Genomic DNA, 112,871 nt, shown 5'->3' on the forward strand with positions numbered 1-112,871 from the left:
CAAGAAGAATTAATCCTAGAGGTAGCCAAAATAATTGAGGATTTCTTTTCTGTTCCGATAGTTAAAAATAGCTTTAACTATCACAGATTTGCCATGCATTTGAGGTATTATTTAAAGCGAATTAAAGATAAGAATCAGTATATTGATGATAGTTCATTAGTCGTTGGAGCGATGAAGGAAAAGAATCCACGTGCTTATGAATGTGCATATATGATTAGTAACTTTATTGATGAAAAATTAGAGTCGGAAAGTACAGAGGAAGAAATCCTTTATTTGACGATTCATATAAATCGAATAATAAACAATGCCAACATGAATGATTAGGAGAGGAATAAAACGATGGGGATATTCAAGAAATTATTAAATAAAACAGAAGAAAAATCACTAGTATTCGAAGCAGAAGAGAATTGGGTGTACGCTCCAATCGAAGGAGAAATCATTCCACTTAATGACATTGCAGATGGTGTATTTTCAAAAGGATTGCTGGGAAAAGGATGCGGCATTAAACCTTCTGATGATAAGGTTTACGCACCATTTGATGGTGAAGTTATTATGATTGCTGCTACAAAGCATGCCATTGGATTAAAAAGTAATGATGGCATTGAATTATTAATACATGTCGGAATGGATACGGTAAAAATGGAAGGCAAAGGCTTTAAACCAGAAGTGAAGCTTGGAGACAAGGTAAAGTGTGGCCAGCTTTTGATGACTTTTTCTATTGCTGATGTGGAAAAGGCAGGTTATTCCACAACATCAGCTGTCATTGTATCTAACTCGGGAATATATACTGAGTTAGAAGTTTCGCTTCAAGGTGTTGGATCAAAATTAGAGAAATTGATCCATGTATCTTAAACAAATATAAAGAAGGAAGTTAACATGAAGAAACTATTAATGAGAGCAGATGACCTAGGTTATTCAGAAGGGATCAATTATGGGATAGCGAAAAGCGTAAGAGAAGGGATCATCGAAAATGTAGGCGTTATGACCAACATGTCCACGGTTGTACGTGGATTGAATCTTTTGGGAGATACAGAAGTATGTCTAGGATTACATACAAATATCTGTGTAGGAAGTCCTCTTACAGAACCGTCCCGAATACCAAGCATTACCAATAACAATGGAGCGTTTAAATCATCTTCAGAATATCGATCGGCACAAGAAGATTGTGTCGTCCTAGAGCAAGCCATTATTGAAACAGAGGCGCAATTAAAGAGATTTATTGAACTAGTCGGTAAGCAGCCATGTTACATGGACGTACATGCGATTGCTAGTGATAATTTCCTGATGGCGGCAGAGATAGTGGCGAAGAAGCATGGTATAACCTATTCTCCGTTTTCGATTGGAGAGGGAAAGATTAAGATAAAGGATACAGATGTTTATGTTTCTATGGATAGCATGAAGCCAGATTATGTGCCATTTGCATCGTTAAAAACGAGCGTGCGGGATGTGCCAGAGGATGGGTGTATACTGTTTGTTTGTCATCCTGGTTACTTGGATGGATATATCTTAAACCATTCTTCTCTGACCATACCTAGACCACTCGAAGTAGATATGTTGTGCGATCCTCAGACATTAAGATGGGTCAAAGAAGCTGGAATAGAACTAATTACGTATGATGACCTATGATTTTGGAACAAATCAGAACGAGGTTATGTGAATGTTACCACAAATTAGATTCATATTTTTAGATTTTATTGAGATGGTATATTATGGAGGTTAGTATTTAAGGAGGAAGAAAATGGGATATAGCTTAGATTTTAACCAAAGCAACTACGAAACGAAAACACTAAAACTTGATAATCAAACGATAGAGTACAGGGCTTTTGAGAAGATTGTTTATGTGGAGTATCCAGTAGATATTCAGTTTCATACGATGAATATCTATGTTCCTGAAGCGTACTTCAAGGGAGAGGCTATTGGACCGTATACAATCGATCGTGCACCTATTTTGCTAACCAATACAGTAGGAGGCTATAAACCTGGAGAGCCAGGAGGACCTGGACAAGGAAGGTTTGGAGAAGCGAATGCGGCATTCTTTGCTTTAAAACAGGGGTATGTGGTTGCTGTGCCTGGTGTCCGTGGGTGTTCCTTACAGGATGAAAATGGACGAAACATTGGAGTTGCACCTGCTGCGATCGTAGATCTAAAAGCGGCAGTTCGTTATTTAAGACATAATCGAGCAGTCATTCCAGGAGATACAGAAAAAATTATTGCCAACGGTACTAGTGCAGGTGGAGCCTTATCTTCCTTACTCGGAGCTACTGGAAATCATCAGGATTATGAACCTTATTTAGAAGAAATAGGTGCAGCTAAAGAACGAGATGATATCTTTGCGGCGTCTTGTTATTGCCCCATTACTAATTTAGAACATGCAGATGCAGCTTATGAATGGCTATTTCATGGATTAAATGATTATAAGAAGAAAAAAATAGAAAGAGTCAATGGTGAGATAATAAAGACTCCGATTAAAGGCACAATGAGCGCAGACCAAATCGCCCTCTCTGCTGAATTGAAGCGCAATTTCCCACCATACCTAAATAGTTTGGGCCTAAAGGCTAGCAATGGAGAAACGTTAACCTTAGATGAATCTGGAAAAGGCAGTTTCCAAAAGCTCGTTCAATCATTTCTTATCGATTCTGCACAAACGGCATTGGCAAAAGGGGAAGACTTGTCGGAATTAGAGTGGATAACGATTAACAATGGGAATATCATCGATCTTGATTTTGATCAATTTATTCTATTGGCTACAAGAATGAAGCCGACGCTTGCTTTTGATGATATCGAATTAAAAACACCTGAAAACGAATTGTTCGGAACAACATCAATAAAAGCGCAACATTTTAGTGCTTTTGCTAAAGAGCACACTCAGGTTGAGGGTTCGTTTGCAGATGCAACTATCATTAAGATGATGAACCCAATGGAATACATAGGAAGTTCGGAAAATGTTACGAGCTCTCAATGGCGAATTCGCCATGGGTCAGTTGATCGAGATACTTCCCTTGCGATTCCAATTATTTTAGCAACTACTTTGATGAACAAAGGATATAACGTCGACTTCGCGTTACCTTGGGGACAAGGTCATGGCGGAGATTATGATTTGGACGAACTGTTTGCTTGGATAGATAGTATTGCTTTGAAGAAATGATCGGTATTGTTTATAAACGTAGCTTCTCCTTAAATGGAGAATTACGTTTTTTTATTGCAATAAAAGATGGGGGAATTTCGTTAAGATGGGAACTATTACAAGGTAATCCTCACTTCAGGTGGTGGGTTCTAGAAGGTATTCTTACTTATGCTGTTTAGCATTTGGTAGGGAACGGTACAGTAGTTTTGAAGTGGTAACAGGAGTAAAGATAACTATTATTGTTTGGGCAATGGAGGTTAAGGAGTAATTTCTAAGAAAATTTTAATTCAAGTCGTTATTAGAAGGTAATAACTTCATATAAAAAAGGCAATCAATCAATCAATCGGATCAGATTGTGATTGCCTTTTTTTAACTAGCCGTCATATCGAATTATCTAATTCTATCAGGTTTATACATAATATTCCCGACTTCATCTTCAGCTAAATCAGTATTCTCAATTCTTGCTATCAAGCACTTCACTCCATGAAAGTTTCCAGCTATTTTATCATCTGTTCCATTAAGAATCCTTTCACACAATTGTATGTTATTTTCTAACAGTACTTTAGGTGATTCAAATGTTCCATGGAACCTGAGAATTCGGTCAAATGCACTCTCGAATTGCTTTAGATGGAGTAAGTGTTGATAGTACTCTTTAATAGTTGTACTTTCAGGGAAATGGAGCAATGTATGAACACCACATGCATCCCCGAAGATAGCTGTTTTTTCTTCACGTATTAAGAATACTAACTGGCCTTGAGTATGGCCTGGAACTTCAATTATTTCTACGCTTACCTCACCAATATTAAATACCATACCTTCAGAAAGTTCTTTATATGGTTTTACCCTGGAAGGAATCATATCTTCCGCTCGCCACTCTTGTGGTGGGGGGACAGGTCCATTTTTGATTTCCGCTATGCGTTTATCTAACGCACAATGGTATTTTTCTAACTCTAAATCAGCTGAAGGTAAATATACATCATCAAATTGGGCACTTCCTCCTGCATGATCACAGTGTCCATGTGATAGTAACACTTTAAGTGGCTTATCGCATATGGAATCAATATATGCTTTTAAATCCCCGCATCCCATGCCTGTATCTAGAAGGAGAGCGCCTTCCTTACCTTCAACAAGATATATACAAACACCAAATGGCGTATGGACTCGAGTGATCCTATCTGTCACCTTTTCGGATGTGAAATAAGACATTTCCTCCACTCCTTAAGCAGCAATTTTTTCCTCAGTTGTATTTTCTTTGTCTTTAAATGTGATAAATGTAAATACTGCTGAGACGATAAATGAAATCGCAATACCTATTAAGACAAGAGTCAAATCACTCAAACTATTTGTAATTGGATTAATATAATACGTAAGTCCAAATACACCTCCTAAACCACCCATGATGTACGTTTTTGCGCTAATAAGTCCAATAAATGCACCACCAGCTGCACCGGCAATACAGTTTCCAATAAAGAGAATTTTATAAGGAACCATAATACCATACATAAGTGGTTCTCCTACCCCCATGATTTGAGAGATAGTTGCTGGAATACTAATATTTTTAAGTTTAATATCATTCGTACGGAAAAATACTACAATACCACAAGCCATTGCTGCAAACTGTCCACAAATGGAAGCAGTTAAAATATAATCAAAACCATTGGCAGCGATATTCGTAATTGCCATTGGGATAAGCGCCCAATGTAATCCAAATAATACAAGGATACCGAAGCCTCCACCTACTAACGCACCTGCAAGAAGACCGCCAACTAGAGGAAGATCGTATATTGCTGAGAAGAATATATTAAGAATATTAGTAAGTTCCGCAGCAATTGGACCGATTATAATATAAGTGAGTGGTACCATTAATGCTAAAGTTAAAACTGGAACAAGAAAAGGTCGTACAATTTCTGGAATAATCTTTTTAAAATTCTTTTCAACTTTTGCTGCAAAGAATACTGCTAAAATGATTGGCACTACTGATGACGTATAGCCTGATGCTGGCATAACAACTGGAATACCCATAAAGGTTGTATAGTAATCCATAGAAAGCGACCCAGAAAGAAGTGTTCCTAATGCCTCCCCTGAAGTTGTTAGATTTACCATAGTTGGATAAACCAAAATAGAACCTAACGCAAGACCAATATATTCATTACTTTTAAATTTCTTTGATGCGGTATAACCTAAAATAATAGGTAGAAAATAGAAAAATGCATCTCCGGCTGTGTACATAAGTGTGTAGGTACCCGAATCCTGAGACACAAGGCCCATTACTACAGTTAAAGTAAGAAGACCTTTAATCATACCGGCTGCAGATAAAACCATTAGCATCGGCGTCATTACACTCGAAATAATATCAAGCAATTTGGCAACAACATTCTTACTCTTAACATCATCATCATTTTCATTGGCTGATGCATTACCTTGTAATCCGGCAATTCTACAAACTGCCTCATAAACAAAACTTACGGTATTTCCAATTACAACCTGGTACTGTCCACCAGATTTCACTACGGTTAAGATGCCTTCTTGCCCCTCTAGAGCAGCTTTATTAGCTTTATCCTCATCCTTCAATACAAATCGAAGTCTAGTTACACAATGGGTGAGGCTTACAATGTTTTCTTTTCCTCCAACATTTTCCAAGATAAAGCCTGCCAGTTTATCATATTTGTGATTTTCCTTACTCTTCGTCATGGTATGCTCCTTTCGCACGTCCCTCTTATATTTAGGATTTTCTATCACTCTTAAAACACCAGTCTCAAACTGACAGTCATAGACTCCTGAAAGTTCCGTGATTTGTTCAACCTTTACGATACTCTGATCTTTTAGATGTAGTTCAAGATAATCATTATGCTGCTTTTGGAAGCTGATATTAGCTTTGCCTCCTACAAGCTGAAAGACAATATCTTTTGTTTGTTGCTTCATATCGAACCCCCATTAAAACCTAAGTATAATGAACTATTAGTGCGCGCTTTCTAACGGTTCATGTTCTTGTTCCATACATAAATTTCCATAAAAAAACCCAAAGCTTATTTATTAAATAAGCTTTGGGTAATGCCTCCTGAAGAGTAACAAGTCCAATTTTTTCTATATTCTATTTTAATAGATATAAATATTGAAGTAATGTTTTCCCGAGTTGTTTAAGGAAATTTAAGTACAAATAAAATTTATCATGTAACCGCTAACATGTCAATATTTTTTTAATGATTTTCTAAAGAGAAGTAGAAGAGGTAGATCTAGTAAGAAAATAGGGACTATTATGGAGTGGAAACTATGGTAATATTACTAGAATTAAAGATATTACGATTATTGATCTGATCGGTAATTATCGTAATGCGGACATTAAACTGCGTTTGTTTGATACCGAAAGAGAGACTGGAAAAGGCAAAACGAAAGATGTAATGCCGATTGTACCTAGTCAATGTAGGAGATAGAGAGCCCCATACCATATACACCAGTCATACTTACAGATATATAAAGGCGGATAATTCGCCGCATAAATTATTAGCTCCAATTGTCGTTGCACCAAATTCGCATGAAAAGGATTTAAAACTAAATAGTGATTATTACGGCATAGCCATTGATTATGAAATTGAATATGAAGGGCACAATGCCTTAGAAAGTTTTAGTGGAAATTTAGAAGTAAGTCAGCCTGAGTTAATTGGCATTCCTTTCGAGCTCTCTAATGATAAATAATGATTTCAATAGTAATACTAAAGTAGCAAACTATCCGCCACATTCATTATCGGTTAAACTAAATGAAGAAGTAACACTGGCTTATCTTGCAGGACCTGAAGAGAATGCGACGAATTACTTACTAACAGTATTAATAGACTGGAAGCAAACATTTATAAATCATAATGAACCTTTTCAAATTATTAATATAGCAGACTTTAATAAAGTAGGCTATGGAACATTCACTTTTATAGCACCGATTGATCCTAGAGATTACGAATTAATTGCTTACCTCATTCCAGAGCCTTTTACAAGAAAGGGTAAAGACAGTTTCTCTATATCTTCGTCTACTAGATTCACACTGTCCGTGCAATAATGAATTGAAATGAATAAAGTGCGTTGTTAGGTAAGCGTCAAATAGTTCATTATCTCAAAATCCAGATAAGGATTTATTTGACGCTTACTTTAAATCAGATCATTCTCACAGTTTAATTACTGGTGATATCAATGATATTGCTAGTAATGACATTCCAGATATGGATATCTTACTAGCAGGATTTCCTTGCCAAGCTTTTTCAGTAGCAGGGTATCGAAAAGGTTTTGAAGATAAAAGATGAAATTGGTAAATGAAGCATTGGATCAAGTACGTCGTCAAGAGAAAATGGAACAACCAAAACTTAAAAAATCATGCTATATATGGCTAAAAAACAGAAATTTCAACTGAAAATAAGATCTGAAATTATCCAAATTAAAGGATTTAGAATTGGCAACTTACCCTCAATTACAAATGAGGGTATAAATAGCTTAGTTCAAGCAGCCAAAAGAAAAGCCAGTGGATAACATAACCGATGTAATTTATAACGCACCGTATTATTTATCTCTAGTTAATACCAGGGTGTTGTTCATCATTTGGATGGTATATTACTTCATTTATCAATTCGTCTGTGACACCCTCGGTATTACTACTTAATGAAACACTTGAAAACAAAATAGTAAGGGATAGTATAAATAAATAAAAACCTTTTTTCATAAAAAAACCTCCATTTATAATTTATTAATTTATATTAAGTGCATGGTTATAATAGATTGCACTTAACTTATATTTTCTGGTATCAAAATAGTATTGAGCTAAAATTTTTAAATAAGCAACTTTTTCATAATGTAGTCCTTTTTCATTTAAAAAAGGTATTATTTTTTTAAGTATTATATCATCAAAATCCTGGTTAATCCCATTAATCAACTGCTCATAAACTTGAAATTCATATTGATAAACGGACTCAGACTCATCCTGTGATAGAAGAGATATTCCTTCACTTAACCAATAATTAGCATTGAATATATCATGTCTCCTATAGTATTCTTTCATCAGACTAGCTATTGGAATGATTTTCATTTTATGAGTACTATTAACCTGCAAATTATAGCTCTTCAGATAATATTCAATGCTTTCTTGCGACTTATTAATTATAGAATACAAGTTGCCGATATTTTGAATAGAAGTTGCTAATAGTGAAATGTCATTAATAGTCCTAGAAATTTTTTCAGCTAATTTATAACTTTTAATTGCTTCTTCATACTCTGCAATACGTGAAAATGAAATTCCTAGTAATATATGACACTGAGCGGCTTGCTTCAAATGGTAGTTTTTTTGATAAAACTGTAATGCTTTTTTTGCATAATTTTGCGCTTTGTAAGTTTTTCTTGCGTGACTCGCAGATAGGGCTATCATATAGTATAATCCATTTTCTTCTTCATCCTCTAAGTAGAAAGTGCTACTTAAATACTTTTTTGCTTGATTAAAATACTCTAGCGATTTGTTATAGTATAAATTTCTAAATTTGTAATAGGCTGAAAATTTTAACCAATAATAATTTTCTATATTATTAAAATTTACAGAGAGTATCTGAAGCATTTCATACTGTCTCCTTGCTTCCTCATTCTTTTCTTGTAGTAGGAAATACTTAAGTTTATGTATATCTATCAGGGTAATTGATTCAGTCTTTTCAATTAATGCATTATTTTTTTCTATCTGTATATATAAATTTTGAGCATCATGTATGTCATTTTTAAATAAGGCTTCAAACCAATCCCTAGTTAACTTCATAAATATATATTTTTTTCTTTCTTGCAAGTAGGGATTAATGTTTAATTCCTTACACAAGAAATCTATGATTTTTTGTGGAGGTTCAATTAAACCATTTTCTATTTTAGATAAGTAGGACACAGAGATAATTCCTTCAGCCAAATCAGATTGCGTCATGTTTAATTCTAACCTATGATATCTTATTCTATTGCCTATTTCATTCAATATTGATCATCCCTCTCAATACAATAATCATAACCTCGTCGAAAAGAAATGGAGTAATAAGGTGGAACGAGTTGCGATAATAAAGAGTAATTTGTTTTTGGGGTAACAACTCTCTTTACAATTCATGGTAGCATAAAAAAAAAAAAATGTGCGACAATTTTGTGAAACTATTAACGTTTAGGTTAAACCAAAACGTTAAAAACTAAAACAGGTACTAGTTTTTATAAAAAATCATCATAATCATAGAAAAAGTTTTCGGGTCGATTCGACAAATTAAAGTCATTTTATTATAAGTACTATAGAAAATTTTCTTAAACACGAATTGAAATTATTGTTTTTTTTTGAGGATATAAAAAAAGAACATATTTGGGCTGCTTTTCAAATTATTTTTTTTATGTATACTAAATCTTGTAAACTATTAAAGGAGGAATTTAAATGAAGAAAGTATTACTATTAGGTGTCTTTAGTTTGGTTATGTTTTTCACAACGGTTGTAACAATATCGGCAGCAGAAAATGAAAAAAATGATTTTGAAGGTTTTCAGTCAGAGGAGGAATTGATAGATTATCTAACGGATAATGAAGTTCCTAATAATAAGATTGAAATACTTGTTGAAAAATCAAAAAACGGTATTGAGTGGGACGCTTACAAAACTGAAAAACAGGACCTTATCCCCGCATCTTTTTATGAATTTGACCTTATAAATGATGATACGGAAGAAAGGTATTACAGGTTTGATGATGGTTCATTTGTGAAAGTCAATGTAGGGGGCGGCCAAAAACAAGAAGCCTTATTAAGCAATTCTCAGAGCGATATAACTACTCTAGGTGTGGTCTCGGATAGCTTTGGTACAATGTACACTAATTACAAGGTACAAAAATCAGTTGGAACTACACATGCTTATTTCTATGCTAACTTTTATGTATCAAGGTACGGAGCCTCTAGAATTTATACTTATGGAAACTCTGACGGGATGTACAACAGCCCCTATGGAGAAGGACTTTCTGGATTTGGAGCTACAGGGAATCCTGAAAAAATAATGGTCCGGGATGTAGAATATAACGGAAATGCTGCACTATTTCGATTGAAATGGTTTACTCAAGCTACGGTATCTGGTAGTTGGGCGGGTGTTTCAGGTTCAGCCTCTGTAGGATCTACTTGTAATTTGTATTTAGCTCTTGTAAATCATAAAGTTTATATTGCTAGTGAACTTCCATTTTAATGAAATGGAAAATAAGTATTTTTATAATAATTGCTACTGTTTTAGTAACTTGGGGCATTATTAATATAAGTAATAGTAACACTATAATGAAAATATACAAGACAGATATTTATTCAGATGACATTTCCATTAAAAATTTAATGTTGATTAACTCAAATAAGGAACTATTTATTCCGGGTACTTATATAGTAGAAAAGAATACGGATAAAGAAATAAGAGATGTTGGAATATTCTTAGAGTATGGCGAAAAAACATTAATAGATTGGGTGTTCCAATTTGACCATTTGAATAGTGTTAAACCACCATCAGATGGAAGGTTTACTAAAGTCTACATTAAAAGAAATGATACTATAACGGTAAAGATATTTTACACAATTAATGATAAAGAACAAATAATATCAAGGGATATAAAAGTTGCAGATATCTTATTAGAACATTAATTAAGGATACTACTGCTATTTCATACCAAAAAGGTGGAGTTTTACCTTTTTGGTATTTTAGTATGCCGGTCAGGCACATATTTTTTAGGGTTAAAGTCTCGAACCGTGAAGTCAGTATTAGCGTTTAGCTTAAAACAAGGTCATAAATAAGCATGAATTCGAGATATTAACGGAGGTGACAGGTAAATATGTCTTTATTCCTGCTGAGTTAAATTATAAATATCCCTATATAGATGATCCAAATCTTTATTAAGAAAAAAGGAGATAAGAATCATGGGCGACTTTTTTGAAAAATACTTCGAAATTCGTGGAGATGACTATGTGAAAAACCTTCAACTCGAAGGAGAAATAGCTGCACAAATCAAGACTAAACGACAAGAATTAAAAATGTCTCAGCAAAAGTTAGCTGATGCAGCTGGGATTCCTAAATCTACAATTGGTAGAATAGAGGCGGGGCTATGTTGTGACGCCTGAAGGGGATAAGGATATCTAGAATTGTAAATATTAATCTTTATTGGTAAAGGAAGCGGAGAACCGTCCCCTGCTTCTTGTTCATGTTTAGTATTCCTCCATTTTTTAGTTTTTTTAAACCCGCCACTATAGTTCAACAAGCACAACTTCGTAAACGTGTATGATATATTAGAGTATATATACATTTTTTGTTAATAACAATAGTTTGATATCTTCTGGTATGATTTTAGTATGAAGATGTGTGATATTGAACTTAGTTGGCAATGATTTACTCAGAAGAAACCTGACTCCCAGATATATATAAAATTTATTCAATCATTTTTGGATGGAGGTAATTAATTGATTTTTCTAAGAAACGAAACGTTTAAGGAATACATTCAAGAGTATTTGATTACATCATTTATAGTTGGTACGCTGATTGTCACTTTTTTGATTACTTCTTTTCTAGGTGCCTTAACAAACCCTGAAATTGTGTATCATTTAGGGGGGGGTAGAGAAATATCAGATTATTAATGAAAAACAATATTATAGGTTTTTCACATATGCATTTCTCCATAATGGTATTTCTCATCTCTTGCTTAATTTACTTCTCTTTGTTTTTGCGGGGCCACCTGTAGAGAAGCAAATTGGAAGAGTGAATTTCCTAATGCTTTTTATATCAACTGTAATATTTTCTGCAATTATATGTTTTATCTTTGCTGACCGACCTTTAGTCGGCTCATCAGGATTTGGATATGGAATATTAGGAATGTTAACTTGGTTTGTGATGAGAAAAAATAGAATAGTAGATAAAGAATCAAAAAATATAATTATATTATCTGTTATTACATCGTTTATTTTTACTTTAACCTATAGCAATGCTAGCGTTTTGGGACACTTTAGTGGATTTATCATGGGAATTTTTATAGGGGGAGTAATTGATATTAATAGAAGTGGTAGCAAGGTTCAACAATAGTTGAATTAAATAAGAATAAAACGAGTCAGTTGCTGCGTAGTAGACATATACTGCGCAATAAATAAATCGTTTATAAAAGAACGTACTTAAAGTAAAGGGATGGATTATTTATCAACTGTGGATTTTCACAATCGGGCCAGTTAAAGGAATAACGCAAACATAAGGCTTAAATTATTTTTGGATTCCCACATAGATGTCAATACACTTCAATGACTAAAACTCTAGATTCACTAAATCACCTTCTCCGTTAAGTTATGGTATGTTTATTTTACAATAACCATTTAAGGAGCGAACTAATGAATAAAACAGACCGTTTGTTAGCCATCGTGCTCGAGTTACAACGTAAAGACGTTATACGGGCCGGAGATTTAGCGACCCAATTTGAAACTAGCGTACGAACGATCTACCGCGACATCCAAGCACTGTGTGAAGCAGGCGTACCGATAATAGCGGAACCCGGGACAGGATATTCCCTAATGGAAGGCTTTTTCCTTCCCCCAATTAGTTTCACGGTTCAAGAAGCAGTCAGTTTACTGATTGGAACGCACTTTATCGAACAACAATTTGATGATGATTATCGTGCTAAGGCTCAAGATGCCCGCTGCAAAATAGAGGCCATTCTACCGGGGAGTGTACTCATTGAAACATCTCGTGTACGTAAAGTTATGCGTTTGCTCAATTCTGATAAAGTTCATCAGTCAAAAGAAAAAGAATATCTTGAAATGATCCGTAGAGCGATATTAGAAGAGAGAAAGATCGGTTTTCATTATTTAAAAAAATTTGCAGATTCCGAGGGAAAACGGCATAGTGTTCGTACTGTTGCTCCCTATGGATTGGTGCTAGTTGAAGGATCATGGATGCTTGTAGCCCATTGTGATCTGCGTCAAGAAATTCGTCATTTCCGCTTGTCCCGAATGACAGAATTGCTAGATTTAAGGGAACGATTCGAAGTACCAATGCATTTTAAACTAAGTAAGTATACCCCACTGGATGATCGACATCTACTCGTCCGTATTCGATTTAACCATGAAATCGCTGATAAGGTGAAGGAATCAAACTATCATTACATAGAGGATATGGAAGAGCATCAAGATGGATTTCATGTGGTCTTACGTGTTCGTCACTTGGACGAAGCTTTACAATGGGTCCTTGGATGGGGAGCTAATGCGATTGTTTTGGAGCCTAAATCATTCCAAAAACGGATTCGTGAGGAAGCCCAAAAAATTTTAAAACGCTACTGACATACTGGTGTCAGTAGCGTCATTATATAATCGGAATAAGTAAACATAAAGGGGTGATAGGTACATGGCGGAGTATGTCTAGCATCAGTAAGAGGACACTGACAATTAACATTGAGGAGAGTTAATTTAGTGTCATTAGAATTAATCGAGAAGCAGCCAGACGTCAAGCGTGTTCGAGGACCAAATGATTCAGTTTCTAATGAGATTGGACTTTTAGGAAGCTGCGCTGGTTCTGATCCAAATTGATTGGATGAGATATTTTATCATTTATTATAGGAAGGATGATATTTGTGAATTTTGCCTCTGTACGTATCATTACTGAAGACGTAGATCGTCTTGTCAAATTCTATGAAAAAGTCATGGGTGTTTCGGCTGAACGCCCTGCGCCTGTCTTTGCCGAACTTGTTATACCATCGTGTACTCTTGCGATCGGCCACTTGCAGACGGTACCACTGTTTGGTGCTGGTTCTGCAGTGGCGGCCGACAATCACTCCGTCATTATTGAGTTTCGCATCTATAATATCGATGTCGAATACGAGCGCTTAAAACCGTTTGTAGACGAGTGGGTAAAGGAACCGACCATGATGCCATGGGGGAACCGTGCTATGTTGTTCCGTGATCCCGACGGAAACCTAGTTAACCTCTTCGAGCCGGTAACCGAGGCGTCTATCAAACGGTTCAGCCGAAGGGGTTGAGAGAAAAGTTTGAATGAGTCCTCAATTCGGGGGGCGTTTCTTTCCATATAAAAGAGAGCGTGTTTTCATGTTAAGTGTGCTTTGGTCTCATTTCGCTTCTTTTTTTTAGGGTGTTGAATAAGCATGATGAAAAACACCAGATTTATTTGCTACACAGTACAACCATACTGACATACACAAATATTAAGAGACGGTTATGCATAGCATAATCGTCTTTCTCTGCAAAATAATAAAAGTTCAAAGAAGATAAGCCCCTACCTTATTCTTGTAAAGTATTTTTTGTGTTTGTATAGGTAACCCTTAGACTATTAATTAAGTCTAATGAGAGTTGATTATTATGAATCTTGGAGAGCAAATACTATCAGATTTAGTAGCTGCTTTAAAAGCATTGTACCCTAACATCGAAGTGGAAAATACCAAGAATAAATTATTTACTGTTCTATCAGAGTATTATATTCAAAAGAGTTGGACGGATACTTATTTATAGTTCATTCTTATTATTTTTTGAATAAAGGATGATAAAACCTTATTAGTTGTTAAATCTTTGCGTCTCACAAGATGTGTTTCCATAAGTCGATATTCTTCTGGCAGAGGATTGAGTTGTACTCCATTTCTTGGGCTTTATTAATTACTGACACAGGAAGAACTGTTGATGCTAACCCTGACTTCACACAATTTAACATATAAACAGCCTACAGTATTGTTATTTTGTTATAGTCGGTTTATATGATAGTAAATATTATTTTAAATTAAGTGTAATAAATGTGACTTTGGTTCATATGTTTTTAATGGTTTTGAGTATTCTATTCGTTGAACTAAATCAGGATTTGCAAGAAGAGAGCGCCCAAATGCTGCTAATTGAATTTCTTTCCTACCAATAGCTTCTTCTGCAATTTCAGGTGTCAATTCGCCAACACCAATTGCTGTCTTATCCCAATACTTTCTTACCAATGCATGAAGTGTTGAAAAATGGTTTGTTAACGGCTTTGTGTACTGTTGGGCAGATGGATGAATTATTTGAACTCTAGTATTGTAAAATACCTCCATTATTTCTTTCATTTTCTCTTCAGGATTTTCCCAAACAAATAAAGGTAAATCATCTTTATGTTCAGAAAAACGGGCGATTACTTTCTCCATTCCTATCGTTGAACCTACAGCATGCAAAATTTGTTCTAAAAATAAAAATTTGTTTTTTCCATACTGGTCTTTTCTGAAATTTGTCCAAAATGAATGAAATTGGTCTATTAAATAACCATGTGCTGCATGAATCTCAACACCATCAAATCCAGCGTTGATGGCATTTTGGGCAGCTATTGCAAAATCATTTATTACTTTTTGAATATCAGCTTTTGTCATGGGCTTAGGCATTTCATAGGGTATATTGACTTTATGTGTTAGCCCATTTGCTTGAATTGCTGAGGGTGCAATTGGCTGTATTCCTCCAGTAAAGTAAGAGTGGCTTAATCGTCCTACATGCCAAAGCTGTGCAATAATTATACCGCCTGCCTTGTGTACTTCCTTTGTTACATCCCTCCATGCTTCAGCTTGGTGTTTAGTATATAATCCGGGTATCCCAACAGTCCCCTTAGCTTCTGGACTAATCGCAATTCCTTCTGTAATGATCATTCCAACACCATTAAGCGCCCTTTTTTTATAATAATTAATTGTGTCTGGATGGATAATACCTGAATCATTAGCAAATCCCCTTGTCATTGGGGCCATTACTACTTTAGATTGTAAAGACAAGTTTCCAATTTGGATAGGTTTCAATAATTCCATCGTAATCCCTCGCTTCCATTATTCTTAGGTTAAGTTTATTGGATAAGTAAGGTTTAATAAATAGATTTTCATTTGAAATAACAGTAAAATACTTATAACATATTTGAATATTAAGATATTTTTTTATAAAATATAAGGAGGGGTTTAGATGGACGAAATAGACCACCAAATAATTATGGTATTACAGCAAGATGGCAAAACCTCGATGACAAAATTGGGGAAACAGGTTTCATTATCTCAGCCTGCGGTTACAGAACGGGTCAAAAGACTAGAAGAGAGAGGGATAATTGATGGATATCAAGCAATTATTAATCGAAAGAAGATAAATAAATCGATTACTGCCTTTTTATTGTTTCAAGCTAGTAATTGTAATGCTTTTGTTGCATATTGTGAAACGTTAGAAGATGTGTTAGAAATCAATCGTATTAGTGGTCAGTATAACTTTTTGGTGAAAGTTGTAGCAGAAAAACTAGAGGATCTAGAGCTGAAAATAAATGATTTAGGGCGTCATGGAGACTCAACCACTTTAGTAGTTTTATCAACCCCAATAGAAAATAAACCAATTGTTCCTTATATAAAAAAAGACGGGTTGTAGGGTTTCATCACTTAGTGTTCACTATAGTATATGGAGTTTAGCATGGCTTATTTCTAGTTGGGTAGTATAATGCAGAAAGTTTTTTATAGTAAAAACCTATAGGCAATCAAGCAAGAACGTTGTTCAGTATATTAGGATTAAAATGGTATAAAAATAATGGTGAATAACAAAACATATTAGGTTTTTTTAATATGTTTTGTTATTGATTGATAATTCATAGAAACTACAGACTATTTTCATTAATCTTTTGAATAAAAGAGGATAAGGCATTATTAGTCATCAAATCTTTATGTCTAACAAGTTGTGTTTCCATGTAGCGGTACTTTTTGGGTAGTGGAGTCGAACTGTATTCTAATTCTTGATTTTTATTAATTACTGATACAGGAAGAACTGCTGAAGCCAACCCCGACTTCACACAATTTAACAAAGTGTCTAAGGTACTAACTTCGATAAAGTTAGTTGGTTTTTCCCCGCTACTATCTAACCATTCTTCTAAAACTTTTCTAAATGGACATCCTTCTGGAAATACAGCCCAAGTCTTTGGTGTCTGTTCAGCTTTAACTCCTTTTTTAGTAATTAGACTAACTACATCTTGAATTGTATATTCAATTTCAAATGTATTAGTTTTTGTTTGGCCTGTTATAAATGCAGCATCAAGCTTGTATTTCTGGATCATCTCTAATAATTTTGGTGATGTTCCTGTTATTAACGAAATCGATACATTAGAATGCTGTTTTTGAAAATCAGAAAGTATATTCATAAATTTATTTGAGGCAAGAGTTTCCACAACTCCAATAGCTAACTTCCCCCCGAAGTTTTCTGCTTCTCGAACAGCAGAAATTGCTTCTTCAACCCGTTTATTTATGGAAGCTGCATGTTCATAAAAAATCAAGCCTCTTTCAGTTAAACTAACGCCTTTAGGGTGTCTATTAAATAGCGTAACTTCTAGTTCAGATTCCAGTTTCTTAATTCGATTGGTGATATTAGACTGTACATAGCCTAGTTTGTCTGCTCCCTTAGAAAAATTCTCCTCATCAGCTACAGTTAGGAAAATTTTAAAATCAGTTAACTCCATAAGATCCTCCTCATCACTTTTATTGATGGATATATCATTTTTGATCATTTTACTAAATACCAATCCCAATGTAAACTTTTAATTGCAAACAAATAAAAAAACAGGAGTGTTTTGATTATGTCAAAGTATACTAAATTATTTTCCGAATTTAAGATTGGTGCATTGGAGCTATCAAATAGATCGGTAGTATCTCCAATGACTCGAACAAGTGCGCAACCGAACGGATTAGCTAATGAAAGAATGGCACAATATTATTCGCGTTTTGCTAGAGGTGGATTTTCTTTAATAATTACAGAAGGCACTTATCCTGATTTGACACATGGGCAAGCGTATGAAAATCAACCTGGAATAGCAACTGAAGAGCAAGCTGGTGCTTGGAAACCAGTGGTAGAGGCTGTTCATAAAGAAGGAGGGAAAATCTTTTTACAAATTCAACACGCAGGAGCGATTGTTCAATACAATCGCTATACGGACTATTCAATAGCTCCCTCTATCGTTAAGCCAAAAGGGGAAAAACTTAAAGCCCATGGGGGAAGTGGCGAATATTTACTACCAAAGGAAATAAGTAAAAAGGAAATTGAGACAGTTATTGAGAGTTTTGCCAATGCTGCATTAAGAGCCAAAAATATTGGTTTTGATGGTATTGAAGTCCATGGTGCCAATGGATATTTATTAGATCAATTTCATACGGACTATACAAATCTTCGTGAAGACGAATTTGGCGGGACACCTGAAAATCGTGTTCGGCTAAGTGTTTTGGTGTTAAAAGCTATTCGAAATAAAGTGGGTAACAATTTTGTTGTGGGTATCCGTGTCTCTCAAGGTAAAGTAAATGATTTTAATCATAAGTGGAGAGGAAAAGAGGATGAAGCAAAAATAATTTTTGAGAAGCTAGCCTCAGCTAACCCAGATTATATACACACAACAGAGTTTCAAGCAGATAAGCCAGCGTTTCGAGAGTATAGTCATACCCTTGCTAGCCTTGCAAAAAAATACGGAAATCTACCTGTAATTGCAAATGGACAGTTAGGAGAACCAGAAACAGCAGAAAAAATGATTGGTAATGGAGAAACGGATTTTGTTGCAATAGGAACTAGTGCACTAGCCAACCCTGATTGGCCAAAAAAAGTAAAAGATAATCAAACATTATCTAAGTTTGATCATCGTGTATTTGATCCTATTGCAGTAATAAGAGAAGAAGAAACTTATTAGTAGGAAAATGAATAGTCAAACTTAATTTAGGAGTATAATTGTTGGAATGTATTTAAAAAACGGTTAACGGAAGTCAATTTCGAAATATCGTAATTTATCTGTCCTTGTAGGTTTGCGGTAGGGAAATGAATTGTTTTGTTAAGTATTTGAAAGAGAAAAATACTATCCAGTTATTGCGCAGTACAACCATACTGTTCAACAAACAAGGAAATTCTACATTCGGTCAATTGCTAATTATCATAAACCTACTTCTTTTTTTAAAACGTTAGAATTCCAGTTGAATTAGATCATCTAGTATTTCAGTTATTAAAATTCTAGACATATAGAGTTCATATGTTTATACTTCTTTCTATTGTAAGTACACCACAGGTTAAAAGTTTAGATTTTACAATAATTGCTCAGTTGAAACCATTTAACCATTTAGTACGTATAAAAGATTATCAACAACAAAAGGTGATTTGATAGTTTATGGAATATTACTATAAGACTAATGTAAGTGGTCTCACAACAAAACCCTTAAAAGTTTATCAGGGAAACAAGCAAATTGGTGTTATTCAAGGTTATTTTGATAATATACGCAAGAAATTTATTGATGAGCTTGTAGGTGGGGTGCCGATTTTTCTAAAACATGAGCTAAAGGATCAATTTGGAAATACTCGGTTACTTGCAAAACCTAGAACCTTTAAAGGTCAGATTGCTATAACATATTTTGACGGTGACAACAGTAAGTGTGAAATTCTTATGAAGAATGCTAAGAATGTCCGTTTTGTTTCAAAAACGTTAAATTTTCAGTACAAAGATGAGGACTATATAATTATCAAAAAAGAATCATTAAAGAGAGCTTTGAGTCTAACACCAGAACCAGCAAAGATGTTTGTAGGAGAAAGGTTAATAGCTGATTGGAACATAGACGTTGGTGAACGTAGCATTGTGGTACATATATTTGATACTGATTATATAGATGAACATTTAATAATTGGGCTTTTTCATGCATTTTTATACCAACTAAAGGTTAAATTAATAGTTGCGTATTTCCGAAACGACCAGTTGTTGAACCTTAAAAGGAATAAAATACCATCGAAGTGTTAATAAAAACAGTTGAATCTACTATTCGTCCTGTACAAGGAGACGTCAAAAATGATCCCGGCTTCCATCCAGGATTTCATAATGGGTATGAAGTTGTTAAAGTTACGTTTAACCATCCCACAGATGAATGCCTTGTTTCATTGCATGACTTATAGAAAAAAAGAAACGGTTCCGTATGTAATTAATAAGTGAAACAGAGCAAGTGTCGGCCATTTGCTCTGTTTTTATAGATTTACTAAATGATGCAGGTGGTCACAGCACTATGTTTAATAGATCATAGTCAAAGGAATCGGATAAAATTTAATCTCTATTTAGACGACGTAAATATCACTGCCCCCTTTTTACAATTGTATTATTTTGGAGCAGGAATGTAAACAGGACTTATACTGCTGACAATTCCAAAGAATTAGAGTTACTAGATAAGTTGCAAATACTTAACGTAATTGAAAACAAGCAAAACCAAACGGTGCAAGCTTAACTGTTGCTTTTGCATCAAAAGTCGTTTGTTTTCCAGAAAAGCATTCTTTAACGTCTTTCCCATTTAATGTTTCTACAGCTATCGTTTTAGCTTTTTTATCATTGTTTAAAACAAAAAGAACTTTTTGATGATTTTTTTGCTTTTCATAAACAATTACTTTCTCTTGATCATCTATTTGTAAAAATCGAAAGGTGCTTTGGTTACCAAAAGCTGTTATCTCATTGCGCATTTTTATTAACTGCTGGATAAACTGAAATAGTTCTTGGTCTTGTTTGGATTCGTCCCATTCCATGCAAGCCCTGCTACTTGGCTCTTCACCACCACTCATTCCGATCTCATCGCCGTAATAGATACACGGTGTACCGATAAAAGAGAAGTGAAAAACATATAATAAACGAATGCGTTCTTTTTCTTCATTTGCCAACGTTAGAATGCGTGCTGTGTCATGACTGTCTAACAAGTTAAAGGCGGTTTCATTTACAGTATCTGGGTACATGTGCAGTAAATCAGTAATTTGATTGGCGAATTGCGAAGTGCTTATCTCGTCTTTAGCAAAAAAATCAATCACACTCGTTGTAAATGGGTAGTTCATTACTGCATCAAATTGATCACCCTGTAGCCAAGGCATTGAGTCATGCCAAACTTCACCCAGTATATAGGTATCTGATTTTACAGATTTAACCGCTCTCCGAAAATCTCGCCAGAAGTCATGATCAATTTCATTCGCCACATCTAAACGCCAGCCATCAATATCAAATTCTTCAATCCAATACCGTGCAACCTTCAGTAAATAGTTCTTTACTTCAGGATTTTCCGTATTTAGCTTTGGCATGTTTGCTACAAAACCAAATGCATCATAGTTAGGTAATGGTTCTGTTTGTACTGGAAAGTTCCAAATATGAAACCAATCTTTATATTGTGATTTTTCACCTTTTTCTAGAACATCTTGAAAGGGTTTAAAATAATAGCCACTATGATTGAATACCGCATCAAGCATTACACGAATGCCTCGTTTGTGACATTGTTTTACGAGCTCTCGAAAAGTCTCTTTATCACCAAATTGTGGGTCAATCTCCATGTAATCAATCGTGTCATATTTATGATTGGAATGTGCTTTAAATATTGGACATAGATATAGCCCTGTAATTCCGAGTTTTTGCAGATAATCTAGGTGATTAATAATCCCTTGAAAATCTCCACCAAAGAAATTATCTTGTTTTGGAATTGTTGAACCCCATGGTAAGACTTTATCAGGATTCGTGGCTGAATCTCCATTCGCAAATCGCTCAGGAAAAATTTGATACCAAACAGTGTCCTTCACCCACTCTGGAGCTTGAAATATATCTGTTTTGTGTAGGTAGGGAAAGCAGAAATAGCTTTGTATATCATCTGGTATTTCATAGTGATAGTCTTTTTCCGTAACAATTACTTCTTGGTTATCTTGATCTATGCAACGAAAGCCATACCGAAGTCTACGGTATTTTGGTGGAATTGTTAGTTTCCAATAGTCCTTTAATTTTGATTCTCCAGTTTTAATCAACTGCTTTGTGTTATATTGCCATTTATCTTTTACAAAGTCATAAGGGTCACCAAATAGCAATTCCACAGACTTCATATCATCTCTACTTGTTTCTAGCATAATACTAATTTCATTTTCATTTTTACCGTAAACATATGGATTAACGCTTCTATGTTTAATCGCTTCTAGCAACAATTTGCATTCTCCTTTTCTAATTAAACAACCCCATTAATAGCTATGTATTAATGGGGTTGTTTAGTTATTAAAACATTGCCTCTCAATTGTAATTTAATTTATCCATGTTGAAGTTATGGAATCTGTCCCTTCAGTCGGAGTGACATATGAACGGTTAGTACCGCCTTCCCAAACTATATTTCCACTAGAATCTTTCTTGATAAATTTATATTCAAGTGTATAATTCGAGGGAACACTTATGTCATAGTACCAAGTTGGATATTCTTTCATTATTTGATTGAAGAATGGTCCAATAGCTTTTTCAACATCCCAGTTTCCAAGTTCTTGGGTATTTCCAACAAGATAAATAGCATTACCATAATCAGTTGTTGCTTCTTCCACTATAAACCGAACTGGTATTAATTTACCTGTTAAGACCTCAAAGTCTGCGTAAGCGTTACTTTCTTTATTATCATTTGTTACTATTTCAATAGTATAGAAATCACCTTGTATATCAGGTACGTTTACTACTATTTCTGAATTATCCCAAGATACAATTGTAGCTTGATGACTACCAAACAGAACAGTACCTTTTTCTTCACCGAATGCTTCACCACTTATAGTGATTTCATTTCCAGCCTGTCCAACCATTGGGCCAACATGACCAACGGTAGGCGTATTTGCTGGTTCAGTTACTTCCCATACAGCTACTTCATTTGCTTGTAACTCAAAAGTGGCGGCTTGCCCTTTTTGGTCTACATGAAGCGAATCACCCTTCAATAAACCTTCTAATACATCTGGATGTGTTCCTTCCGATAACGAAGTCTGAAGATTATTGATTGTGTAACTTTGATCACTACTATTTACAGCTGTAATAACAACATTGTTTCCAAACTTCCTTTCAAATACATACACATCTTCGTTAGTCCAACGTTCTGTTGTTGTTCCATAACCTAAAGCTGGATTCAATTGCCGTAAATGTGCCAACTTGCTAATAAGTTTATAAGATGTTGTTGTTCGATCAAAACCAGGCATTTGCTTTCTATTGTCTGGATCAGTTTCACCTGTCAAATATTGTTCTGTGCCATAATAAATTGTTGGAACACCTCTAGAAGTAAGCAAGACAGCTAAAGCAATATCTGTGTTTGTCTTTGCATCAGCTTCATCATAAAATCTACTCATATCATGATTATCAATGAATGTTACTTGATCATTTACTTCTTTGTAGCTATTGGATGTATCTTCAATCATCGCATGAAAGTCGACCCAATTGTCTTCTTTAGATTTAAGTACTTCTCTAATTTGCTGTCCAAATTGAAAATCTAATAAACTCATACCACTTTCATTTGCAAAATAATGATTTTTAGTATCCACCTCATTTTCACCTAAAAACCACTCACCAAAAGTGAAAATAGGCTGATAAGAATAAATATGATTCATAAGAGATTCTTGCCAGCCCTGCGACATATGTTTTACCGCATCAACTCTTATTCCGTCAATACCTTTGTCTAACCACAATTCTATTGATTGTTTAAGGTATTGGTCTATTGTTTGATTTTGTAAATTATAATCCGCTAAATCATATAGATTTCTATATATACCATCTTCATAAGATGAGAAATCTGTACCACCATTATGATGAAATAAATCTAAATCATTAGAGTAATTACCAAGTAATGTTCCGTTGTCATAAATGGCCCCGTTTTCAACATAATCACTATCCGTCGCTAAAGCTGGTGAAGAGTGATTTGGTGTGAAATCCATGATTATTTTAATACCATGACTATGTGCCGTGGAAATTAATGCATCAAAGTCATTAAAACTTCCATAGAACGGATTGTTTTTTTTATAATCCCTAGCCCAATAGCCATGATAGGAGGTATACCCTTCAGGATGAATATCATATACATTTTCAACGGGTTGAGAAATCCAAATTGCAGTAATGCCTAGATCAGTAAAGTAATTGTCATCTATTTTGTCTGTTATTCCTTTCCAATCTCCTCCCATATATTTATGCAAGTCTGTTTCACTATACAAATCACCATCAGGGTTATTAGAAGAATCACCGTCATAAAATCGATCTGTAACAATTTGATAAATTGTATCTTTTGCGTAATTCACTCTATTTAGCTCACTAGAAGCATATACACCATCAGATAAATTTAAAAAGATCCCCAATACGACACAGATAAACGCAACCGATTTCACTATCGGACAAAATTTATTAAACATATTGTACACATCCTTCCTATTTTTGGTATACAGCAAACAATAAACGATCCTCCTTTCTAAAAAAAAACAAACAACCCCGACTTTTTTAAAGTCGGGGTTGTTTGTTTTAATTACAAAATCAGCGCCCTTAGTTTGTATATTAAGTTATATCAAGGTTGTTAGATTTATTATTACAAGATCAAATTGCAATGTCAATAAATATTTTAAGCTTAATTGAATAAATTAGTATTGTAATTTTCATTATTTTTGCAATCAAACTATAAAATAAAATATTTAAAAACTTTATTCAAGAAAACGCTTGCATATTTTAAAGTTATTTTATAGAATGAGGTCACAACCTAGTTTTCATTTAATTTACAAATTGAGGGCGCTGATTTTGCGGCTATTGCAGACAACCCCGACTTTTTAAAAAAGTCGGGGTTGTCTTTTTGTTTTTAGGAAGGAGGGTGGTTTATTGTTCGGTAAATATACAAAAATAAGCAATCGATTGCACAAAAAATAAAAAGGAGCGGTTATTATGAGAAATAAAAATATTTTTATTCTTTTGATCACTTTATTAATTGCAGTGATTACATTAGGGGCATGTTCTCCTGAAAGAGAAGACACGACTAACGGGGATGCTAATTCAGGAAATACAAATGACGAAGAAGCGAATAAACCTGAAGAATTAACCGTCTGGGCCAATGATGAAGAAGAACAATTAGAAGCAATAGAAAAAATCGCCTCAGATTATGAGAAAGAGGAAGGTATTAAAATTAATGTCGTTGCGAAATCAATGTTAGAGCAGTTGGATGAATTAGCTTTAGCTGGACCTGAAGGACGCGGACCTGATTTGTTTTTTCAACCTCATGATAGAACCGGGGACATTGTAGCTCAAGGACTATCTCAACCGTTAGAGATAACGGAGGAAACTTTAAAAAATTATAGTACTGCTTCTATTGAATCGGTTCAATATGAATTTAATGGTACAAACGAGATATATGGTATTCCATCAGTAATGGAAACGTATGGAATTTTCTATAACAAAGATATTATTGATGAACCACAAACCATTGACGACTTATTAGTTGCATTAGAAGAACATTCAGACCCGTCACTAGACCAATTTGGGTTTCTTATGATGCCGAATGACTTATACTTTGCTTATCCTTTCTTCAAAACAAATGGTGCATATCTCTTTGGTGGAGAAACTGGGGAATATGATACGACAGATATTGGGCTTCATAATGAAGGAGCAATTAAAGGCGGAGAGTTATTCCAATCATTTTTCGAGAATGGAAGGATACCGGTATCTACTACAAACGACGTTATTGATGGATTGTTCACTGAAGGTAAAGTTGGTGCTGTGATTAATGGTCCATGGAGTATTACTAGTTATAAAGAGGCATTAGGTGAGAGTCTTGCTTTTGCACCATTCCCTGAAATTAATGGTCAACCTGCCCAAACATTAGTAGGAACGAAAGCCTGGATGGTATCTTACTATTCTGAGAATGTTAAATGGTCTACTGATCTTGCTTTGTTTATGACTAACCAAGAAAATCAAGCATACTATTTTGAAATCGCTGGAGAATTACCAACGAATACAAATGCACTTGAATCAATTGAAGATCCGATTTTTGCATCATTTAGTGATCAAATTGCTAACGGTGTACCAATGCCAAGCACGCCGCAAATGTCTCAAGTATGGGAGCCCATGAATAATGCATTACAATTCATAGCCGAAGGAGAGGATGTTTCGTCTGTTCTAGATGAAGCCGTAGAACAAATCCAAAGTAACATTGAAGCTAGTGGTGCAGAGTAAAACGAAGCGTTTCGGTCTGATTGATCACACGGACTGTTAAAATACCAACTATTTAAAAGGGAAGGAATATCCTTCCCTCTCATTCTTGATAAATTATTGAAGGGGGAGTAATCAAAATGGATAATGCATCGATAAATAAAAGGACCAATAAACATAATCCGAGCATAGCTACTGTACTGTCTATCGTATTTGCAGGTTTAGGTCAGCTTTACAATCGTAGATTTATTAAAGGGATCATTTTTATTTTATTAGAATTGGTCTTGCTAAGCACTCTAATAAATGCCATTAATTTTGGACTATGGGGATTAAGAACTCTAGGTACTATTCCCGGAGAAGATCATTCGATAAGATTGCTAGTATTTGGTGTTTTGTCATTTATCGGGACAATTATTTTGATAATACTTTACATTTTTAATGTAATAGATGCGAGAAAACAGGCGATACAAATTAAAAATGGTTGGGTTCCTAAAGGATTTAAAGCTTCAATTATTGGTTTCTATGATAATACTTTTCCGTACTTAATGACACTTCCAGGGTTGTTACTCATGATCATTGTAGTAATCTTCCCATTACTTTTTTCTGTTCTCTTAGCATTCACAAATTACAATCTTTATAACTCACCACCAAGAAGTCTAGTAGATTGGGTCGGTTTTGAAAACTTTAAAGAATTAGTTACAGTTCCAATTTGGCAAGATACTTTTATAAGTGTTTTAGCATGGACAGTTGTATGGACTATCATAGCAACAACACTACAAATTGCCTTAGGGATGATCTTAGCGTTAATAGTAAATGATTCTAGGATAAAATTCAAAAAAATGATTCGCACGATTTTAATTCTACCTTGGGCGGTCCCTGCATTTGTTACTATTTTAATTTTTTCGGCCATGTTTAATGATGATTTTGGTGCAATTAATAGAGATATTATCATTCCGCTTTTCGGTGGAGATGGTATCCCTTGGTTAACTGAACCTCTCTATGCAAGAACGGCAATCATTTTAATTCAAACATGGTTAGGGTTTCCGTTTATTTTTGCTTTATTTACTGGCGTGTTACAAAGTATTTCGAAAGATTGGTATGAAGCAGCTGATGTAGATGGTGGTTCGCGGTTTCAGAAATTCCGATTCATAACCTTGCCACATGTTTTGTTTGCTACTGCTCCATTACTAATTATGCAATATGCTCAAAATTTTAATAACTTTAACATTATTTACTTGTTCAATGAAGGTGGACCTCCAGTAAGAGGTCAAAATGCTGGTGGAACAGATATATTAATTTCTTGGGTTTATAAGTTAACTTTTGATACGAATAACTACGCAATGGCTGCGGTTATCTCACTAATTATGGGATTAATTATTTCAGGCTTTGCTTTTTATCAATTTAGACAAACAAAATCGTTTAAAGAAGAAGGTGAAATGTAGTGAATCAAAAAAAGAAATCACTAGTAGAAGTATTAATTATGTATCTCGTTATAATCATTACTTCTGTCATTATTTTTTATCCCTTAATCTGGACTGTTGGTATGTCATTTAATCAAGGAAGTAGCTTATATTCGTCGTCTATTATCCCAGAAAAATTCTCTTTAGAGCATTATAAATGGTTATTTAGTATAAACAGTGATTATTTAATGTGGTATAAAAACTCTTTAATCGTCTCAGTATCAGTGGCTGCTGGTAGTGTGATCATTACATCATTAGTTGCATATGCTTTTTCTCGATTTCAATTCGCAGGTAAAAAGAATGCATTATATATCTTTTTATTGCTTCAAATGTTTCCTGTTATGATGGCTATGGTTGCACTGTATATATTCCTAAATATAATAGGAATGCTAGATACGTTGACTGGATTAATATTTGTTTATCTTGGTGGACAAATTCCCTTTAACGCTTGGTTAGTAAAAGGTTACTTTGATACTATTCCACGTGAACTTGATGAAGCTGCACGCATTGATGGTGCAGGACATTTCAGAGTTTTTTGGAGTATCATATTGCCACTAGCTAAACCAATATTAGCTGTTGTAGCATTGTTTAATTTTATGATGCCACTTTTCGACTTTTTATTGCCATCTATTGTTCTATCAAGCCAGGAAAATTATACACTGGCAGTCGGGTTATTCAATTTTATAAATGATCAATTTGCGAATAACTTTACAAGATTTGCAGCGGGTTCAATCTTAATAGCAGTTCCAGTAGCGACTGTATACTTATTTTTACAAAGATATTTAATATCAGGATTAACTGCGGGGGGAACAAAAGGTTAGATTACATGCATCTAAGTGACGGTTAATCTGTTGCTTGGATGCATTGTTATTTATATTGCTATACATACCTTTACTAATGGGATATATTTCAGGATTTATTGTTAGAGGAAATAGTGAAAAATTGAATCGTTATCTGAATGCCTTGATTGAAGGTGCTCAAATACAGCTAAAAGCTGCGTCAGAAGATATAAACGATGAATACTTTCAATTTTATCTAGAAAAAATCGAGATGTTCGGGTTTTTAAAATAAGCCGGCGAGCCTATTTCGGAAGATGTAAAATTACCTCAACTAAATGTTTCCCAAATCAATCTGTTTTTATTAACAAACACATCGATGTTAGTGATACTAATAATTTTAATATATTTACTAATACTACTCCTAAAGTGAAACCTTAGGAGGATTAAAGAGGTGGAAATAAACACATCAGCTTATCAAGAAACAGAAGTAATGAAGCAGGTAAATGAACATCAAAAAAATCAAAAGTTAGTAGCATCAGAATTGGGCGATTTATTCGCTTCTTATCTAGGGGATTCTTTGTTTGCTTGTGTCTTTGAACATCATCTTCAGGTTGTAAAAGATAATGAAATTAAAGAGTATCTTGAATTTGCATTATATACATCAAGAAAACACCTAGACTCAATGAAAGATATTTTCAAAAAAGAAAATATTCCTGTTCCCGTTGGGTTTGGAGAACAAGATATGAGAAAAGATGCACCTCGTCTTTTCAGTGATATTTTTATGATTTTTTATCTTGTAGAAATGTCGAGAGCAGCTTTAATGACTTATGCTAGCACGCTTTCAACTTCACATAGGCAAGATATTATTGATTATTTTAAAATGTGTTTAAATGATACGGTTATTATATTTGAAAAGGGAAAACATTTATTGCTTTTAAAAGGGGTTAGTATTTCTGCTCCTGAAATCCCTTATCCTAAAAAAGTGGATTTTGTTGAAAAAGAATCGTTTATTTCATTGATAGCTGGGAAAACTCGTCCATTAACTGGATTAGAAATTAAACACTTACAAGTGAATATTAATACAAATATATTAGGTAAAGCAATGATGCTAGGGTTTAGCCAGGTTGCATCATCTGATAAATTACGAAGGTATTTTAAACAAGGTGCTGACGTGGCAGATACACAAATTAAGCAATTAGGAAGGTTTCTAATTAGTGGTGATTTGCCTGCTCCATCTTCTATGGATGCTCATGTAACTGATTCTACAACCCCGCCTTATTCAGACAAGTTAATGATGTATCATGCTACACTTGCAAACGGCATTGGTATCATCAACTATGGAGAAGCCGTTTCTAAAATTATGCGCCATGATTTACATGTTCAATTTGCTCTTCTCACAACAGATATAGCGAAATATGCAAACGAAGGAATGAATCTCACGATTGGAAATGGATGGTTAGAAGAACCTCCAACAGCTGCTGATCGAAACAAGCTTTCAAAGAATTCAACTGGAAGTAAGTGATGACAGATAAATTAGTTAGATTTACCGACGATTTAATTTATGATTTTGTTTCGCATTACCTGTAATTGCAAGAGATTTTGATATTACAGCAGCCAAGATAAATAATGTACAACTATTGGCAGTATTATTTGCTGTAAGAAATGCTGTTTCTATGTTTTGTAGGGAAATCAAAAAATTCAAGATGTATGAAACAAGAAAACCTGCCAATGAAATCGTGCATAAAGAATTAAACAAGAATGTCCTATCTGCTAAAGATCTTTTATTATCCAAAATACGTACTGTATGCTTAAATTGTCTAATTAAGATCCAAATCATACCAATGACTAATAGCAAGACTACAAGATTTCCTACCATAAACACGCAACTCCCTTATATTATAATTCTGGCCTGCTAAACTACTTCTTTTGTAAAATTAGGATGCGTTCACCTTATTAAAAGCAGTTTTTAATTCACGTGTTAGCTTTCAATATTTAGTTTTTATTGGTAGGTTTATTGTAACATGCGTTTGTGCAATAAAGTCATAAATTGCACGTTTATCTTCTCTTAGGCCTACCATAATTGCTTTGTAAAATCAAACAATAGACCACAGCAATTGCTGTGGTCTATTGTGATAAAAATAACTATTCTTTCTTCTCTTCGTCCGTTGTTATCGTGTCTTCCTTTTTTTCTTCTGTTACAATATCACGCAGTGCATCATTATGGACTGTTGAAGTAATTACTTCATTGATGGTATGGTCATCGGTGACTTGTTGCAATGCCACGTCAACCGATGTTTCTATTTCATACTCCTGTTTGAGCCCCATGTTGAGCGAGTATATCATTAAGATAAGAATAATGGTAAACGGTAGCCCTGTAATGATCGAAGCAGTTTGTAACGCTGTGAGTCCACCACCAACAAGTAGTGTGGCAGCTATAACACCTTCCATAACAGCCCAGAATACACGCTGTGGCACTGGTGAATTTAGTTTCCCACCTGAAGTAAGGTTATCAACAACTAGAGAACCTGAATCGGAAGAAGTAACGAAAAACACCGTAACAAGGATAATTCCAATCACGGAAAGAATACTTGCTAATGGTAAATTATCTAACAGGGCAAAGAGTGCTAAAGCCTCATCTTGTTGAACAAATGTTGATATTGCACCAATACCATTCATTTCTTGGAAAATAGCTGTTCCACCAAATACTGACATCCAAAGAAACGAAATAGAAGTAGGGATAAAGATAACACCGACAATAAACTCCCTTACCGTTCTCCCTTTGGAAATCCTTGCGATAAACATACCGACAAATGGTGACCATGAAATCCACCAAGCCCAATAGAAAACAGTCCAACCACCTTGCCAATTAGTAGCTCTAAAGGTCTCCGTCCATAAGCTCATTTCAAGCAGGTTTGACATATAGTAACCAATATTTTGCGTGAATCCACTTAAAATATAGACAGTAGGTCCAGCAATGAGAACAAATACCAGGAAGATTCCTGCTAAAATCATGTTAATTTCACTAAGTTTTTTAACACCACCATCAAGACCCATTAAAACGGATACTGTTGCTAAACCAGTGATAATGAGAATCAGGATAACTTGATTAGTGATGCTAATATCAATATTAAACAGATGATTTAATCCAGCATTCACTTGAGAAACACCAAGTCCTAGTGAGGTAGCAAGTCCCATAAGGGTCGCTAAAACGGAAAGGATATCAATCATATTCCCCCATAACCCGTAAATCTTGTTTCCGATCAGTGGATAAAATAATGACCGGATCGTCAAGGGGAGCCCTCTATTATAGGAAAAGAACGCTAGTCCTAAACCAACGATGGCATAAATTGCCCAAGGATGTATTCCCCAATGGAAGAAGGTATTCGCCATAGCTGCCTGTGCAGCAGCAGCTGAATTCGGCTCAATACCACCAAACATGGGAGAAGGTGTCCCGAAATGCTTGATCGGTTCTGCGACACTCCAAAATAATAGTCCAATTCCCATACCAGCACTAAGGAGCATGGCATACCAAGAGAATTTTGAGAATTCCGGTTTTGCGCCCTTTCCACCTAAGACGATTTTTCCATATCGCCCGAAAGCAAAATATAGCGCGGCAACAATAAATATATTAGCAGCTAAGATCATGAACCAACCAGTATTTTTAGTAACGCTATTTAAAATATTATCGAATAATTCCGCTGCAGTACTGGGGAATAGTAAGGTTAAAGAAATGAAGAGAATCAAAATAATCGATGAATAAATCGTCACATGTGGATGAATATCAATTCCGAATCTTTTCCAGTTATTCTCACCGGCTTCCTCTTTGCCTTCTTCATCAAAGAGCGATACTGTCGGTCTAATCTGTAACCCTTTAAACGGTTTTCTGTTCTTAATTGCTTTTTTTCTGGCCTCAATTTCAGCCTTTTTTAACTTTTTTGCCAACGCTTGTTGGGATGCAATTTCTTTCTTTTGTTGTTTATCCATTTAATCATACCTTTTTTTAGATTTGTACCCTTTTAGATTATACGCGTACAAGACTCTTAACACAATGATAGAACAATAATCGATTTAAATACCAATTTTTGTATAACGATAAAGTGGTAATTCTTTATTTCATGACCGAGTAAAAAAATTCAATGTGTTTTTTAACTTTGTATGATTTCCAGGCTTTAGTTAGTTCCCAGCTAGATCTCCAATGTATTTTGCAACTCATAGAAAAATTATTTCCAAATATGTTAAAAACAGCACAATAATTCGTTATTTCTTGTTAAAATATAAAAAATGCACATATCAATACAATAAGGGGGATTAGTGTGAATATTGATTTTTTATCAAACCATCCCAATAAAATAAAAGAAGTTTCTGAGATGATTTTCAAGGAATTTGTAATGAAGACAGGTAGTAGTATGAAATTTGAAGAAGTTGTTAAACACTTTTCAACAACAAAGAACAATGCATTTCCGATAACCTTGGTTGCTTTAGAGAACGGAGAATGTTTAGGAACTGTATCAATCTTTGAAAACGATTTAAAGATAAGAGACATGTATAAACCTTGGCTTGCATCTCTATATACAAAACCTGAGTATCGTGGGAGAAGTGTAGGACAAAAATTAGTAGCCAAAACCATAGATGTAGTCAAAGAATTAGGATTTAATGAACTTTATTTAAGAACAGAAGATGCAGCAGACTATTATAGGAATCGAGGATGGACCTATATTGAAACTGTTTCTGATGATAAGTACGATAGAATTGATGTATTTAAAGTAAATTTAAATCAATCAACTACTTTATGAAAAATTGTGCTTAAAGTAAAGGATCCAATAATTAAAAATGGGGTTGTCGATTGCGATAGCTTCTTATTGTGTTAAAGAAGCAGGTTAGTGGAACAGAAATAGTATTGGAGATGTTGAAGTGGAATTAAACTTAGAAAACGGTATTAAATTGCGAAAAAATGGAAAACAGGAGGAATCTAACGAACTATTTAAAAAATTGGTCAAGGAGTTTCCTGATAATGCATCAATTACCTATCATTGTGCTTGGAGTTTTGATTTATTAGGAGAAGAATCGAAAGCAGTTCCCTTTTACGAAAATGCAATCAACTTAGGACTATCCTCTGAGGAGTTAGAAGGGGCAATATTAAAATTAGGTAGTACATATAGGACATTAGGAGAATACCAGAAATCTGAGAACACATTTGTAAGAGGAATTGATTTGTTCCCAAACAATAAAGCAATTCAAGTATTCTATGCGATGACCTTATACAATTTAAAAAACCAAGAAAAGGCTATGGAGTTATTAATAAAAGTCTTGATAGATACAACAAATGATGAAGAAATAATAAGTTATAAAAAAGCCATTGATTTTTACTCTGACAAATTGGATGAAGTTTGGAAGTGGATTGTGAAATGATGTACTTAAAGTAACGGTTGCAATAGAAGAAGCCTTTGGTACTGTTGTATCACTAACTGGCAGTAATGTGGAATAAGCAGTTGTTATTAAAAATACGACTAAGTATTAAAATCAATTTAAGACTGGGGGAGGAACTTTGAAAAAAAACTTTTTCATGATAAGTTCTATTTTATCTTTTATCTTAATAGTAAGCACTGGATGCACTAATACAAGTGATAAGGTAGCCACTATTTCTATTAATGCCGATTCTGAATATGTGAATACCTTTGAAGATTTAGATTTAGGAATAGTATTTGATTTTGATTTCACATTGCCTAATGCGGATAACAGTTGGGTAGATCTTTGGGTGGAAAGATATATTGATGGAGAAAAAGAATCTCAACCATTAACGAAATTATCTTACGGTAACAGTCCAAATGAAGTTGAAGATGGGCATTTGGGGTTCGGGATGATAAACACAAAATCAGAAGATACTTTAGTTTTTCTTTTTGGACCTGATGTAAGAAATCATCCATCAATAATTGAAAAAACCCCTAAGACTGATATTTTTATCAATTGGGATTATGCAATCGGAAATGAGGAAGTAGAGTTAGAAATTGGTAAAACAAAAATCTTAGCAGTATATAGGGAAACAGAAAGGAACTCAATTCGTACGGTTGATTTACAAGATGAGGATGCAGTAAATGAAATGATTAAACAAGATAATATGGTACTACTATTAAAGGTGAAAATAGAAGAAAAAAGTTTAAATCTTAACTAATAGAACGGGATTAGACAATTTGAAAGACGATCCATTTTAAAGTATAGAGTGCGATAGTTTAACAAGGATATTGTGAAATTAAAATAAAGAAAGGAGTGTTGTAATGGCATTTGTTGTAGGATATGGAGTTTCTTTTATAGGAGCACTTGTAGCTTATAATCTAAGCAAAAATAAGTCTAAAAAAGAAAATACATTGTTTGGGGTATTTCTCTTATGGTAGCAATTTCACCATTCTTATCTTTTACAATTGGTTTAACATATGCGTTTATTTTTGAGGATGGATGGGCAATACCTAGTGCAATTTTGATATTGTTTCCGATTGGTTTCATCACAGGACTAATTATGCTTTTGGTAGGAGTATTTAAGAAAAAAGAAACGGGTTTATTTCTTAGCGATTGACGTCGTTGAGATGAAAAATCATTGTTCAATTGTTCCACTATAGCAGCAGAAGAGTTTAACAACCAAAATTTTAAAATATACTTTTTGCTAAGATGTATCTTATAGGAAAGACAAACGGAGGTTTTATTATGTATGTGTTGCCCAAAGGTTTGTTTGAACCATTATTTGAACCGATAAAAAGTGGCTTTTTTATCGTAATCGCAGTAACAACTTTATTGCTTATTTTTATGATGTTAAAACAAAAAAATAGTAAATCACCTTATGTATGGCTGATAATCCATTTTGTAGTTCTTGCATTATCAGGTTATTTGTTTTTTAACACGATAAGTCCACCGACAATTCCAGAACTTCCACAATCAATAATATATGACGAGGTTAGGATACGTTTAAGTTTTGTAGGGATTACATGGATAATAAGTTTGATTTGTTTACTAATTGGTATTAGGAAATTTCAAAAACAAGCAGAAGAATAAAATTGTTAAGTTAAAGGGTGCTTATCTGGAACAAGAGATACAGGCTTTATTTCGTATAATTTTAATTAGGGGAGAGATAGATTGCAAACCAATAGTAAGCAATCAAATAACATAAAGTTAGTAGCATATAGCAATTCTTTCTTTACAGTTTTTTTTGCTTATGCAATTTTTGTTGTATTTAATGATAGTTGTTTTCTATATAACAATTTTCATTTTCAAATTTAGCAAGAAGAAGTAATCTCGATAAGTAGTTTTTACTTATTCAAGTAAAGGAGAGAAGGGTTTTTTTAGATTTTTCAAAAAAAGGGGAACTTGATTTTATATATATTAATAGATTGAGTAGTTATATCATCGGAATTTTAATAGCGTTCATATTATTGAGATTCTTAACCGGGAGGATTATACAAAAGTATGTTGAAAAGATGGGAAGTAATGTCCAAATGGAGGAAAATTTGTTTTGTATCAAGTTTAATATTCTTAGCCGTAGGTGTTGTTTGGCTAATAATTGCTTTATCATTTGGGAAATTCTCTTTCTTTAAGTCACAATCCACATTTTATATTATTTTAGGTATTGCTATTGCCCTTTCCACTGAAATGGGTGTTAACAAAGATACTGAAAATAAATAATATAGATTGATGAACGCTGTGAAATTTTATAACGTAATGGGTGCTTTAGTACAACATGAAAAGGCATTTTTTATTCAATTAACGAAGCAGTTATGTGTAATAAAAGTAGTTAGATAGATAGTTTAATAAGAAAGATAATTTTTGCAATGAAAGGAATTTTATATTGGAAATAGATTTGAAAATGAACAAAAAGGCAATTCTTCGAGCATATGAAGAAAAAGACTTTAGTAAAATACACGATTTAAACAAAGAAGAAGGATGGACTAATTTAGTAGAGAATCAATTGAATACCAAAGAAGCGTGGAAAAATTCAAATGTATCTTATGTTGTAGAAACAGAGGGTGAAGGTGTAGTCGGCTATGTAAGAGGTTTTACTGATACTCGTATAAGTCTATTTATTTGTGAATTGCTAATAGATAAAAAGTATAGGGGATTTGGATTGGGAAAAGAAATACTCTTTTTTTTACACAATTTATATCCAAATACAAGGATTGAATTACTTGCTAATAGCTCATCTCGCTCGTTTTATGAAGAACTGGGTTATCGTACCTTTTATGGATATAGGAAATCAAACCAAGAATTTTAGGTTATTATTATTGTGCTAAAGGGTGCTTTAGTTTAGGAAGGAAAAAGGCATTTTAGTGTAATAAGATAAGTTTGCTGGATATTGAAATATTAAAGTAATTATATTCGTATATATAAGTAAATCATTTTCAATGGGGGGTTGCTTTATTAAAAGGTTTTTTTATTACTTTGGTTCGACAGTTGTTATTGGATTTATTATTTATTTAGGAAGTTTATTTCAGGTTAGATTTGCAGATGAATCCATTATGGACTATAAAATAATGCCTGTTGTAATATATGGAACTATATTTCCAGTTCTTATTGGACTCTTACTAAGATTACCAAAGTTGATAATTGAAATTAAACAGAATAAACAATGGACATTTGATTGGGTAAAGTTTATTGGGATTGGATTACCATCTTTTTATATAATAGCAATGTCTTTTTTACCATTTGCTATATCGATTAAATTACCAGAGATAAATATGCTTGAAAGTCCAACATTTCAAATAATCGCTGGCGTTGTTTTTGGATATATCTTATTGGATAGTTTAAAGAAATAAAGTTCTTTAGTATTATTATCGACCAATTGGTGGGGGGATAGAATACGGGGAGACAAGTTCTAATGAGTTAAAGAGAGAGGTTCTAGAAGAAATTGGTGCAAACATTACAGACGTAAAATTTTCAGGTGCAATTGAAAATATATTTACATATAACGGGGACCTTGGATATGAAATAGTCTTTGTATATGATGCAGAATTTGTTGACAAGTCCTTTTATGAGAAACCTTCTTTTTTTGGATGCGAAGATAATGGGGTGCCCTTTAAAGTGTATTGGAAGCCAATTAGCGATTTTAAAAATGAAAAAATACTGTTAGTTCCAGAAGAATTATTAAATTTGCTTTGAAATGGTTGCAAACTTCTTCTTGTGCTAACAGGTGCAAGAGTTAAACAAGGGGTCGTCGATTATGACGATCCTATTTTTATGTACCGGAATAATTATTGTAATTTTATGTTAAAATTAATATGTGAACTAAAGTACTTAAAGTAACGGGCAGTAATCTTTAATAAGGGTTATGGATTTATATGGTAACAAAACAATATTAAAAATGGGGTGATGTTGTGGGATTTTATTATTTTATAATTCTTTTCATAGGAATTTTCTTCATTGTAGGTGCAGTTATCCAGGCGGTTAAGTATAGTTCTTTGTTTAAAAAGAAAGTTATATTTTCAGGGGTTATAGGATTTATGTTAATTGGTTTATCAATCTTTTTATTTACACCAGGTAGCTCCGATATTATCGCTGAACTTTTGAGATTAAATGGATAGAAACATTCAACTAACGGGTGCAATAGTGGAACAAGCATTGTTGATGTCGCAGCTCCTATTACTTGTTGTACTAAAGGGCAGGATAGCTGAAGAACAGATAGTTAAGAAAAGGGTGGCACAATGATAACGATAGGACTAATTAGGCACGGAATAACTGAATGGAACTCCTTGGGTAAGGCTCAAGGTGTAAGTGATATTCCCTTAAATGAAATTGGCAGAAAGCAAGCCTCTGACATTGGTGATAGGCTTCTTCTTGAAGAACAGTGGGATATGATTATTACGAGTGACTTATCAAGGGCAATTGAAACAGCGAACATTATTGGTACAAAAATTGGCTTGCCCAGTAGTCATATTGATAAAAGGGTACGAGAAATAAATTGTGGACAAATTGAAGGAACTACGGAAGAACAAAGAATCAGAAAATGGGGTAGTGAGTGGCGTAATATAGATCTAGGAATGGAAAAGTTCGCAGATGTATCTAACAGAGGAAGAGATTTTTTAGAGGATATAGTTTGTACATATAAAGGGAAACGAATTTTGGTAGTGAGTCACGGTGCTTTAATCGGTTTAACATTACAAAGATTACTGCCACAAAAATTCCAAAAGACTTATATTGATAATACATCTATTACTATTTTAAAAAATAGAGAAGAAAAATGGGATTGTATTTTGTATAACTGTACGAAACATTTAAAATAACTACCTATTCTATTTAAGCTAATGGTGAGCTTATCTTCAATAAGGATTTGCACCCTTGTTCCATTACAGGGCAGGTTTAACAGGAACAAATAAAAGGAGAGTTACGTAGACACAAATTAAAAATATTGGGTGCTTTTGTCCGACGGATATTAAAGGATTTATAATAAATGATTCGAGTCTAAACAAAATTAAACCTGAATTTTATAAGGTGATTCAAAAAGCAGTAGAAAAATATAAAACTCACTTAGGAGAAGACCTACATAGTATTTATATTAGAGGGTCCATTCCTCGTGGGTTAGGTATAGATAGTGTTTCAGATTTAGATACAATAGCCATTACAAATAAAGAAACCAATGATATAGACTTGAAATGGGTAGACAAGGTTGAACAAGAATTAAACAAGAAATACAACTTAGTAAATGGAGTGGAACTTAGTTTCTATTACATAAAAGATGTTTTAGAAACAAATAACTTCTCTATTATACCTTTTATGATTAAAACACATAGTATTTGTGTATATGGAGAAGATTTAAGCGTCCATTTACCTAATTATAAAGTAGATAAAACACTTGGTAACGAACATCTAATGAATATAAAGAATCAAATTCAACAAGCAAAAGAAGACCTTGATGGTAATGAGGATATTGAAGATATTTTGGATTGTTGTGGATGGATTATGAAAATCATAGTTAGGGCAGGACTTGCACTTGTGATAGAGGAAGAAAACAAATATACAAGAGATTTATACCCAGCATATAGGATATTCTCTGAACACTATCCAGAAAAAGAATCTGAAATGAAACTAGCCCTTAAATATGCTATTAACCCAGTAGAAAATCCAAATGAAATTATTGATTTTTTAGATGATATGGGAAATTGGATGGTAAATGAGTCCGAAAAGTGGTTGCAAGTCTATAATCCAAAAAAGGTTAGAAATATGGATTTATAGAAAACTATGGATCGGGTTGTGAAAAATGGCATTTAATTGAAAGACGAATACAAAAAGAGTGGGAAACCACAAGACTTCTTGAAGACACAGCTTACGTTTTCTATTTTCAAATGAATAATGCTACAACTCAATTTCTGAAAGAACGTAGTAATTCTCTTTTTGATTGGATTGGTGAACTACCAGAAGATTTAATGTTTTATCATAATGATAAATGTATATTAGCTGTGTGTTCTCACGAAGAATATTTTTTAGTGGAAGAAACGATTTGGGCTAATTTTTTATTGAACTAACGGATGCAAGGTTTAAACAACGGGTCGTCGATTATGACGATCCTATTTTTATGTACCGGAATAATTATTGTAATTTTATGTTAAAATTAATATGTGAACTAAAGTACTTAAAGTAACGGGCAGGTTAGTTAAAGAGGGGTTATTTTATAGATGTTGATTCAAGGGGGATAATTTGGTGGAAGAAAATATTAACATTATTCGGTTTTGCGACAATTACTCTGACTTGGAAGCAATTGGAGAGCTTTATTGTGTTACTTTTTCAACAACAATAAACTATTCACTTGAAGATAAAGAAAATGCAATAAAAAACATTAAAAAGCACACGAGTTATGAAGGGTTTAAAGGTTTTAAAGCAGTAGATGACAAAGGAAATATTGTAGGCTTTACATATGGCTATACAAGTTTACCAGAACAGTTTTATAGACAAAAAATTGCTGAACAGTTATCAAAAAAAGAAATCAATATCTGGTTAAATTATTGTTTTGAATTTGTTGAAATAGCAGTAAGTCCTTCCTATAAACGTTCTGGAATAGGAAGCAAATTACACGATGCGATATTAGAGAGGAATAAGCATAAAACTTCTGTACTAACAACGGGTATTGATAACAGTCCAGCAATAAATTTATATGGGAGAAAAGGTTGGAAATTGATTAAAAAAGATGCTCCTGTTATTTCAGAAGATAATTTACAAGTAATAATGGGTAAAGAAATAAATTAAGTTGTTAAGCTAACTGGTGCGTTAGTGCAAGAACAGTAGCTTAAGTTATGGCTCAGAAGGAGGGGTTTTTGTGAAAGGCGTATGGAAAATTATGCATTATATCGAGTGTGATATTTATTGCTTGCGGCTTAACATTAACGATAACTTTCTTGGGTCTAGGTTTTGTATTTGCTGGAAGTCTTTGCTTATTCAAAAATTTTCCATTTAGTTAATAAAACTTATTTTACGTTTCTATTATCAACAATTATGGAACAAGATTATGAAAGAAAGTAGGTAATAATTATGACAAAGAGAAAAAAGAATTATCTACAGGGGTTGCTAATACTTATTATTCTTGTACTTATGATATATACATTAGACTTACCTAAAGTTAGTAGTTTTATTACAATCGGTGTAGTAACAGTTGTAAATGTTTTGTTTTTTGAGTTATTTATATTTAGGGATAAAAATACAAATTAAGAAGGTTAATTTGTGTTTTAATTTTTTGAAAATACTAATATTAAAAGACTATGCTACCATGTTTATTAATTTTATGTCTTTCTATAAGTTCTTCTCTTTTCATTTTACCAGAAAGAACAGCTTTTATAATTTTCTCTGATTCTTGACTAATTATATTTCCCTCGATTTCTATTGTTGCTTTTGCTTGTCGGAAAATATATTTAAGCTTTTCAGGATCTGTAATTTTCATAAAATCCCTCATTCATTTTTTTAAAAAAAGAAGATGAACAGGATTCGGCTGGGTAATTTCTTAATCGAAAATTGTTAAATGATGTACTTAAGCTAACCGGGTGCTTTACTTCAATAAGACGCATAAATCAAAAGACCTTTAAATTTTTTTGTGAATATTTAGTAAGTACATGTACAGGGGGACAAGAGCTAATGAAAAATGAACGGAAAATAGAAGCTATATTTTTAGACAGAGATGGAACAATTGGAGGAGATGACACTGTACACTATCCAGGAACATTTGAATTATTTCCATACTCACAAAATTTGATAGATGAACTAAAGAAAGCTGGTGTAAAATTATTCTCATTTACCAATCAACCAGGGATTTCAGAAAGGAAAGTAACTATACAGGACTTTACTGAGGAACTAATTAGATTTGGTTTCGATGATGTTTTTATCTGTCCACATAGCCATAGTGAAGGTTGCATTTGCAGAAAGCCAAATACAGGTATGCTTATCAACGGTGCAAAAAAATATAATTTAAACTTGGAAAATTGTGTAGTCATTGGGGACAGATGGAGTGATATGTTAGCTGGTTCTAAAGTCAAATGCATTAAGATACTTGTAAAAACAGGGGCAGGTCAATCAGCATTAAATGAACACTATGACAAAATAAGAGATATAAAAATTGAATATATTGCAGAAAATCTCAAAGATGGAGTAGAGTGGCTTAACATTAAAAATTAATTTGTATATTGAAAAATTACGTTTTTGCGAGTGTTTTTTGAGAAAGATATTACATTTAACAGGTAGTTGTGAATCTATACACTTAAACTAACGTGAGCAATAGTTGAACAAGCTGTTGCTCCTGTTGGGATGCTAGTCGGAGGTTTGTGGAACAAGTTAATTGATTTTACAAGGAGTGATTAAAATCAACTTTGAGGAAATTGATATAAAGAAACATCGAGATACAGTAGTTGAATTTCGAAAAGGCTCATTTAAAGTAAGTTTTGGTGATACATCTGGATTTGGTGAAGAAGAGGATTATCTACGTTGGTTAGATAAAAAAATAAAAGATTTTCCTGAAGGTTTTGTTTTAGTTGAAGAAGACGGAAAATATATAGGACAACTGGAGTTAACAATTCGTGCTTATGAAGGTATTGCCATTGGTTATGTAAATTTGTATTATTTAATACCCGAAATGCGTGGGCTTGGTAAAGGCAAAGAATTACACGATTATGCAAAAAAAGTCTTTTTAAACAATAAAGTTAGTGAGTATCATCTAAGAGTTTCCCCATCAAATACTACTGCGATTAAGTTCTATCATACAATCGGAATGGAAGAAATTGGTCCAGAAGTTGATGGGAAAGTAATTAGGCTGAAAGGTTATTTATAAAAAATTATTTTGCTAACGGGTGCTTTAGTACAACATGGAAAAGGCGTTTTTTATTCAATTAACGGGCAGGTTTGTTGAATAACCTTTTAATACTAACAAAACTAAACCATGAAATTAGGGAGAAGTATGAACTTTATCATTAAAGATATGGATGAAAATTTAGCAAGACAGACAATAAGTTGGATATATGAAGAACCCTATGACTTTTATAATAATGAATTAAATGAAGAAGGCATAAAAGAACGGAATACGGGGTTCACATAAGGTTAACTTTTGCAACATTTAATAAAAGAGCAATTCATTTATATGAAAAGATAGGGTTTGTAAAGCAGAACAAGTTCAATACTGATTTTGCAGAGTTCATTACCATGATTAAAGAAAATTAGATGATAGGTGCAACAATCGATTTATGGATACCATTTAATGAGGATTTGAATTAGAAAATAGAATAGACTGAAAAGGAAGTATCACAATGAGTAGTAATTATATTGAAAGTATTAAACAGGTTTATCCTGACCTTTCTATTAAAGACTATTACCCTAATGAAATTGGACAAAATAATGATGTGTTAATTATAAACAAATCTATAGTATTTAGATTTCCAAAATACCAAAAAGGAATAATACAATTAAAAAAAGAGACTGAAATTTTAGAATACATTAGAAATATCGTTTCAATTCAAATCCCACACCCAATATATAAATCTTTTGATAAATTAGAGCCAGGAAAAGTTTTTACTGGATATAACCTAATTGATGGAGTTCCTTTTTGGAGGGGAAGCTTAGAAAAAATTAAAAGTGTTGAATTGATAAAAGGGTTGGCATTACAACTCGTCGGTTTTCTTAGAGAAGTGCACTCTATTTCAAAGGAAAAAGCACTTGATGTTTTGACACTGGATGATAACAATCCATGTAAAGAAATGTCTGAACTATTTGATAAAATACAAAATAAACTATTTCCTTATATCAGAAAAGAAGCTAAAAACGAAATAACTCAATCTTTTAAAAATTTTATAAACGGGAAAGGGTTAGATGTGAAAACTACACTTATACATGGGGATTTCGGAGCATCTAATATCCTATGGAATCCAGAAATAAGTAGGATTTCAGGCATAATAGATTTTGGTGGTTCAAGTTTAGGAGACCCAGCGTATGATTTTGCTGGAATACTTTCCAGCTATGGTAAAGATTTTTTTAATATGTGTATTAACCTATATCCTAATGGAAATGAAATATCTGAACGTGTGAAATTTTACAAAAGTACATTCGCTTTACAAGAGGCTTTGCATGGGGTTGAAAATAACGATAAAAAAGCGTTTGAATATGGAATTAAAGATTATAGATAGATACTTATTCCACTAACGGGAGGCAAGAGTTAAACAAGGGGTCGTCGATTATGGCGATCCTATTTTTATGTACTGGAATAATTATTGTAATTTTATGTTAAAATTAATATGTGAACTAATGTACTTAAAGTAACGGGCGGTAATGTTTAATAAGAGTGTTATTTTAATAGAGGTGATTTTTAATGGAGCTAGTATTTATTAGACACGGACAAGGGGAACATACCTTAGATTCACCTTACAGTTTACATATTTCAGACCCTGCTTTGACTAAAGAAGGGATAATTCAAGCAAAAACGCTTAGAAAACAATTTCCTTTATCACAAACAGATGTAATTATAATTAGTCCTAGTAGAAGAACTTTACAGACTGTAAAGTTTTGGAGTGAAGGTATAGAGTGCAGGAAAATAGTAAGTCCGTTAGTATCTCCGAGAATGTTTCCTCAAAAATCTAATGGAAAGACGTTACTTTGTGATAAGCTTTTTTCGAAGGAACAAATAAAAGATGAATTTTCAGATTGTGAAATTGAAGAAAACATATCAAATATATATTGGTCTAACGGTATAAATACGGTTTCAGAACAAGAGTTTAAAGTCATTGCAGAAAAATTCCTGAAATGGTGTAAACAAACTTGTAAGATAGAATATATGTAGTTTCTCACGATGGAACAATAACTTCGTATAGACAATTTATTAGTGGTAAAAAACTATCCCGAAATGATTTCCCCAAAGAGACAGGTTGGATAAAAATAAATTATTAAATCTTCAACAAACGGGTGCTTTCGTTTAATAAAGAATTGCACCCTTGTTCAACCATAGAAGCAGGTTAGCGAAACAAGAAAAAAATCTATTTACTTTTTTAGGAGATTAATATGTTAATATCTACAATGATTATTGGCTGGGCAGGAATTTTAATTTTTTTGATTATTGCTTTTACATTTCAAAAGATGGTTAAAAATAATGAGTTTGCCTTCTTGCACATATTAATGGCACTAATGTATGCGATGTGGCTTCCTTTACCATTGGCTTTATATCAATTGCTTAATTCGGAACTTCTACAAGTTGGCACGATATTTGGGTTAGCATATTTACTTATGTTAGTGATTACAATGGAACTTCAAACAGGTCATATTACATTCATTGTAAAACAAAATGATGATATGGCAATTAAAGATAAACAAGCAGATTATATGATGGCAACTTTATCTAATCCGTTCGAAGGGTTATCAAATGTGTTCAAGTGTATTTGGGCATTATTTTTGGGAATCACTTTTTGGAATAGCAGCGAAATATTAATGGCAAGTCTTATGTTTTTATACAGTTTACTGCTATTTTATTATTTATTTATAATACTGGATACAAGTTTAATAAAACGAGTTAAGTTGTTTTCTAAGGTAAAACCGAATCCATTTATAATTAACCTCGAAACGCTATTTTTTTCCATTATATTAATGAGCTATATTACTTTGAAAATTTAAAGATATAATCTAAATTCAAATTTTTGTGAAGTAGTTTACTTAAAGTAAACGGAGGGTTTAGTGGAACAAGGAAATGTTGATGTCGCAGCACCTATTGTTTGTTGAGCTAACGGACAGGTTAGTTAAATAAGGATTATTAAATATATTACATTCGGAATCATTTTTAGTGCTTGTCCGTATGGAATAGAAGGAGTGATTTGAAAGTGATAAATAACACCATATTTAACATTGCAATCGCAATTATATTTTTTGGTTTATTCATAATAGGGATGGTTTTTTCGGAAGAATTTGAATTACTAATCTTAATAGGAATTATTGGTCTGATTGGCTTTTCTTATCTTGTCTTTCGTGTAGTAACTATGTCAAAAGCAAACCAAAGATAACTCCCTTCAGTATTCAACTATCGAGTGGGAATCTTTAACAAGGTATTCGCCTTTTCTTCTCTAAGTACGGAAGCAGTAACGTAAAAGAACTGAAAACCAAGCGGGAGTTGATTGTTTGAAGTATTTTATTGGTATTGTTCCTATGGCTGAATACAAGTCCAAAGTGTCAGCGTTTCGCAGTAGATGGGGAAATAACAATACAGATGAAGTAGTTGAACCTCATATAACCTTAAAAGCCCAGGGTGGATTAACAAAAGATTTAAAGTGGTTAAGTAAAGTAAAAAAGGTGTGTTCTGAAACTAATTCATTCCATCTAAAACTTGAAAAGCCAATGTTTTTTGGAGAGGATATTCTATACTTAAGTGCATCATCAAACAATCTTCTTGAATTACATAGCAAAATAGTTAATGCTGTCGCTCCTTCACAAGAACTAATAGAGAGCTATTTTGAATTAGATAATTTTGTTCCTCATATGACCTTAGGAAAAACAAGTTATGGATTAACAAAGCAAGAACTAAAAGATATGGCAAAGTCAGTAGAAGAGGAACTTATTCCTTATCCTATATTGAACGTAAATTTTGTTAGAGTTTATCAAGAAATAGAACCGAATAAGTATATTAAATATGAAGATATACCTTTTGGAGAGTAAGAGTTGTTAAGCTAACGGGTGCTTTCGTTTAATAAGGACTTGTACTCTTGTTCCACTATAAGGCAGTTATCTTGAATAAGGAAAAATTGATTATTAATTTGAAGTATTAAAAGTAAGATATAAAAAAAAGGGTAGGGAATTTTATGGAGTCTAAGCTAATTATCTTACGAGGCAATTCGGGGAGTGGAAAAACTACGACTGCGAAAAACCTTCAAAATCATTTAGGTCATGGAACTCTTTTGGTTTCTCAGGATGTCGTTCGTCGTGATATGTTGAAAGTTCACGATAGGGATGGAAATCCTTCAATTGATTTGATTCTTCAAATTGCAGAATACGGAAGAGGTAAGTGTGAATTTGTTATTGTGGAAGGAATTCTAAATAAAAGCCGTTATGGTGAAATGCTGAATGAGTTAATCCAGTTCTATAACCAAGAGGAAGCATACACTTATTATTTTGATTTATCCTTTGAAGAAACGGTCACACGTCATAACACTCGTGACAAAAAGATGGAATTTGGAGAAGACTCTTTACGTGACTGGTGGAATTCAAACGATTACCTCGGAGTGCAGGGAGAAACACTATTTACTAATGATATGTCGCAAAATGACGTTTTGAAACAGATTTTAACTCAATTACAAAAGTAATTATACCTTTTAGCTTCTTCAACAAATGGCTGCTTTAGTGGAACATGGTGCTGTTGACGTCGCAGATCCTATTGCTTGTTGAGCTAACGAAGCAGTAAAGTTGAATAAGAAATTAAAGAATTGAGGTGTAATATGAATATAAGGAGAGCGGTTCCAGAAGATTCGAGAGGCGTTGCAAAAGTGCAAGTTGACAGTTGGAAAACCACTTATAAAAATATTGTGCCGGATGAGTATTTAAACAAAATGACATATGAAAGCAGAGAACAGAAATGGAAAGACATCATTTCTGACCAAACAGTATATATAGCTGAAACTGATAATGGTGAAATAATTGGCTTCTCTAATGGCGGAAAAGAAAGAACAGGTAAATACCCTAATTACAACAGTGAATTATATGCAATTTATATATTAGAGGCTCACCAAAGAAAAGGATTAGGAAAATTTCTGCTGGAACCGATCATTGAAGATTTAAAAGAAAACGATATATATTCTATGATTGTTTTAGTATTAGAAGAAAACAATTCTCGTTTATTTTACGAGTCTTTGGGTGCTGAAAAGATTGATATTGTAGAGATAGAAGTTTTAGGAAAAAAGCTAAATGAACTTGTTTATGGTTGGCAAGATATAAGAGCAATAATTTAATGTGCTTCTTCAACTATTGGGTGCAAGAGTTGAAGAAGTAATTGTCGTTTCAGCAGTTCCTATTGTGTGTAAAGAAACAGATTGAATAAGGGAGGGATTATATGGTTTTTGAAACATTAACTGGGCAACTATCAGTTGTGCTTACACTTGCTTTCGGAGTGTTGCTAATTGTCCTTTTTCCCATTATAAATAAAGAAAATAAATACTTTGCTTGGTTTAGTTTTGTAATGGGTGTAATAGTTTTATTGCTTTTATTATGGTTCACATTTGGCAACGAGGTAATTAGACATCAGATATTAAAGTATGGACTTCATTAGAAAATCTTATTAAATTAACGGATGCATTAATGAAAGAAGAAGTTGTCATTTTAGCAATTTATATCGCTTATAGTGCTAAATGGTAGGATTATTAAACAGGATAAGTGAATAAATGAGGAAGGATATTGTTTTGCATAAGAGAAAAGCAGGAGATATTTTAGGCTTTACATCTATATTAACAGTGATAACAAGTATCATATTTTTCTATATCCAAAGAGGCCCAAATGCTGATATTTACTTTGGTATTACCATTTTTAGCATTTTATCGATTGTTGGTATTTTATCTGCTATATTCTCTTGGTTAATGTCTAAACGCCTTATTCTTTTAATGATCGCCTTATTAGGTAATGGATTTGTTTTGATTTTTACGTTCTTTTTATTACTAGCAATGGGAATTAGTGAACCATAAAAAATTTATCTTAAACTATCAGGTGCGAATGTTCAATAAGACCAGTCCCTTCTTGTACAAACGGGCAGTTATGTTCAATAAGGCTTAACATTTTTATGGTAAAATGTAACAATAAATTATGTGGTGTATTGGTGGTGATTATTATTATAAATATAATTATTATAATTGCTATGATTTTAGCAATTATTGGTTCTATTAAAGCTTGGATTAACACAAATACAATTCTCGAAGACTTATCGGAGATAAAAAAAGAATTAGGAATTAAGGAAAATAAAATAAAGCATTTCATACATGAAGATGATAAAAATGAAGGGAAATAAGTTCATATTCAACTAAACTAGCAACTAGAAGCACCAGTGCTTATTGTGCTAACGGGTGCAAAAGTTGAATAAGCAGTCGAATCCTTGTTCAACTATAACAGCAGGAATGTTTAATTAGTTATTAGAAAAATTGGGGGTGTTTTTTGTGTCTAATAAAAAATATCATAGGGCTTTTGGTGTATATGGAATATGTGTGAAGGATGGAAAACTATTGGTGATAAATAAAAATGGTGGTCCGCAGCAGGTGGTTTGTTAGTTATCGGCATACTTATGTCACTTGACGGGATTAATGGTAAATTGTATATATATAGGTTAGTTTTTTTCACATCTCCCTTTCGTGGAGAAAAACAATGGAATTCTTAGCGAGATAATGTGTAGTTTTCTTTTTCACCAACTGGTGCTTTCGTTTAATAAGGAATTGCACCCTTGTACAACTATAGGGCAGGTTTGTTGAAAATCTTACTTTAACATTAGGGGGTATAAAAGTGGAAAGATTATTAAATATGAATGTGAAAAACTGATTTTTATTAGCCTATGTATTTTTAACTATTGGCTTAGCTATCACATTGTGGGGATTAAATTTATGGGAACTCAAATATATTTTTTATGTGTTTATCCTTATAATGTTTCAAATTGCATGGGTTAACCTAATCTTTAAACACAGGGAGTCAGAGAAATCGTTGGTTAACTATATGATAGTAATACCTACTGCATTGTATATGATTTTAATGATTAAATACTTGTCTGCACCTTTAGCTATATCAATCTTCATATCACTCCTAATGTTAGTTCCGATTCATTTCTTAGAAAAATATATCCGATATTCACTTATACAAGAATAGATTGCTCATAATCATATATAGGAATTCACTTTGAATTAGGGAAGGGAATATATCAGTTTAAAGATGGTGACAGGCTTAATCTTGATAGACTTGAAAGAGTTTACAGTCAAGCATTGTCTATTTTTAATTATCTCTTCTCTGAACAGGATGAAATTTTTGGATTGGATCGCTAAATATAATTGAGAAGAGATAGAACTAAATCTTCAAATAACATAATGACTTTTATTGTTGTGCTAACGGGTGCTTATCTGGAACAAGGGGTATAGACTATATTTCGAACTGAAGAGTTTAATAAGATAATAATATTATATGGTAAAATAATGGTAACAGATGTTTTATGGGGTGATAATTATGAGAGGAGGGTTATAAAATGGGTAATATTGATAAAAGAAATCGATTAGATGAAGCACCATTTAGCTACAAGGTTACCAAAAATAATACTATTCTTATCAATTATAATGGAAAACAAGTAAAAATATTAAAAGATAAAGACGCTGAAAAAATATTAGAGAAAATTAAAATAGCTGATGATGAAAAAGAAGTTCAACTGATATTGGCAAAGATAACAGGAAATTTTAAAAGAGGAAATGAACGTAATGTGAACTCAAAGAATATGTGAAAATCATAAACAAGTTATTCAACAAACGGGAACTTATTTTGAAGATGGATTAAGCTAATCGGATTGAGGTATTAATTGACAGAGGAACGAGGTGAAAAAGTGCGATTACAAATTTCATTAATAGTATTAATAATAATAATTTTATTGCTGAAGAAAAGTCTAAAATTACAAATTATATACTGAGGCAACTACCAGAATGGTTTGGTATTGAAGAAGCTATTGTCAAATACGAAAATGAAGTAATAAGTACAGATTTTTATGTTTATTACCTCTCAGATAAACCAGTCGGATTTATAAGCGTCAAACCTATTAATAAGTACACTTCAGAGATATACGTAATGGGAATCTTAACAGAGTATCAAAATCGAGGTATTGGAAAAAAGTTGTTAGAAACTGTAGAAGAAAGTTTAATTAAGAATAATATTAAATTCTTTATGGTCAAGACTTTAGGTGACTCACATCCAGACAAAAATTATAAGAGTACAAGAGAATTCTATTATAAAACTGGTTTTTATCCATTAGAAGAAATCAATGAAATTTGGGGTGAAGAAAACCCATGTTTGATTATGGTTAAAAATTTATAGGATGAAATTCAGTTGTTTTTTTACTGATGGGTGGCAATAGTGGAATAAGCTATCGCTTCCATTGTTAAATTAACGGGCAGGATAGTCAATTAAGGAATCAACAAAAGTTGTTAAAAACTAACCAATATTTAGGGAGATAGAAAATGAAGAACCTTTTAATAGAGTCACACTGTATATTTCCAACACAGGATATAATAAAAACCGCAAATTTTTATGAACAGAAAATGGGATTTAAGGTTGTTCACTATTTGAAAGCGAATGAACCCCATATTTGTTTGTATCGTGATGCAACAGAGATAATCTTAATCAAAACTAATGGACAAAAGGTAATTCCAAATAGAGACTTATATGGATATGGGTATGATGCTTACTTTATTACAAAAAATCAAGAAGAACTTCAAGAAGAACTGGTTAGTTCTAATGTTAAGATAGTCAATTCCTTAACTAATACAGATTACAATAATAAAGAATTCGTAGTTGAAGATATAGACGGAAGATGGATTGCTTTTGGAATTAAAGTTGGTTGAAGGTTGTGAAGAAATGTACTTAAACTAACGGATGCTTACTTCAATAAGGATTTGCGCCATTGTTCCACTAAAGCAGCAGTTTAAGTAAAAGAAATTATATTAATTTTCAATGATTTTTGTACCGAATTTGCATGCATGAAAGAAACTTTCTGTTTACAGGGGATGAAAATTCGTGAGAAGTGAAAAAGAGATGTTTGATTTAATATTAAAGGTAGCAGAACAGGATGAACGAATCCGAGCAGTATATATGAACGGTTCCAGAACTAACCCTAATGTTCCGAAAGATATTTTTCAAGATTATGATATTGTATTTGTAGTGACGGAAACAGCATCTTTTATAGAAGATGCAAATTGGATTAAGATTTTCGGGGATTTAATAATGCTTCAAGAACCTGACAAAATGGATAAGCGATTTGGGTTTGATAGGAATTTTGAAAGTTCATATGGATATTTAATGCTTCTTACTGACGGAAGTCGAATTGACCTTCATATCAAAACAAAAGATTCAATGATTAATGGTTATGTCAGTGATAAACTTACGGTTCCATTATTAGATAAGGACAACCTTTTACCAATCATTCCTCCGCCTACAGATATTGACTATCAAGTGAAAAAGCCTTCGGAATCAATGTTTGTGAGTTGTACTAATAATTTTTGGTGGTGTTTACAAAACGTTGCAAAAGGAATTTGGCGAGACGAATTGCCATATGCAAAATTAATGTTTGAATATACCACGAGGGCATCACTTGATGAAATGGTATCATGGTGGATTGGAACAAGATATAACTTTCAAGTCTCAACAGGTAAGATGGGAAAATATTTTAAAAATTATCTTCCAGAACCATATTTGGAGATGTATGTAAATACTTATTCTGATAGTAACTATAAGAATTTTTGGGATTCCATAATTCTCACATGTGAGTTGTTTAGAACTTTAGCAGTGGATGTTGCAGATAACCTATCATTCACATATCCAATTGATGATGATAAGAATATGACGAAATTCCTTAAACATGTAAGATATTTGCCTTCTGATGCAAAAGACATTTTATAAAAAAATATTTTTTTCATAATTAAATTGTTTAACTAACGGATGCAAGAGTTAAACAAGGGGTCGTCGATTATGACGGCCCTATTTTTATGTACTGGAATAATTATTGTAATTTTATGTTAAAATTAATATGTGAACTAAAGTAATTAAAGTAACTGGCAGTAATGTTGAATAAGGGAATAAGGGCTTAATGATGAAAAAAATAATATTGTTCGGTCATTGGGGTGAGCAGATTTTGAAATTCATTGAATTTGGAATAGGAAACAAGTGGTTAGTTAGGACTGAAACAGAATTAGAAGATGGCACGGAATATGAGGAGAAAGGAATAAAAGGTCCAATAAATTTCTTCTCCTTGTATTTAAGAATTTGGATTGGTACAACCGTTGTAATATTAGATTTAAAAGAAGGTATTAAAAGACAAAAGAAAAACCGTAAAGCATTTAAAGCTATATTTGGTATAGTCAGTTGTTAAGTCTTGTTTCACTAATGGGAACGGTTGCATTAGTGGAACAAGCTGTCGTTGACATTGCAGAACTAACGAAGCAGTTGAAATTAAACTGAATTGTAAAATTACTATAATATTGATTATTAGGTGCGAGTTCAGTGGACAATTATTTTAAATTAAAATCCTTTATTTTGTCATTGAAAGGGGCAGATTTTTTGAATACAAAATTGATAATAGTAGAAGGGCTTCCTGGATTCGGGAAATCCACCACTGCAAACTTACTATACGATATTCTAATTGAAAAAAATATTGACGTGGAGTTATTTCTTGAAGGAAATCTCGACCACCCTGCTGATTATGAAGGAGTGTCTTGTTTTAATAAATCTGAATTCAAAAGTATGTTAGTGAATAGTGGTATTTTTAGATAAGTAATTAATGATAGCGTTACGAAGAGAGGCAACAATTATTTATTGCCATATAGAAAAATTAAAAATGAATATGGATCTAATTTTCCTGATGGTTTATTAAATACCATTTTAAAAAATGACATATATGAATTGCCATTAGAAAAGAATCTTGAACTAATAACTGAAAAATGGAGGGATTTTGCAGATAAAGCCAACAACGAAAATAAAACTTATATTTTCGAATGCTGCTTCATACAAAACCCTTTAACAATCGTAATGGTTAAATATGGTGAGCAAAAGGAAAAAGTTATAAGTTATGTCAGTGCATTAGCGAAAATCATAGAAAAATTAAACCCAGTATTGTTTTATATAGAGCAAGATGATTTAGAATTCTCATTCAAAAAGGTATTTAATGAAAGACCAAAAGAATGGTCTACTGGATTTATTGAGTATTATACAAATCAAGGTTATGGGAAAATAAACGGGTATAACGGTTTAGAAGGTACAATTAAAGTGTTGGAAGCAAGAAGAGATGTTGAAAGAGAAATATTTGAAATGTTAAATATAAAGAAAACAAAAATTGATAATTCACTATATGAAACTGCTAAATATAAGTCATGGATAAATAAAAAATTGAATTTATTTGAGGTTCTAAATTAATGTAGTGCTGTATTTAACAAAAGAGCGCAATTCTTTAAGTTAAAGGTCTAATTTCTATTTATATCGTGAATTGATGTACTTAAACTGCCGGTTGCGATTGTTGAGCAAGAATAGTCGCTTCTTGTGCTAAAGAGGCAGAAGTTGAAGAAAGGTATTTAGGAGGAATAATCATCATTTCAATTTTACAAGTAAAACAAAAGAAGATAGAGATACTTAGGAAAGGTAACAAAGGGAAAGTAATTGTCATTCTAACAGGGATGGGCTGCTCCTTTGATGAGTGGTACAACATTACACAGGCTTTAGGTGAAACAAATAGAGTGGTTATGTTTCATCGACCTGGACTTGGAGAAAGTGAAATTAGTAATGAAGTTCGTAATACCGAGGCTGTTGTTGAAGAATTGAATGATTTACTGTCAGTTCTTGGAGTTATCGAGCAAATTATATTGGTTGATCATTCATATGGTGGGCTGTGTGTACAACATTTTGTTAAAAGTTATCCTAAAAAAGTTGCAGGAATCGTATTAGTGGATTCAACTTCTGTGGATTTAGAGGAATTAGACACGTTAGATTTACCTGTATTGGATGAAGATGAGACTGATAAAATTTGGTTAGAGAAATGTAAAACATATGCTTCAATGGAACAAGAACAATTAAGGGGAATAGTAAATCCTACTCTTTCTGAAAAGCTAAATTTAGTTCCTAAAGAGATTAAACAACGATTATTAGATTTTCAAGTAAGACCTTCTTTATACAAAGCAATGTATTCTGAAATAAGTAATTGGAAACAAGATGCCAAGGTGATTAAGTCCTTAGAAACAACTCTTCATGTACCACTTATTGTTATAGGGAGAGATAAAGAGTTTAGCATTAAGATGGAAGCTCAAAGTGGTTTACCAGAAGAAAAACTACGGATCTTTGAAGAAAAATGGCAAGAACTCATTATAAAACAAGGAAAAATCTCTAACAATAGCATTATTGTATTCGCACGAAGCTCAAGCCATTCTATACATATTGATAGACCAGACATCTTTATTCAATCAGTTTCTGATATTGTGAATAAATGTACTTGAAATAACGGGTGCAAGATGCTGCCATTGTTAAACTAACTAGCAGGATTGTTCAAGAAGAGATTAATATAATTGGGGGGATAAAATGAAATATTTCTTGAAGTTAAATGCTATTAGTATTCTATATGCTTTAATGGTATTTATTCCAGTTCAACTTATGGTGAATGTTTATAGAATAAGTAGACTAACAAATTGGGAAATAGGCACGGTTAATATATTAACTGGTGTTATTCTTCTAATTGAAGTAATCATTGGCACAATAATTCTTTATTTCTTAACAAAAAAATGGTTAAATGGGCGAAAAGCAAACCTTTGGACTATCATTTTATGGATACCATATTTTGTGCTTTTCATTTATATTTTCACAACTTTATTCCCGATAACTTACGGTGGTGACGATCCTAACCCTGCCTCTGGTCTTTCAATAATTGGAGGGTTGATAATGTATCCGTTTTATATACTAATTCTTAATTTCTTTAGTATCACATCTGAGAAAAAAACAATTAAGACTCCTTGATAAAATAAGGTTGTGAAGAATTGTACTTGAATTAGTTAGTGATTTGTATAACTACATTATACGGTTGAAAACTAAGATATCCTTGTTGAACTAACAATAGTTTGCCAATTACTACAATCCTATTTTTAAAATAAGATGCTAAAAACTTAAAAATGGCGGCGGTAGCTTATTCTACTATTAGCCCCCTTTATTTGGTGGGTTTGTTGTAACATACGTTTGTGCAATAAAGTCGTGAATTGCACGTTTATCTTCTCTTAGCCCTACCATAAAGGCACTTACAATCAATCCTATTCCTAATGTTAGAATATAGGCTATTCCTGCAACTATATCCCTTAATATCATTGTGCCAATTCCAACTTTTTCCCCATCGACTCTGACAATGCGATTTCCTGCCATTCTTCTACCTAATGTGTATCCATACCAGAAAACAGGTATTATCAGGGCATAGATGAATCCTAATATATCAATCGGACGAAAATTAGTATCATTATAAAATTCTCCATATATAAGTAGCGAGATGAACCCTGTCACTATAAATATAATAATTAAATCTAATATTCTTGCTACAAACCTATTCCCAAAACCTGCTGGATTATTAATATCCATACAAAAACTCCTTTCATGATCTTCTCTTAAACATTAAATACGCTTAATTATTGTTCTTGTTAAAGAAAAGTTGATTAGTGATGTATTCACGATTATCAATTTCAGTTATTATTTTGTTTTTCAATTCATCATCAACATCACTATTGACCCAAATATTCACTTCTATTTCTTTTGTTTCTGTCAAAATTACTTCGACATTTACTTTTGTATATTCTGGTATGTATTCCTGTACTATAGCTGTTACGTCTTCTATTGCCGTTTTTTTGAAACTTTCAAATTCGTATCCATCCGTAATTTGTTTATTCCCAATATTTTGCCCTACATAGAATTGAATGTCTGGTTGATTTATTTCGTATGCTCGTGCCTGATAGGTATTATGGATAAGGTCATAGGAGATATCACTGATTATAAAATCACTTTGGTATTCATTCTCTAAATGGTTTTCAAATTCCTTGTTGTATTTATATAAACTCTAGGGTGTTCCATAATTAAAAAAGAAAACAAAACTACCAATAAGGATGAAAGACACCCAAAAGATTTTGGATTTTAATAATTTCACTAAAATTCTCCTTTTTATCTTGGCTATATTGTCCTCTAAAATTCAGTGGGACCACTCATTTGGGACATAAGTAAAGCAAAAACGAAAAATGCTCCACTTCCAAATGCGATAATTATCGCTAAAATCGCAATGGAGTTTTTTTCTGTATCTTTAAAAATAGCTATAAAGCTAAAAATCAAAGATAAAATGATGGACAATGAAACAAGAAAAAAACCGAAATCAGGATGGATTCTTATTAGTCCATATATTAAAGCAAAGAAAAATGGCATTGAAAATATGCTTAATAGTAATGACCAGTAGCTTATCCAAGAGAAATTTTTCAATTTAATCACTCCTCAAATATTTAACTATTCTGCCTCCTTAGCATAAGGAACGAATGTCCTTATTAAACAATAGCACGCGTTTGTTCAAAGAGTTTAGGCTTTATCCTTAAATGTTTTATAATATTCTTGTCCTAAGATTATTAACCCTAATATAGTTAATAGAACTCCTACAATAAATGGAAAACCTAAAAATAAAGACTGTACAACTTCACTGCCATATTGCTCTGCTCCAAAAATTGCATGCCATAATTTCGACTTACCAGACCATTCTGTTATATTAGTTGCGTAAATTGACCCAGCTAAAATAATTGTTAAAGTAACTAATAAGCCACCAAGCATTATAAATCCACCAATTACAATCCTTTTCATTATTTGCCCCCTTATTTTTATTGCCATCTTATTCTTCTTTACCTCAGCTAATTTCACTAAATTGCTCCGTACAACAAGCAAATGTTCGTTAATGTTATTAGTCTATATACATCTTCGTGAGCATTAATAATACAAAGAGAAACCACGCTTAATAAAGTGGTATACGTAATATTACACCCATTTTAAAAAGGCGATCGTGTAAACCACCAAATTAAAAGTAATATAACTGCTACAATAAACCAAATAAATGCGATAACATATTTTCTTTCAGTCTTCTTCTTTCCAACATTAGCAGCGACTACACCACCAATTAAAGCAATAGTTATTGCTAACCAAGTCCAAAAAGTCATAGAAACCCAACCCATCTTTAAATTTAATTCAACAAATTCATTGAATATTATTGCCACGTTAGTTCCATAAGAAATAGGAGCAGCGACATATTACCCGTTAGCTGAAGAAGATATAAGCAACAACACCTAAACTAAGCCAAGTAAATGTATCTAGTAATGAATAGTAGTATAACTTTTCCTCTTTCTTGTATAAAAATTGTTCTATGCTCATCAAAACGTCAAATAATGCAAAAGCAATGGGCATTAGGATAAAAAGGTTTGCATTAGGAAATATAAATGGAATAGAAAGATAAACGATAATACCACAATAGAAAATCGTAGCGAATAATTTATTCTCATGCTGAATCCATCTAAAACCTCTTCTGGATATAGTTAACCTTTTCTTAATTGCTCTATTTATAAATATATAAATAATTATGATAACGAATATAATTAAATATCCCATGTATTAATACACCTCTTCTAACTTATAAACACGCCACTACAGTATGTTTCTCTATTGATATTAACCTGCCTTTTGCAGGATAGAAGCTATTGCATTTTCAATTACTTGTTTAGCTAGCTATTGCTCTGATTTGTTGAAGAATAACTCATTTTGTGAAAAGTGTATTTTAATTATATACTGTGTTTTCTCAATTAAATTGAAAGGGAGTTTATTTAGTGCGAAAAACTTCAAATCTGTGCTCTCTCCATCATTTATAGATAATTCGCCACTTACATTAGAGGTTGTGTAAACAGCATTTACTCCAAATATTTCATCACCATTAGGGTATTTGAAGCATTCTTTTTCTCCAGACAAAATATCAACAAATTCTATGTCTTTAGCCTTTAAGCCAGTCTCTTCATATAGTTCTCTTATAGCCGTTTCCTCTAAACTTTCTCCATACTCCATAACACCTCCAGGAAATCCCCATTTGTTAATATCAGAACGCTGTTGGAGTAAAGTTTCTCCTTTTTTGTTAAAAACAACAACTGTTGCTCCAGCTACAAAGAGAGGCTGCGTTCCAATAAGTTTTCGCATATCTTTTATATAACTACCCACATAATAACCTCATCTCTTTAATTCTTTAAGTAACCTGCTGTGTTCGTAGTATAAGGTTAACCAGATTTTTAGTTTTAGAAAAATTCTTAACAAACTCTATACTCATTTTAACATAAAAACCCATATCCTTTTTCATAACAACTAGATTTTTCCATCCTGAACAGTCCTTTCGTTGTATCATTGATTAAATTTTTGTTAGAGTAATAATGTACATAATTAAGTAGAAAGCGAATTAAAAAGGAGGGTTGAAAATGGAATGGTATGTAAAAGTAATAAAAAAGTATGCAGAGTTTAGTGGGAGATCAAGACGGACAGAATACTGGATTTTTACATTATTCAATACAATTATTGGAATTATCCTTACAAGTTTACAATCAATCAGTGAATTATTTGTTGTCTTAACCGTGTTATATTCTCTATTTGTTTTAATACCAGGTATAGCAGTTACCGTGCGTAGACTTCATGACATTGGTAGAAGCGGTTTTTGGATTTTGATTAGCTTTATCCCGATTATTGGTTCTATTATCTTATTTGTATTCACTTTACTAGATAGTGAACAAGGCGAGAATAGATACGGACCCAATCCTAAATTTGAATAATTTATTTTTTTTAGAAAAAATCAAAGCCGATCTTCCAACTAGGGAGATCGGCTTTGATTTTATATTATTATAAATTGCAGATGAGAGAGTATTTAGTGGTTTTCTTTTTCCTCAAAAATAAAATTTTGAATTGTAGTTGACTTCTGAGGTGTATTAACCATATAATACAGATATAAATAGTGTATGAACTAATTAATACACACACTTCAAAAGTGGATTGCATAAAAGCGTGTATAGGAGTTGTTTTGATGAATGTGAAGCTGAATAATCGTGATCCAGTCTATTTACAAATTGTTCGGTATTTTAAAGAGAAAATTGCAATTGGTGAATTCGAACCTGGTGATGAAATACCATCAAGACGCGAGTTGGCTGGTCGGATGAAAATTAATCCCAATACCGCACAACGAGCGTATAAGGAAATGGAGGAACAGGGATTGATTTATACGGAAAAGAATCTTCCAAGTAAAATCACGACAGACCAAAAGACACTAGGTATGGTGAGAGAAGAATTGCTGGTGGAAGCTGTGGATACGTTTGTAACATCGGTTCGAGCGATTAATGTTCCAGTAGATGAATTACTTGATCTGGTTAAATCTAAGTACACGGATGATGAGGAGGCGTAAGTATGATTGAAGTTAAAGGGATCGAGAAGAAGTATGGGAGAAAGAAAATATTAAAAGACGTGTCTTTTACAGCGAACAAGGGTGAAATTACGTGTTTGATTGGAATAAATGGAGTAGGAAAAACAACGATTTTAAATGCAATTATGGCGCTAACACCTATTAACAAAGGGCAGATTTTAATTGACGGAGAACCGCTAGATAAAAACTCCTTTGAGAAAATCACCTTTATTCCAGATGCAATTACAATGCTTCCGCATATGACGATTGCAGAGACAATGGATTTTATGAATGACTTTTATACATCTTGGAATCAAGATCGTGCAACGGAATTACTAGGTTTTTTTCGACTAAATAAAGAAGAGAGAATTTCAACCTTATCCAAAGGAAACACAGCAAAAGTTAATCTGTTACTCGGTTTAGCGCTTGATGTCGACTATGTATTAATGGACGAACCATTTTCCGGTATTGACATGTTCAGTCGAGAAGAAATTGCCAATGTTTTCACGAGTCATTTAATTGAGGGACGCGGGGTTATCATTACGACACATGAAGTAGGGGATATTGAACATTTAATCGATAAAGTTGTCTTACTGGATAACGGCTGTGTCACAAAGGAATTTAATGCGGAAGAAGCACGTGAAGACGAAGGGAAATCTGTCATTGATGTGATGAGAGAGGTGTATCAAAGATGAAGAATTATTTAAAGCTCGTTAACTTTGAATTTAACCGTGTGGTAAAATTATTTGCCGTATTATTAGGGATCACGTTTGTTGCACAGATGGCTGGGGTGTTTTTTCAGTCAAGAAAGTATCTTGATCAGGCGAATGAACAAATCTATGAATTGATGATCCCGAAAGAACAGTTTTTAGCAGACTTTGGCCAGATGAGTTTTATTGATGTTATTAATAGTTTATGGTTCTTGGGGCCAATTGCATTATGTGCGGCAGGGGTAGGATTCTATATCTTTCTGATTTGGTACCGTGATTGGTTTGGCAAAAATACCTTTATCTACCGTTTATTAATGCTACCAACAACAAGATTGAATATCCTTTATGCCAAACTTACGGTGATTTTAACGATGACACTCGGTTTGGTTGCCTTTCAACTTATTATTTTACCAATCGAAATGATGCTTCATAAAGGCATGGTAACAGATGAATTTCGCTTGGATATGAGTTTGACAGAAATTTTGGCAAGTACTGGATTAAACATCATTATTCCACAAAGTCTCACACAATTCTTTATACATTATGGATCAGGGATAATGGCAGTTAGTGTTCTTTTTACCGCGATTTTATTGGAAAGAAGTTTTAAGTGGAAAGGAATCCTCGCAGGAATCGTATACGGTGCGCTTGCAGTAGGCGTATTTATATCGCCATTGCTTTTACAGGACTTAGTATTAGATGGATTCTTCTATCCAATTGAATTGTTTGTTATTGAAATTGTTCTGGTTTTGATTGTTATCATAGTATCTGTTTGGCTGAGCGGATTCTTATTGAAGAAAAAAATCACGGTATAAGGAGTGAGTAAAATGAAAAAGTACTGGAAATTAATTTCCACCACAGCTATTATTGTACTAAGTATAGGAACGTTTTATGTGAACGTTGCTTTGTCAGCGGAACAATTCCCGACGTTTGTGATTAAAACGGTAAGCGGTGATAAAGCTGAGATAAAGCCATTGGTGTTGCAGGGATATTACGAGGAAACTAATAGTTATGTTAGCAATAACTTAACTATCACAACAGAAGGGTCTACATACATGGGCTATACCTTTCTAGATCAATTGATTGGACAGCCAGATGTGATGATCGAGGAATTACAGGAAGAGTATCGAGGCTTTATGCGTGGTAAAACGACCTGGATAGATTTGTTTTATGAGGATGAGCAGTATTTAGCTTATGGAGATGTAAGTTATAAGATGGGTTCCATGCGCTTAAGTGATTTTAAGTTTGATGTTTCTCTTTTAAATAAAAAAGATGTGGACACGAATGCCTTCACCTTAGAGGTTCCTAATGGTGAAAATTTAGAATATATGTCTGTTGATAGTGTTCAACTAAATGGTAATGAGCTAACCCTAATTACTCAAAATTCGATCCTGAAAAATGATGAGTACTATGATGAAAAACATATTTACACGATTAATATAGATGATCAAGCGATAAGTAGTCATGAAGAACTTTACCAGGTTACACAAGGCGACGGTAATACGTACACTAATGTCCAATTGGTTGAAACAAGTCCTACCAATACGAATGAACATATTATTCTTTTGAAAACAGAAGAAGAAATGATGGAAGAAATGGAATCTTCTAGAACAGTAGAAATGAATCAAGAAATCATTTCCTATAATCTAGTAACGAAAGAAAGAGAAACCATTGATGTACCAGAATTAAATTTAGAGGAGAACCAACTTAGCTTCTTTGAAGGTTCGACGCTTTATTTTACAAAAGTAGCCGAACAGGAACTGGTAGTCACTCCTTATAATTTAATGGATGAGCAAGTAGGCCAGGCAATAACTCTACCACTATCTAGTGACAATGAGGAAGGTGTTCAACCCCCAATGATCATGGTGAATAATGGTAAAATCTATGTGGCGGAATCACAGATGAACAAGGATCTTGATGCTAATGTAGTCGTTGCAGACTTGAACACTGGTGAAACACTTTTTGAAGGCCAAATTGCTTTAGAAGATTCCTCTGAAGAAATAGGAAATTATGAATTATATATTCATGAAATAGTATTGAGATAAAATTGAAAGGCAAGTCATGCTTTTTTGTAACCGAGATAAGCTTCTAATAAAATCAAACTTTCTAGAATGAGGAGAGGGCTTTATATGAAAACAATAGTAAATCACTCCTACTTTCTAGGAAGTGTTGATCAACATATGACGGAGAAAAAAATAAATGAGCTTTATGTAGAATATAAGAACAGGGTTTACAGACTGGCACTATCTTATGTAAAAGATAGCTATCTAGCAGAGGACCTTTCCCATGAAATTCTTGTTAAATGTTATATAAAACGCGAAAAATTCAAAGGAGATTGTTCTTTTCATTCTTGGATAAATAAAGTTGCAAGTAATCACTGCATTGACTTTTTGAGGAAAAATTATCGTCACCAGGATTTGCTTCAGGAGAACCTAGAGCTATTTACTAGTGATGTAATTTGTTCGCCTGAATCTGAAGCAATAACAAACTGTGATCATGAAGAAATTAGAAACAATCTAAGACAGCTATCCTCGAAATATAGGGAGGTTATTGTTCTCTATTACTTTAAACAATTATCGTTGAAAGAAATAGCTGATCAATTAAATTTAAATCTATCAACTGTAAAAACACGCTTGTTTAGAGCGAAGAAGATGTTGAAGGATATGTATTAATGGATGGGAAGTAGGGGACGGACGGACCCAGTGAAAAAATAGTCTATTTTCGGGGTACTTAAATGTCTCAGCACACGACAAACGTGGTTTAGAAGCGATTCTATGACCACGTTTTTTAATTGCATTTTTTCACTTTGAAAAAGTTGGACTTTATCATCGGTCCCGAACCGTCCCCTGTTCCCTGAAACAAAAATATGAAATTATTGTTAATTTAGTTTGCAATGCTATGTAAGGGTTTACCTTCATAATAGTGCACTTTGCGTAGGATTAAGGTTAATCGTTAGACCTTAAACCATGTATGAATCGTGCACTGTTCTGTTTCGAACCATGTCGAAGAAATTAATATTTTCTTTACAATAAACGCGTTGATTAAAAATTTTTAAACGACTAATATTGATTAGAAATATTTGTAATAAAATTAGGGATGAAAAATGGAGGAATAGCAAATGGGAAAGGTTACAGTTGGACATGAAAATGAAATTGAGATTGAGCTTCACTATGAGGATGTAGGAGCGGGTAAACCGGTTGTCTTGATTCATGGTTGGCCGCTCAGCGGAAGATCTTGGGAGAAGCAAGTGCCTGCATTGGTGGAAGCAGGTTATCGAGTAATTACTTATGATCGTCGAGGGTTCGGTCAATCCTCACAACCTTGGACTGGTTACGATTACGATACACTCGCAGCAGACTTGAATAAATTGATCTTACAACTGGACCTTCAAGATGTAACGCTGGTTGGTTTTTCTATGGGAGGCGGTGAAGTGTCGCGTTACATCGGCACTTATGGAACAGATCGTTTGGCAAAAGCGGTGTTAGCCGGCGCAATTCCTCCGTTTCTGCACAAAAATTCAGATAACCCGGATGGAGGATTCGATGATGAGACTATCCAAGGTTTTCTAGACGGGGTGAAAGCCGATCGATTGGCGTTTCTGGATACGTTTATGACAAACTTCTTCGCATCGGGGGATCGAACTGATTTGGTTACCGAAGCTTTCCGTCTGTATAATCGCGATATTGCCGCCTTCGCTTCACCGAAAGGCACACTTGATTGCATCTCAGCATTTAGCTATACAGATTTTCGTGGGGATTTGGAGAAATTCAACTTGCCAACGTTAATACTCCATGGTGAAGCCGATGCGGTTGTACCTGTTGAAATCAGCGGTCAGAGGGCACATGATCAGATTCCAGGCGGCCAGCTAGTACTAATTAAAGACGGGCCGCACGGATTTAACGCTACACATGCAGAAGAATTTAACCATGCATTGGTGAAATTCTTAAATTCCTAATGCAATGGAGAATGGCGCTTCCCAGGAAAAAGAGTAATGACGATCAAAAGACTATCTAAATAAGCAAATTTCTGAATGGAAAATCCACACCGTGAACTACGGTGTGGATTTTCCCATGAATATGCTTTGAAATGGGAAAAGCTATGTAATCAGTTAGAAAATTATAAATTAAGTAGGCGTGACAATAAAAAATGAGATAGCCTTTTCCTATGAAGATAGTAAAATATAATATTTAGAGGTCTATATTGAGCGACTTGAAGAACATGGTTGGCGAGTTGTCACAAAAGAAGATTAAAAACGCTGATTATTGCAGATGCATTGAGCCCAAGATGAAAGTCCATAAGTCATCTTAAACACACTATTATCAAAAAAACATATGCGTTCCATTATAATCCACTTCTATTGTGGAATACTCTTTGTAGATAGTAGTTTGTTTACGAGGAGGATCTGTTATGGATGAACCAAAGAAGGAAAGTCAGCAATTAGATAAAATAAGTCCGTTTGAATTGAAAGACAAGCTCATTGATCTAGCAATTGGAAAAAAGAGAATAACGAGAACGATGTTAGATGCGGGGCGTGGTAATCCGAATTGGATAGCAGCGACAGCTCGGGAAGCGTTTTTTGCACTTGGACAATTCGCTGTTATCGAATCAAGAAGCGTTTGGAATGAAGGCGATTTAGCTGGCATGCCAAATCGTGATGGAATTGCGGAACGAATTTCTAACTATGTGAATGAAAATCAGGGTATTCCAGGAATTCCATTGCTGAAAGAAGTTATTGCTTACGGAATTAATCAAAAACAGTTTGAGGCTGATGCATGGGTCTATGAATTAGTCGATGGCATTATAGGCGATAACTATCCAAATCCCGATCGAATGCTTGTTAGAACGGAACAGGTTGTCCATGATTTTTTAATGAAAGAAATGGGTGGGCAAGATGTGTCAGGGACTTCATTTGATTTATTTGCTGTAGAAGGTGCAACAGCAGCAATGTGTTATATCTTTGAGACGTTATATAGAAATCACTTACTCTCCAAGGGATCGAAAATAGCGGTGATGGTTCCCATTTTTCCACCGTACATAGAGATTCCAGAGCTCCCTAACAATGATTACCACCTTGTGCGAATAGAAGCAAGTGGTGTAGATGATGAAGGAAATCACACGTGGCAATACCCCGAGGAAGAATTAGAAAAGTTAAAAGATAAGGATATTAAAGCACTCTTTCTCGTTAATCCAAGCAATCCACCATCTGTTTCGATCAAAAAAGAATCAATCGAACAGATTATACAAATTGTGAAACAAGATAATCCCAACTTGATGATTATTTCCGATGATGTCTACGGGACTTTTGTTGAAGGATTTCGTTCATTAATGATGGATTTGCCTTACAATACAATTGGCGTATATTCTTTTTCAAAATATTTTGGTGTGACAGGTTGGCGGTTAGGAACTGTCGCCATCAATCAAACGAATGTGTTTGATCAATTAATTAAAGCGTTACCGGACGAAGAGAGGGAAGTTTTGAATAAAAGATATGCCTCGCTTACGTCGGATCCGGAAAACCTTACGTTTATCAATCGCATGGTAGCGGATAGTAGGGACGTCGCAATGAACCACACTGCTGGATTATCGACACCACAACAAATACAAATGGCGATTTTTTCAATTTTTGCGGTGCTTGATACGAAAAATGTATATAAACAAAAAACGAATGACATTTTACATCGCAGAATGCATTTATTATATGAAGGTCTTGGTTTGCCGAAGAAAGACTTACCATACGAGGCTGACTATTATACGAAGATTGATTTGGAAATCTGGTGTAAGCATCATTATGAAGAAGGGTTTACAGACTACCTTAAAAAGAACTACAAACCAGTAGACATATTATATCGCTTAGCCGAAAAGTCATCGATTGTATTATTAGGTGGCGAAGGATTCTTAGCACCAGCATGGTCAATCAGAGTGTCACTTGCTAATTTAAATGACGAAGCATATTCGCGTATTGGTCAAGAATTGAAAAATGTGCTAGAAGATTATGTGAAGGAATGGAAAGGATAGTACCACCATTTTAATTAGAATTTTTATGTGTTTCAAATAATTTCCATGTTATAGTTGTAGTGATTAAAAGATAAGCCAAATAAGAATTCTATAAAAAAAGAACTTTTGCAATTTTGATTGATACTATGATAGGAAAGGTGATTAGTATGCATGATAATGAAGCATCTGTGTCAAGTAATCTTAGTGGTCATGACGTGATTGGGTCTCTGCCTTTTGTGGGCAGATGGTTAGTTGGATCTACCCCAGCAAAGCGGGTGCCGAGTCATGGTACAGATATGTTTGGGGTAGGTTATGCTATTGACTTTATTGCAGTCGATGAACAGAATCGATCAAGTACATCCACAAGTTGGCGTACACATTTAGGGACCGAGTCTCCTGAAATATTCTATGCATTTGGTCTGCCGGTTGTCTCACCTGTTTCTGGAAAAGTAGTCAGCATTCATAATGGCGAACCCGATCATGAAGCACGGCGATCGGTTCTAACATTGATACCTTATATGTTGGGGCAAGGCAAGAGAATTCGTAAGGGACCGGAAACAATCGCTGGAAATTACGTAATAATTGCACCAGACAATTCTGATGTATTTATTGCCATTGTTCACCTACAGTTAAATTCACTTGTAGTGGAAAAAGGGCAGTATATATCAGAAGGACAACACATCGCTAATTGTGGCAATTCTGGAAACTCAACGCAACCACATATTCATATTCAAGCAATGAATAGTACAGACTTTTCTATTACGCAAGGTGTTCCGTTATACTTTCGCAAGTTTTCCCAGTGGAATAAAGGAGAAAGCGTACGAAAGTCTCGTAAGAACGCTTTCCCTGATGCTGATACTATTGTCAGTCCTGAGTAAATCATCAGAATAAAGTAAAGGCAGGAATTTGTTGATTTTTGTAGAAACTAGATACTATGAAGAAATATCTATTTTGAGGGAGTGAAGTTTATGGGTTTTATGGATGGTCTATTAGGTAATTACTCTGAGGTAACAATTGACGAACTACATAGTCAATACGGTGAGTATTTAATGCTTGATGAACAAATTGAAATGGGATTTAAGTTAGTTCGAGATACATTTATATTTACGGAAAACCGGTTAATCTTGCTTGATCACCAGGGTGTAACAGGAAAGAAAACACGAATCCTTTCTATTAGCATTGATGCTATTTTCGATGTGACATTGGAAACTGGTGGAACAGGCTTTGATGATAGTGAACTCACCGTTCACTACATTGTTTCACCTTATTATAGGGCGAACAATGTGGAGACAAGCACCTATACGTTTGAATTTGGTAAGAAATTTAACGTGCAACCAATTTATGTGGCGCTAACAACGCTCGCGCATGAAAACAGAACTAGAATTAATAAATAAGGATAGGACTGTAAACCTTCTTTTTAAGGGGACTGTTAATAGCATAAAAATGGTGTCAGGCACTTTTTAGTTGCCTGACACCATTTTTTTATTTCCATATCGTCCTGTTGTTAAAACAACATGTTTGATCAATGCGTGTTTAGTCATGCATTCCTCCGGCTTCACGAGAAGTCATTGCACCTTGGCCGTCTTTTACATCTTTTTGAATTTGTTTTTTTAACTTTTTGTGGATCTGTACCAGCAAATTCAGGTTCCATATAATCTACGTTTTGTTTCGCTTGTTTATTTTTTGGCATTAAAGTTTCTCCTCACAGGATTGTTTGGTTACACATATGGTTTACAGAAAGTACTGGTTTATTCAAAAATAAAACGGTCAGACATAATTAGTGAAAATTTTTCTCTAAAGTAATACAATATGTAAAGTGGATAGAGAATGAAGGTTTTCTAACTCATAAAAACAACATGACGTATGAAGGGTGATTGATAAATTGGATACATTAACAAAGACGAAACGTTTACAGATAGCTTTATTGTTGGGATCGCTTTCTTTACTGGGTCCTTTCACAATAGATACATATTTACCGTCCTTTCCAACTATTGTAGGAGACTTAAATACAACTGCTTCTTTAGTGCAATTAAGTTTAACGACGTGTCTTTTAGGACTAGGCGCGGGACAATTGATTATTGGACCAATGAGTGATGTGATAGGTCGTCGTAAACCATTGCTTATTTTTCTAAGCTTGTATTTGCTTGCATCATTAGTTTGTTCTGTAGCACCTAATATCTATGCGTTGCTTGCTTCTCGTTTCGTGCAAGGCTTTGCAGCTGCAGGTGGACTTGTTATTTCAAGAGCAATCGTTAGGGATCTCTATAGTGGAAGGGAACTTACGAAATTTTTTGCTACATTGATGTTAGTCGGAAATCTTGGTCCAATTATTGCACCAATAGCAGGTGGTGCTATACTTACTTTTGCTAATTGGAAAGTGGTCTTTCTTTTCTTGGCTTTCGTTAGTTTGATTTTAATAGTAGTTGTTTCTTTCAAGCTCGAAGAAACATTACCAGCGGAAAAGCGTATACCAAGTAATTTTAGAAATGTAGTTGGTAATTTTGGCACCTTATTAAAGGATAGTGAATTTACAGGTTACGCATTTGCGCAAGGTTTTACGATGGCTGGAATCTTCGCATATGTATCTGGGATTTCTTTTGTTTATCAAAATATCTATGGTGTTTCGCCACAAGTATTCAGTTTGTTATTTGGTGTAAATGGTTTGGGTCTAATCGTAGGTACGCAAATTGTTGGTCGAGTTTCAGTTATTTCTGAGCGCGCTTTTTTGAAAATTGGTTTAGCTATTTCTAATTCTGCAGCTGTTTTATTGCTGATCGCTCTACTATTAAAAGCACCATTAATAGCTGTTGCCATTCCTATTTTCTTTTTCGTAACCTCGATCAGCATTATTGCAACGTCTGCTTTTTCTTTGGCTATGGAAACGAAAGGGCATATGGCGGGAAGTGCATCTGCATTACTCGGTGTACTGCCATTTTTACTAGGATCGTTAACTGCTCCACTAGTGGGAATAGCCGGAGAAAATTCAGCAATTCCAATGGGGGTTGTTATCTTGTCGGCAAGCTTGCTAGCATTTTTATCGTATTTTATATTAGTCCGAAAAACGCCATTCAAAGTAAATAGTACAGAACAAATGGTTAAAAATAACTTATAGTTTAGGGTTAATGTGACACCTTTTTTTAAAAATGAGATCATACTTCAGTGCTAGTAACCGAGCATATTGAAACTAAAAGTTGAAGACTTTTGGTACAATAGATGATAGATAAACATAAATGGAGGGATTATTTTGCATATTGAAATGTGGACTGACTTTGCTTGACCGTTTTGCTATATTGGCAAAAAGCATCTGGAGGATGCTCTTAAAAAAATTGATCACCCAATTGAAGTAACTTATAGAAGTTTCGAGTTGGATCCAACATCGGAACGAGATATAAAAGAAAATATGTATGAAATGTTAGCGAAAAAATATGGAATGACTATAGAGCAGGCAAAAGCAAACAGTCAGAACATGGTTAAGATGGCAAAAGAAGCTGGTTTGGATTACCATTTAGATACACTGATTTTAACCAATACGTTTGATGCCCATCGACTGGCTGTCTTCGCTAAAAAACATGGTTTGATGAAGGAAATGACTGAGAGAATATTGCATGCTTATTTTACAGAATCAAAACACATTGGTGACCATAATACATTAACAGAATTAGCTGTTGAAGTTGGATTGGATCGAGAATTAGTGACCAATATGCTTGCTAGTGATGAGATGAAGGTAGAAGTACGTGCAGACGAGCAACAAGCAACTGCATATGGCATTAATGGTGTGCCTTTTTTCTTAATTGAAAATAAGTATGCCCTTAATGGCGCGCAGCCTACAGAGGCGTTTGTACAAGCAATTGAAAAAGTAATAGCAGAGAACGAATCATAAAGTGTTAGCGTGTTTGGATTGAATCGATAATTTAATCAAGACAAATAATTTTAGAGAAGCTTGTGCTCAAGCTTCTTTTTTTTGGCATAATTTGTTCTTCATGTATATGTATATATTGACCGAAACAACAAAATATACATGTAATTTAATAATATTTTATTGCAAAACGATAAATAACTTGTTAAGATACAAATAGAAAATAACTAGGTGAGGTGCATGTGATGAATCGAGGATCAACAATTTTTTTAAAGATATCTATTTTTGTGATTGGAATTCCAGTGCTCGCTTTGTGTAGCTTTTTATTGCCAAAGATAGCAATGGAAGCCATCGAACAGGCGCAAAACGGGGAAGGATTAGGGTATGTTGTATTAGGCATTTTAATTATTATGTATGGATCGGCAATACCATTTTATATTGCGTTGTATCAAGGTTTGCTGCTTTTAAGTTACATTGACAAGAACCAGGCTTTCTCAGCATTATCAGTGAGCGCGCTGCGGAAGATAAAAAAATCTGCCAAACTAATTTTTGGTTTGTATGTAATGGCTTTACCATTGATTTTTATCATAGCGGAGTGGGACGATGCACCTGGCCTCGTATTGTTCGGGATGGTTATTGCTGGTGCTTCGCTGATTGTCGCAGTATTTGTTGCCACGCTTCAAAGACTCCTGCAGCAAGCGATCAACATAAAATCCGAAAATGATTTAACAGTCTGAGGTGGAAAATAGATGATTATAATCAATATTGACGTGATGCTGGCAAAAAGGAAGATGAGCGTAACAGAGCTTTCTGAGAGAGTTGGGATAACGATGGCTAACCTTTCTATTTTAAAAAATGGTAAAGCAAAAGCGGTTCGATTATCAACGCTGGAGGCAATTTGTAAGTCACTAGATTGCCAACCAGGGGACATTTTAGAATACAGAAGTGACGATGAAGATCAGGATCTGGCGTAAATGTTAAGTCTGATACGCTGTTGTGATTTCCACCTGTTATTTAGGCAAAACAATGATTTTAGGGGGATACAATCCATATGAAAATTCCTTTTTTAACGAAAAAAGATGAGGAAACAAATTTTTATTATACAGAAGCACAAACACCGGACCATATCGCGATCATTATGGACGGAAACGGGCGCTGGGCTAGTAATAGAGGGTTGCCAAGGTTTGCTGGCCATAAAGAAGGATTATCTGTTGTTGTAAAAGTGGTCAAGGCAGCTGTCAAATGCAAGGTCAAGGTGTTGACACTATATACGTTTTCCACGGAAAATTGGAAGCGTCCAAAGCCTGAGGTCGACTTTATATTGAAGCTTCCCAAAGAGTTCATGCATGTTTATCTGCCAGAGATTAAATCCAATAATGTACGTATTGAGGTTATCGGTAATATGGAAGGTCTTCCAATTTCTACACGTGAAGCGCTACAATATGCGATTGACTCTACGAAAGATAACGACGGCCTTCAGCTGAATCTCGCCCTTAATTATGGAAGTAAACATGAATTACTGCAGGCGATGAAAGGTATGTTTGCTGATCTACTCGATGAGAAATTGTCTCTTGATGAAGTAGACGAACAACATTTTTCAACGTATCTAGATACAGCTGGTATTCCAAATCCAGACCTACTTATTCGAACTGGTGGAGAAAAGCGCCTGAGCAATTTCCTATTATGGCAGATGGCCTACACGGAGTTCTGTTTCACTGATGTGCTATGGCCAGACTTTTCCGAAAAGGAATTTAGACTTGCCCTGGAAGAATACCAGCTACGAAAAAGAAGATTTGGTGGATTAGCATGACGTTTTCGAAATGGGGGGAGCATTTAGCTTCTCTTTTTTTTGGTTATTAATTTAAACCTGGAACAGTAGGTAGTGGTGAACTGTCCATCTTAAACCAGTTAATTAAGCTGAATTTTAGATAACGTATTTTTTATAAGGAAAAAGTAATAGTTTTTACTTATTAACTCGAACTTTCTGTTAAACTAGTAAAGGGTTTTATACGAAAGGCTAGAGAATCGAATGTTGGATAATAAGGAGCAGGACAATGTTTAAATTTTTCAAGAAAAAGAAGCAAGTAGAAAAAAAGTCTGTACAAACAAAGAAGCAAAATCCAAAGAAAAAGAAATCACCAACAAATAGAAGTAATGAGGAACTTGCTGCGGTTAAAGGCGAGATTGGCGAACATAAGATTGATATTCAGCTGGCTCAGATGCCGAAAGAATATCGGTATGTAAATGATCTTATGATTAAGAATTCTAAATCAAAGTCTGGTTATTCTCAAATAGATCATGTAGTGCTCACGCCTTACGGAATTTTCGTAATTGAGACAAAAAATTATCAAGGAACAATTTATGGTGGAAAAGATAGAAAGACATGGCTTGTAAATGGGAAGTTTAAGTTCATGAATCCTTTTAATCAGAATTATGGACATATTAAAGCGTTACTGCAGGTAGCGGGTGTGAAGCATAAGGATCTTATTATTTCGATGGTGTCGTTCACAAAACGCTGCACGTTTAAAGTAGGGCTGGAATTGCGCAAGATTACTTCTAATAATTTGATTGTTTATGATATTGAATTATCGGAATTTATCTATAGAAAAGTGAATGTCCAAAAGATTACACATAAAAAGCCACTTTTGACAGATGAGCAGATCGATCGAATTTATCAAAGTTTACTAGATGTAAACATTACAGATCAATCGATTCGCGCACAGCATAATGAAGCGATAAAGGCTGTGACCTCTAACGTTACTAAAACCGCTGCTTCAACAAGTACGTGTGTTGTATGTGATAAAGCTGTTACCGAAAAGGTGAAACAGTATTGTTTAGACAATGAACGCTTTAAAGGAAAAGTGTATTGTTACGAACATCAGAAAAGTTTGTAGTGAGGAAGCAGGTGACGGTTCTTTGCTTCCTGTCGTCATACACTATAGCATTAGGGCGTGCACATTAAGTAATTCAATAACTGTTGAAGATGAATATTTCGTATTCAGTGTCAGAAAATAATTAATAGTATAGGATTAGATAAAGAAGCCCCTACAATTGTGGGGGCTTCTAATAGTATATGCAGTATGTATAATTATTCTTTGATTATTATAGTTTTAATAGCGTGATAAATTACCAATAAACCAACAATTATTGCGGTTGTCCTCATTAAAAATTCTGCAATTAAAAGTCCGCCTAGGGTCCTTTGTATATCATAGCCCTGTCCCGTTATAATTACTGGAGCAAAGATTATCAGGGTACCAATAATTAGAGAGAGAATTAAAAAAGAAAAATTTGTTATGTTTTTTTTCATATAATAACTCCTTTGCATTAAGATAATGTAATCTTGTACATACAATCTCCTATTTGAGGACTTAAGTATATAATGATAGCAACCTATTGTAAATAGTTTACAAGGGAGTATTTGTGTTGTTTATTTAGCAATTGGTGGAAATGCGGAAAAGTCTTAGGACTTATGTTGTTATAAAAAATCTTCATACAAAGAACAACAGTTCCTTTTTTGATCTTTGTTTATGGTATAATTTAGTAAGATAATGTTCTGTTAGGGAGAGGTCGGCTAAGTCCCCAATGAGAGGGGGTGATGCCTATGGGTATGTATGAAAGTTTTATGGTGTTGTTTGGCTTTGGCACCTTCTTGCTTGCACTACTCGCATTGATCGTAACGTTGATCAATAGAAAATAGACCTCCCTATTTACCCATCAGTTCTTAGGTGAGGTCTATCTAGAAAAATGATAGCCGATCCCTCTGGGGGAACCGCTTATCTATAAACCACAGTTAGCGCTGTGGTTTATTAGTATATAATGATCTTAAATAAATTATACCATATTTATTAAATACAAGAAATAATTAGAATGCAAATAATGAACCTCAATTTTATCGCTTCGATAATTTCCATGATAATATCAAAATGTTCCGGCTAACCCCATTTGAGAGGGGGTGATGCCTATGGGTATGTATGAAAGTTTTAGGCTGCTGTTTGGTTTTGGCATCTTCTTGATTGCACTACTCGCATTGATCGTAACGATCAATAGAAAATATACCTCCCTATTTACCCACAAGTGACTAGATGAGGTCTATCGAAAACCCGATAGCCGATCCCCTGGGGGAACCGCTTATCTATAAACTACAGTTAACGCTATGGTTTATTAGTATATAATGACCTTAGTTAAATTATACCATATTTAATAATTAGAAGAAATAATTAGAATGCAAATAATGAACCTCAACTTGAACCCTTCGATAATTCCCATAATAATATAAAAATGTTCCTTGAGATTTCGATTCATTTCTTTTAATGGAAGCAAAGAACTGTCCCTTGCTTCGACCTTTTTAATCCAAAGTATGCTAAAATTGTAAAATATAAATTAAATGAACTAGATAAATGATAACACAGTTATTCATATAATGAGTGTTGAAATTCGCGTTATTTTAACTGTTTAGATCTATGAGAAACTTGAGTTTCTGAATTTTTAATAGAGCGATATTAGAATGAAGGTTGTGATAAGGTGGACTGTTTAGGTTGTAATTTAGCAAATAAACTGGAACAAGCCTATGTAGTATTAGAGGATAACTATGTTTGTTGTTTCTTGGACCATGACCCTTACAATGAAGGACATATTTTAATTTTACCTAAAAATCATATAAGATACTATGATGAACTTGACGATAATACAGCAAATTCAATAATGAAGTCTGCGAAAATTATCACTAAGGTAATGAAGGAACTTTATAAACCTGATGGTATTACTATATGTCAAAATGGTGGGATTTTTGATGAATTAACCCATTTCCATATGCATGTTGTTCCAAGATACGAAGAGCAAAATTTCGCAGAATTTTTTACTGAAAAAGCTGAAAAAATAGCAGTGAGTGGTAATAGTTTATCCACTACCAGAAGGAATATAATCGAAGCGATAAATAGTCTTTAGAAATTTTCTTCTTAATTATACGGAGTTATGTTAATAAAGCTATGATCTAAGTTGACTATAAGGGGAGTGATACAGATGGAAGTTGTTGCGATACTTGGTTTTTATGTTTTACCAATATTGACTATTGTCTTTTGTCTAAACTTAGTATCAATTATAACAAAAGTGAAGAATGATGAGGCAACTACATATAATACTTTATTGCTGACAGTATCATTCACTATGCTTATGTGGTACTTTGCATTGCTTATTGTGATGACTGCAAAATAATATGTGTCTTAATGACAATCACTGACAAGAGATTGTCGTTATCACTTAGAACAATCCACAATACATCTTATCATAGTAGGGGTCTCTTCACTACACAAGTATTAATTGCTTACATAAATTATAAATATAATTAATTTAAATGTGAGGAGTATCAAAAGTGGAATCAATTCAAAAGAATAAACACTATATAACTGTTCCACGAGTCTATGATACAGTTAAAACAATAACCAAACACAATATTAATTTAAAATTTTCACCTTTGAAACGAAAAGTGGAGACTTATCAATACAATGCATATTCAGATGGTGTTAAAAAAGTATATAAGAATAGTGATGAGATTACCAAATATGGAGATAAAGGTATCTTAAATCCAGAAGATGTTTCTTATATTAACTTATTCATTAACGGGGTTCTTCAAGCACCAGTAAATTATCAAATTGAAGCAGGGAAATTGATACTAAAAACAGAAGATATACCTATTAAAAGATCCTTAATTATTATACAATTCATCACCGTTTATTAAAAAAGTAGCACATTATTATTTGTGCTACTTTTTTTATGAACATATTTTATGTTGCAACATCTGTAGTTGTACTTGGAGTATAATTTATTACTTCGATTACAACTGGTGAATTAGTTAAGATTGGATCAGCACCTGTTGGGACGGTGAAATCAAGTGAACCAGTTCCGGTAGCACCTGGTGTATAAGTTGCATTCCCCTGCATTTGCAAGACACCATTGATATAAACGTTAAAATAACTGTTATCAGTTGCTAGTTCAGGTAATTCAGTTACTTCCGAACCATCATCTCCAAAAAAGTCTGCTGCATCGATAGATAAAGTTGCATCAGCAGCGGTTTCAGAATCCGTCACATAAAAAAATCTTTCAGGTGATGGTTCAACAGTTACATCTGTTGAGGCTGTTATTGCGAGTTTCATTAGTTGTAAGGCCAAGATTATCCCTCCTTTACAAGCAAATATGATCACTTGCAATAATAGTATATGTCTGGTTAATATAAGATGTATAAGTTAATTTACTAGAAAATAGAAAGAATAAACGAAGGCCTAAACTACTTTTAAGAGAATTTATGTCTAATATATATGTAAAGGTTTTTTTGGGGGAAGGTGGGCAAATAGGATGATAAATATAATGAAGGCAGATATAAGTCACGTATCTGGTATTGCAAAAGTTTGTAGTGATGGATATTGGGAAACCTATAGAGATATTCGTAGTGAAGCATATATTAAAAGAATCATAAAAGAGTTCTATAATCATAAAAGAATAATAAATGAAGTTACTGAAACGAGCAGAGATTGGGGCGGCTACTTCGTTGCTATGGAAGATAACGAAGTAGTTGGTGCAATTGGTGGAGGAATGACTAACGATACGATTGGGGAAGTATTTGTTCTATACCTAAATCCTAATAGACGTAACGAAGGGATTGGCATGATGTTATTAGATGCCCTAACAGAGCAACAAAAAGAAGTGTTTCATGCAACTGAACAATGGGTGTCTGTGGCGAAGGGAAACCAAAAAGGAATTCCATTCTATGAAGCAAAAGGCTTTATTTTCAAAAATGAACAGTACGGATATGGTAATCTAGAGGAAGAAAAATATATAACCCTAAGATATTGTCGTCAAATATGATTTAGTTTTTCGTATTCAATTTAAATGGATATTTCACCTAAAAGTTTTGAAAGAAAGAAGATGTATCAAGGGGGTGAGAGCTTGAAGACCTTCAGGATAATAAAACGTACAATTGGAGTTTTAATCTTATGTATACCTATCTACCATTTATTCATTGAAGAGATTCAATTATCGCCGCTTCTAGTTTTCATATTTTCAATACTGTGTTTATTAATAACTGTAAGTGAAAAAATTATAATTGAAAAAGCCAAAGAAAATATAGGCGAGTGATTGGAAGCAAAGAACCGTATCCTACTTCCCATTGCTGTAATTTTAAAAAATGTTAAAGAAGGTGTATCATGAGAAATGTTATTTTTATGGATATTGATGGAACACTTGTTAATGAAAATGGTGTAATACCAGAATCGGCTAAGCTTGCAGTTCGAGAGGCAAGAAAAAATGGACATTTAGTCTTTATCTGTACAGGTCGTTCTAAAGCTGAACTATTTCTTGAAATATTAGAGATAGGCTTTGATGGTATTATTGGTGCTGCGGGAGGCTATATTGAAGTTGATGAAGAAGTTATATTGCATGAAAGACTGAAGACAGAGGATGTAAAGCATCTTATAAAGTTTTTTAACCAACATGAAATTGATTTTTATTTAGAATCAAATGGTGGGTTATTTGCAAGTAAAAACTGTAAAAAGCGAATTCGTTCCATTATTGAAAAAACGCTTAAGGAAAATCATGAGGCGAAACAAGAAGTTGAGAAAGGGATACAGCCTTTTCATGATGCCCTTATAGAAGGCGAAGACTTACTAAGAGAAGATATTAATAAAATCTCCTTTTTAGGGTCTGATGTACCTATTGAGATAATCAGCGAGGAATTCGGCTCGAAATTCACTATTATTCCTAGCACAGTTCCTGTATTTGGTGAAAATAGTGGTGAACTATCTATTCCAGGCATTCACAAGGCAACAGCGATTGAAAAGCTTCTTGAGCATTTAAAAATTGATAAAAAAGATACTTTCGCATATGGGGATGGATTAAACGATATAGAAATGCTTGAATTTGTTCAATATGGTATTGCAATGGGAAATGCAAAAGATGCTGTTAAAAAAATTGCCAACGATATTACTGATACACACAATGAGGGTGGCATTTATAATAGTTTTAAAAAATATGCCCTGGTTTAAATTCATTTTATTTTATTGATTTCATCGTTAATTGTCGCCTTAGAGTAGAGTTGAGGTATTGGCTCTGTTAAACTTACTGTAGAGACAACTAATATTGGAGTGATTGAAGTGTTAATCGGTCATATGAAAGAAATTGTGCGTCATCCGATAAAATCTTTTCGTGGAGAAAGTGTCAAACAATCTAAGATAATGGCTTATGGTTTGTACGGAGACCGTAGTCACACTTATGTAGATGAAACAAAGAATGGCAATTTTTTAACCATTACAAAGTTTCAAGAAATGGTAAGATATAGGGCGCGTTTTGTGGGCGAAGAATCAATGGACGCATATCCTAAAGTTGAAATAACCACACCTGAGGGAAAGGTTTTTGATTGGGAAGATCAAGCATTAATTAAAGAAATGGAAGACAAGTCTAATCGAAGAATCTCTACTAAGAAATATACGCCAGTAGATGTACCAATTGGTCCAATTGCAGTAGAACATGTTTTACTTGCAACAGATGCGTCATTAAATAAGTTGAATGAATTATGGGGCAAAGATGAAATTGATTTGAGAAGGTTTCGTCCTAATTTATTTATTTCATTAAAGGAAAAGAAACCTTTCATTGAAGAAGAATGGATAGGCCGACGTATTAAAATAGGGAATGAAGTGGAAATGGAATTCGTTGGACATTGTAAAAGGTGCATGATCATTACTGTTGATCCTGATAATTCAGAAAGAGATGCGAGTTTACATAAAACAGTGATAAAAGAGAATAACAATAATTTTGGTGTTTATGCTTCTGTAATAAAAACAGGCGATATTCACGTTGATGATGAAATTCACCTTCTTGATTAAATTTGTAAATAAAAAAATGCTCCCCTTTAGTAGTCAAGCTACTTTAAAGGGGAGCATTTTTTTTAGTATGCAGTGTGCTTACTCTGCAGGTTCAAGATCTTCAATCGATTCAATATCCATATAGCTTGGTACAGCTAAACCGATTCGAGCGCCTTCCACGTTTGCACCTAAGTCTACAAATTGACCTTCATACTCTTCATAGAATGCACCATGTGTTGCAGGCATCCATGGAGAAAGAGAAGCGTCGGAATCACCTGATGCGATTGCTTCAAACATAATAGATGGATCAACTGGTGTAAGATTAACATCGTAACCTTGTTGTTCAAATACAATTTTAGCTACATTCGTCGTGAAGCTTTCTGCATCCCAAGGAGTTAAAACTAAATCAATTGACTCACCATCAACAGGTTCTACCCCTTCTGTCCATTCTGCAACTATTTCGGAATTCTCATCGACCCATTCTTGGGCTACTGTTTCAAAATCAAAGTCCATTTCTTGTGCATCAAGTAAGGCTTCTTCTAATACTGGTAGTTCCCAGTATAGTCTATCAAGAATCGTATACGCACCAGGCATGTCTTCTTCCAAGCCATTCCTTACGATTGTTGTAATGTGTTCTGCCTCACCGAAGACAAGATTAGGATCTTCTAAATACTTTATATCGTATTTAGCAAACATATAGTGAGGTGACCATGCAGCGACAACAATGGGTTCTTCGTTATCAATCGCATCACCTAAAGCTGTTAGCATAGCAGCTGCTGAAGACGTTTCTTGTTCCCAGCCAGCAAGACTTTCATATTCAGCTATAGCCGTCTCATTTGTCTCTGTTTGTCCTGCACCTGGTTCAATACCAGTAATTGTATATTCCAAATCCTCACTTACATTAGTCGTCTCATTTGACTCCTCTTGGCCACACCCAGCGACTACAAGAGATAAAGATAAACTAGTAATAACCCCGATCTTTTTCCAACTAAACATATATAATACACTCCTCTAGTTTCTTTTGCTACAATTTTAGATATGTAGCAATTCATCATAGTTGTCTTCAATGTATTATGCCTCAAACAGTAAAAAGCATATGAAGTCACCGATAAAACGAACTATTTTAAATTATACCTCTTCTTTGTTGTATTATTCAAACAGCTTATACTATTAATACTGTCGATATAGAATGAACAGTAGAGATTGAGGTAATTTCCAAGGATATAACGCAAATTTGCTTTGTTTTACTCCGTATTAGGTTATTATATCCAAGTTTATTTGATGTAAACTGATTTACTTTACCTATCTAAAGATGTTTATGTGCTAGGCCCACCAACCTTAACCAAACCAAAAGCGCTAAGAATTAGCAAAAATGCAAGACTTACTAATGTCATACCAAAGACTCTTTGAAGTGTATTAAGTTTCCTTCTACTTTCCCACCACGAATTTCCATCATTTTACGATTATCTAGGGGTTGAGCTGTTACAAGATTAGATAATTGCTTTCTTTATCCATATCTATATTAAATACTTTGATTATTCTTTCTCGCTAACTCATCCCTGTCTGACGCCATTGGAGGTTGTTCAAGCCATCTATTTTTAATCAGGATATTAGAGGCATCCTCAGAGTAGAGCTGAATTTGTAGTGATAATTTGTTATACATTATTCCTAAATCCACTCTAGGACTTTGGGCAACCCCCGTACCATAGTACCCAACACTCAAAGCTATTAGAGCAGATGTATAAAACATCATGAGTTTGTCGGAAAAGGCATATGTTGTACTATTTGTTGTTTCTGTTACCCAAGTCATTGGAACAGTTAAGTAGCTTTCTTCTAATTTTTTTGCAAATGATTTAACATGTTGGTTTGCAATCTCTAAGCCTCTTATCAAAAACTGTTTAACATCCTTGTCTTGAGCCACTTGACTAAACCCGATTAAAGTAGCTGCTCCTAATGCATTTCTTTGGAGATTAGAATATAAATTAGCTGCTTCTAATGCTATTAGTGGTCTTTTCTCCCCAAACATATCCCAAACAAATTTTTGCTTTTTAACATATTCAACACGGTCTAAATTTTGGAAATATGGAGCTCGATAATATAGTCCTTTTGCTAATAATAAATCCTTAGCCATTTTGTATAATCCGATGGTTTCTTCAAGACATTCTTTATAATAATCAGTTATATCTGCTCTTACAGCTACAGATAAACCGGCTGAATAGGTAGTTAGGGAAATCTTAGCCATATTATGAATGAAATTTAAAACATAACTATCTGTATATAATCTAGGAGCATTTAAATCAACATCTTCCTCCACCTTAAAACCATGAGGAATTGTATTTTTTTCTTCAATAAATATAGCTGTTAATTTTTTAATATGTCCTTCAGATAATTCTAAAGCATGTTTAATTACAGGTTTAATCTCTGTATCCTCAGCCTTTTCTAAAAAATAGGTAAGCATACATATACTCGAACTATCATTTAAGTACTGAGCCCAAAGTTGTCCTAATTCTGCAGAAGTTAATCTTATCTGTTTTTTCTTTTCTTCCATATATTTACCTCCAAAAAATGATATCTATTACTTATATTCTCCATTAGTTATACAGGTATTCATACAATAAGTATTAATATTTTTAGTATTTGATTATATAAAGGAGTGACAGATTAAATGACCATTAGAATAGTAAAACGTAACAATGAAGATCAATATGATTGATACGCAGTCTGAAGAGATGGGTGATGAAGAACAAAAAGACTTTATAATGAGCATGGCCCCCTCAAATGAATATTTTGAAAGATAGATTAAGCTGATTATGATAGAATCTAAAATGAAATGATAATCATATAGGATTGAAAAAGGGAGGACACACGATGATAGCAAAGACAGAAGAAGATTTTAATGGATTAAAAGAAATTGGTAAAATATGTGGGGCAATTCGAGATGAATTAGTCCTTTCTACGAAGCCAGGCATTACTACAAAAGAAATAGATGAGATTGCTGGAAAAATGTTTGCTAAGGCAGAAGCGCAATCAGCACCAAAAGGAGTATACGATTTTCCAGGTTATACGTGCATTAGCATAAATGAAGAAGTAGCACATGGGATTCCAGGAAGACGAACAATTAAAGAAGGGGATCTTGTAAATATTGATGTTTCAGGTTCTAAAAACGGATATTTTGCAGATACTGGAATTTCCTTTGTTGTTGGGCAGGGAGAGGTGATTTTGCAGAAAATATGTGATGTTGTTAAAGAAGCATTCGAAGCTGGGCTTGAAAAGGCAAAACCAGGTTCAAAAAAAAGCGCGCTCGGAAAAGCTGTACACAACGTGGCGAAACAACATGACTTAACTGTGATAAAAAATCTTACTGGACACGGTGTTGGACGTTCGATTCATGAAGCACCAGATCATATTTTCAATTACTTCTCTCGATGGGATGACGAAATTTTAAGAGATGGAATGGTAATTGCCTTTGAACCTTTTATCTCTACATTAGAAGAGGAAGTTTACCAATCTGACGATGGATGGACCTTCCTAACAAATGACAGTCATGTGGCTCAATATGAACATACAATTATTCTAACAAAAGAAGGACCAATCATTACGACATTGTAAGAGCATAATAGGATGTAATTCTGTAATAAGAATTGCGTCCTTTCTGTATGTTAATCATCGAATTCGATGTTTATCACTTTCTACTTCTATATAAATATTGGTTTTCATGTCGAATATTGGTGGAATTTGAAATAATATCTGTTGTTTTGTAATTGATCATGGTATTATCATATTAGTTTTACTGTATGCAAAAGCCTTTTCCGAAAACTAAAAATGGGTATGCGAAGCTAGAGGCAGTCAAATCATATGTAAAAGAGGTGAATTTTAAATAAGATGACAGATTACAGCTAGTGCCGAATAAGTACTTAACCGACAGACAGAGAAACGTATCTAAGATAGCAAACTATCGTTCGAAAACATGACTTCTACCATTCAATGAAAAATCACTCTTCAGAAATAGAAAGTATAGTAGAATTTATTACTTATATTTCAAATCAAACAAATCCTATTGACACTAAACACACTTGGGTTAGTCCTCCATTGAACAATAAGTTGAAATCCTATCAATCAAATTCATTATTTTTATATTACTATGAGCTACTTGACTCAAATAAAAACTTTGATAGTCACTCTATACAAAATAGACATCATTCTCTCTTATAAAAAGCAAGGTTTATGATTTACATCTCTAAAACTAACAGTTAAGTGAAAGGTACTAAATTTTAGATATACATTTTATCAATATGAGGTGAACTAATTGAAATTACAATTTAAATTAGCTACAAAAATAAATTTAATCGTTTTAGGTATTATACTTATCTTATCTACAGTAATAGGAATTGTGGTGACGCGTGAAATAACAGATGGTGTAAAGGGGTTTGCTGTTGAAAAAGCGAAAGGTGACTTGAGTTTAGCTTATCGCTATATTGATAACAAATATCCTGGGGAGTGGGAAATCCAGAATAATCGATTGTACAAGGGTGCAACAATGATGAATGATAATTTTGATGTTGTTGATAAAATTGGTGAAGATACTGGGGATACTGTTACAATCTTTCAAGGCGATACACGTATTGCAACTAATGTAATGTTAGATGGAGAACGTGCTGTAGGTACACAAGCTTCACCAGAAGTTATTGAAACAGTTATCACTAATGCGGAAAGTTTTTATGGTGAGGCTGATGTAGCAGGAAATAACTATCAAACAGCTTATATGCCAATTGAAAATGGAGCAGGGGAAGTAATAGGAATTTTTTATGTTGGTGCATCTGAAAAGATTATTAATAGCATTTTAGATTCATTCTTAGTTAAATTTTTAACAGTATTGGCTATTATGATAGGCATTTCGGTACTATTGGTATATATCTTTACTAGAAGATTAAGAAAAAGACTTTCAACTATAACGAGTGCACTTGAATTAGCTGGTAAGGGGGATTTCACATCTGACATTCATGATCAAGCAGGAGATGAATTAAGTGACTTGGCGACTAGCTTTAATAAAATGACTACTAATCTTAAATCAATGATGGATGAAGTCATTTCAACTTCTGAATTAGTTGCTTCTTCAGCTGAGGAATTGACTACAAGTGCGGAACAAACAAGCAAATCTACAGAAACGATTACAGAATCTATCCAACAAGTTGCAAATGGAGCAGAAAGTGCAACTAACAGTGTGCAAGAGAGTGCGACATCCTTAGAAGAAGTAAATACGGGGGTACAAGCTATTGCAGAAAGTGCTTCATTAATTTCAGATGTAAGTTCACAAGCAACTGAGAAAGCAAAAGAAGGCGGAGTGTTTGTAGACAATACTGTTAATCAAATTAATGAAATTAGTCTTTCTGTTACACAAAGTGGTAATGTAATGAAAACATTAGAAAATCGATCTCAAGAAATAGGAGAGATTACTGAAGTCATTTCTAATATAGCAGAACAAACTAATCTGTTGGCACTGAATGCAGCAATTGAAGCAGCTAGAGCTGGTGAACATGGGAAGGGATTTGCTGTTGTTGCGGATGAAGTTCGAAAATTAGCTGAAAAGTCGCAAATATCTTCCTCACAAATTTCAAATCTTATCAAAGCAATACAAGAGGATATGGTGCACTCAAACGAATCGATTGATAAGGTATCAGTAGATGTAAAAGAAGGCTTAACGATTGTAAAACAGACGGAAGTAAACTTCAAAGAAATTTACACATTTATGGAACAGTTATCGGAACAGATAACGGATATGGCAGCAACGGCTCAGGAAATTTCTGCAAGTACACAAGAGGTTTCAGCAACCGTTACTGGTATCACGAAGATTTCCAATGAAACTTCGATGCACTCTCAAAATGTAGCAGCCTCAGCAGAGGAACAGCTCGCTTCAATGGAAGAGATTTCGACTTCAGCAAATTCATTATCAATTTTAGCTGAAGATTTCCAAGAACTAATCAGCAAGTTTAAAGTTTAAAGATCAAAAAAAATTCATGAGAAAAGCCTGTATCTATGCAAATAGAACAGGCTTTTTTAATTAACATTGACAGAACATGCCAAGATAAGTCTTACCATAGGGCGACGTATTAATCTAACATACGTGGTTTTTTTGATGAGATGATTCGTGTGTATTGTTTCTATTAATAACTTAAGATACCTAAATAAGAGCACCAATATGTGATCAAGAAGCTAATCATAAACGGTAACCTTTGAGAGAATGAATAGTACTGTTAATTTTTTGGAATACTATAAAAGATTTCAAGCCGAAAGAGAGGATACTTATGCCACATCAGAAGTTTCAGTCAGCCATCATAAAACCTCGCTATGCGAAGGGGGCATTATCTGTATTCGGAGCTAACTCGGTTTATCCTCGTATTCCTTGGGTAGCGGCTTGGTGGTCGCTTACTTTCCCAGGGTTTGGTCATATCTATTTAGGTAGGTACTTACCTGGTTTTATTCTGATTGCTTGGGAGCTTGTGGTAAACACGCAGGCTAATCTAAACATGGGTATAGCCTTATCCATGCTTGGTAGGTTCGAAGAGGCAAAAGCTATCATAAACGAGGAGTGGATTCTACTATACATGGGAGCATACATATTTAGTATCTGGGACAGTTACAACTCTGCTGTTGAAATGAGCAAAAGTCACATTCTCTCCGAAGTGGAAGATGCACCTGTCGTACCATCAGTTGTGAGCGCTTTTGATATAGTCATCGTTTCTAAGAAGAACCCTTTGTTAGCGGCAGTTTGGTCAACGTTATCACCTGGCTTAGGACAACTATATAGTGGTCATACGATTGCAGGCACATTTATTTTGGCATGGTGGATATTTATTACTCATAAGGCTAACACGATTGGTAGCTGGTTTTATTCGTCAATTGGAGATTTTAACAGTGCAACTGCAATGGTGGAATGGCAGTGGTTTCTTTTCTTACCTTCTTTGTACGCTTTTGCCATCTGTCAAGCGTATGTAGCTGTAAATGAAAATAATACATTATACGATATTGAGCAAATACGTTACCTTAGAGTGAGGGATGAAAACTTGTCACAACAAAAACAAAGCACGCTAGAAAACGATACATTACAACTAATTGCCACATTTGAACATTCGCCCTTTGTGGAGATGGCTATCCATGATATGGAGACGATAGGAGTACCATCGAAAGATATTGTTGCATTGCCTCTAGAAAATGTTGAATCCGATACATATATAATTGACTCGCTACATCGTGTTGACGGCAGAAGTGTGCTGGATGGAGCTATGGTGAGCGGAACGATTTTTATGCTTTTGGGAACGATATATGGTTTTATATGGTACTGGGGCCCAGTCATTTGGGGTTTGCTGGGCTTAATTGCTGGTTTCTTCATAGGATTAATAATCGAATTAGCCTTACAAAAAAATAAAGTAAAGCTTACAGCGAGTCGTAAGAATGAGGTTTTTATGCAAGTAACATGCAATACTACCATGAAGGAGCAACTGATTAAAGTTCTAAAATCAAGAAAGGCTAATGGATACGTTATTATGCCGCAACGAATAACATCTGATAGATAACATTACGAAGTTAATTTGGATAAACATAGAAATAATAAGTTACTAAAATAACGTAACAAAAACCCGATTTTCACAGACATGGAGTTATTCATCACCATGTCTGTGATTTTATGTACAATTTACTATAAGAGTCAATAAAATTTGGATATTTATGTTAGTATGATAATAAATAAAATACTTAAAATTAAGTGTTTACTTCAATAAGGAAAAAAGGATTTCTTTTTTAAGTGATTAACGAAAAAGAGCTACTGATGAGGAGGAATTATGTTGAAGAATTTTTTATTTATTGTACTAATTCTATTTTTATTAGCAGGGTGTCAAAACGACGAAATGAGAGATAATGCAGCAGAGTTTAACTTAGAAAATATATCTTTGAGTGCATTTGAAAATAGTACAAAATATTTTATAGTAACCCCCTTTTGAATGGAAAGGGGAAGATGGAACTTCGTTAAAGTCAATTCATATTGTGAATAGTCAATGAGAGTATATATCCGATGAAGAAGGAATAAATGCTACTTTTTATATAGGAGACTCATCTAAGAAAACAGGTATTTATAGAAGAGATGAGATAGGTAAAAAAAGAAAAGTGAATGGTTATTACCTTACTGAAGCACAAACTTTAATAATCGAAACAGAATTAGTTAATGTAGAGGAAAATAGTGCGAAAAGCTTGAAATTCATTTATGAAACAAATGGAGAGGAATATGAAAAAGTTGTGGATTGGAGCACTCTTTCCACTTTGAAGACAAACAATTAGATTATTACTATTTCATAACTTATTTTAAAAACTGTACACAAAGTAACTTGTGCGATAGTGGAACAAGCTATCATTATTTTTGCTGAAATAATACGTAGAATAGTTTAATAGTAAATCATCTTTATTCAATTTCAACTTAGCATATAATAATATTTATAAATAGGTATTTAATCAGGGGGATGGAGTTAATGGAAATGATATGTGAGTCAGATCAATTAGAAGATTATTTACTTGAATTAAATGAAGTTAATTATTCTAATCCAATCATTAAAGCTAAAATTGAAGTGCTTTTTAATTCAACCCAAACAGAAGTTGAAAAAGCAAAAGTTGCTTATGAATTTGTACGTGATGAAATATCTCACTCTTGGGATATTCAGGGGAAAAGAGTGACTTGTGATGCTTCAGATGTTTTGAATTATAAAGAAGGAATTTGCTATGCAAAATCAAATTTATTAGCAGCTTTTTTACGATCTCAACAAATTCCAACAGGTTTCTGTTATCAACGATTGATGTTGTTTGATACGCCAGAAAAAGGATACTCGCTCCACACTTTAAATGCTGTTTATCTAAAATCTTTTAAAAAATGGATACGATTAGATGCTCGTGGAAACAAAACTGGTGTTGATGCTCAATTTTTAATAGATGAAGAAAAATTGGCTTTTTCAGTTAACGAAAATTATGGTGAAAAGGACTATCCTGTTATTTATATAGAACCAAATCCAAAAACCATAAATGTTTTAAAGGAGCATAGTGATGCAGTAGAAATGTATAAACATCATTTGCCTGAGAGTATATAGTTAGTTCATTCATATCATCTAGGCTTAGCCCGATCGGTTAATTTTAATAGTAAAACTTTAATTTTCTTATTCATAAGGGATAAATCAAGGAGGGATTAAATATGTCTAATGATATGATTACCATAGTATCTATAGTTTCTGTTGTGATTTGGATCGCTGTTTCTCGAGAGGCTGTTAAACCTTCAAAAGAGATAAATTGGCGAAAAATGATAACCTTACTGTCTGCAGGTTCTTTATCGGTATTAATTATAACCATTACTCTCGTTCAAAATCTGCTGTTTTAGTTCTCTTAAGAGATTTCAATTGTTCAATTAGAATCGTCGCTTCTTTTACTAATGTAGCAGTAGAATAGTATTCGTTTTTGAGGAGGAATTAAATAAATGAAATTACGTAAACCGGATGAAACAGAACAAAGTCAAAATTTAAAGTCTGCTAGAAACACTTTTATGTTTTATACAATAGCATTGTTTACCTGGGCTGCTTACGATCTTATCACTACTGGTGATTATGGCTGGCAGATGACAATTCTTCTAGCAGGGGGCGTAGTTTTTTGGTGGTCAAGAGTCTTTTTATACAAAACTGAAGAAAAAGAAAAAGCACCATCAAAAGCAATGCTATGGACAATCTTTTACCTTGTTATTTTTCTCGCTATCATCTTTATAGCTAATTACTTTTCTTAACATTTGTGATAGTTAATTAAGAAGGTCATCAAAATTAATGATCTTTTTATATAGGACCAAAATCAAAATGGAACCTTTCAACATACGAAGTAGGATAGTTGAAGAATAATTTTTAAGGTGGAGCAGTTAAATGATTGATATTCATGTGTTTGAGAAGTTATGTGAAGATTCCAATCTTGGACAAATGGTTGGGTTTCCGTTGTCAATTTCAGGGGGTCTTTTGCATAAGATGTATGCTATTGAAACAGACAAAGGAAAATATGCGGTTAAAATGTTAAATCCCCAAATTATGATAAGACCTGATGCAACGAATAACTTTATTAATTCAGAAAGAATTGCAAATTTAATATCAAAGAAAGTACCTGCTGCTCCAGCAAAAATAATAAATGGTAACTCTATTCTAAAGATAGATAATCATTTTTGTATGATTTTCGATTGGATAAAGGGAAAAACGCTTAAACCAAATACAGTTAATTGCAGTCATAGTGAAAAAATTGGTTCTCTACTCGCTGAAATACATACGACAGATTTTTCGAAACTTAACATAAAAAAAGAACTAAGAAATAATGAACAATCAATAGACTGGAAAAATTATATTAAAAAGGGCCAAAAAGCTAACGCTGAATGGGTTGAACTGTTGCTTGAAAATTTTGATAAACTTTACGAGTGGACTTCATTAGCAAACAAAGCAAATAAAGTACTCTCATTAAACTTAGTAATTAGTCATAGAGATTTAGATCCAAAAAATATTATATGGAATAAAGACAAACCAGTTTTAATTGACTGGGAGTCCGCTGGTTACATAAATCCAAGAAACTGCACTATACTGGTCTGAAGATGAGATAGGGAGTATAGATAAAAAAAGATTTTTAACTTTTATAAATAGTTATAAAAAGAGATATGGAGAATTTCAGACTGATTGGTCTATTGTCTTAGAAAACGGATTTACAGGTAAGTTAGGTTGGCTTGAATATAATTTAAAGCGTTCCTTGTGGATTGAGTGTTCAGATGAAGTAGAACAAATGATGGGTACGACTCAAGTAATTGAAACATTAAAAGAAATCAGAGATTATGCAGAAAAAATTTCAACATTAGTTTATTGGCTTAATAATGCAGAATAATCAATTCTTATTCATTAAATGATGACTTTCTTGAAAGAATTACATATTGGTTTATTAATGGCAATTATATTGAACGAAATGGTCACTTCTTACTAAAGAGTGACAAGGGAATTAGTATTTTAAAAAAGGTTTTGAAATGACTAAGAAATTATGGAAGAACTATGTTCTTAACAGTAGCAAATTATATTATTATTTCTATTCTTTTTTATTCGTACTGTTGGGAGTGATTGAAATATTTTTTTATATAATTAGCAACTGATAAATTGGGAGGATATATAATGGAAAAAGATAGTGTAATAGCTATTATTGCAGATATTCATGGTAATAGTGCTGCGTTGAAAGCCGTTTTAGATGATATAGAAAAAGATAAACAAATAGAACATATTATTTGTCTTGGTGATTTAATAGGCATAGGTCACGAAACTAATAAGGTACTAGAATTGTTGTTTTCTCGTGAAGATATATCTTTTGTAATGGGAAATCATGATGAAGAAGTATTGAAGATAATCGACGGTAAAGAGCCAGAAAGTGTCGGAGAGGAAAGAGAACATCACGAATGGATTGCCTCTAGATTGGATGTACAATATATCCCTAAATTGCGAAGTATCGCAAAAAAGCATACGGAGAAATTAGACGAAATAAATTTTCTGTTTTTACATTATCATTTGAATGAAAAAGATGAATTTTTGCAGATTGATAATCAACCAAGTACAAAAAGACTTGAAGAGATCTATGAAGGAACTGATTATGATGTTGTTTGTTTTGGACATCATCACGCCATTCATCATTTTAAATCAAAAAATAGACTGTATGTAAATCCAAACTCTCTAGGTTGTACACCAAAGGCATTTGTACCTTATAGTAAATTACAAATAGGTAAATCTGGTGCAATTGATGTTTCTTTTCTAGAAGTGCCATATGATAATAAGGAATTTTTGCTAGCCTACGAGCAGTTAAATGTTCCTGCTAAAGATATTATTTTAAAAGTTTTTCATGGAGAACAACATTTGAATTATATGTAATTCGATTCGATATCTAAATATCAAACAATACGAACATTGTTAAATTAACGGGGCAAAGCGTTGGCGATGGGTTTCCTTGTAAATAAAGTTAAAAGTATGTTAACAACAATCCTTATTGCAGTTGCAATTATATGCTTGATTTTATGATAGGAACATAGTTTGCTAACAAAATTTTCTTGATTAAGAAATTGCATCTTTTTCAATAATGAAACAGGTAAACACGATTAAATTTAGAGTAAAGGTGGCGGGTAAAGTGTCGAGAAGGTCTAAATGGATTAAGTTTATCGGTATAGGAATAGTACTTCTATTGGTGGGCGGAATAATCACATGGCAGTCGTTTGACAGACACGAGGAAGTTCAAGAAATTGAGTTGAAATTGGGTTTTGATATAACGGTGGTAGATAGACAATCACACGACGCATGGTGGGCAGCAACGAGAACGTATCGGGTAAAGCCAGTAGAAGATGGTGAGGAAGATAATTTGGAATACCTATTTTACTTGAACAAGGAAAATCAAATCGAGCAATGGGCGAAAATCATAAATGGAAACACAATCATACAAAACCGCACTGAAAAAGAATAGAGGACCCAAATTGTTCAAGAAAGATAATACTAGAAAGGTATTTTTAACTACGAATAATTTCAAGAAGGTGAGTAACCAAGAGATAATGAACTAGAGCAAAACGTTTAACAGAGCCAATCAAAAAAATAGTGTTTTACGTAGGCATACAACGAAATTTCAAAAAGGAGAGTATAATGTCCAAAAAATCTATGAAGCCCTTCATTTTTACATTTTTAGTAGCCCCTTCTATTCTAGGGTTGGGATTGACACTTTCTGTGGAGGTCATTCCTTTTATTTGGAGCATTATTACACAACAAGGTACGGATTTAACCTTTAAAAACGTAGTCCTTAGCTTCCTTTTAGGTTACGCAATGTATCTAGTTTATATTATATACAAAGCAATAGTATATAAATTCAATAAAAATAGAGACTAATTTAAATTAACAATTAAACGAATTACTATGTTGATCTGATCTTGATCTATTTACCGATTAGTTAGAGAATCTTTTTAGCTAAGAGATTATTACTACTTCTATTGTTGTTTTTAGGAGATTTTATGGTATTTGGACTTCACTTTGTGCAATAACCCGATCATTATACAGCTGAACATTTTGCTTTAGGTGGCATTTACATACTATGGGGGAAGTTACTGGTTTCAGTTAAATAACGGATGACAAGAGTTTAACGGGGTATCGTCCAAAGGGCGGCTTCAACAAAAATTAAATAGTAATTAGTATACCACTTGAATAAGTGGTACTTTCTTTGTATAATATATCGTATAATAAGATATATTCTTGTGAATAGATATAACGGAGGTTAAAAGATGAAAGGCGTAGCAGAGTTGAATAACTATTGGACAGATATTTATTACCATTTACATTTTTCTCATCAGGAAAAGATAACTCATCAGGTCATCAGAATACTTCAGCATATAGAAAAAAATAATTCTATAGGTATTGGGGAATTAGCTGATTTTTTAAGTGTTTCTCATAATACTGCTTCAGAAAATGTCAAAAGAATCATTAAGAAAGGCTATCTTCAAAAGAGAAGGGATCCATTAGATGAAAGAAAAGTTACCCTTAACCTAACTGTAAAAGGTAGGGACGTACTATACCGTAATACTAGTCTTGATGAAGAGAAATTAAAAAAGGTATTAACTTCTCTTAGTTCAGAAGAAAGACAGTTAATAGAGTTAGGTTTTAGAACGTTAAGTGAAGGTATAAAAATATGCACATAATAATGAAAGTAGTTATTTCCGCAATAGTAATAGGAGTAGTTACTGAAATAGCAAGAAGATTTCCTACATATGGTGGAGTAGTTGCAGCATTGCCATTAGTAAGTTTACTTAGCATAATCTGGCTTTATTTTCAGGGGGAACAAAGCACAACTTTGAGTAAGTTTGCATTAGGGGTTTTATGGGGTTTCCCAGCAACGGCTATACTACTATTAATAGTATATTTTCTATTAAAGAACTCAATACCATTGTTTGTTTCGATAGGGTTTGGAATATGTGGATGGCTTTTATTTTTATTTGTTCAAGGCTTTTTACTGAAGATTATAAAATTATCGTTCTTCAATTAAATATAAATAGTTAAATGGGCCAAAATACAATGTGTATTTTGGCCTTTTCGTTATTGACTTTTATTCTATTATAATCAATTATTAATCAAATTTTACAAAATATAAAGTTTATCTGTAAATGCACGTGGAATACATAGAGTGTAGATAAATATTTATTTTAGTTAAATAGAAACCAAATCAATCATAATAGAGAAAGGATGTAAATTTCAATGGCTAAATTAGAAGGAAAAGCAGCACTAATAACAGGTGGAGCAGGTGGAATCGGTGTGGCGACTGCTGAAACATTTCTTAAAGAAGGCGCTAGTGTTTCCTTAGTCGATTTAGACCAAGCGGCATTAGATGAAGCACAAAAATCTTTACAACAGTATGGAAAAGTAATCACCATTAAGGCTAACGTGACGGATGAAGAAGATGTGAAAAGGTATGTGAAGGAAACAGTTGATACTTTAGGTAGTATCGATATATTCTTTAATAATGCTGGAATTGAAGGAAAAGTGAAACCAATTGTTGACCAAACATTAGAAGATTTTAATAAAGTACTCAATATAAATGTAAGTGGTATGTTCTTAGGCTTAAAACACGTACTACCTATTATGTCAAAACAAGAGAGTGGTAGTGTCATTAATACCTCTTCTGTAGCTGGTTTGATGGGAACGCCAGGAGTAGCACCATATGTCACTTCTAAACATGCCGTAATTGGTTTGACAAAAAACGCAGCATTAGAAGCGGCAAGTTATAATGTCCGCGTTAATTCTATTCATCCTTCCCCAGTGAATACACGGATGATGCGTTCATTAGAAAAAGGATTTAATCCGGAAGATGCAGAGCAAGCAAAAGAAGACCAAGAAAAACAAATTCCATTAGGCAGATATGGCGAATCACAAGATATCGCAAACCTTGTGCTTTTCCTAGCTTCTGATGATAGTAGCTTTATCAGCGGTTCACAATACCGTATTGATGGCGGAATGGCTGCTTCATAAATTTAGTAACATTGAAGCTCATCAAATTAGTAAATATATAAGATATCAAAAGAAATAGCTATCCTACAGGTTGTGTAGGATAGCTATTTCTTTTTTATATTCATTTCGAATAAAGTCTAATAATACGTAAAATAGTTTGTTACAATTAAGTTAATAACCATTTTGTGGAATAGGGTGAGTTAAAGTTGAAAATGGTAAGCAGGATTCGAGAAAAATACAGAAGAAGTAATAAGTTGTTTTTGTCTTTGAGAGTTTTTTTTAGCTTAATTTCTGTTTGTTTTGCTGTTAGGATTCTATTCCTATCTATCTCTGGGTTAGTAAGTTCAGATTATTCAACTGATTTTCCGAATTTACTCCTTTTTGGAATGTATTTACCCTTAGGTTTATCTTTTGCGGTTCAGGTTGTTGAAATGATTGTTACCAAGAAAAAGGAACATTTTACACTACTCCTTTTTGGTGCAATCTTCGTTTTGGCTGTATCTGGACTTATGTTGTGGTTTGAAACCGTGTAATACTATAGAAGGTATAGTCAAAGATTTTATATATTTATCTTTATTATTTCAAAAAATTATTTGCGAGAAAGAATTATAGGGGAGAGGGGAAAATGACGGTTAGATTAGACCAAATGAATTCAGAGGAATTTAAAAAGTATTTAAGTTTTGCAATTAAACATTTTGCAGATGAACAAATTAAATCTGGTAATTGGGAACCAAAAGAGGCATTTAGCAAGGCAACACAAGAATATGAAAGGTTATTGCCTGAAGGAAAGGATACTCCAAAAAATCATTTATTCACAATTCGTGATGGAAGCAATGAAGTTGGTGTGATCTGGCTCGCTCAAATCACAAATGAAAAAGGTTTTATTTATAGTATTAATATTTGGGAAGGAAATCAGGGTAAAGGTTATGGTGAAAAAGCTATGCAAGAGATTGAAATTTTGGCAAAAAAAATCGGATTGAAAGATATAGGGCTTCATGTCTTCGCTCACAATAACTTAGCACGAAGTTTATATGAGAAGTTAGGATACATAGAAAAAAATATAAAGATGGAAAAGACGTTATAAGTCATAATGCTATTTCAATTATCAGGGATGCTTAACATTCAAGGACTATTAAGTATTTAAGTTAAGGATAGTTGAAGAGAAACCCTTGTGTGGTGAGATGATAGTCGTTTAGAAAGGAAGAGATTATTAATGGCAGAAAGAATTGAACTTATGACAATTGAAAAATTGGTACCGTGTATCGAATTGTATATGAATGTTTTCAACAGCGAGCCGTGGAATGAGAATTGGAGTTTTGAAGTTGCAAAAGAAAGACTTTCAGATTTAATCAATACACCTAAATTCTTTGGCTTTTCACTTTACATTGAGAATAATTTAATTGGTTTTATTGCAGGTAACAACAAAAAATCCCACCAAGGATTAACATATTATTTAGCGGAACTTTGTATAGATAAGAAAGTTCAAGGTAAAGGTTATGGGACTAAACTGTTAAAAATATTGGAACTTGAATTGAAAAATAAAGATACTAAAAATCTTTATCTAATAACTTCTAATAGTGGGGTTCCAGAAGCGTTTTATAAGAAAAATGGATACCAAGTAAACGACAATCGGTTAGTTATAAAGAAAAATTTATAACTAAAATAATTATTGTAATATTATGTTAAAATTAATATATGAACTAGCAGTTTAGTAGAAAATATATTAAACATAAACAAAGATTCGCTGTAAAAGGAGAAGCCGATGTCCATTCAAAGTAAAACTACTATAACGCTTGATTTTTATAAAGATGCGTACAAACCTAAATTACTTGATTATCATTTATCTGAAGAACAAATTAGATATGCGCCAGTTCCTTTTCAAGCGTTATTACAATGTGAAAAGGATAGAACGAGACATCCTATCGTTATATTATTTAATGGTGTACCAGCGGGATTTTTTGTCCTGCATGGATGGGAAGGGGTCAAGGCATATAGTGATAATGAAGACGCCATCTTAATAAGAGAATATTCAGTTAATTCGATATATCAAGGTAAAGGGATAGCAAAGGAGTCATTATTATTATTGAGTTCCTTTGTAAAAACAAATTTTCCAAGTAAGAACGAAATTATTTTAGCAGTAAACCATAAGAATACAGTTGCTCAACACGTCTACAAGAGTGGGGGGTTTATAGATAAAGGAAAAAGAGTTATGGGTAAAAAGGGCGAATTATTTATTTTTCATAAAATTATTTAGACATAGAGTGCTGTAAGTAGAAAATAGAATTTAATAAGATACTTCCATTATTAGGAGGGTAATTATGGGGAAGAAAAAGATAGGAATCATTTTTACCACACTAATTATTGTAACCATGGCCTCAATATATTTTTATGATACAAAAGCATTATATGGGAATAATGAGAAATCGATTGTCAAAGTTATTAACTCAATTGAAGGTTATGAAAACAAACAAATAAAAGTTCTGGATATGAAAGATTATGATGACATAAGGATTGTAGGTTTTTTATCTGACAGGGATCCGGCGTATATTGAATTTGATAAAAATGATAATGGGGATTATGTATGGAGTTACATAGAATCCGATACAAAGAAATCCTTTAGTATATTCTATCCTTTAACTTTAATTGAAGGATCAAAAGCGATATTCGTAACGAATGATGAAAGTAAGGTTGCTAGAATGCAGGTTGATATAAACGGAACGGACTTAGAACAAACATTTAGACCTTTTAAAGCCTCTGTTACTTGGCTTGATTTGCCTCAAACTAATGAAGATAGCTATGAATTTAGTGATTATAAATACTTCGACAAAGATGAAAATCTGATTCAACCTAATTAATCTGATTCAAGCGGTTTTGCCGCTAGCTAGGGTGAGTGCAATTAAATTAGAAAGGCTATTATTGGTTTGCTTTTTTTGAACCAGCTACTGGAATGATAAGATTCAAATATTACATCGGAGAGTGTTTATATATTCGCCAATTGGTTTCAAGGAGAAGGAAGTTATGCGTTACAATTGACTGCTGTTTTTTTTGATATCCAAAAGGGATTAAGACGATGAAAGTAAGGTGTAAAAGATGAAAAAAAGTATTTCATTAAACTTAGTTTTACATATTATATTTTGGATAGGAACCATACTTACGTTATTTATCATGTATAAGAATATAGATACTTCGCTTTCTTCTAATTTTATTATTGGATATGTCATTTATCTCCTTCTCTACTTACTATTTTCTATATATCTATTGATTGCGAATTCAAGGAAGTTCAATTGGATTAAAATAAGAAAAAGACTATTTACGTTTAGTCTATGGTTTATTTCTTTAAGTACCGTACATTATCTTATTAATTATTTTTTGAAAAAATCAGAAATAGAGATTTATGATTTCGCTATACCTTTAGGTTTATCAATTGGATTGGCTTTCTCTGATTTAATGAGGTTTAACAAAAAGACTAAAGTATGATGTTTTTGGAGGTGTTACATATTTTGAGGGAGAAACCTAAATGCACCATTTGTGAAAAAGAAATAGGAGGGAATGACGTGGTCTTTGTGAAAATGCGTTACCCTGATCGAAAAGGTTTCACTGAAATAAAGGCATATTTACACAATGAAGGTGAATTCATTTGTGAAGAATGTTTTAATAGTCAATTAAAATAGACTTCAAGCGGGCTTCAGTTGATTTTTTGAGGGGGAACGCATATTAAAAGGTATATCAACATGATTATTATTTTTGCATTACTTATTAATTCTATAAGATACTTTTCCTACTTTTCAGAGGGGATCGAATCCAAATACTACTTAACAATGTTCATACTCAACGTTCTGGGTTTAATTGCAGCTTTAACGTCTCTCTTGTATAACAAAATAGATTATAGATTTAAAAAATAGATTCAACAGACAAGGTGTTAAATTTCAAAGGTTAATCAAATCAGACTAGTAAAAATTAAATTACAGTTAGGGTGGTTTATTTTATGTATGGATATGGTGTAGAGCCTATTATTTGGCTTAAATTAGTAATATTGTTAGCTGTTGTTTTATTATTGTGGGTTACGTTTAGCAGAATAATGAGAAAATGGTTGCAAGTAGAGAGAAAGAAATTCTTTTCTTATAACCACATTAATGAAAAAACATAAAAAGGTTGATTGGATAATCAGAATTGCTACAATTTTAAGCCTTTTATTAGGATTTGCAATAAACATCACAAGAGATCCATCAGATTGGTATTGGTTTTTACAATCTTGGTTTATATTAATTACTTTTGTTGTTGTTTCTCAGATAGGTAGAGCGGTTATGGAACACAAGTATGCACAAAATCCCAATGCTTATAAACTAACAGTTAGTGAAATAATATTTATTCTTATATTAATCTTTACGTTATTTAAAACTGACTTTTTTGGATTTGGATTGTCAACACTAAATCAAACAATTTTTTTAAGGGCAGAGTTTCGATAGAAAACTGGACTTACATAGCCAAGTGTGCCGTGCATACGTATATTATTGTACCAATGAACGTAATCAAAAAGTTCAAGTTTAAGCTGTTCAAGGGTGTTAAAGTGCAAACCATTAATCAATTCGGTTTTTAGTATCTTAAATGTAGCTTCGGACACGGCATTATCATAAGGGTTCCCTTTATCGCTTAAAGAGCGTTCGATATTATTCGTACTTAATAGTTCATCAATGGCCAAGTTCTTAAACTCAGAACCACGATCTGTGTGGAATATTTTCACCGTTCCTAATGACGGTTTCACGGATGCAAAGGCACGCCGAACTAGAGCTGCATCTTTACGCTTTCCAGCGCTATAACCAACTATTTCTCTATTATATAAATCTAGTAAAAAGCAAACATAGTTCCATTGCTTTCCTACGCGAACATAGGTTAAATCACTCACTAATACGGACATCGCTTCATCGACATCGAAGTTCCTGTCTAATAGATTTTGAACATCATCTTCATTTAGTTGAGTTATCATTGTTTTAAAGGTAGGCTGGGCGTAGCTTGGATTCGATACCAAGTTCATTCATTAGTCTACCTATGCGACGTCTGGACACATTAAGCCCAGCGTTTGTAAGTCCTGTTTTAATTTTTCGTGTTCCATACCACTTGCCACCTGTCTAAAGCTGATGCAGTTAATTCATATTCACGAACTATATCTTGACGCGTTTTTCCATTCTCGTATAAAGCAACCACCTGCTTCTTAAATTCTGTAGTAAATGTTCTTCTTTTCTGGGACATAGTAGATTCTCCTCTCTTCTTATTATCATTCTACTTGCCCTTATTTTTATTGTCCAACTAAGTGTAACCTATCTATGTAAGCATATTAAGGCTATATGGTGAAATATCATGAATCAAGAGTAAAGAGGGTGAAAGTTTGTATCTGATAAATGGTAGATTATTTATTATGTTTGGAATTATATCTTATATTATTGTACGAGGAATTTTAATTGGAATTAAATATAAAAAACAAGTGTATTGGCCAAAAGAGATTATAGGATTTCTATTTGCGTTATACATTTGTATGATTGTTTCTGTTACTTTATTTCCAATCCCGATAGGGTTTAGTTCTGATATTGAGAATAGTTATCGTAGTTCCATAAATGTGATACCATTTAAATCTATTATTAGTAATATTAGTGAAATAGGTATTGCTTATGATGGTGATGTTCTATTTATGATTGGACTAATTGCAAAAAATATAGGTGGCAATATTTTAATGCTAATGCCACTAGGGTTCTTAGCTCCAATGTTATCGGTTAAAATAAAGGATTTTAAAAGCACTATCTTATTAGGTTTCGCTGTAACAATCAGCATTGAATTTCTTCAGCTTTTAGAGTCGCTAGTAGGTGGATGGGGACGAATTACTGATATTGATGACGTAATTTGTAATGTATCTGGTGTTATTTTTGGTTACTCTATTTATAAATTGATTTTTGGAATAGTTGATAAATATCAAATTAAAATATTACAAAAATTAAATTCTGGATCACATGATAACGAAAACAGTGTTAAATTATAGTCTTAATCACGATGCTTTACTCTATAAATATGAATGAAGCAGTGTTTTACTAATATATTTAAATTAACGGACAGTATTTTGAGAAGAAAGGGGAAAGTTGATGAATAAGAGACATTTATTTCTGTTTGGTGGAAGTCCACCTTTTGGTAAAAAACTAGGAATAAAATTTACAGATGTTGCGATGCAAGGTGGAGGTAAAGTCGCAGTATTATTTTTAGAGAGAGATGGATGGGAAAATTATATACCAAAGTACACAACTGTTTTAGAAGAAAATGGCATAGATGATTTTGTTTATCTCCCTCTTAACTCTAAGCCAGAGGATAACACTTTAGAAGTTTTATCCTCTTGTACAGGAATAATAATTGGCGGTGGAGAGACAGAGTTATACCGAAATTATATTGTTGATAATAGGATTGGTAAACTGATAAAAGAACTTTATCAACAAGGAGTTCCAGTAGCAGGTTTTTCAGCAGGGGCTTTAATTAGTCCCGAAAATTGTGTAATCCCTCCTATTGATAACTCACAAAACAAGCATCTTTTTCTCAAAGGATTAGGTCTGATTAAAGATTGTGTTATAAGCGTACATTATACAAAATGGGAGGAAGAAGAAAACTTAAAAGCTGCTTTAATAAAACTCAATGCTACTATCGGTTATGGAATTGATGATGACGCAGCACTATATTTTGTGAATGAAAGTGTTTTAGAAACTGAAGGTGGGAAGCTCCATGAATTTGAGAATATAAGATAGTTCTTGTTTCATTGACAGGAGGATTTTGTATGGATGTTAATAATCCAGCAGGTTTTGAAATAGGCTTGTAGCTAGAATATTAGATTTAATTATTATATTTATAGTGACGGGGTTTATATCGTTCCTTCTATATCGAAAATTTTATAATGATGCTGATTTTCGTCCTATTGATATATTAGGATTTATCTGCGCTCTGATAATACCTGTTTTTTGGTACGGATACTCATTAGGTAGTCGAATGGCTGGAAATCGTATTGTCAAAATTTTTTCTCGGATTAAATAAAAGAGTGATAAAAAGAATCCTCGAATGGTTATTCCATTGAAAAATTGCAAAAGTATACATTCACACTAACAGACTCGTTTGCTTGGACAAACGAGATGGGATAGTTTAAAAAGAAAAAATTAAAACCTAAAAACACATTTCGGGGAGGGGTTTGTTTGAGAAGATGGAAGACTTTGAACTCGGAATATTTATATAAGACACCATTCGGTAATTTACGCAAAGATAAATGTGAACTTCCTAATGGGGTTGTAATAGATGACTACTATGTCAATGAATACTCAGATTGGGTAAATGCAATTGTTATAACAAAAGAAAGTAAGATTGTGCTTGTAAAACAATATCGACACGCTGGAAAGGATTCTTTTTTAGAAATTCCGGCGGGTAAAATTGAAGCGAATGAGTCGTTTGAGCAAGGAATACTAAGAGAAGTTAAAGAAGAAACTGGGTTTTCCTCTAAGAAAAGGCCAATAAAATTGGGTGAATTTATGGTCAATCCAGCTACTCAAACAAATAAAGTTATTACTTACCTTATCGTAGATGCCTATAAGGAATTTGAACAAGAGTTAGATAACACTGAAGATATAGAAACTTTCTTAATTGATTTCAATGAAATGGGAGATTTACTAAGAAAAAACCAGATAAAATCACAATTGTTCACAGCAAATGCCTATTTTATGGCAAAGGATTTTTTAATTGAAAATAATAAGTGATCTGGAAATAAGACAGAGATGAAGGTGGATTCTGTTTGCAAAAATGTGAAAAATGCAATACAAAATTTAGTCGACGTAGCATCTATAGGTTGTTGTGGGGAACGATAGAAAAACCCTTAATATGCGTGAAGTGTGGTGCTGAACACTATATAACGATACGTGGACGACTTACAAATGCTTGTATAACTATATTGCCAATGTTAGTTTTTATGCAGTTTCTATCCCCTTTTAATAATATTTTACTAACTATGGGTATAGGCCTTTTCATACTATTCATTGGTTTTCTGCTAACCCCGTATTTAGTAACTTTTAAAGTTGATCGTAAAAATACTAACTAAAATTAATCAGTGCAATGTGAAACAAGGGATCGTCGATAATGGGATTCCTATTTTTGTGCTTAAGAAATTATTGGGATTTTATGTTAAAATAAACATATGAATAAAATAAAAGATTAGCTAAAAATTTTTAACTGTTAGGCAGGGGGAGGAGAATTGACTTACAGTGCAAAAACAAAAAAAATTCTTCAGTTTTTATTATTTGTATGGGCTGTAAGAGCATTGTTTACTACCGATTATCCTGCAATGTATTATTTTCTAGTACCTTTTTCAATATTTATCCTTGCAACAGTATTTATCAAATTTCGGTTTAAGATAGTAGAAGATTCCTTGAATTTTAAAATCCTACTATTCAAATTTATAGTTTACAAGAGAAACGTTGACCATAAACAAATCGATAGTATGAAATTTAAACGCAGTGGCTGGGGCAAGAGATGTGTAATTGTTAAAAATCATAAAGGCTTCAATTTTAAAATTTTTAATTTCTACCCAATAAAAGTTTATAGTGATTTGATCGATTTCGCTAATGCATACAGCATTCCAATAACTAAAACAAAGGATTATGTAACTTTAGAAAAATTAAACTAACGGATGCGATTGTTGTCATTATCTATGATTAAATGGGAAGGAGTAGTTAATTTGTTTAATCGATTGAAATCGTTTCTTTTTGGTATGTTGGGCGTACTTGTAGCAATTATAGTTGTAAGTGTCGTTCGAAACGGCGAAATAGATTGGGGAACTATTGGTGCTTTATTTACATTAATCTTCTTAATTTTTCTTTTTAGATTAGGTCTTCATTTATACAAAAAATAGAACAGACGTTGATCAAGTTCTATAATAAAATTCAAACAAATTGGAGAAGGAAAATAAAATGAAGTTTTATATTGCATCTAGTTTAAATAACATTGAAATTGTTATAAACGTAGCTGGTCAATTAAAGCAGGCAGGTTTTATTCAAGCATACGACTGGACAGCGAACGAGAGGGCTGACAACTTAGAAAAGTTAAAAAAAATCGGTCAAAAAGAAAAAGATGGTGTCTTAGAATCGGATTTTATTATAATAATTTTACCTGGTGGAAAAGGTACGCATATCGAATTAGGAATAGCATTAGGTCTTAATAAAAGAATATACCTTTATTCTCCTAACGAAAAAATAAATGACCCTTCAACATCTAGCACGTTTTATCAACTTCCAGAGGTAAAAAAGTTTGTTGGTGAAATCAATTCTTTTATTGCGGATGTAGTGATTCGAGAAACAAAGTTAGTACAACAAGAACCCCCCTATGAGACTCTCCGTAATAAGCTATAGTTTTGGTAAATCATCACTACCTTTAATGTTAAATTCTGTTTCAATATTTAGTTGTATATGTATGTTCTCCAACTCAAATGAATTTTTCGGTACAGCCCAAAACTGTACATTCTTATTCAATCACTTTGTGTATTCTCGATTTAGCATTTATAGGTTAATCATTTTAATTGAACAAGAGAAGAGTATAATGCAGGAATAAATTCACTTATTGGTGCACGTAATGCAAAGAAAGATAGGAGGAAGGGATATGTCTTATAATCCAAGAAAAATTAGTGTGGAAGAAGCACAGTTGTCTGGTATAGATGTTAATTTTGAGCTGATGAATAATCGTGAAAAACGATATAGGTTAGTAGGCTCCGATGGTAGTTCATATTGCCGTACTGTTGGTTCAGAAATAGGTGCCTGGCAGAATAGCCATTATCATGAAGAAGTGACAGAGTTTTATGTTGTTCAGTCAGGATGGATTGTTTATGCAGAAATTTGTTTGAATGAAGAGATTAACTTACGTTTTCTTCGGGAGGGGGAAAGTGCTACTGTAAAACCTTTTGTTCATCACAATATATTTATGTCTTCTAATTCAATTACGCATACGATTAAATATGGTGGTGGAGGTCCTAAGATTGATTGGTTTCCATCCAGTGACCTAGATGATTTCACAAAGAAACTTTCCGAAAATGAATTACTAGAGATCAGTGATATGAAAAACTAAAAATCAAATGTTTTTTTCGTAATAAGCTATAGTTTTGATAAATCATCACTACCTTTAATGTTGAATTCTGTTTCAATATTTAGTTGTATATGTATGTTCTCCATCTCAAATAAATTATTTACATACAGCTCATAACTGTACATTCTTATTCAATCATTTTTGTGTATTCTAGAGTTAGCATTTATAGGTTAATCACTTTAATAAGGAAAACGGCATTTCTTGTTAAATTCGTAGCAGTTTAATTGAAGAGTAAAAAATAGATAAAGGGGTTAGTTATGACTACAATAATGGATATTACAAACATCGATTACTTAAAAAAATCATTTGAAGAGTTATTGAGTGTCACATTTAAAAATTATAATGATGTAAAAAAATGGATGTCGAATAGAACAGAGTTATTAGATAGCATAGATAGTAACATTAGGATGGATTATATCAAGTTTCAAAGTGATACTTCAGATAACCTGATAAAGAAAAAGGTTAATTTTGAGAATTCAACTGTTGTGCCATTAGTCAAAAAATATGAGAAAGCACTAAATATAAAATACACAAACTCCCCTTTTCGATTAGGAGAGTGTTCCAGTTATTATTTGCAATTAGATAAACAAATAGAGACTGCTATTTCCATAACAAAAGAAGAGAATATTCTATTGGAGATAGATGAGTCAAATTTGATAACGAAATACTTCGAAGTTATGGGGAATTTAAAGGTGAATTGGGAGGGCGAATTAAAAACACTAAGTGACCTTCAGGCATTACAACAAAGCCCAGACAGAGGAGTAAGAAAAAAAGCATTAGTATCAATTTATGAGCTTGTTCGACCGGTAGAAGATAAACTACAAGATATTATGGATGAATTAATTCGAAAAAGACATCAAATTGCTAGAAATGCAGGTTTTGAAAATTACCGTGATTATATGTTCAAAAAATATGAACGGTACGATTATTCTGTTGATGATTGCAACCAATTAGCAGAATCAATCAAATGTTATTTGTTACCTTTGCAAACTAAACTTTATAAGGATAGAAAGCTAAAATTAGGTTTAGAGAGTTTTAAACCATGGGATAAAAGAGCTATACCAAAATCACAAAAACCGCTTGTGCCTACTAAAAATACCTTTGATTTATTAGATAAATGCACTCATATTTTGAATGAATTATCACCTGATTTCGGAAAAATAATGGAAGATGCAAAAGGAAAAAAATTATTAGATCTAAATATAAGACCTAATAAGGCATTTGGAGGATTCTCTGAATATATACCTGACAAAAAGAATTCATTTATTTTTATGAATGCTAATCAAACACAAGATGATGTAGTTATTTTGCTTCACGAAATGGGACATTCTGTTCATCATTTCCTAATTAAAGATTTTAAAATAAGGGAATATAGAAAAGTACCAATGGAAACCAGTGAATTGGCGAGTATGGCAATGGAGTTGTTTTCAATGGATTATTGGAATGTTTTTTATAAAGAAAGTTTTGATTTAAAAAGGAGTAAATTAGAACAATATGATGAAATAATTAATTCCTTTCCTTCTATAATAATTGTTGACCAATTTCAGCATTGGATGTACGAAAACCCTAATCATACAAGAGTTGAAAGAAATGATAAGTTTCAGGAATTAATGTCCGACTTCACATCAAATGAGATGGATTATGACGGTCTGGAAGATTGGCAAAGGATGGATTGGTTATTTATATTACATATTTTCGAACTGCCTTTTTACTATATAGAATATGCAATTGCCCAAGTTGGTGCACTTAAATTATACAAACAATATAAGGAAACCCCTATTGAAACGTTAAATTCTTATAAAAATGCGTTATCTCTAGGTAATTCGAAATCAATGAAAGAGGTATATAAAACAGCAGGTATATCTTTTGATTTCTCCCAAAAAGAGATTAAAGAACTAATTAGATTTGTGGATGATGAAGTGAACGTTCTAAGCCGACATTAAATTGATTTATTATACATAGGTACAACTAACAAGGATCATTGATAAAGATGATCCTATTTTTAAAAAATACTGGAATTTTATGTTAAAATAAACCCATGAATAATTAGATATAGATAACTTGAAATGCTAGTAGGTTAAACCACAATCTAGAAATGGAAAGGTAACTATCATGAAAATCACATTAGAAAAATTAAACCAAGCTGATGCTAAAACGTTATATGAATTTGAACTTGAGAACAGAGATTATTTTGAAAAGATGGTACCAAGTCGTGGTCAGGATTATTATGATTGGAAAACTTTTAAGATGCGACACAAAGCCTTATTGGATGAACAAATTGATGGGCAATCCTATTATTATTTAATTAAGAATGAGCAGCGTTTAATTATTGGACGAATGAACCTAGTGGATATCGATCTATCTGATAATTTGGGTTATATCGGCTATCGAGTGGGAGAAGCATATACAGGAAAGGGAATTGCATATAAAGCATTGAAACTTTTAATAGAAACGATTGACAAGCAAAAGATTCAACAGATTTTAGCGAAGACAACGACTAACAATATAGCCTCACAAAGAATCTTGGAGAAAAGTGGATTTAATCATCTATCAACAAGTGATGAAGCATTTGAAATGAATGGAAACTATTTAAAGTTTATTTATTTCAAACGGACTATTTAAGGTTTTTTCTTCAACTAACAGAGTCGATTACGGTTTGCAAGAAACGTATACTCTTTTAACATAGAGTAGGAGGGTAAGTCTATTAGAAAAATAACTTTATCAAATGGAAAAACAGTTGAAGTTAGCTGCTTAAGTTGTGCATTAACAAGTGGTTTGATTGAACCAGATGGTGGTGTCGTTTTTGAAACAAATTATTTTCATGCTCATCAAGATGTTGCATATCCAATTAAGGGCCTAATAATAGTAGCGTCTAAACGCCATATTAAATGTTTTGATGAATTAACAGAAGAAGAAATGATAGATTATATGCAGGTGCTATCAAAGATAAGGAAGGCTCAACGGGACGTTTTAGGGATTGAATACGTTTATTATTTCTACAATGAAGATACCACGCATCATTTTCATACATGGATGGTTCCAAGATATGAATGGATGCATGAATTTGGACGCTCAGTTGAATCAGTTAGACCTGTACTTCTTTATGCTCGGAAAAAAATGAATACCAATGAAAATATCCAGGAAGTATTGGCTGCGATTGACTCTCTAGCTAATGAATTAAAGAAATGATTTTATGATGCAATTAAACCAGTTGAATTAACTAAGAGGTTTGACGGTCTTTTGGTTGAAGGTATTGGCCTAACGGTTAGTTTAGGAAGGTCAAGTCAATATTTTAAAGTAGAAAAGGAGAACTAGAGTGAATATTGATTTTTTGTCTAACCATCCCAATAATATAAAAGAAGTTTCTGAGATGATTTATAAGGAATTTGTGGTAAAAACGAAAAGTGGTATGGAATATGAAGATGTTGTTAAACACTTTTCAAATACTAGGGACACTATACTTCCGATAACACTTGTCGCTTTAGAAAACGGAGAATGTTTAGGAACTGTATCTATATTTGAGAACGATTTAACGATAAGAGCTATGTACAAACCTTGGCTTGCATCTCTTTATACGAAGCCAGCTTATCGTGGCAGAGGTATCGGACAGCAGTTAGTAGCCAGAACAATAGACGTAGTTAAAGAGTTAGGGTTTAAAGAACTTTATTTAAGAACGGAACATACATCTGAATATTATAGAAATAGGGGTTGGATCTATGTTGAAACTGTTTCAGATGATAAATACGAAAAAATTAATGTATTTAAAATAAAGTTTATTTGAATTCAAGTAACTGGTTCTTTCCTAGAGTATGGAAAAATCTTTTTTTAACTTAGGATGCAGGATAAACTAAAGAGAAACACAACTTAATATCTCGAATGTAATCCTGTTTCACTAACAAAATAGATTAGTAAAAGTATAGAGTGAGACTAAAAGAAAAAACTTTATTAGAGGTGTAATTATGCGAAAGGTTGAAGTTTTATCGAATCAAGAAGAATGGGCTAAGATGTTTCAGCGAGAAAGCAAAAAAATTAAAGATGTTTTTGGAGAGGAACTTCTAAATATTTATCATATTGGAAGTACAGCAATTCCAAAAATTAAAGCTAAACCAATAATTGATATTATAGTTGAGGTAATTATGATTCGCAATGTTGATAAATTTAATAGTGATATGCGGCAGTTGGGTTATGAAGCTCTTGGTGAAAATGGAATTCCTAAAAGACGTTTTTTTACAAAAGGTGGTGACAGTAGGACGCATCATATTCACATTTTTGAACAAGGAAATAAGGAAATTATTCGTCACCTAACATTTAGAGATTATATGATAGCGCATCCAGAAGAAGCTATGGAATACAGTCAACTAAAACAAAACTTGGCTAAAAAATTCCCTTATAACATTGAAAAATATATAGAAGGAAAGGACAATTACATACAAGAGATTGATAGTAAATCTCAATTGTGGAAATTACTTTATTAATCTAATTAAACAAGTACTTTATTAGTCAAATGCAACTTTTCTTCATTAACATAGAAAAATAAAGTCAACAGAAAAGAAAATAATTATCATATGATTTTCATAAATGGGAACCGAGGGAGAGTAGTATCGTGATATTTTTTGACATAGATGAAACATTACTTGACCATAACCGAGCAGAAAAACTGGGAGCAATTGATTTTTATAGAACTTATAAAAATCAATTAGAATATAGTGAAATTGAATTTCTTGAATTATGGTATATCTTATCTAAGAAATACTTTGAAAAGTTATTAGCAAAAGAATGTCCTTTCAAGAACAAAGAAGAATGCGGATTAAAGATTTGTTTGGTAACGACTTAAACGATGAAAAAGCAGATAGTAAATTCAATAATTATTTGGGTTTATATAAAAATAATTGGTCAATTTTTAAAGATGTCATTCCTTGCTTGAACCAATTGAAACGACTGGGATATCGCCTTGGAATTATAAGTAATGGTGATTATAATCAACAAATAGAAAAGCTAGAGTTAATAAATATACATGATTTTTTTGATTGCATTATTACTTCAAGTGAAATGGGAGTGGCTAAACCTAATCCTATTATCTTTCAAGAAGCGTGTGTTCAAGCGAAAGTTCAAGTTCATAAAAGTTTATATATTGGAGATAGACTTGAAACTGATGCAATAGGAAGTAAAAAAGCAGGGATGGTTGGAATATGGTTGAATCGAAAAATAACACCACTAATACAGATGTAAAAGTAATAAATAGCCTTGATGAATTAACAGGGGTATTTATTAGTTCTTTACTAAAGTAACGGTTTCTCTACTTCAATAAAAAGGTACTTCTTGTTCAATTAATGCAACAGGTTGCTTTAATAAAAAGCTTTAATAAAGCAGATCTCAAAAAAGTTATATACCATTGTCATTTATAAAATATTTTCAATTTTTCTGTACACTTTTTTACGAAAAATAACTCTTTATTAATGAAGGATGTTTGAAAAGGGGGAGGGTATGGATTCTCAGCTACTGTTGAAAATATACAAAAAACAAGCAAAAATGATTTATTTTTATTTGAAAAAGAATGGTTGTAGCCATGAAGATGCAGAAGATATTGTACAAGAAAGCTATATGAAATATATCGCTTATAGTAGTGGCGTTCCTTCAGATAAAGCCCTCTCATATATTTTTACCATTTCTATAAATGAATATAAAAAAATGTTAAAGAAAAAAAGAAAAGAACAAGTGGTTGTAATTGATGATTATCGCTTTTGGAACAATTTTGCGAATGACCAAGATACCGAAACTAGTGTCTTAAATATCGAGATGAATCATGAAATTGCACTTACTCTAGAACGTATACAAGGAATCTTTAAACAGCTTCTTGTATTAAAATATGAATTCGAACTTAGCTATAAGGAGATTTCAATATTACTAGGAATGAAGGAAGAAACGATTAGGACTTATTTATTTCGAGCAAGAAAAGAATTTCAAAAGAACTGGAGGCACCTTCATGAATGAAAATTCAGAGGATATTTTTGATGAGAAGAAGATAAAAAAGGCGGTTAAAAAAGGTAAAAGGAAATCGATGATAACGATTATTTTCGTTTCTATCATTGTGTTTTTTATTTTAAACATAGCTAATTTTGCTATTTCAGCTTATTTCAGTCAAAAGGCTTTTGAGAAATGGGATGCTTATGTACGACTTAGCACGCCGAATGGTTATATCAGTGAAACAGTGGATTCAAGAGGTATTTTAGGCGGGATGAGCCATTATAAAATTTCAAAAGACATGAAAATTAAATCAATTGTTATTGAACAAGAACAATATCAATTCGGACTGAATCCATCAGTATTAGCTTCAAGAGGTTCAGGTGGCAGCATCGGAGTCACAGGAGACGATTGGCAATTTTCCTATAAAGAAAACGGGTGGAGAGAAATGTTGTTTTTTCATCCAGAGGTTGATTACAAAAAGTATAAAAATGATGAAGAGTTGATTAAGAACTTGGAAGGAGAAAAAATTTATGAGGTAGCTCTTTCCTTTGATCAGCCATATAAGCTAAGTGAACTGCCTTTCCCGCAGCTTCCAGAAATGACTTGGTTTTGGCTAAATACCTATAGCAATAGCCAATTAAACACGTTTCAACAAGAGGCAAAGGAATACGATTGGTCTGCAACATTTATTAATGAGAATAAAGCATTAGGTTTTTCTATAAGAAACGCTTATACGTCAACAACAGATATGGCATATGAATATGATGAGTTCTTAAAGCTGCTAAAAACAAGTCAATTCAGTGAACATGAGAAAGCCTATAATGCTATGGAAGGTATTAGCATAGACGATGTAGAATCATTGGGTGTAGTTGTTTATGGCACGAAGGATGAAATCGTAGAAATCATGAAAAATCCAATCATTGAAGCTTCTTCACTTGGAGGAATCATTGATAATTATTAATGCATACAATAGTGTCTTAATACATGGCACTGCCACAAAAAAGGTAATAGCTCTTCTTATTGAAGTAAAGGTATTTATATGAGAAAACTGAGAGGGAGAAAATCTATGGAATTTCATGAATTGGAAACAAATCGACTAAAATTAGTTCAAATAAATAAGGAACACACACGTAGCTATTTCGAAATTATGTCAAAAGATGATGTGACTAAATATTATGGGATGGATAGTTTGAAAAATATTGACGATGCCTCTAGATTAGTAGAGTCTTTTCAAAAGACATTTGAAAGCAAAAGAGGGATACGATGGGGAATTGTACTAAAGGAAACAGATGAATTTGTTGGTACATTGGGATTGAACAACCTTAACCCTTGGAGTAAGAGGGCTGAAATTGGTTTTGAATTGCATCCTTCATATTGGAACAAAGGAATTACGACTGGAGCAGTAAAAGAAGTATTACGTTATTCATTTGAAGATTTAGGCTTATTTAGAATTGGTGCTGTAACGTTTCCTCAAAATGAACCATCTATACAACTATTAATGCGATTAGGTTTTGCTAAGGAAGGTCTATTAAGAGGGTACCTTTATCAAAATAACCAGTCTCACGATGCCTTAATTTTTTCATTATTAAGAACGGATTTAAGATAATAGAGTTAAGCTAACATGAATGTGTAAGTTGATATTTGAAAGAGGTCAGTCTGCTCTAGGGTGCTTTAATGTATAACAGTCTAAAAAGGAGAGAGTGTGAATGTCACTGAAAGTAGAACTGTCAAAGTTCAAAGTTAAGCAAGGTAAATCAAGTGTTGTAGATGAATGGATGAAATTCTTAAATGATAATATGAAACACGTTCTTCTAACTCTAAATGATGAAAAAATGTATGTAGAATCTATCTTTAGAGAGAAACAAGGAGAAACGGAATACCTATATTGGCATTCATTACAAGGAGAAGGCGGATCAAATGTTGAAGAATCGGCTCACGAAATAGATAAGAAACACTTAGAATATTGGTATAAATGTATTGATGAGGAAATCCCTCATATAGATATGGAATCAGAAGTGTTAATGGTACAAGAAAGTGTTCGCAAATCAATGAAATAGACATATTTATTTAACTATCAGTCGCAATAATCGAACAGACTTTTGCTGCAATTGTTGAACTGACGATACAGTTTAGTTAAACAAAGAGAAGAATAGAAATTACTTTCTAAAAGTGGTCTCAGCAAGTAATTAGTGGAGGAGATTAAATGAAGATTGAGAAAGTATACGGTGATTTACCTACCATAGAAACAAAACGTCTTATTCTAAGAAAAGTCACCTTAGAAGACATTGAAGATATGTACCTATACGCCTCAAATGACGAAGTGTCTAGGTATGTATCCTGGGATACTCACGAAACAATTTCTGATAC

General features: G+C 33.2%; 151 protein-coding genes and 5 pseudogenes (2 of these 156 only partly in view). 128 read left to right on the plus strand and 28 right to left on the minus strand.

Features of this window, described 5'->3' with window-relative positions; genetic code table 11:
• The 5 genes from DM447_RS05945 to DM447_RS18270 all read left to right on the plus strand — a co-directional run.
• Window positions 1–324: the 3' portion of a PRD domain-containing protein gene (locus tag DM447_RS05945; RefSeq protein WP_112180345.1), read on the plus strand. 513 nt of this gene lie to the left of the window's left edge; only the last 324 of its 837 coding nucleotides appear in the window; its start codon lies beyond the left edge, outside the window; the stop codon is at window positions 322–324.
• 15 nt (window positions 325–339) lie between these two features.
• Entirely contained in the window at window positions 340–852 is a 513-nt protein-coding gene (locus DM447_RS05950) for a PTS sugar transporter subunit IIA (RefSeq protein ID WP_112180346.1), read from the plus strand.
• A gap of 24 nt (window positions 853–876) precedes the next feature.
• Window positions 877–1,626, plus strand: coding sequence for a ChbG/HpnK family deacetylase (locus DM447_RS05955; protein WP_112180347.1), 750 nt, complete (start codon window positions 877–879; stop codon window positions 1,624–1,626).
• 112 nt (window positions 1,627–1,738) lie between these two features.
• Window positions 1,739–3,145, plus strand: a complete 1,407-nt coding sequence (locus DM447_RS05960) for a subtype B tannase (RefSeq protein WP_112180348.1) — start codon at window positions 1,739–1,741, stop codon at window positions 3,143–3,145.
• Window positions 3,142–3,303, plus strand: a complete 162-nt coding sequence (locus tag DM447_RS18270; RefSeq protein ID WP_162632582.1) for a hypothetical protein — start codon at window positions 3,142–3,144, stop codon at window positions 3,301–3,303. The genes DM447_RS05960 and DM447_RS18270 overlap by 4 nt, the downstream gene beginning before the upstream one ends.
• 211 nt (window positions 3,304–3,514) lie before the next feature.
• Here the strand turns inward: DM447_RS18270 and DM447_RS05965 are convergent, their stop codons facing one another.
• Window positions 3,515–4,330, minus strand: coding sequence for an MBL fold metallo-hydrolase (locus DM447_RS05965; RefSeq protein WP_112180349.1), 816 nt, complete (start codon window positions 4,328–4,330; stop codon window positions 3,515–3,517).
• 12 nt (window positions 4,331–4,342) lie between these two features.
• On the minus strand, window positions 4,343–6,046 hold the full coding sequence (locus tag DM447_RS05970; RefSeq protein WP_199286612.1) for a PTS transporter subunit EIIC: 1,704 nt from the start codon (window positions 6,044–6,046) through the stop codon (window positions 4,343–4,345).
• Window positions 6,047–6,529: 483 nt separating this feature from the next.
• On the opposite strand from DM447_RS05970, the gene DM447_RS05975 reads away from it, so the two are divergent.
• From DM447_RS05975 to DM447_RS18275, 5 genes and pseudogenes are all read left to right on the plus strand, one after another.
• A complete protein-coding gene (locus tag DM447_RS05975) occupies window positions 6,530–6,817 on the plus strand; it encodes a hypothetical protein (protein WP_112180350.1) in 288 nt (95 codons plus the stop codon).
• Window positions 6,807–7,172, plus strand: coding sequence for a hypothetical protein (locus tag DM447_RS05980; RefSeq protein WP_112180351.1), 366 nt, complete (start codon window positions 6,807–6,809; stop codon window positions 7,170–7,172). The genes DM447_RS05975 and DM447_RS05980 overlap by 11 nt, the downstream gene beginning before the upstream one ends.
• A 112-nt stretch (window positions 7,173–7,284) precedes the next feature.
• A pseudogene (locus DM447_RS05985) lies at window positions 7,285–7,413 on the plus strand (DNA cytosine methyltransferase); the annotation flags it as partial.
• Window positions 7,410–7,505: pseudogene (locus tag DM447_RS05990) on the plus strand (hypothetical protein); the annotation flags it as partial. The pseudogenes DM447_RS05985 and DM447_RS05990, both read left to right, overlap by 4 nt.
• Complete coding sequence (locus tag DM447_RS18275) at window positions 7,493–7,636, plus strand: hypothetical protein (RefSeq protein WP_162632584.1); 144 nt, start codon at window positions 7,493–7,495, stop codon at window positions 7,634–7,636. The pseudogene DM447_RS05990 and the gene DM447_RS18275, both read left to right, overlap by 13 nt.
• Before the next feature lie 40 nt (window positions 7,637–7,676).
• On the opposite strand, the gene DM447_RS18280 is transcribed toward DM447_RS18275, so the two are convergent.
• Together DM447_RS18280 and DM447_RS05995 are read right to left on the minus strand one after the other, a co-directional pair.
• Window positions 7,677–7,826 (minus strand): hypothetical protein, encoded by a 150-nt coding sequence (locus DM447_RS18280; RefSeq protein WP_162632586.1) that lies wholly within the window; start codon window positions 7,824–7,826, stop codon window positions 7,677–7,679.
• A 24-nt stretch (window positions 7,827–7,850) separates the two neighbouring features.
• The gene (locus tag DM447_RS05995; RefSeq protein WP_112180353.1) at window positions 7,851–9,104 is read right to left on the minus strand and encodes a helix-turn-helix domain-containing protein; all 1,254 of its coding nucleotides are present in this window, start codon (window positions 9,102–9,104) and stop codon (window positions 7,851–7,853) included.
• Window positions 9,105–9,539: 435 nt separating this feature from the next.
• Here DM447_RS05995 and DM447_RS06000 point away from each other — a divergent pair, with 435 nt between their 5' ends.
• From DM447_RS06000 to DM447_RS18290, 8 genes are all read left to right on the plus strand, one after another.
• Entirely contained in the window at window positions 9,540–10,325 is a 786-nt protein-coding gene (locus tag DM447_RS06000; RefSeq protein WP_112180354.1) for a hypothetical protein, read from the plus strand.
• A gap of 86 nt (window positions 10,326–10,411) precedes the next feature.
• The gene (locus tag DM447_RS06005; protein ID WP_162632588.1) at window positions 10,412–10,765 is read left to right on the plus strand and encodes a hypothetical protein; all 354 of its coding nucleotides are present in this window, start codon (window positions 10,412–10,414) and stop codon (window positions 10,763–10,765) included.
• 273 nt (window positions 10,766–11,038) lie between these two features.
• Entirely contained in the window at window positions 11,039–11,239 is a 201-nt protein-coding gene (locus DM447_RS06010) for a helix-turn-helix domain-containing protein (RefSeq protein ID WP_112180356.1), read from the plus strand.
• 336 nt (window positions 11,240–11,575) lie between these two features.
• Window positions 11,576–11,749 (plus strand): hypothetical protein, encoded by a 174-nt coding sequence (locus DM447_RS18285; protein WP_162632590.1) that lies wholly within the window; start codon window positions 11,576–11,578, stop codon window positions 11,747–11,749.
• Window positions 11,745–12,191 (plus strand): rhomboid family intramembrane serine protease, encoded by a 447-nt coding sequence (locus tag DM447_RS06015; RefSeq protein ID WP_277871510.1) that lies wholly within the window; start codon window positions 11,745–11,747, stop codon window positions 12,189–12,191. The genes DM447_RS18285 and DM447_RS06015 overlap by 5 nt, the downstream gene beginning before the upstream one ends.
• Before the next feature lie 296 nt (window positions 12,192–12,487).
• A complete protein-coding gene (locus tag DM447_RS06020; RefSeq protein ID WP_112180358.1) occupies window positions 12,488–13,432 on the plus strand; it encodes a helix-turn-helix transcriptional regulator in 945 nt (314 codons plus the stop codon).
• 290 nt (window positions 13,433–13,722) lie between these two features.
• Window positions 13,723–14,127, plus strand: coding sequence for a VOC family protein (locus tag DM447_RS06025; protein WP_112180359.1), 405 nt, complete (start codon window positions 13,723–13,725; stop codon window positions 14,125–14,127).
• Between the two features lie 337 nt (window positions 14,128–14,464).
• Entirely contained in the window at window positions 14,465–14,614 is a 150-nt protein-coding gene (locus tag DM447_RS18290; protein WP_162632592.1) for a hypothetical protein, read from the plus strand.
• A gap of 257 nt (window positions 14,615–14,871) precedes the next feature.
• Here DM447_RS18290 and DM447_RS06030 read toward each other — a convergent pair whose 3' ends face one another.
• The gene (locus DM447_RS06030; RefSeq protein WP_112180360.1) at window positions 14,872–15,906 is read right to left on the minus strand and encodes an oxidoreductase; all 1,035 of its coding nucleotides are present in this window, start codon (window positions 15,904–15,906) and stop codon (window positions 14,872–14,874) included.
• 148 nt (window positions 15,907–16,054) lie between these two features.
• On the opposite strand from DM447_RS06030, the gene DM447_RS06035 reads away from it, so the two are divergent.
• Complete coding sequence (locus DM447_RS06035; protein ID WP_112180361.1) at window positions 16,055–16,501, plus strand: Lrp/AsnC family transcriptional regulator; 447 nt, start codon at window positions 16,055–16,057, stop codon at window positions 16,499–16,501.
• Window positions 16,502–16,724: 223 nt separating this feature from the next.
• Here the strand turns inward: DM447_RS06035 and DM447_RS06040 are convergent, their stop codons facing one another.
• A complete protein-coding gene (locus tag DM447_RS06040) occupies window positions 16,725–17,576 on the minus strand; it encodes a LysR family transcriptional regulator (RefSeq protein ID WP_162632593.1) in 852 nt (283 codons plus the stop codon).
• Between the two features lie 117 nt (window positions 17,577–17,693).
• Here DM447_RS06040 and DM447_RS06045 point away from each other — a divergent pair, with 117 nt between their 5' ends.
• The 3 genes from DM447_RS06045 (at window position 17,694) to DM447_RS18295 (ending at window position 20,029) form a co-directional block, all read left to right on the plus strand.
• On the plus strand, window positions 17,694–18,788 hold the full coding sequence (locus DM447_RS06045) for an oxidoreductase (RefSeq protein WP_112180363.1): 1,095 nt from the start codon (window positions 17,694–17,696) through the stop codon (window positions 18,786–18,788).
• Window positions 18,789–19,256: 468 nt separating this feature from the next.
• A complete protein-coding gene (locus DM447_RS06050; protein WP_112180364.1) occupies window positions 19,257–19,877 on the plus strand; it encodes a tubby C-terminal domain-like protein in 621 nt (206 codons plus the stop codon).
• A complete protein-coding gene (locus DM447_RS18295) occupies window positions 19,871–20,029 on the plus strand; it encodes a hypothetical protein (RefSeq protein WP_162632595.1) in 159 nt (52 codons plus the stop codon). The genes DM447_RS06050 and DM447_RS18295 overlap by 7 nt, the downstream gene beginning before the upstream one ends.
• A 279-nt stretch (window positions 20,030–20,308) precedes the next feature.
• On the opposite strand, the gene DM447_RS06055 is transcribed toward DM447_RS18295, so the two are convergent.
• Window positions 20,309–22,066 carry an alpha-glycosidase gene (locus tag DM447_RS06055; RefSeq protein ID WP_112180365.1) on the minus strand — a complete coding sequence of 586 codons (1,758 nt, stop codon included), beginning with the start codon at window positions 22,064–22,066 and terminating at the stop codon, window positions 20,309–20,311.
• A 93-nt stretch (window positions 22,067–22,159) separates the two neighbouring features.
• Entirely contained in the window at window positions 22,160–24,277 is a 2,118-nt protein-coding gene (locus tag DM447_RS06060) for an alpha-amylase family glycosyl hydrolase (protein WP_112180366.1), read from the minus strand.
• 517 nt (window positions 24,278–24,794) lie between these two features.
• On the opposite strand from DM447_RS06060, the gene DM447_RS06065 reads away from it, so the two are divergent.
• From DM447_RS06065 to DM447_RS06085, 5 genes are all read left to right on the plus strand, one after another.
• A complete protein-coding gene (locus DM447_RS06065) occupies window positions 24,795–26,078 on the plus strand; it encodes a sugar ABC transporter substrate-binding protein (RefSeq protein ID WP_112180367.1) in 1,284 nt (427 codons plus the stop codon).
• A gap of 116 nt (window positions 26,079–26,194) precedes the next feature.
• Window positions 26,195–27,496, plus strand: coding sequence for a sugar ABC transporter permease (locus tag DM447_RS06070; RefSeq protein WP_198663150.1), 1,302 nt, complete (start codon window positions 26,195–26,197; stop codon window positions 27,494–27,496).
• Window positions 27,496–28,335 carry a sugar ABC transporter permease gene (locus DM447_RS06075; protein ID WP_112180368.1) on the plus strand — a complete coding sequence of 280 codons (840 nt, stop codon included), beginning with the start codon at window positions 27,496–27,498 and terminating at the stop codon, window positions 28,333–28,335. The genes DM447_RS06070 and DM447_RS06075 overlap by 1 nt, the downstream gene beginning before the upstream one ends.
• Before the next feature lie 76 nt (window positions 28,336–28,411).
• Window positions 28,412–28,585 carry a hypothetical protein gene (locus tag DM447_RS06080; RefSeq protein ID WP_162632597.1) on the plus strand — a complete coding sequence of 58 codons (174 nt, stop codon included), beginning with the start codon at window positions 28,412–28,414 and terminating at the stop codon, window positions 28,583–28,585.
• Window positions 28,586–28,744: 159 nt separating this feature from the next.
• Window positions 28,745–29,815 carry a DUF3231 family protein gene (locus tag DM447_RS06085; protein WP_232824172.1) on the plus strand — a complete coding sequence of 357 codons (1,071 nt, stop codon included), beginning with the start codon at window positions 28,745–28,747 and terminating at the stop codon, window positions 29,813–29,815.
• 21 nt (window positions 29,816–29,836) lie between these two features.
• Here DM447_RS06085 and DM447_RS06090 read toward each other — a convergent pair whose 3' ends face one another.
• Window positions 29,837–30,169, minus strand: coding sequence for a hypothetical protein (locus DM447_RS06090; RefSeq protein ID WP_112180370.1), 333 nt, complete (start codon window positions 30,167–30,169; stop codon window positions 29,837–29,839).
• A 266-nt stretch (window positions 30,170–30,435) separates the two neighbouring features.
• Window positions 30,436–32,277, minus strand: coding sequence for a BCCT family transporter (locus tag DM447_RS06100; RefSeq protein WP_112180371.1), 1,842 nt, complete (start codon window positions 32,275–32,277; stop codon window positions 30,436–30,438).
• Window positions 32,278–32,606: 329 nt separating this feature from the next.
• Between DM447_RS06100 and DM447_RS06105 the strand changes: the two genes are divergently transcribed.
• From DM447_RS06105 to DM447_RS06160, 14 genes are all read left to right on the plus strand, one after another.
• The gene (locus DM447_RS06105; RefSeq protein WP_112180372.1) at window positions 32,607–33,086 is read left to right on the plus strand and encodes a GNAT family N-acetyltransferase; all 480 of its coding nucleotides are present in this window, start codon (window positions 32,607–32,609) and stop codon (window positions 33,084–33,086) included.
• Window positions 33,087–33,204: 118 nt separating this feature from the next.
• A complete protein-coding gene (locus DM447_RS06110; RefSeq protein ID WP_112180373.1) occupies window positions 33,205–33,702 on the plus strand; it encodes a tetratricopeptide repeat protein in 498 nt (165 codons plus the stop codon).
• 136 nt (window positions 33,703–33,838) lie between these two features.
• Window positions 33,839–34,462 carry a hypothetical protein gene (locus DM447_RS06115; RefSeq protein ID WP_112180374.1) on the plus strand — a complete coding sequence of 208 codons (624 nt, stop codon included), beginning with the start codon at window positions 33,839–33,841 and terminating at the stop codon, window positions 34,460–34,462.
• Between the two features lie 213 nt (window positions 34,463–34,675).
• The gene (locus DM447_RS06120) at window positions 34,676–34,861 is read left to right on the plus strand and encodes a hypothetical protein (protein WP_112180375.1); all 186 of its coding nucleotides are present in this window, start codon (window positions 34,676–34,678) and stop codon (window positions 34,859–34,861) included.
• 128 nt (window positions 34,862–34,989) lie between these two features.
• Window positions 34,990–35,334: a hypothetical protein gene (locus DM447_RS06125; RefSeq protein ID WP_112180376.1), complete on the plus strand. Its 345-nt coding sequence runs from the start codon at window positions 34,990–34,992 to the stop codon at window positions 35,332–35,334.
• 411 nt (window positions 35,335–35,745) lie between these two features.
• On the plus strand, window positions 35,746–35,961 hold the full coding sequence (locus tag DM447_RS06130; protein ID WP_112180377.1) for a hypothetical protein: 216 nt from the start codon (window positions 35,746–35,748) through the stop codon (window positions 35,959–35,961).
• Between the two features lie 163 nt (window positions 35,962–36,124).
• Entirely contained in the window at window positions 36,125–36,547 is a 423-nt protein-coding gene (locus tag DM447_RS06135) for a GNAT family N-acetyltransferase (protein WP_232824173.1), read from the plus strand.
• Window positions 36,548–36,677: 130 nt separating this feature from the next.
• Window positions 36,678–37,088, plus strand: coding sequence for a hypothetical protein (locus tag DM447_RS06140; protein ID WP_112180378.1), 411 nt, complete (start codon window positions 36,678–36,680; stop codon window positions 37,086–37,088).
• A 558-nt stretch (window positions 37,089–37,646) separates the two neighbouring features.
• Window positions 37,647–37,853 (plus strand): hypothetical protein, encoded by a 207-nt coding sequence (locus tag DM447_RS06145; RefSeq protein ID WP_112180379.1) that lies wholly within the window; start codon window positions 37,647–37,649, stop codon window positions 37,851–37,853.
• Window positions 37,846–37,977, plus strand: coding sequence for a hypothetical protein (locus DM447_RS18640; RefSeq protein WP_277871500.1), 132 nt, complete (start codon window positions 37,846–37,848; stop codon window positions 37,975–37,977). Before DM447_RS06145 ends, DM447_RS18640 begins: the two co-directional genes overlap by 8 nt.
• Entirely contained in the window at window positions 37,974–38,552 is a 579-nt protein-coding gene (locus DM447_RS06150) for a histidine phosphatase family protein (protein ID WP_112180380.1), read from the plus strand. The genes DM447_RS18640 and DM447_RS06150 overlap by 4 nt, the downstream gene beginning before the upstream one ends.
• 115 nt (window positions 38,553–38,667) lie before the next feature.
• Complete coding sequence (locus tag DM447_RS06155) at window positions 38,668–39,501, plus strand: nucleotidyltransferase (RefSeq protein WP_112180381.1); 834 nt, start codon at window positions 38,668–38,670, stop codon at window positions 39,499–39,501.
• 110 nt (window positions 39,502–39,611) lie between these two features.
• On the plus strand, window positions 39,612–39,791 hold the full coding sequence (locus DM447_RS18305) for a hypothetical protein (protein WP_162632599.1): 180 nt from the start codon (window positions 39,612–39,614) through the stop codon (window positions 39,789–39,791).
• Window positions 39,792–39,966: 175 nt separating this feature from the next.
• Window positions 39,967–40,509 carry a GNAT family N-acetyltransferase gene (locus DM447_RS06160; RefSeq protein ID WP_157967351.1) on the plus strand — a complete coding sequence of 181 codons (543 nt, stop codon included), beginning with the start codon at window positions 39,967–39,969 and terminating at the stop codon, window positions 40,507–40,509.
• 499 nt (window positions 40,510–41,008) lie between these two features.
• Here DM447_RS06160 and DM447_RS06165 read toward each other — a convergent pair whose 3' ends face one another.
• Window positions 41,009–41,197, minus strand: a complete 189-nt coding sequence (locus tag DM447_RS06165) for a hypothetical protein (protein ID WP_112180383.1) — start codon at window positions 41,195–41,197, stop codon at window positions 41,009–41,011.
• A gap of 191 nt (window positions 41,198–41,388) precedes the next feature.
• Here DM447_RS06165 and DM447_RS06170 point away from each other — a divergent pair, with 191 nt between their 5' ends.
• From DM447_RS06170 to DM447_RS06265, 20 genes and pseudogenes are all read left to right on the plus strand, one after another.
• Window positions 41,389–41,925: an HAD-IIIA family hydrolase gene (locus DM447_RS06170; RefSeq protein WP_112180384.1), complete on the plus strand. Its 537-nt coding sequence runs from the start codon at window positions 41,389–41,391 to the stop codon at window positions 41,923–41,925.
• Window positions 41,926–42,100: 175 nt separating this feature from the next.
• Window positions 42,101–42,574, plus strand: coding sequence for a GNAT family N-acetyltransferase (locus DM447_RS06175; RefSeq protein WP_338418771.1), 474 nt, complete (start codon window positions 42,101–42,103; stop codon window positions 42,572–42,574).
• A gap of 126 nt (window positions 42,575–42,700) precedes the next feature.
• Window positions 42,701–42,838: a hypothetical protein gene (locus tag DM447_RS18735; RefSeq protein ID WP_332871743.1), complete on the plus strand. Its 138-nt coding sequence runs from the start codon at window positions 42,701–42,703 to the stop codon at window positions 42,836–42,838.
• A 208-nt stretch (window positions 42,839–43,046) separates the two neighbouring features.
• Window positions 43,047–43,919: a phosphotransferase family protein gene (locus DM447_RS06185; protein ID WP_112180385.1), complete on the plus strand. Its 873-nt coding sequence runs from the start codon at window positions 43,047–43,049 to the stop codon at window positions 43,917–43,919.
• Between the two features lie 182 nt (window positions 43,920–44,101).
• Entirely contained in the window at window positions 44,102–44,569 is a 468-nt protein-coding gene (locus tag DM447_RS06190) for a histidine phosphatase family protein (RefSeq protein WP_232824175.1), read from the plus strand.
• Window positions 44,570–44,787: 218 nt separating this feature from the next.
• On the plus strand, window positions 44,788–45,393 hold the full coding sequence (locus DM447_RS06195; RefSeq protein ID WP_112180386.1) for a hypothetical protein: 606 nt from the start codon (window positions 44,788–44,790) through the stop codon (window positions 45,391–45,393).
• 203 nt (window positions 45,394–45,596) lie between these two features.
• Window positions 45,597–45,776 carry a hypothetical protein gene (locus DM447_RS06200; protein ID WP_112180387.1) on the plus strand — a complete coding sequence of 60 codons (180 nt, stop codon included), beginning with the start codon at window positions 45,597–45,599 and terminating at the stop codon, window positions 45,774–45,776.
• A 115-nt stretch (window positions 45,777–45,891) separates the two neighbouring features.
• On the plus strand, window positions 45,892–46,425 hold the full coding sequence (locus tag DM447_RS06205) for a 2'-5' RNA ligase family protein (protein ID WP_199286613.1): 534 nt from the start codon (window positions 45,892–45,894) through the stop codon (window positions 46,423–46,425).
• A 143-nt stretch (window positions 46,426–46,568) separates the two neighbouring features.
• The gene (locus DM447_RS06210; protein WP_112180388.1) at window positions 46,569–47,069 is read left to right on the plus strand and encodes a kinase; all 501 of its coding nucleotides are present in this window, start codon (window positions 46,569–46,571) and stop codon (window positions 47,067–47,069) included.
• Between the two features lie 132 nt (window positions 47,070–47,201).
• Complete coding sequence (locus tag DM447_RS06215; RefSeq protein ID WP_112180389.1) at window positions 47,202–47,711, plus strand: GNAT family N-acetyltransferase; 510 nt, start codon at window positions 47,202–47,204, stop codon at window positions 47,709–47,711.
• Window positions 47,712–47,812: 101 nt separating this feature from the next.
• Complete coding sequence (locus tag DM447_RS06220) at window positions 47,813–48,028, plus strand: hypothetical protein (RefSeq protein ID WP_112180390.1); 216 nt, start codon at window positions 47,813–47,815, stop codon at window positions 48,026–48,028.
• A 130-nt stretch (window positions 48,029–48,158) separates the two neighbouring features.
• Window positions 48,159–48,437, plus strand: coding sequence for a hypothetical protein (locus DM447_RS06225; RefSeq protein ID WP_232824177.1), 279 nt, complete (start codon window positions 48,159–48,161; stop codon window positions 48,435–48,437).
• 95 nt (window positions 48,438–48,532) lie between these two features.
• Entirely contained in the window at window positions 48,533–48,757 is a 225-nt protein-coding gene (locus DM447_RS06230) for a hypothetical protein (RefSeq protein WP_162632601.1), read from the plus strand.
• A gap of 865 nt (window positions 48,758–49,622) precedes the next feature.
• Complete coding sequence (locus tag DM447_RS18815) at window positions 49,623–49,772, plus strand: hypothetical protein (protein ID WP_422385914.1); 150 nt, start codon at window positions 49,623–49,625, stop codon at window positions 49,770–49,772.
• 197 nt (window positions 49,773–49,969) lie between these two features.
• Entirely contained in the window at window positions 49,970–50,218 is a 249-nt protein-coding gene (locus tag DM447_RS06240; RefSeq protein ID WP_112180393.1) for a hypothetical protein, read from the plus strand.
• 179 nt (window positions 50,219–50,397) lie between these two features.
• A complete protein-coding gene (locus tag DM447_RS06245; RefSeq protein WP_332871749.1) occupies window positions 50,398–50,802 on the plus strand; it encodes a GNAT family N-acetyltransferase in 405 nt (134 codons plus the stop codon).
• Between the two features lie 143 nt (window positions 50,803–50,945).
• Entirely contained in the window at window positions 50,946–51,329 is a 384-nt protein-coding gene (locus tag DM447_RS06250) for a VOC family protein (protein WP_112180395.1), read from the plus strand.
• 172 nt (window positions 51,330–51,501) lie between these two features.
• Complete coding sequence (locus tag DM447_RS06255; RefSeq protein WP_112180396.1) at window positions 51,502–52,383, plus strand: aminoglycoside 6-adenylyltransferase; 882 nt, start codon at window positions 51,502–51,504, stop codon at window positions 52,381–52,383.
• A 232-nt stretch (window positions 52,384–52,615) separates the two neighbouring features.
• Window positions 52,616–52,852 (plus strand): DUF3977 family protein, encoded by a 237-nt coding sequence (locus tag DM447_RS06260; RefSeq protein WP_112182680.1) that lies wholly within the window; start codon window positions 52,616–52,618, stop codon window positions 52,850–52,852.
• A gap of 188 nt (window positions 52,853–53,040) precedes the next feature.
• A pseudogene (locus tag DM447_RS06265) lies at window positions 53,041–53,892 on the plus strand (P-loop NTPase family protein).
• A 79-nt stretch (window positions 53,893–53,971) separates the two neighbouring features.
• Here DM447_RS06265 and DM447_RS18310 read toward each other — a convergent pair.
• Window positions 53,972–54,139 (minus strand): hypothetical protein, encoded by a 168-nt coding sequence (locus DM447_RS18310; RefSeq protein ID WP_162632602.1) that lies wholly within the window; start codon window positions 54,137–54,139, stop codon window positions 53,972–53,974.
• Between the two features lie 10 nt (window positions 54,140–54,149).
• On the opposite strand from DM447_RS18310, the gene DM447_RS06270 reads away from it, so the two are divergent.
• Window positions 54,150–54,962, plus strand: a complete 813-nt coding sequence (locus tag DM447_RS06270) for an alpha/beta fold hydrolase (protein WP_232824179.1) — start codon at window positions 54,150–54,152, stop codon at window positions 54,960–54,962.
• Between the two features lie 82 nt (window positions 54,963–55,044).
• The gene (locus DM447_RS06275; protein WP_112180398.1) at window positions 55,045–55,476 is read left to right on the plus strand and encodes a hypothetical protein; all 432 of its coding nucleotides are present in this window, start codon (window positions 55,045–55,047) and stop codon (window positions 55,474–55,476) included.
• A gap of 177 nt (window positions 55,477–55,653) precedes the next feature.
• On the opposite strand, the gene DM447_RS06280 is transcribed toward DM447_RS06275, so the two are convergent.
• The 7 genes from DM447_RS06280 to DM447_RS06300 form a co-directional block, all read right to left on the minus strand.
• The gene (locus tag DM447_RS06280) at window positions 55,654–56,082 is read right to left on the minus strand and encodes an RDD family protein (RefSeq protein ID WP_112180399.1); all 429 of its coding nucleotides are present in this window, start codon (window positions 56,080–56,082) and stop codon (window positions 55,654–55,656) included.
• A gap of 43 nt (window positions 56,083–56,125) precedes the next feature.
• Window positions 56,126–56,266, minus strand: a complete 141-nt coding sequence (locus DM447_RS18315; protein WP_162632604.1) for a hypothetical protein — start codon at window positions 56,264–56,266, stop codon at window positions 56,126–56,128.
• A 410-nt stretch (window positions 56,267–56,676) separates the two neighbouring features.
• Complete coding sequence (locus DM447_RS06285) at window positions 56,677–56,964, minus strand: hypothetical protein (RefSeq protein ID WP_112180400.1); 288 nt, start codon at window positions 56,962–56,964, stop codon at window positions 56,677–56,679.
• 93 nt (window positions 56,965–57,057) lie between these two features.
• Window positions 57,058–57,333 carry a hypothetical protein gene (locus DM447_RS06290; RefSeq protein ID WP_112180401.1) on the minus strand — a complete coding sequence of 92 codons (276 nt, stop codon included), beginning with the start codon at window positions 57,331–57,333 and terminating at the stop codon, window positions 57,058–57,060.
• A gap of 182 nt (window positions 57,334–57,515) precedes the next feature.
• Window positions 57,516–57,740, minus strand: a complete 225-nt coding sequence (locus DM447_RS18320; RefSeq protein WP_117149137.1) for a hypothetical protein — start codon at window positions 57,738–57,740, stop codon at window positions 57,516–57,518.
• A 40-nt stretch (window positions 57,741–57,780) separates the two neighbouring features.
• Window positions 57,781–58,128, minus strand: coding sequence for a DUF4181 domain-containing protein (locus tag DM447_RS06295; protein ID WP_112180402.1), 348 nt, complete (start codon window positions 58,126–58,128; stop codon window positions 57,781–57,783).
• A 117-nt stretch (window positions 58,129–58,245) separates the two neighbouring features.
• Window positions 58,246–58,704, minus strand: a complete 459-nt coding sequence (locus DM447_RS06300; RefSeq protein ID WP_198663158.1) for an NUDIX hydrolase — start codon at window positions 58,702–58,704, stop codon at window positions 58,246–58,248.
• A 272-nt stretch (window positions 58,705–58,976) separates the two neighbouring features.
• Between DM447_RS06300 and DM447_RS06305 the strand changes: the two genes are divergently transcribed.
• From DM447_RS06305 to DM447_RS06350, 10 genes are all read left to right on the plus strand, one after another.
• Entirely contained in the window at window positions 58,977–59,324 is a 348-nt protein-coding gene (locus DM447_RS06305) for a DUF805 domain-containing protein (RefSeq protein WP_112180404.1), read from the plus strand.
• Between the two features lie 248 nt (window positions 59,325–59,572).
• Window positions 59,573–59,947, plus strand: a complete 375-nt coding sequence (locus DM447_RS06310) for a GntR family transcriptional regulator (protein ID WP_112180405.1) — start codon at window positions 59,573–59,575, stop codon at window positions 59,945–59,947.
• 2 nt (window positions 59,948–59,949) lie between these two features.
• Window positions 59,950–60,639 (plus strand): ATP-binding cassette domain-containing protein, encoded by a 690-nt coding sequence (locus DM447_RS06315; protein ID WP_112180406.1) that lies wholly within the window; start codon window positions 59,950–59,952, stop codon window positions 60,637–60,639.
• Window positions 60,636–61,466 (plus strand): hypothetical protein, encoded by an 831-nt coding sequence (locus DM447_RS06320; RefSeq protein WP_112180407.1) that lies wholly within the window; start codon window positions 60,636–60,638, stop codon window positions 61,464–61,466. Before DM447_RS06315 ends, DM447_RS06320 begins: the two co-directional genes overlap by 4 nt.
• Window positions 61,467–61,478: 12 nt before the next feature.
• Window positions 61,479–62,696, plus strand: coding sequence for a hypothetical protein (locus DM447_RS06325; RefSeq protein WP_112180408.1), 1,218 nt, complete (start codon window positions 61,479–61,481; stop codon window positions 62,694–62,696).
• Between the two features lie 84 nt (window positions 62,697–62,780).
• The gene (locus tag DM447_RS06330; protein ID WP_157967354.1) at window positions 62,781–63,323 is read left to right on the plus strand and encodes an RNA polymerase sigma factor; all 543 of its coding nucleotides are present in this window, start codon (window positions 62,781–62,783) and stop codon (window positions 63,321–63,323) included.
• Window positions 63,324–63,769: 446 nt separating this feature from the next.
• Window positions 63,770–64,606 (plus strand): alpha/beta fold hydrolase, encoded by an 837-nt coding sequence (locus DM447_RS06335; RefSeq protein WP_112180410.1) that lies wholly within the window; start codon window positions 63,770–63,772, stop codon window positions 64,604–64,606.
• A gap of 452 nt (window positions 64,607–65,058) precedes the next feature.
• The gene (gene aspD / locus DM447_RS06340) at window positions 65,059–66,666 is read left to right on the plus strand and encodes an aspartate 4-decarboxylase (protein ID WP_112180411.1); all 1,608 of its coding nucleotides are present in this window, start codon (window positions 65,059–65,061) and stop codon (window positions 66,664–66,666) included.
• Window positions 66,667–66,791: 125 nt separating this feature from the next.
• Complete coding sequence (locus DM447_RS06345) at window positions 66,792–67,523, plus strand: M23 family metallopeptidase (protein WP_241964568.1); 732 nt, start codon at window positions 66,792–66,794, stop codon at window positions 67,521–67,523.
• 90 nt (window positions 67,524–67,613) lie between these two features.
• Complete coding sequence (locus DM447_RS06350) at window positions 67,614–68,039, plus strand: PH domain-containing protein (protein WP_112180413.1); 426 nt, start codon at window positions 67,614–67,616, stop codon at window positions 68,037–68,039.
• 161 nt (window positions 68,040–68,200) lie between these two features.
• Here DM447_RS06350 and DM447_RS18645 read toward each other — a convergent pair whose 3' ends face one another.
• Window positions 68,201–68,335 (minus strand): hypothetical protein, encoded by a 135-nt coding sequence (locus tag DM447_RS18645; protein ID WP_255421374.1) that lies wholly within the window; start codon window positions 68,333–68,335, stop codon window positions 68,201–68,203.
• A 192-nt stretch (window positions 68,336–68,527) separates the two neighbouring features.
• Here DM447_RS18645 and DM447_RS06355 point away from each other — a divergent pair, with 192 nt between their 5' ends.
• The 6 genes from DM447_RS06355 to DM447_RS06380 all read left to right on the plus strand — a co-directional run bounded on the left by DM447_RS06355 (window position 68,528) and on the right by DM447_RS06380 (window position 73,395).
• The gene (locus DM447_RS06355) at window positions 68,528–69,757 is read left to right on the plus strand and encodes a Bcr/CflA family multidrug efflux MFS transporter (RefSeq protein WP_112180414.1); all 1,230 of its coding nucleotides are present in this window, start codon (window positions 68,528–68,530) and stop codon (window positions 69,755–69,757) included.
• Window positions 69,758–69,934: 177 nt separating this feature from the next.
• A complete protein-coding gene (locus DM447_RS06360) occupies window positions 69,935–70,525 on the plus strand; it encodes a DsbA family oxidoreductase (RefSeq protein WP_277871511.1) in 591 nt (196 codons plus the stop codon).
• A 221-nt stretch (window positions 70,526–70,746) separates the two neighbouring features.
• The gene (locus DM447_RS06365) at window positions 70,747–71,238 is read left to right on the plus strand and encodes a DUF2975 domain-containing protein (protein WP_112180415.1); all 492 of its coding nucleotides are present in this window, start codon (window positions 70,747–70,749) and stop codon (window positions 71,236–71,238) included.
• 12 nt (window positions 71,239–71,250) lie between these two features.
• Window positions 71,251–71,475: a helix-turn-helix domain-containing protein gene (locus DM447_RS06370; protein WP_112180416.1), complete on the plus strand. Its 225-nt coding sequence runs from the start codon at window positions 71,251–71,253 to the stop codon at window positions 71,473–71,475.
• A gap of 71 nt (window positions 71,476–71,546) precedes the next feature.
• Entirely contained in the window at window positions 71,547–72,311 is a 765-nt protein-coding gene (locus DM447_RS06375) for an undecaprenyl pyrophosphate synthase (RefSeq protein ID WP_112180417.1), read from the plus strand.
• A 244-nt stretch (window positions 72,312–72,555) separates the two neighbouring features.
• Window positions 72,556–73,395 (plus strand): nuclease-related domain-containing protein, encoded by an 840-nt coding sequence (locus DM447_RS06380; RefSeq protein WP_112180418.1) that lies wholly within the window; start codon window positions 72,556–72,558, stop codon window positions 73,393–73,395.
• 194 nt (window positions 73,396–73,589) lie between these two features.
• Here DM447_RS06380 and DM447_RS06385 read toward each other — a convergent pair whose 3' ends face one another.
• Window positions 73,590–73,808: a hypothetical protein gene (locus DM447_RS06385; protein ID WP_112180419.1), complete on the minus strand. Its 219-nt coding sequence runs from the start codon at window positions 73,806–73,808 to the stop codon at window positions 73,590–73,592.
• A gap of 300 nt (window positions 73,809–74,108) precedes the next feature.
• Between DM447_RS06385 and DM447_RS06390 the strand changes: the two genes are divergently transcribed.
• The 5 genes from DM447_RS06390 to DM447_RS06405 all read left to right on the plus strand — a co-directional run bounded on the left by DM447_RS06390 (window position 74,109) and on the right by DM447_RS06405 (window position 76,235).
• Window positions 74,109–74,198, plus strand: a complete 90-nt coding sequence (locus DM447_RS06390; protein WP_255421373.1) for a putative holin-like toxin — start codon at window positions 74,109–74,111, stop codon at window positions 74,196–74,198.
• 270 nt (window positions 74,199–74,468) lie between these two features.
• On the plus strand, window positions 74,469–74,579 hold the full coding sequence (locus DM447_RS18485; RefSeq protein ID WP_232824209.1) for a putative holin-like toxin: 111 nt from the start codon (window positions 74,469–74,471) through the stop codon (window positions 74,577–74,579).
• A 443-nt stretch (window positions 74,580–75,022) separates the two neighbouring features.
• The gene (locus DM447_RS06395) at window positions 75,023–75,445 is read left to right on the plus strand and encodes an HIT family protein (RefSeq protein ID WP_112180421.1); all 423 of its coding nucleotides are present in this window, start codon (window positions 75,023–75,025) and stop codon (window positions 75,443–75,445) included.
• 75 nt (window positions 75,446–75,520) lie between these two features.
• The gene (locus DM447_RS06400; protein WP_112180422.1) at window positions 75,521–75,712 is read left to right on the plus strand and encodes a hypothetical protein; all 192 of its coding nucleotides are present in this window, start codon (window positions 75,521–75,523) and stop codon (window positions 75,710–75,712) included.
• Window positions 75,713–75,869: 157 nt separating this feature from the next.
• Complete coding sequence (locus DM447_RS06405; protein ID WP_112180423.1) at window positions 75,870–76,235, plus strand: DUF4183 domain-containing protein; 366 nt, start codon at window positions 75,870–75,872, stop codon at window positions 76,233–76,235.
• Between the two features lie 46 nt (window positions 76,236–76,281).
• Here DM447_RS06405 and DM447_RS06410 read toward each other — a convergent pair whose 3' ends face one another.
• A complete protein-coding gene (locus DM447_RS06410; RefSeq protein WP_112180424.1) occupies window positions 76,282–76,665 on the minus strand; it encodes a DUF4183 domain-containing protein in 384 nt (127 codons plus the stop codon).
• A gap of 184 nt (window positions 76,666–76,849) precedes the next feature.
• On the opposite strand from DM447_RS06410, the gene DM447_RS06415 reads away from it, so the two are divergent.
• The 3 genes from DM447_RS06415 (at window position 76,850) to DM447_RS06430 (ending at window position 79,371) form a co-directional block, all read left to right on the plus strand.
• Window positions 76,850–77,359, plus strand: a complete 510-nt coding sequence (locus tag DM447_RS06415) for a GNAT family N-acetyltransferase (RefSeq protein ID WP_112180425.1) — start codon at window positions 76,850–76,852, stop codon at window positions 77,357–77,359.
• Window positions 77,360–77,697: 338 nt separating this feature from the next.
• On the plus strand, window positions 77,698–78,534 hold the full coding sequence (locus DM447_RS06425; protein ID WP_112180427.1) for a Cof-type HAD-IIB family hydrolase: 837 nt from the start codon (window positions 77,698–77,700) through the stop codon (window positions 78,532–78,534).
• A gap of 108 nt (window positions 78,535–78,642) precedes the next feature.
• Complete coding sequence (locus DM447_RS06430) at window positions 78,643–79,371, plus strand: MOSC domain-containing protein (RefSeq protein WP_112180428.1); 729 nt, start codon at window positions 78,643–78,645, stop codon at window positions 79,369–79,371.
• A gap of 78 nt (window positions 79,372–79,449) precedes the next feature.
• Here DM447_RS06430 and DM447_RS06435 read toward each other — a convergent pair whose 3' ends face one another.
• The 3 genes and pseudogenes from DM447_RS06435 to DM447_RS06445 form a co-directional block, all read right to left on the minus strand.
• Window positions 79,450–80,346, minus strand: a complete 897-nt coding sequence (locus DM447_RS06435; protein WP_112180429.1) for a glycine betaine ABC transporter substrate-binding protein — start codon at window positions 80,344–80,346, stop codon at window positions 79,450–79,452.
• Between the two features lie 320 nt (window positions 80,347–80,666).
• Window positions 80,667–80,771 (minus strand): annotated as a pseudogene (locus DM447_RS18820) (multidrug resistance efflux transporter family protein); the annotation flags it as partial.
• A 101-nt stretch (window positions 80,772–80,872) separates the two neighbouring features.
• On the minus strand, window positions 80,873–81,898 hold the full coding sequence (locus tag DM447_RS06445) for a DUF3231 family protein (protein ID WP_112180430.1): 1,026 nt from the start codon (window positions 81,896–81,898) through the stop codon (window positions 80,873–80,875).
• 320 nt (window positions 81,899–82,218) lie between these two features.
• Here DM447_RS06445 and map point away from each other — a divergent pair, with 320 nt between their 5' ends.
• The 22 genes from map (at window position 82,219) to DM447_RS06550 (ending at window position 98,866) form a co-directional block, all read left to right on the plus strand.
• Window positions 82,219–82,959 (plus strand): type I methionyl aminopeptidase, encoded by a 741-nt coding sequence (gene map / locus DM447_RS06450; protein ID WP_112180431.1) that lies wholly within the window; start codon window positions 82,219–82,221, stop codon window positions 82,957–82,959.
• A 697-nt stretch (window positions 82,960–83,656) separates the two neighbouring features.
• Window positions 83,657–85,348 (plus strand): methyl-accepting chemotaxis protein, encoded by a 1,692-nt coding sequence (locus tag DM447_RS06455; protein WP_112180432.1) that lies wholly within the window; start codon window positions 83,657–83,659, stop codon window positions 85,346–85,348.
• Window positions 85,349–85,652: 304 nt separating this feature from the next.
• Window positions 85,653–86,921, plus strand: coding sequence for a hypothetical protein (locus DM447_RS06460; RefSeq protein ID WP_112180433.1), 1,269 nt, complete (start codon window positions 85,653–85,655; stop codon window positions 86,919–86,921).
• 267 nt (window positions 86,922–87,188) lie between these two features.
• Window positions 87,189–87,344 carry a hypothetical protein gene (locus tag DM447_RS18325; RefSeq protein WP_157967356.1) on the plus strand — a complete coding sequence of 52 codons (156 nt, stop codon included), beginning with the start codon at window positions 87,189–87,191 and terminating at the stop codon, window positions 87,342–87,344.
• Between the two features lie 163 nt (window positions 87,345–87,507).
• Window positions 87,508–87,678: a hypothetical protein gene (locus tag DM447_RS18330; protein WP_162632608.1), complete on the plus strand. Its 171-nt coding sequence runs from the start codon at window positions 87,508–87,510 to the stop codon at window positions 87,676–87,678.
• A gap of 188 nt (window positions 87,679–87,866) precedes the next feature.
• Complete coding sequence (locus DM447_RS06465; protein WP_112180434.1) at window positions 87,867–88,475, plus strand: transglutaminase-like domain-containing protein; 609 nt, start codon at window positions 87,867–87,869, stop codon at window positions 88,473–88,475.
• A gap of 101 nt (window positions 88,476–88,576) precedes the next feature.
• Window positions 88,577–88,759, plus strand: coding sequence for a hypothetical protein (locus DM447_RS06470; protein WP_112180435.1), 183 nt, complete (start codon window positions 88,577–88,579; stop codon window positions 88,757–88,759).
• A 96-nt stretch (window positions 88,760–88,855) separates the two neighbouring features.
• A complete protein-coding gene (locus DM447_RS06475; protein ID WP_241964569.1) occupies window positions 88,856–89,155 on the plus strand; it encodes a hypothetical protein in 300 nt (99 codons plus the stop codon).
• A gap of 130 nt (window positions 89,156–89,285) precedes the next feature.
• Complete coding sequence (locus DM447_RS06480) at window positions 89,286–89,990, plus strand: phosphotransferase (RefSeq protein ID WP_338418772.1); 705 nt, start codon at window positions 89,286–89,288, stop codon at window positions 89,988–89,990.
• Between the two features lie 154 nt (window positions 89,991–90,144).
• On the plus strand, window positions 90,145–90,276 hold the full coding sequence (locus tag DM447_RS18740) for a hypothetical protein (RefSeq protein ID WP_338418773.1): 132 nt from the start codon (window positions 90,145–90,147) through the stop codon (window positions 90,274–90,276).
• Window positions 90,277–90,554: 278 nt separating this feature from the next.
• Window positions 90,555–91,298 (plus strand): metallophosphoesterase family protein, encoded by a 744-nt coding sequence (locus DM447_RS06485; protein ID WP_112180436.1) that lies wholly within the window; start codon window positions 90,555–90,557, stop codon window positions 91,296–91,298.
• 253 nt (window positions 91,299–91,551) lie between these two features.
• Entirely contained in the window at window positions 91,552–91,881 is a 330-nt protein-coding gene (locus DM447_RS06490) for a hypothetical protein (RefSeq protein WP_112180437.1), read from the plus strand.
• A gap of 802 nt (window positions 91,882–92,683) precedes the next feature.
• On the plus strand, window positions 92,684–93,097 hold the full coding sequence (locus DM447_RS06500; protein ID WP_112180439.1) for a MarR family winged helix-turn-helix transcriptional regulator: 414 nt from the start codon (window positions 92,684–92,686) through the stop codon (window positions 93,095–93,097).
• Window positions 93,088–93,441, plus strand: a complete 354-nt coding sequence (locus DM447_RS06505) for a DUF3147 family protein (RefSeq protein ID WP_112180440.1) — start codon at window positions 93,088–93,090, stop codon at window positions 93,439–93,441. Before DM447_RS06500 ends, DM447_RS06505 begins: the two co-directional genes overlap by 10 nt.
• 209 nt (window positions 93,442–93,650) lie before the next feature.
• Complete coding sequence (locus DM447_RS06510; protein ID WP_112180441.1) at window positions 93,651–94,421, plus strand: SDR family NAD(P)-dependent oxidoreductase; 771 nt, start codon at window positions 93,651–93,653, stop codon at window positions 94,419–94,421.
• Window positions 94,422–94,786: 365 nt separating this feature from the next.
• Window positions 94,787–94,933: a hypothetical protein gene (locus DM447_RS18335; protein WP_162632610.1), complete on the plus strand. Its 147-nt coding sequence runs from the start codon at window positions 94,787–94,789 to the stop codon at window positions 94,931–94,933.
• A 92-nt stretch (window positions 94,934–95,025) separates the two neighbouring features.
• On the plus strand, window positions 95,026–95,484 hold the full coding sequence (locus DM447_RS06520) for a GNAT family N-acetyltransferase (protein WP_112180443.1): 459 nt from the start codon (window positions 95,026–95,028) through the stop codon (window positions 95,482–95,484).
• 129 nt (window positions 95,485–95,613) lie between these two features.
• Window positions 95,614–96,057: a GNAT family N-acetyltransferase gene (locus DM447_RS06525; RefSeq protein WP_112180444.1), complete on the plus strand. Its 444-nt coding sequence runs from the start codon at window positions 95,614–95,616 to the stop codon at window positions 96,055–96,057.
• Window positions 96,058–96,162: 105 nt separating this feature from the next.
• Window positions 96,163–96,654, plus strand: a complete 492-nt coding sequence (locus DM447_RS06530; RefSeq protein WP_112180445.1) for a GNAT family N-acetyltransferase — start codon at window positions 96,163–96,165, stop codon at window positions 96,652–96,654.
• 64 nt (window positions 96,655–96,718) lie between these two features.
• A complete protein-coding gene (locus DM447_RS06535) occupies window positions 96,719–97,255 on the plus strand; it encodes a hypothetical protein (RefSeq protein WP_112180446.1) in 537 nt (178 codons plus the stop codon).
• Window positions 97,256–98,385: 1,130 nt separating this feature from the next.
• Window positions 98,386–98,547 carry a DUF4181 domain-containing protein gene (locus DM447_RS18490; protein ID WP_241964570.1) on the plus strand — a complete coding sequence of 54 codons (162 nt, stop codon included), beginning with the start codon at window positions 98,386–98,388 and terminating at the stop codon, window positions 98,545–98,547.
• On the plus strand, window positions 98,534–98,866 hold the full coding sequence (locus DM447_RS06550; protein ID WP_241964571.1) for a DUF4181 domain-containing protein: 333 nt from the start codon (window positions 98,534–98,536) through the stop codon (window positions 98,864–98,866). The genes DM447_RS18490 and DM447_RS06550 overlap by 14 nt, the downstream gene beginning before the upstream one ends.
• On the opposite strand, the gene DM447_RS06555 is transcribed toward DM447_RS06550, so the two are convergent.
• The 3 genes from DM447_RS06555 to DM447_RS18830 are packed head-to-tail and all read right to left on the minus strand — an operon-like array spanning window position 98,833 to window position 99,647.
• Window positions 98,833–99,384 carry an IS3 family transposase gene (locus tag DM447_RS06555; RefSeq protein WP_422385915.1) on the minus strand — a complete coding sequence of 184 codons (552 nt, stop codon included), beginning with the start codon at window positions 99,382–99,384 and terminating at the stop codon, window positions 98,833–98,835. The genes DM447_RS06550 and DM447_RS06555 overlap by 34 nt on opposite strands.
• A 4-nt stretch (window positions 99,385–99,388) precedes the next feature.
• Complete coding sequence (locus tag DM447_RS18825) at window positions 99,389–99,463, minus strand: hypothetical protein (RefSeq protein WP_422385916.1); 75 nt, start codon at window positions 99,461–99,463, stop codon at window positions 99,389–99,391.
• A gap of 28 nt (window positions 99,464–99,491) precedes the next feature.
• Window positions 99,492–99,647 (minus strand): transposase, encoded by a 156-nt coding sequence (locus tag DM447_RS18830; protein ID WP_422385908.1) that lies wholly within the window; start codon window positions 99,645–99,647, stop codon window positions 99,492–99,494.
• A gap of 136 nt (window positions 99,648–99,783) precedes the next feature.
• Between DM447_RS18830 and DM447_RS06560 the strand changes: the two genes are divergently transcribed.
• The 19 genes and pseudogenes from DM447_RS06560 to DM447_RS06650 form a co-directional block, all read left to right on the plus strand.
• Window positions 99,784–100,428 carry a VanZ family protein gene (locus tag DM447_RS06560; protein ID WP_112180448.1) on the plus strand — a complete coding sequence of 215 codons (645 nt, stop codon included), beginning with the start codon at window positions 99,784–99,786 and terminating at the stop codon, window positions 100,426–100,428.
• A 100-nt stretch (window positions 100,429–100,528) separates the two neighbouring features.
• Entirely contained in the window at window positions 100,529–101,176 is a 648-nt protein-coding gene (locus DM447_RS06565) for a Type 1 glutamine amidotransferase-like domain-containing protein (protein WP_112180449.1), read from the plus strand.
• Window positions 101,177–101,614: 438 nt separating this feature from the next.
• Window positions 101,615–102,169 carry an NUDIX hydrolase gene (locus DM447_RS06575; protein WP_112180451.1) on the plus strand — a complete coding sequence of 185 codons (555 nt, stop codon included), beginning with the start codon at window positions 101,615–101,617 and terminating at the stop codon, window positions 102,167–102,169.
• A gap of 35 nt (window positions 102,170–102,204) precedes the next feature.
• On the plus strand, window positions 102,205–102,507 hold the full coding sequence (locus tag DM447_RS18835; RefSeq protein WP_112180452.1) for a TIGR04104 family putative zinc finger protein: 303 nt from the start codon (window positions 102,205–102,207) through the stop codon (window positions 102,505–102,507).
• Window positions 102,508–102,660: 153 nt separating this feature from the next.
• Window positions 102,661–103,092 carry a hypothetical protein gene (locus tag DM447_RS06585; protein ID WP_112180453.1) on the plus strand — a complete coding sequence of 144 codons (432 nt, stop codon included), beginning with the start codon at window positions 102,661–102,663 and terminating at the stop codon, window positions 103,090–103,092.
• 24 nt (window positions 103,093–103,116) lie between these two features.
• Complete coding sequence (locus tag DM447_RS18340) at window positions 103,117–103,317, plus strand: hypothetical protein (protein ID WP_162632612.1); 201 nt, start codon at window positions 103,117–103,119, stop codon at window positions 103,315–103,317.
• A gap of 58 nt (window positions 103,318–103,375) precedes the next feature.
• On the plus strand, window positions 103,376–103,813 hold the full coding sequence (locus DM447_RS06590; RefSeq protein WP_112180454.1) for a nucleoside 2-deoxyribosyltransferase: 438 nt from the start codon (window positions 103,376–103,378) through the stop codon (window positions 103,811–103,813).
• Window positions 103,814–104,060: 247 nt separating this feature from the next.
• A complete protein-coding gene (locus DM447_RS06595) occupies window positions 104,061–104,522 on the plus strand; it encodes a cupin domain-containing protein (protein WP_112180455.1) in 462 nt (153 codons plus the stop codon).
• A 275-nt stretch (window positions 104,523–104,797) separates the two neighbouring features.
• A complete protein-coding gene (locus tag DM447_RS06600; protein ID WP_112180456.1) occupies window positions 104,798–106,483 on the plus strand; it encodes a M3 family oligoendopeptidase in 1,686 nt (561 codons plus the stop codon).
• Window positions 106,484–106,652: 169 nt separating this feature from the next.
• Window positions 106,653–107,162 carry a GNAT family N-acetyltransferase gene (locus tag DM447_RS06605; protein ID WP_199286614.1) on the plus strand — a complete coding sequence of 170 codons (510 nt, stop codon included), beginning with the start codon at window positions 106,653–106,655 and terminating at the stop codon, window positions 107,160–107,162.
• A gap of 81 nt (window positions 107,163–107,243) precedes the next feature.
• Window positions 107,244–107,729: an HIT family protein gene (locus tag DM447_RS06610; RefSeq protein WP_112180458.1), complete on the plus strand. Its 486-nt coding sequence runs from the start codon at window positions 107,244–107,246 to the stop codon at window positions 107,727–107,729.
• A gap of 127 nt (window positions 107,730–107,856) precedes the next feature.
• Window positions 107,857–108,321 (plus strand): GNAT family N-acetyltransferase, encoded by a 465-nt coding sequence (locus tag DM447_RS06615; RefSeq protein ID WP_112180459.1) that lies wholly within the window; start codon window positions 107,857–107,859, stop codon window positions 108,319–108,321.
• Window positions 108,322–108,499: 178 nt separating this feature from the next.
• Window positions 108,500–109,015 carry a GrpB family protein gene (locus DM447_RS06620; RefSeq protein ID WP_112180460.1) on the plus strand — a complete coding sequence of 172 codons (516 nt, stop codon included), beginning with the start codon at window positions 108,500–108,502 and terminating at the stop codon, window positions 109,013–109,015.
• Window positions 109,016–109,143: 128 nt separating this feature from the next.
• Window positions 109,144–109,828: pseudogene (locus DM447_RS18840) on the plus strand (HAD family hydrolase).
• A gap of 196 nt (window positions 109,829–110,024) precedes the next feature.
• Complete coding sequence (locus tag DM447_RS06630; RefSeq protein WP_112180461.1) at window positions 110,025–110,531, plus strand: RNA polymerase sigma factor; 507 nt, start codon at window positions 110,025–110,027, stop codon at window positions 110,529–110,531.
• The gene (locus DM447_RS06635; protein WP_112180462.1) at window positions 110,524–111,465 is read left to right on the plus strand and encodes an anti sigma factor C-terminal domain-containing protein; all 942 of its coding nucleotides are present in this window, start codon (window positions 110,524–110,526) and stop codon (window positions 111,463–111,465) included. Before DM447_RS06630 ends, DM447_RS06635 begins: the two co-directional genes overlap by 8 nt.
• 105 nt (window positions 111,466–111,570) lie before the next feature.
• Window positions 111,571–112,110 carry a GNAT family N-acetyltransferase gene (locus tag DM447_RS06640; protein ID WP_112180463.1) on the plus strand — a complete coding sequence of 180 codons (540 nt, stop codon included), beginning with the start codon at window positions 111,571–111,573 and terminating at the stop codon, window positions 112,108–112,110.
• Window positions 112,111–112,216: 106 nt separating this feature from the next.
• Entirely contained in the window at window positions 112,217–112,561 is a 345-nt protein-coding gene (locus DM447_RS06645) for a DUF6176 family protein (RefSeq protein WP_112182682.1), read from the plus strand.
• A 146-nt stretch (window positions 112,562–112,707) separates the two neighbouring features.
• Window positions 112,708–112,871: the 5' end (the start) of a GNAT family N-acetyltransferase gene (locus DM447_RS06650; protein WP_112180464.1), read on the plus strand. The gene runs 394 nt beyond the window's last position; 164 of the gene's 558 nt are visible here — the first part of the coding sequence; it begins with the start codon at window positions 112,708–112,710; the stop codon falls past the right edge of the window.

It is taken from the genome of Paraliobacillus zengyii (genome assembly GCF_003268595.1).
Classification (GTDB): domain Bacteria; phylum Bacillota; class Bacilli; order Bacillales; family Amphibacillaceae; genus Paraliobacillus_A; species Paraliobacillus_A zengyii.

Excerpts from the sequence above, each read along its gene's own strand:
- DM447_RS05950 (WP_112180346.1), top strand. The coding sequence starts at position 340 with ATGGGGATATTCAAGAAATTATTAAATAAAACAGAAGAAAAATCACTA.
- DM447_RS05955 (WP_112180347.1), top strand. The coding sequence starts at position 877 with ATGAAGAAACTATTAATGAGAGCAGATGACCTAGGTTATTCAGAAGGG.
- DM447_RS05960 (WP_112180348.1), top strand. The coding sequence starts at position 1,739 with ATGGGATATAGCTTAGATTTTAACCAAAGCAACTACGAAACGAAAACA.
- DM447_RS18270 (WP_162632582.1), top strand. The coding sequence starts at position 3,142 with ATGATCGGTATTGTTTATAAACGTAGCTTCTCCTTAAATGGAGAATTA.
- DM447_RS05965 (WP_112180349.1), bottom strand. The coding sequence starts at position 4,330 with ATGTCTTATTTCACATCCGAAAAGGTGACAGATAGGATCACTCGAGTC.
- DM447_RS05970 (WP_199286612.1), bottom strand. The coding sequence starts at position 6,046 with ATGAAGCAACAAACAAAAGATATTGTCTTTCAGCTTGTAGGAGGCAAA.
- DM447_RS05980 (WP_112180351.1), top strand. The coding sequence starts at position 6,807 with ATGATAAATAATGATTTCAATAGTAATACTAAAGTAGCAAACTATCCG.
- DM447_RS18275 (WP_162632584.1), top strand. The coding sequence starts at position 7,493 with ATGGCTAAAAAACAGAAATTTCAACTGAAAATAAGATCTGAAATTATC.
- DM447_RS18280 (WP_162632586.1), bottom strand. The coding sequence starts at position 7,826 with ATGAAAAAAGGTTTTTATTTATTTATACTATCCCTTACTATTTTGTTT.
- DM447_RS06000 (WP_112180354.1), top strand. The coding sequence starts at position 9,540 with ATGAAGAAAGTATTACTATTAGGTGTCTTTAGTTTGGTTATGTTTTTC.
- DM447_RS06005 (WP_162632588.1), top strand. The coding sequence starts at position 10,412 with ATGAAAATATACAAGACAGATATTTATTCAGATGACATTTCCATTAAA.
- DM447_RS06010 (WP_112180356.1), top strand. The coding sequence starts at position 11,039 with ATGGGCGACTTTTTTGAAAAATACTTCGAAATTCGTGGAGATGACTAT.
- DM447_RS06020 (WP_112180358.1), top strand. The coding sequence starts at position 12,488 with ATGAATAAAACAGACCGTTTGTTAGCCATCGTGCTCGAGTTACAACGT.
- DM447_RS18290 (WP_162632592.1), top strand. The coding sequence starts at position 14,465 with ATGAATCTTGGAGAGCAAATACTATCAGATTTAGTAGCTGCTTTAAAA.
- DM447_RS06030 (WP_112180360.1), bottom strand. The coding sequence starts at position 15,906 with ATGGAATTATTGAAACCTATCCAAATTGGAAACTTGTCTTTACAATCT.
- DM447_RS06035 (WP_112180361.1), top strand. The coding sequence starts at position 16,055 with ATGGACGAAATAGACCACCAAATAATTATGGTATTACAGCAAGATGGC.
- DM447_RS06040 (WP_162632593.1), bottom strand. The coding sequence starts at position 17,576 with ATGGAGTTAACTGATTTTAAAATTTTCCTAACTGTAGCTGATGAGGAG.
- DM447_RS06045 (WP_112180363.1), top strand. The coding sequence starts at position 17,694 with ATGTCAAAGTATACTAAATTATTTTCCGAATTTAAGATTGGTGCATTG.
- DM447_RS06050 (WP_112180364.1), top strand. The coding sequence starts at position 19,257 with ATGGAATATTACTATAAGACTAATGTAAGTGGTCTCACAACAAAACCC.
- DM447_RS06060 (WP_112180366.1), bottom strand. The coding sequence starts at position 24,277 with ATGTTTAATAAATTTTGTCCGATAGTGAAATCGGTTGCGTTTATCTGT.
- DM447_RS06065 (WP_112180367.1), top strand. The coding sequence starts at position 24,795 with ATGAGAAATAAAAATATTTTTATTCTTTTGATCACTTTATTAATTGCA.
- DM447_RS06070 (WP_198663150.1), top strand. The coding sequence starts at position 26,195 with ATGGATAATGCATCGATAAATAAAAGGACCAATAAACATAATCCGAGC.
- DM447_RS06080 (WP_162632597.1), top strand. The coding sequence starts at position 28,412 with ATGGGATATATTTCAGGATTTATTGTTAGAGGAAATAGTGAAAAATTG.
- DM447_RS06090 (WP_112180370.1), bottom strand. The coding sequence starts at position 30,169 with ATGGTAGGAAATCTTGTAGTCTTGCTATTAGTCATTGGTATGATTTGG.
- DM447_RS06100 (WP_112180371.1), bottom strand. The coding sequence starts at position 32,277 with ATGGATAAACAACAAAAGAAAGAAATTGCATCCCAACAAGCGTTGGCA.
- DM447_RS06120 (WP_112180375.1), top strand. The coding sequence starts at position 34,676 with ATGGTAGCAATTTCACCATTCTTATCTTTTACAATTGGTTTAACATAT.
- DM447_RS06125 (WP_112180376.1), top strand. The coding sequence starts at position 34,990 with ATGTATGTGTTGCCCAAAGGTTTGTTTGAACCATTATTTGAACCGATA.
- DM447_RS06130 (WP_112180377.1), top strand. The coding sequence starts at position 35,746 with ATGTTGAAAAGATGGGAAGTAATGTCCAAATGGAGGAAAATTTGTTTT.
- DM447_RS06140 (WP_112180378.1), top strand. The coding sequence starts at position 36,678 with ATGGGGGGTTGCTTTATTAAAAGGTTTTTTTATTACTTTGGTTCGACA.
- DM447_RS18640 (WP_277871500.1), top strand. The coding sequence starts at position 37,846 with ATGGATAGAAACATTCAACTAACGGGTGCAATAGTGGAACAAGCATTG.
- DM447_RS06150 (WP_112180380.1), top strand. The coding sequence starts at position 37,974 with ATGATAACGATAGGACTAATTAGGCACGGAATAACTGAATGGAACTCC.
- DM447_RS18305 (WP_162632599.1), top strand. The coding sequence starts at position 39,612 with ATGAATAATGCTACAACTCAATTTCTGAAAGAACGTAGTAATTCTCTT.
- DM447_RS06165 (WP_112180383.1), bottom strand. The coding sequence starts at position 41,197 with ATGAAAATTACAGATCCTGAAAAGCTTAAATATATTTTCCGACAAGCA.
- DM447_RS06170 (WP_112180384.1), top strand. The coding sequence starts at position 41,389 with ATGAAAAATGAACGGAAAATAGAAGCTATATTTTTAGACAGAGATGGA.
- DM447_RS18735 (WP_332871743.1), top strand. The coding sequence starts at position 42,701 with ATGAACTTTATCATTAAAGATATGGATGAAAATTTAGCAAGACAGACA.
- DM447_RS06185 (WP_112180385.1), top strand. The coding sequence starts at position 43,047 with ATGAGTAGTAATTATATTGAAAGTATTAAACAGGTTTATCCTGACCTT.
- DM447_RS06190 (WP_232824175.1), top strand. The coding sequence starts at position 44,102 with ATGGAGCTAGTATTTATTAGACACGGACAAGGGGAACATACCTTAGAT.
- DM447_RS06195 (WP_112180386.1), top strand. The coding sequence starts at position 44,788 with ATGTTAATATCTACAATGATTATTGGCTGGGCAGGAATTTTAATTTTT.
- DM447_RS06210 (WP_112180388.1), top strand. The coding sequence starts at position 46,569 with ATGGAGTCTAAGCTAATTATCTTACGAGGCAATTCGGGGAGTGGAAAA.
- DM447_RS06215 (WP_112180389.1), top strand. The coding sequence starts at position 47,202 with ATGAATATAAGGAGAGCGGTTCCAGAAGATTCGAGAGGCGTTGCAAAA.
- DM447_RS06220 (WP_112180390.1), top strand. The coding sequence starts at position 47,813 with ATGGTTTTTGAAACATTAACTGGGCAACTATCAGTTGTGCTTACACTT.
- DM447_RS06230 (WP_162632601.1), top strand. The coding sequence starts at position 48,533 with ATGGTAAAATGTAACAATAAATTATGTGGTGTATTGGTGGTGATTATT.
- DM447_RS06240 (WP_112180393.1), top strand. The coding sequence starts at position 49,970 with ATGGGTAATATTGATAAAAGAAATCGATTAGATGAAGCACCATTTAGC.
- DM447_RS06250 (WP_112180395.1), top strand. The coding sequence starts at position 50,946 with ATGAAGAACCTTTTAATAGAGTCACACTGTATATTTCCAACACAGGAT.
- DM447_RS18310 (WP_162632602.1), bottom strand. The coding sequence starts at position 54,139 with ATGACAATTACTTTCCCTTTGTTACCTTTCCTAAGTATCTCTATCTTC.
- DM447_RS06270 (WP_232824179.1), top strand. The coding sequence starts at position 54,150 with ATGGGCTGCTCCTTTGATGAGTGGTACAACATTACACAGGCTTTAGGT.
- DM447_RS06275 (WP_112180398.1), top strand. The coding sequence starts at position 55,045 with ATGAAATATTTCTTGAAGTTAAATGCTATTAGTATTCTATATGCTTTA.
- DM447_RS06280 (WP_112180399.1), bottom strand. The coding sequence starts at position 56,082 with ATGGATATTAATAATCCAGCAGGTTTTGGGAATAGGTTTGTAGCAAGA.
- DM447_RS06290 (WP_112180401.1), bottom strand. The coding sequence starts at position 57,333 with ATGAAAAGGATTGTAATTGGTGGATTTATAATGCTTGGTGGCTTATTA.
- DM447_RS06295 (WP_112180402.1), bottom strand. The coding sequence starts at position 58,128 with ATGGGATATTTAATTATATTCGTTATCATAATTATTTATATATTTATA.
- DM447_RS06300 (WP_198663158.1), bottom strand. The coding sequence starts at position 58,704 with ATGCGAAAACTTATTGGAACGCAGCCTCTCTTTGTAGCTGGAGCAACA.
- DM447_RS06305 (WP_112180404.1), top strand. The coding sequence starts at position 58,977 with ATGGAATGGTATGTAAAAGTAATAAAAAAGTATGCAGAGTTTAGTGGG.
- DM447_RS06310 (WP_112180405.1), top strand. The coding sequence starts at position 59,573 with ATGAATGTGAAGCTGAATAATCGTGATCCAGTCTATTTACAAATTGTT.
- DM447_RS06315 (WP_112180406.1), top strand. The coding sequence starts at position 59,950 with ATGATTGAAGTTAAAGGGATCGAGAAGAAGTATGGGAGAAAGAAAATA.
- DM447_RS06320 (WP_112180407.1), top strand. The coding sequence starts at position 60,636 with ATGAAGAATTATTTAAAGCTCGTTAACTTTGAATTTAACCGTGTGGTA.
- DM447_RS06325 (WP_112180408.1), top strand. The coding sequence starts at position 61,479 with ATGAAAAAGTACTGGAAATTAATTTCCACCACAGCTATTATTGTACTA.
- DM447_RS06330 (WP_157967354.1), top strand. The coding sequence starts at position 62,781 with ATGAAAACAATAGTAAATCACTCCTACTTTCTAGGAAGTGTTGATCAA.
- DM447_RS06335 (WP_112180410.1), top strand. The coding sequence starts at position 63,770 with ATGGGAAAGGTTACAGTTGGACATGAAAATGAAATTGAGATTGAGCTT.
- aspD (WP_112180411.1), top strand. The coding sequence starts at position 65,059 with ATGGATGAACCAAAGAAGGAAAGTCAGCAATTAGATAAAATAAGTCCG.
- DM447_RS06345 (WP_241964568.1), top strand. The coding sequence starts at position 66,792 with ATGATAGGAAAGGTGATTAGTATGCATGATAATGAAGCATCTGTGTCA.
- DM447_RS06350 (WP_112180413.1), top strand. The coding sequence starts at position 67,614 with ATGGGTTTTATGGATGGTCTATTAGGTAATTACTCTGAGGTAACAATT.
- DM447_RS18645 (WP_255421374.1), bottom strand. The coding sequence starts at position 68,335 with ATGCCAAAAAATAAACAAGCGAAACAAAACGTAGATTATATGGAACCT.
- DM447_RS06365 (WP_112180415.1), top strand. The coding sequence starts at position 70,747 with ATGAATCGAGGATCAACAATTTTTTTAAAGATATCTATTTTTGTGATT.
- DM447_RS06370 (WP_112180416.1), top strand. The coding sequence starts at position 71,251 with ATGATTATAATCAATATTGACGTGATGCTGGCAAAAAGGAAGATGAGC.
- DM447_RS06380 (WP_112180418.1), top strand. The coding sequence starts at position 72,556 with ATGTTTAAATTTTTCAAGAAAAAGAAGCAAGTAGAAAAAAAGTCTGTA.
- DM447_RS06385 (WP_112180419.1), bottom strand. The coding sequence starts at position 73,808 with ATGAAAAAAAACATAACAAATTTTTCTTTTTTAATTCTCTCTCTAATT.
- DM447_RS06390 (WP_255421373.1), top strand. The coding sequence starts at position 74,109 with ATGTATGAAAGTTTTATGGTGTTGTTTGGCTTTGGCACCTTCTTGCTT.
- DM447_RS18485 (WP_232824209.1), top strand. The coding sequence starts at position 74,469 with ATGTATGAAAGTTTTAGGCTGCTGTTTGGTTTTGGCATCTTCTTGATT.
- DM447_RS06400 (WP_112180422.1), top strand. The coding sequence starts at position 75,521 with ATGGAAGTTGTTGCGATACTTGGTTTTTATGTTTTACCAATATTGACT.
- DM447_RS06415 (WP_112180425.1), top strand. The coding sequence starts at position 76,850 with ATGATAAATATAATGAAGGCAGATATAAGTCACGTATCTGGTATTGCA.
- DM447_RS06425 (WP_112180427.1), top strand. The coding sequence starts at position 77,698 with ATGAGAAATGTTATTTTTATGGATATTGATGGAACACTTGTTAATGAA.
- DM447_RS06435 (WP_112180429.1), bottom strand. The coding sequence starts at position 80,346 with ATGTTTAGTTGGAAAAAGATCGGGGTTATTACTAGTTTATCTTTATCT.
- DM447_RS06445 (WP_112180430.1), bottom strand. The coding sequence starts at position 81,898 with ATGGAAGAAAAGAAAAAACAGATAAGATTAACTTCTGCAGAATTAGGA.
- map (WP_112180431.1), top strand. The coding sequence starts at position 82,219 with ATGATAGCAAAGACAGAAGAAGATTTTAATGGATTAAAAGAAATTGGT.
- DM447_RS06460 (WP_112180433.1), top strand. The coding sequence starts at position 85,653 with ATGCCACATCAGAAGTTTCAGTCAGCCATCATAAAACCTCGCTATGCG.
- DM447_RS06465 (WP_112180434.1), top strand. The coding sequence starts at position 87,867 with ATGGAAATGATATGTGAGTCAGATCAATTAGAAGATTATTTACTTGAA.
- DM447_RS06470 (WP_112180435.1), top strand. The coding sequence starts at position 88,577 with ATGTCTAATGATATGATTACCATAGTATCTATAGTTTCTGTTGTGATT.
- DM447_RS06475 (WP_241964569.1), top strand. The coding sequence starts at position 88,856 with ATGAAATTACGTAAACCGGATGAAACAGAACAAAGTCAAAATTTAAAG.
- DM447_RS06480 (WP_338418772.1), top strand. The coding sequence starts at position 89,286 with ATGATTGATATTCATGTGTTTGAGAAGTTATGTGAAGATTCCAATCTT.
- DM447_RS06485 (WP_112180436.1), top strand. The coding sequence starts at position 90,555 with ATGGAAAAAGATAGTGTAATAGCTATTATTGCAGATATTCATGGTAAT.
- DM447_RS06500 (WP_112180439.1), top strand. The coding sequence starts at position 92,684 with ATGAAAGGCGTAGCAGAGTTGAATAACTATTGGACAGATATTTATTAC.
- DM447_RS06505 (WP_112180440.1), top strand. The coding sequence starts at position 93,088 with ATGCACATAATAATGAAAGTAGTTATTTCCGCAATAGTAATAGGAGTA.
- DM447_RS06510 (WP_112180441.1), top strand. The coding sequence starts at position 93,651 with ATGGCTAAATTAGAAGGAAAAGCAGCACTAATAACAGGTGGAGCAGGT.
- DM447_RS18335 (WP_162632610.1), top strand. The coding sequence starts at position 94,787 with ATGTATTTACCCTTAGGTTTATCTTTTGCGGTTCAGGTTGTTGAAATG.
- DM447_RS06520 (WP_112180443.1), top strand. The coding sequence starts at position 95,026 with ATGACGGTTAGATTAGACCAAATGAATTCAGAGGAATTTAAAAAGTAT.
- DM447_RS06525 (WP_112180444.1), top strand. The coding sequence starts at position 95,614 with ATGGCAGAAAGAATTGAACTTATGACAATTGAAAAATTGGTACCGTGT.
- DM447_RS06530 (WP_112180445.1), top strand. The coding sequence starts at position 96,163 with ATGTCCATTCAAAGTAAAACTACTATAACGCTTGATTTTTATAAAGAT.
- DM447_RS06535 (WP_112180446.1), top strand. The coding sequence starts at position 96,719 with ATGGGGAAGAAAAAGATAGGAATCATTTTTACCACACTAATTATTGTA.
- DM447_RS18490 (WP_241964570.1), top strand. The coding sequence starts at position 98,386 with ATGTATGGATATGGTGTAGAGCCTATTATTTGGCTTAAATTAGTAATA.
- DM447_RS06550 (WP_241964571.1), top strand. The coding sequence starts at position 98,534 with ATGAAAAAACATAAAAAGGTTGATTGGATAATCAGAATTGCTACAATT.
- DM447_RS06555 (WP_422385915.1), bottom strand. The coding sequence starts at position 99,384 with ATGATAACTCAACTAAATGAAGATGATGTTCAAAATCTATTAGACAGG.
- DM447_RS18830 (WP_422385908.1), bottom strand. The coding sequence starts at position 99,647 with ATGTCCCAGAAAAGAAGAACATTTACTACAGAATTTAAGAAGCAGGTG.
- DM447_RS06565 (WP_112180449.1), top strand. The coding sequence starts at position 100,529 with ATGAATAAGAGACATTTATTTCTGTTTGGTGGAAGTCCACCTTTTGGT.
- DM447_RS18340 (WP_162632612.1), top strand. The coding sequence starts at position 103,117 with ATGATTAAATGGGAAGGAGTAGTTAATTTGTTTAATCGATTGAAATCG.
- DM447_RS06590 (WP_112180454.1), top strand. The coding sequence starts at position 103,376 with ATGAAGTTTTATATTGCATCTAGTTTAAATAACATTGAAATTGTTATA.
- DM447_RS06595 (WP_112180455.1), top strand. The coding sequence starts at position 104,061 with ATGTCTTATAATCCAAGAAAAATTAGTGTGGAAGAAGCACAGTTGTCT.
- DM447_RS06600 (WP_112180456.1), top strand. The coding sequence starts at position 104,798 with ATGACTACAATAATGGATATTACAAACATCGATTACTTAAAAAAATCA.
- DM447_RS06605 (WP_199286614.1), top strand. The coding sequence starts at position 106,653 with ATGAAAATCACATTAGAAAAATTAAACCAAGCTGATGCTAAAACGTTA.
- DM447_RS06620 (WP_112180460.1), top strand. The coding sequence starts at position 108,500 with ATGCGAAAGGTTGAAGTTTTATCGAATCAAGAAGAATGGGCTAAGATG.
- DM447_RS06630 (WP_112180461.1), top strand. The coding sequence starts at position 110,025 with ATGGATTCTCAGCTACTGTTGAAAATATACAAAAAACAAGCAAAAATG.
- DM447_RS06635 (WP_112180462.1), top strand. The coding sequence starts at position 110,524 with ATGAATGAAAATTCAGAGGATATTTTTGATGAGAAGAAGATAAAAAAG.
- DM447_RS06640 (WP_112180463.1), top strand. The coding sequence starts at position 111,571 with ATGGAATTTCATGAATTGGAAACAAATCGACTAAAATTAGTTCAAATA.